This is a genomic window from Streptomyces sp. NPDC046203 (assembly GCF_040646255.1).
In the GTDB taxonomy this organism is placed as follows: domain Bacteria; phylum Actinomycetota; class Actinomycetes; order Streptomycetales; family Streptomycetaceae; genus Streptomyces.
Window position 1 is genome coordinate 1 of record NZ_JBEYZX010000018.1, and the last position, 115,343, is coordinate 115,343.

At 72.9% G+C, this 115,343-nt stretch carries 62 protein-coding genes, 1 pseudogene and 1 CRISPR repeat array (1 of these 64 running past the window's edge); of the genes and pseudogenes, 50 read left to right on the forward strand and 13 right to left on the reverse strand.

The features are described from left to right. Nucleotides 1–510: helix-turn-helix domain-containing protein (locus ABZ990_RS16090; protein ID WP_361231235.1), on the forward strand; the 510-nt coding region annotated here is incomplete at its 5' end. On the opposite strand, the gene ABZ990_RS16095 is transcribed toward ABZ990_RS16090, so the two are convergent. Next, nucleotides 495–968: a VOC family protein gene (locus ABZ990_RS16095; RefSeq protein WP_361231237.1), complete on the reverse strand. Its 474-nt coding sequence runs from the start codon at nucleotides 966–968 to the stop codon at nucleotides 495–497. The genes ABZ990_RS16090 and ABZ990_RS16095 overlap by 16 nt on opposite strands. A gap of 426 nt (nucleotides 969–1,394) precedes the next feature. Between ABZ990_RS16095 and ABZ990_RS16100 the strand changes: the two genes are divergently transcribed. The 13 genes from ABZ990_RS16100 (at nucleotide 1,395) to ABZ990_RS16160 (ending at nucleotide 32,230) form a co-directional block, all read left to right on the forward strand. After that, nucleotides 1,395–2,420 carry a 2-ketoarginine methyltransferase gene (locus ABZ990_RS16100; RefSeq protein ID WP_361231239.1) on the forward strand — a complete coding sequence of 342 codons (1,026 nt, stop codon included), beginning with the start codon at nucleotides 1,395–1,397 and terminating at the stop codon, nucleotides 2,418–2,420. Nucleotides 2,421–2,445: 25 nt separating this feature from the next. Continuing rightward, nucleotides 2,446–3,843 (forward strand): MFS transporter, encoded by a 1,398-nt coding sequence (locus tag ABZ990_RS16105; RefSeq protein ID WP_361231241.1) that lies wholly within the window; start codon nucleotides 2,446–2,448, stop codon nucleotides 3,841–3,843. Next, nucleotides 3,840–5,336, forward strand: coding sequence for a lyase family protein (locus ABZ990_RS16110; protein ID WP_361231243.1), 1,497 nt, complete (start codon nucleotides 3,840–3,842; stop codon nucleotides 5,334–5,336). The genes ABZ990_RS16105 and ABZ990_RS16110 overlap by 4 nt, the downstream gene beginning before the upstream one ends. Before the next feature lie 31 nt (nucleotides 5,337–5,367). After that, nucleotides 5,368–6,333, forward strand: coding sequence for a kinase (locus tag ABZ990_RS16115; protein ID WP_361231244.1), 966 nt, complete (start codon nucleotides 5,368–5,370; stop codon nucleotides 6,331–6,333). After that, a complete protein-coding gene (locus tag ABZ990_RS16120; protein ID WP_361231246.1) occupies nucleotides 6,323–8,587 on the forward strand; it encodes a pyridoxal-phosphate dependent enzyme in 2,265 nt (754 codons plus the stop codon). Before ABZ990_RS16115 ends, ABZ990_RS16120 begins: the two co-directional genes overlap by 11 nt. A gap of 196 nt (nucleotides 8,588–8,783) precedes the next feature. Further along, on the forward strand, nucleotides 8,784–9,980 hold the full coding sequence (locus ABZ990_RS16125; RefSeq protein ID WP_361231248.1) for a beta-methylarginine biosynthesis bifunctional aminotransferase: 1,197 nt from the start codon (nucleotides 8,784–8,786) through the stop codon (nucleotides 9,978–9,980). After that, complete coding sequence (locus ABZ990_RS16130) at nucleotides 9,964–12,333, forward strand: amino acid adenylation domain-containing protein (protein WP_361231250.1); 2,370 nt, start codon at nucleotides 9,964–9,966, stop codon at nucleotides 12,331–12,333. The genes ABZ990_RS16125 and ABZ990_RS16130 overlap by 17 nt, the downstream gene beginning before the upstream one ends. A gap of 95 nt (nucleotides 12,334–12,428) precedes the next feature. Continuing rightward, nucleotides 12,429–12,746, forward strand: a complete 318-nt coding sequence (locus ABZ990_RS16135) for a hypothetical protein (RefSeq protein WP_361231252.1) — start codon at nucleotides 12,429–12,431, stop codon at nucleotides 12,744–12,746. 124 nt (nucleotides 12,747–12,870) lie between these two features. Continuing rightward, nucleotides 12,871–16,371 carry an amino acid adenylation domain-containing protein gene (locus ABZ990_RS16140; RefSeq protein ID WP_361231254.1) on the forward strand — a complete coding sequence of 1,167 codons (3,501 nt, stop codon included), beginning with the start codon at nucleotides 12,871–12,873 and terminating at the stop codon, nucleotides 16,369–16,371. Between the two features lie 115 nt (nucleotides 16,372–16,486). Next, nucleotides 16,487–16,705, forward strand: a complete 219-nt coding sequence (locus ABZ990_RS16145) for an MbtH family protein (protein ID WP_361231255.1) — start codon at nucleotides 16,487–16,489, stop codon at nucleotides 16,703–16,705. 76 nt (nucleotides 16,706–16,781) lie between these two features. After that, nucleotides 16,782–24,263, forward strand: coding sequence for an amino acid adenylation domain-containing protein (locus ABZ990_RS16150; RefSeq protein WP_361231257.1), 7,482 nt, complete (start codon nucleotides 16,782–16,784; stop codon nucleotides 24,261–24,263). A gap of 151 nt (nucleotides 24,264–24,414) precedes the next feature. Beyond that, a complete protein-coding gene (locus ABZ990_RS16155) occupies nucleotides 24,415–25,497 on the forward strand; it encodes a GntG family PLP-dependent aldolase (protein WP_361231259.1) in 1,083 nt (360 codons plus the stop codon). A gap of 1 nt (nucleotide 25,498) precedes the next feature. After that, on the forward strand, nucleotides 25,499–32,230 hold the full coding sequence (locus tag ABZ990_RS16160) for an amino acid adenylation domain-containing protein (RefSeq protein WP_361231261.1): 6,732 nt from the start codon (nucleotides 25,499–25,501) through the stop codon (nucleotides 32,228–32,230). Nucleotides 32,231–32,314: 84 nt separating this feature from the next. Here the strand turns inward: ABZ990_RS16160 and ABZ990_RS16165 are convergent, their stop codons facing one another. Further along, entirely contained in the window at nucleotides 32,315–32,968 is a 654-nt protein-coding gene (locus ABZ990_RS16165) for a hypothetical protein (RefSeq protein WP_361231263.1), read from the reverse strand. A gap of 239 nt (nucleotides 32,969–33,207) precedes the next feature. Between ABZ990_RS16165 and ABZ990_RS16170 the strand changes: the two genes are divergently transcribed. Beyond that, nucleotides 33,208–34,833: a tryptophan halogenase family protein gene (locus ABZ990_RS16170; protein ID WP_361231264.1), complete on the forward strand. Its 1,626-nt coding sequence runs from the start codon at nucleotides 33,208–33,210 to the stop codon at nucleotides 34,831–34,833. Nucleotides 34,834–34,907: 74 nt separating this feature from the next. On the opposite strand, the gene sbnB is transcribed toward ABZ990_RS16170, so the two are convergent. Beyond that, nucleotides 34,908–35,906, reverse strand: coding sequence for a 2,3-diaminopropionate biosynthesis protein SbnB (sbnB, locus tag ABZ990_RS16175; RefSeq protein ID WP_361231266.1), 999 nt, complete (start codon nucleotides 35,904–35,906; stop codon nucleotides 34,908–34,910). Between the two features lie 135 nt (nucleotides 35,907–36,041). On the opposite strand from sbnB, the gene sbnA reads away from it, so the two are divergent. The 16 genes and pseudogenes from sbnA to ABZ990_RS16255 all read left to right on the forward strand — a co-directional run bounded on the left by sbnA (nucleotide 36,042) and on the right by ABZ990_RS16255 (nucleotide 73,414). Continuing rightward, on the forward strand, nucleotides 36,042–37,076 hold the full coding sequence (sbnA, locus tag ABZ990_RS16180; protein WP_361231268.1) for a 2,3-diaminopropionate biosynthesis protein SbnA: 1,035 nt from the start codon (nucleotides 36,042–36,044) through the stop codon (nucleotides 37,074–37,076). Nucleotides 37,077–37,116: 40 nt separating this feature from the next. Next, nucleotides 37,117–37,953, forward strand: a complete 837-nt coding sequence (locus tag ABZ990_RS16185) for a 4'-phosphopantetheinyl transferase superfamily protein (RefSeq protein ID WP_361231270.1) — start codon at nucleotides 37,117–37,119, stop codon at nucleotides 37,951–37,953. After that, nucleotides 37,917–38,849 carry an ornithine carbamoyltransferase gene (locus tag ABZ990_RS16190; protein ID WP_361231271.1) on the forward strand — a complete coding sequence of 311 codons (933 nt, stop codon included), beginning with the start codon at nucleotides 37,917–37,919 and terminating at the stop codon, nucleotides 38,847–38,849. Before ABZ990_RS16185 ends, ABZ990_RS16190 begins: the two co-directional genes overlap by 37 nt. Beyond that, on the forward strand, nucleotides 38,846–40,150 hold the full coding sequence (locus ABZ990_RS16195; RefSeq protein ID WP_361231273.1) for an MFS transporter: 1,305 nt from the start codon (nucleotides 38,846–38,848) through the stop codon (nucleotides 40,148–40,150). Before ABZ990_RS16190 ends, ABZ990_RS16195 begins: the two co-directional genes overlap by 4 nt. 47 nt (nucleotides 40,151–40,197) lie before the next feature. After that, nucleotides 40,198–41,145, forward strand: a complete 948-nt coding sequence (locus tag ABZ990_RS16200) for a TauD/TfdA family dioxygenase (protein WP_361231275.1) — start codon at nucleotides 40,198–40,200, stop codon at nucleotides 41,143–41,145. A gap of 232 nt (nucleotides 41,146–41,377) precedes the next feature. Next, entirely contained in the window at nucleotides 41,378–41,605 is a 228-nt protein-coding gene (locus tag ABZ990_RS16205) for an MbtH family NRPS accessory protein (protein ID WP_361231277.1), read from the forward strand. 202 nt (nucleotides 41,606–41,807) lie between these two features. Then, entirely contained in the window at nucleotides 41,808–46,913 is a 5,106-nt protein-coding gene (locus tag ABZ990_RS16210; RefSeq protein ID WP_361231279.1) for an amino acid adenylation domain-containing protein, read from the forward strand. Then, a complete protein-coding gene (locus ABZ990_RS16215) occupies nucleotides 46,910–57,655 on the forward strand; it encodes an amino acid adenylation domain-containing protein (protein ID WP_361231281.1) in 10,746 nt (3,581 codons plus the stop codon). The genes ABZ990_RS16210 and ABZ990_RS16215 overlap by 4 nt, the downstream gene beginning before the upstream one ends. 158 nt (nucleotides 57,656–57,813) lie before the next feature. Continuing rightward, complete coding sequence (locus tag ABZ990_RS16220; RefSeq protein WP_361231283.1) at nucleotides 57,814–58,764, forward strand: TauD/TfdA family dioxygenase; 951 nt, start codon at nucleotides 57,814–57,816, stop codon at nucleotides 58,762–58,764. Continuing rightward, complete coding sequence (locus ABZ990_RS16225; RefSeq protein ID WP_361231285.1) at nucleotides 58,761–59,507, forward strand: alpha/beta fold hydrolase; 747 nt, start codon at nucleotides 58,761–58,763, stop codon at nucleotides 59,505–59,507. The genes ABZ990_RS16220 and ABZ990_RS16225 overlap by 4 nt, the downstream gene beginning before the upstream one ends. A 29-nt stretch (nucleotides 59,508–59,536) precedes the next feature. Continuing rightward, nucleotides 59,537–59,761: an MbtH family NRPS accessory protein gene (locus ABZ990_RS16230; protein WP_361231286.1), complete on the forward strand. Its 225-nt coding sequence runs from the start codon at nucleotides 59,537–59,539 to the stop codon at nucleotides 59,759–59,761. Next, complete coding sequence (locus ABZ990_RS16235; protein ID WP_361231288.1) at nucleotides 59,754–68,966, forward strand: amino acid adenylation domain-containing protein; 9,213 nt, start codon at nucleotides 59,754–59,756, stop codon at nucleotides 68,964–68,966. Before ABZ990_RS16230 ends, ABZ990_RS16235 begins: the two co-directional genes overlap by 8 nt. Before the next feature lie 64 nt (nucleotides 68,967–69,030). Then, nucleotides 69,031–69,843 (forward strand): ABC transporter ATP-binding protein, encoded by an 813-nt coding sequence (locus tag ABZ990_RS16240; RefSeq protein WP_361231290.1) that lies wholly within the window; start codon nucleotides 69,031–69,033, stop codon nucleotides 69,841–69,843. Continuing rightward, nucleotides 69,843–71,813 carry an ABC transporter permease gene (locus ABZ990_RS16245; RefSeq protein ID WP_361231292.1) on the forward strand — a complete coding sequence of 657 codons (1,971 nt, stop codon included), beginning with the start codon at nucleotides 69,843–69,845 and terminating at the stop codon, nucleotides 71,811–71,813. Before ABZ990_RS16240 ends, ABZ990_RS16245 begins: the two co-directional genes overlap by 1 nt. 172 nt (nucleotides 71,814–71,985) lie before the next feature. Next, nucleotides 71,986–72,909, forward strand: a pseudogene (locus tag ABZ990_RS16250) (hydroxyacid dehydrogenase); the annotation flags it as partial. A gap of 196 nt (nucleotides 72,910–73,105) precedes the next feature. Then, the gene (locus ABZ990_RS16255; RefSeq protein WP_361231294.1) at nucleotides 73,106–73,414 is read left to right on the forward strand and encodes a chorismate mutase; all 309 of its coding nucleotides are present in this window, start codon (nucleotides 73,106–73,108) and stop codon (nucleotides 73,412–73,414) included. A gap of 433 nt (nucleotides 73,415–73,847) precedes the next feature. Here ABZ990_RS16255 and ABZ990_RS16260 read toward each other — a convergent pair whose 3' ends face one another. Next, the gene (locus ABZ990_RS16260) at nucleotides 73,848–76,013 is read right to left on the reverse strand and encodes a BTAD domain-containing putative transcriptional regulator (RefSeq protein ID WP_361231296.1); all 2,166 of its coding nucleotides are present in this window, start codon (nucleotides 76,011–76,013) and stop codon (nucleotides 73,848–73,850) included. 211 nt (nucleotides 76,014–76,224) lie between these two features. Between ABZ990_RS16260 and ABZ990_RS16265 the strand changes: the two genes are divergently transcribed. Continuing rightward, nucleotides 76,225–76,425, forward strand: a complete 201-nt coding sequence (locus ABZ990_RS16265) for a hypothetical protein (protein ID WP_361231298.1) — start codon at nucleotides 76,225–76,227, stop codon at nucleotides 76,423–76,425. 360 nt (nucleotides 76,426–76,785) lie between these two features. Here the strand turns inward: ABZ990_RS16265 and ABZ990_RS16270 are convergent, their stop codons facing one another. Further along, nucleotides 76,786–79,737: a BTAD domain-containing putative transcriptional regulator gene (locus ABZ990_RS16270; protein WP_361231347.1), complete on the reverse strand. Its 2,952-nt coding sequence runs from the start codon at nucleotides 79,735–79,737 to the stop codon at nucleotides 76,786–76,788. 297 nt (nucleotides 79,738–80,034) lie between these two features. Between ABZ990_RS16270 and ABZ990_RS16275 the strand changes: the two genes are divergently transcribed. The 9 genes from ABZ990_RS16275 (at nucleotide 80,035) to cas2e (ending at nucleotide 92,149) form a co-directional block, all read left to right on the forward strand. Then, nucleotides 80,035–80,511: a phospholipase gene (locus ABZ990_RS16275; protein ID WP_361231300.1), complete on the forward strand. Its 477-nt coding sequence runs from the start codon at nucleotides 80,035–80,037 to the stop codon at nucleotides 80,509–80,511. A 1,260-nt stretch (nucleotides 80,512–81,771) separates the two neighbouring features. Further along, complete coding sequence (locus tag ABZ990_RS16280; RefSeq protein WP_361231302.1) at nucleotides 81,772–81,921, forward strand: hypothetical protein; 150 nt, start codon at nucleotides 81,772–81,774, stop codon at nucleotides 81,919–81,921. A 102-nt stretch (nucleotides 81,922–82,023) separates the two neighbouring features. Further along, complete coding sequence (casA, locus tag ABZ990_RS16285) at nucleotides 82,024–86,793, forward strand: type I-E CRISPR-associated protein Cse1/CasA (RefSeq protein WP_361231304.1); 4,770 nt, start codon at nucleotides 82,024–82,026, stop codon at nucleotides 86,791–86,793. Between the two features lie 167 nt (nucleotides 86,794–86,960). Then, nucleotides 86,961–87,794 carry a type I-E CRISPR-associated protein Cse2/CasB gene (gene casB / locus ABZ990_RS16290; RefSeq protein ID WP_361231306.1) on the forward strand — a complete coding sequence of 278 codons (834 nt, stop codon included), beginning with the start codon at nucleotides 86,961–86,963 and terminating at the stop codon, nucleotides 87,792–87,794. Nucleotides 87,795–87,913: 119 nt separating this feature from the next. Next, entirely contained in the window at nucleotides 87,914–89,107 is a 1,194-nt protein-coding gene (gene cas7e / locus ABZ990_RS16295) for a type I-E CRISPR-associated protein Cas7/Cse4/CasC (RefSeq protein WP_361231308.1), read from the forward strand. Then, entirely contained in the window at nucleotides 89,104–89,913 is an 810-nt protein-coding gene (cas5e, locus tag ABZ990_RS16300; RefSeq protein ID WP_361231310.1) for a type I-E CRISPR-associated protein Cas5/CasD, read from the forward strand. Before cas7e ends, cas5e begins: the two co-directional genes overlap by 4 nt. 9 nt (nucleotides 89,914–89,922) lie before the next feature. Then, on the forward strand, nucleotides 89,923–90,807 hold the full coding sequence (locus ABZ990_RS16305) for a type I-E CRISPR-associated protein Cas6/Cse3/CasE (RefSeq protein WP_361231312.1): 885 nt from the start codon (nucleotides 89,923–89,925) through the stop codon (nucleotides 90,805–90,807). 5 nt (nucleotides 90,808–90,812) lie between these two features. After that, entirely contained in the window at nucleotides 90,813–91,781 is a 969-nt protein-coding gene (cas1e, locus tag ABZ990_RS16310; RefSeq protein WP_361231314.1) for a type I-E CRISPR-associated endonuclease Cas1e, read from the forward strand. Then, the gene (cas2e, locus tag ABZ990_RS16315; RefSeq protein ID WP_361231315.1) at nucleotides 91,778–92,149 is read left to right on the forward strand and encodes a type I-E CRISPR-associated endoribonuclease Cas2e; all 372 of its coding nucleotides are present in this window, start codon (nucleotides 91,778–91,780) and stop codon (nucleotides 92,147–92,149) included. Before cas1e ends, cas2e begins: the two co-directional genes overlap by 4 nt. A 97-nt stretch (nucleotides 92,150–92,246) precedes the next feature. Then, a CRISPR array of direct repeats spans nucleotides 92,247–92,763; the repeat unit is 29 nt; unit sequence GTGGTCCCCGCGCACGCGGGGGTGGTCCC. 52 nt (nucleotides 92,764–92,815) lie between these two features. On the opposite strand, the gene ABZ990_RS16320 is transcribed toward cas2e, so the two are convergent. The 5 genes from ABZ990_RS16320 to ABZ990_RS16340 all read right to left on the reverse strand — a co-directional run bounded on the left by ABZ990_RS16320 (nucleotide 92,816) and on the right by ABZ990_RS16340 (nucleotide 98,473). Then, the gene (locus tag ABZ990_RS16320) at nucleotides 92,816–93,523 is read right to left on the reverse strand and encodes a PLAT/LH2 domain-containing protein (protein WP_361231317.1); all 708 of its coding nucleotides are present in this window, start codon (nucleotides 93,521–93,523) and stop codon (nucleotides 92,816–92,818) included. Nucleotides 93,524–93,934: 411 nt separating this feature from the next. Continuing rightward, nucleotides 93,935–94,933: a peptidoglycan-binding protein gene (locus tag ABZ990_RS16325; protein WP_361231319.1), complete on the reverse strand. Its 999-nt coding sequence runs from the start codon at nucleotides 94,931–94,933 to the stop codon at nucleotides 93,935–93,937. Nucleotide 94,934: 1 nt separating this feature from the next. Next, the gene (locus ABZ990_RS16330) at nucleotides 94,935–95,081 is read right to left on the reverse strand and encodes a hypothetical protein (protein WP_361231321.1); all 147 of its coding nucleotides are present in this window, start codon (nucleotides 95,079–95,081) and stop codon (nucleotides 94,935–94,937) included. Then, complete coding sequence (locus ABZ990_RS16335; protein WP_361231323.1) at nucleotides 95,078–96,367, reverse strand: AraC family transcriptional regulator; 1,290 nt, start codon at nucleotides 96,365–96,367, stop codon at nucleotides 95,078–95,080. Before ABZ990_RS16335 ends, ABZ990_RS16330 begins: the two co-directional genes overlap by 4 nt. A 321-nt stretch (nucleotides 96,368–96,688) precedes the next feature. After that, the gene (locus ABZ990_RS16340; protein ID WP_361231325.1) at nucleotides 96,689–98,473 is read right to left on the reverse strand and encodes an AMP-binding protein; all 1,785 of its coding nucleotides are present in this window, start codon (nucleotides 98,471–98,473) and stop codon (nucleotides 96,689–96,691) included. 444 nt (nucleotides 98,474–98,917) lie between these two features. Here ABZ990_RS16340 and ABZ990_RS16345 point away from each other — a divergent pair, with 444 nt between their 5' ends. Then, the gene (locus tag ABZ990_RS16345; RefSeq protein WP_361231327.1) at nucleotides 98,918–99,814 is read left to right on the forward strand and encodes an arylamine N-acetyltransferase; all 897 of its coding nucleotides are present in this window, start codon (nucleotides 98,918–98,920) and stop codon (nucleotides 99,812–99,814) included. A 352-nt stretch (nucleotides 99,815–100,166) separates the two neighbouring features. Here the strand turns inward: ABZ990_RS16345 and ABZ990_RS16350 are convergent, their stop codons facing one another. Together ABZ990_RS16350 and ABZ990_RS16355 are read right to left on the reverse strand one after the other, a co-directional pair. Continuing rightward, nucleotides 100,167–100,811, reverse strand: coding sequence for a TetR/AcrR family transcriptional regulator (locus tag ABZ990_RS16350; protein WP_361231329.1), 645 nt, complete (start codon nucleotides 100,809–100,811; stop codon nucleotides 100,167–100,169). A 216-nt stretch (nucleotides 100,812–101,027) separates the two neighbouring features. Further along, on the reverse strand, nucleotides 101,028–105,068 hold the full coding sequence (locus ABZ990_RS16355) for a beta-ketoacyl synthase N-terminal-like domain-containing protein (protein WP_361231331.1): 4,041 nt from the start codon (nucleotides 105,066–105,068) through the stop codon (nucleotides 101,028–101,030). Between the two features lie 541 nt (nucleotides 105,069–105,609). On the opposite strand from ABZ990_RS16355, the gene ABZ990_RS16360 reads away from it, so the two are divergent. Together ABZ990_RS16360 and ABZ990_RS16365 are read left to right on the forward strand one after the other, a co-directional pair. Further along, a complete protein-coding gene (locus ABZ990_RS16360; protein ID WP_361231333.1) occupies nucleotides 105,610–106,800 on the forward strand; it encodes a hypothetical protein in 1,191 nt (396 codons plus the stop codon). Between the two features lie 53 nt (nucleotides 106,801–106,853). After that, nucleotides 106,854–107,681, forward strand: a complete 828-nt coding sequence (locus tag ABZ990_RS16365; RefSeq protein ID WP_361231334.1) for an alcohol dehydrogenase — start codon at nucleotides 106,854–106,856, stop codon at nucleotides 107,679–107,681. 73 nt (nucleotides 107,682–107,754) lie between these two features. On the opposite strand, the gene ABZ990_RS16370 is transcribed toward ABZ990_RS16365, so the two are convergent. Continuing rightward, the gene (locus ABZ990_RS16370) at nucleotides 107,755–109,362 is read right to left on the reverse strand and encodes an FAD-dependent monooxygenase (protein ID WP_361231336.1); all 1,608 of its coding nucleotides are present in this window, start codon (nucleotides 109,360–109,362) and stop codon (nucleotides 107,755–107,757) included. A gap of 105 nt (nucleotides 109,363–109,467) precedes the next feature. Here ABZ990_RS16370 and ABZ990_RS16375 point away from each other — a divergent pair, with 105 nt between their 5' ends. The 6 genes from ABZ990_RS16375 to ABZ990_RS16400 form a co-directional block, all read left to right on the forward strand. Beyond that, on the forward strand, nucleotides 109,468–111,018 hold the full coding sequence (locus ABZ990_RS16375) for an MFS transporter (protein ID WP_361231338.1): 1,551 nt from the start codon (nucleotides 109,468–109,470) through the stop codon (nucleotides 111,016–111,018). A 171-nt stretch (nucleotides 111,019–111,189) separates the two neighbouring features. Beyond that, complete coding sequence (locus ABZ990_RS16380; RefSeq protein ID WP_361231340.1) at nucleotides 111,190–112,257, forward strand: aldo/keto reductase; 1,068 nt, start codon at nucleotides 111,190–111,192, stop codon at nucleotides 112,255–112,257. 174 nt (nucleotides 112,258–112,431) lie between these two features. Continuing rightward, complete coding sequence (locus tag ABZ990_RS16385; protein WP_361231342.1) at nucleotides 112,432–113,505, forward strand: ScbA/BarX family gamma-butyrolactone biosynthesis protein; 1,074 nt, start codon at nucleotides 112,432–112,434, stop codon at nucleotides 113,503–113,505. A gap of 28 nt (nucleotides 113,506–113,533) precedes the next feature. Continuing rightward, nucleotides 113,534–114,220 carry an HAD-IB family hydrolase gene (locus tag ABZ990_RS16390; protein ID WP_361231344.1) on the forward strand — a complete coding sequence of 229 codons (687 nt, stop codon included), beginning with the start codon at nucleotides 113,534–113,536 and terminating at the stop codon, nucleotides 114,218–114,220. 82 nt (nucleotides 114,221–114,302) lie between these two features. Then, nucleotides 114,303–115,337: a ketoacyl-ACP synthase III gene (locus ABZ990_RS16395; protein ID WP_361231345.1), complete on the forward strand. Its 1,035-nt coding sequence runs from the start codon at nucleotides 114,303–114,305 to the stop codon at nucleotides 115,335–115,337. Between the two features lie 3 nt (nucleotides 115,338–115,340). Continuing rightward, nucleotides 115,341–115,343, forward strand: partial view of a hypothetical protein gene (locus ABZ990_RS16400; protein ID WP_361231349.1) — the 5' portion only. The gene runs 213 nt beyond the window's last position; only the first 3 of its 216 coding nucleotides appear in the window; it begins with the start codon at nucleotides 115,341–115,343; its stop codon lies beyond the right edge, outside the window.

The window sequence follows — 115,343 nt, forward strand, 5'->3', positions numbered from 1 at the left end:
GCTTCGGCATTCTCGATGCCGAGGTCGCCACCCCGCTCGCCATGGTGCTCACCGAGATCCTCCAGAACGCCCTGGAGCACGCCTTCGCGCCGGGGCGCCCGGACGGCCCGCCGGCTCGCCGGCGACATCACCGGCGCGGCCGATCGCGCCGCCGGGCTCGAACGGCTGGTCCTCGGCCGGGCCGCCGCCGCCCCGCCGCCGGACCCGCTGCTGCGGGCCGTGGTCGCCCGGCTCCGGGCCGGCGGAACGGTCGGGGCTGCCGCGGCCGAGACCGGTCTCGGCGTACGGCGGCTCCACCGGCGATCACTGGCCGCGTTCGGCTACGGCGCGAAGACTCTGGCCCGGATCCTGCGGCTGCGCCGCGCGCTCGACCTGGTGGCGGCGGGCACGCCATACGCGGTGGCGGCGCACCGTGCCGGCTGCGTGGACCAGGCCCATCTGGCCCGGGAGATGCGGGCCCTGACGGGGATGACCCTGACGGGTTACACCACCGGTCAGCGGTCCGCGTAGAGCGACACCGCCGCGCCGTCCGGGTCGTGCACCACCGCGTACCGCTGGCCCCACACCGCGTCCCAGGGCTTCAGCCGACCCTGGTGCCCGGCCGCCGTCAGCGTCCCGTAGACCGCGTCCACCTGGGCCGGGTCCGCGCAGCGGAAGGCAAGCGCGACCCGGTCGCCGCCCGAGGGCCGGGTCCACCCCGGGTCGTAGGAGCGGACCGTGTCCTCGGTATCCCACAGCACCCGCGCGCCGCCGGGCAGGGTGACTTCCACGTGCGGGTCGGCCTCGGCGCCGGGCGGGACGTCCAGGCCGAGCAGCCGGTAGAAGGCGAGAGAGGCGGCCATGTCGGCGGTGACCAGGCCGATGGCGTCGAGGCACGGAGCGGGCCGGTCCGTGCGCGCGGTGGTGCCCGGGGTGGTGCCCGGGGTGGTGCTCTGGGCGGGGTTCGTGGGGCTGTCGTTCGTGTCCATGGCCGCACGCTAGAAGCCCCAGGGCCTCGCCGTCTTGTACGGATCGGACACTCGGCCCGGTCACACTCGAACGGCCCTGCGGGTCCGGCCCCGAGGGTCCGCGCGGGGCGCGAATATGAATTCGATGAAATCGCCGGTGCGATGATTAGAAAAGCCATCTCATCACTCTTTCTCCTCTTCGTTGTCCGGTAAACGAATTTGTGTGCGCGACCCACCCGACTTCCGCTGTCACGTGGGGAGATCGCGCGCCAATACAGAAACGGGCAGATCAAGTCAAGCCTGGATTACTCGCCGAGACTCCCGTTACAGTCCAGGTACCGGGGATTCGAGCGGGGGCCCTCCGTCGTAGCCGTTCCGTCGGCGCGGATCGCACCAGCCAGGACACGGGTTGCAGCAGCCGACAGCGACGACGAGAGCGAAGAGGCCATGCAATTGGATTTCGAGCAGCGCCTGATCTCCGCGATCCAGCCCATCAGGGGTTTCTTTCTCGCCCAGTGCGTCGAGTTCGCGATGACCAGCGGACTGCTCGACCGGCTGAGCCGGTCCTCGCCGGCCGCCACCGGCGAACTGGCCGAGGAACTCGGTCTCCACCCCGAACGGCTGACCGGCCTGCTGCGCTACCTGGCGGGCGAGGGCATCGTCACCGACTCCGAGGGCACGCCCGCCATCACGGCGAAGGGCCGGGAGTTCCTCGCCTTCCGCCCCTGGTACGAACTCCTCATCGGCGGCTACGGGGCCACCCTGCGGGAACTGCCCGAGGTGATGGCCGACCGAGGGCGTTTCGCCTCGCGCGACGGCACGATGGTCGGCCTCGGCAGCTGCGGCATGAGCCGCCACGACGCCGTCCCGCTGGTCAAGCGGATGATCGCGTGCCTGCCCGAACCGCCCGGCGCCCTGGTCGACCTGGGCTGCGGCGACGGCACCTTCCTGCTGGACCTGTGCGAGGGCGGCAGCCCGGGCGTCGGTGTGGACCCCACCCCCGGCAGCATCGACAACGCCCGCCGCGCGGCGGCCGAGCGCGGCATGACGGAACAGGTCGCCTTCGTGCACGCGACCGCCGAGGACTACATGGCCGAGGCCGAACCCACGCGGGCCGGCGCCCCCTGCTTCGTCACCGCCTTCTCCCTCCAGGAGATCCTGGAGCAGCGGGGGCGCGACGCCACCGTCGAAGTCGTGCGCACCGCCCTCGCCCACGCGCCGGGCGCACACCTGGCGATCGTCGAGGTCGACCACCGCCCGCTCGATCCGGCCGTCACCCGGCACGGACTGGGCAACGCCTATTACAACCCGTACTACTTCCTGCACCAGATCACCGAACAGCGTCTGGAGACGCGGGACTTCTGGGAGCAGCTCGTCGAAGAAGCCGGCGGGGACGTCATCGCCTGTATGACGACCGCGCCCGAAGTCGACTCGACCGGCCTTGAACTGGGATTCCTGGTACGTGCCCGGTAGTTCCGGAGAGGAAAAGGCGAAACGAATGCCAGCTGGGTTGTGGCGCCACCGGGATTTCCGGAATCTCTGGCTCGGGCAGACGGCCTCCATGTTCGCTGCGCATATGGTGGCGGTCCTCTTCCCCTTGCTCGCCTCCGTTTCCCTCGATGCCTCCTTGTTCGAGATGGGCCTGCTCTCGGCGGCGGGCTACGTTCCCTACCTCGGGGTCAGTCTCTTCGCCGGCGTATGGCTCGACCGGAAACCGAAGCGCGCCATCATCGTGTTCTGCGACCTGGCCCGCGCACTGCTTCTCCTCGCCATCCCGGTGGCCTGGGGGCTCGACATCCTGAGCGTGCCGACGCTGCTGGTCGTGGCGCTGCTCGTCGGGTCCTTCAGCGTCGTCGCCGACGTGGGCAGCGCGTCGATCCTGCCCGCGCTCGTCGAGCGGGACGATCTGATCGAGGGCAACAGCAAGCTGGAGCTGAGCGCTTCCTCGGCGAGCATCGCCGGCAGCGCGCTCGGCGGCGGTATCTTCCAGCTGCTCGCCGGGCCGGTCTCGATGATGATCAATACCGTGCTCTTCGCCCTGTCGGCGTTCTTCACGGCACTGATCCGGGGTGAGCGGAAAGCCGGTGCGGACGGCGAGGGTGGCGAGACCGGTGCGGCCGGTGCGGATGGCGAGGGCGGCGAGGCGGGGGAGGCGGCCGGGGCGCCGGGGCAGACCCTTTGGCGCGACATGGCCGACGGCGTCGCGTTCGTCACCGGCCATGCCACGGTGCGGACCCTGGTCCTGACCACACTCGTCATCAACTTCTTCATGGCGATCGCCGAGCCCGTCGCGCTTGTCTTCGTCACCCGTACCCTCGACATTCCGCCGTTCAGCGTGGGCCTCATCCTGGCCGCGTCGGGGGCCGGAGCACTCGTCGGCGCGGTGCTCGCGGCACCGATGAGCCGGGTGCTGCCGCTCGGCCGGCTGCTCGTCGTCACGGCCGCCCTGACCGGCGTCGCCTCCCTGCTGACACCGCTGGCCACCCTGGTCCCCGCCGCCCCGGCGGTGGTGCTGATGGTCGCGATGTACACGCTCGACGCGGCGATGATCGTCGTCTACAACATCAACCAGCGCAGCTACCGCGCGGCCATCACACCCGACGCGATGCAGGGCCGGATGAACGCGACGAACCGCATGGTCGTCATGGGTGTCATGCCCGTCGGCGCCATCCTCGGCGGACTGCTCGGCACCGCCGTCGGCACCCTGCCCGCGCTGATCCTCGCCTCCCTGGGCACGCTGATCGCGCCCCTGATCCTCGTGTGCACCCACGTCCGCACCGTCGAGCGCGTCCCGGAGCAGATCGGGGCGGACGGCGGAACGGAGACCCGGGCAGAGGTAGAGGTAGAGGCAGAGGCGGCGGCCGGGGCGACAACCGGAACGGAGCCCACGTCATGAGCGAGCGGTTGAGCGGCCGGGTCACCGAGGATCCGAGCGCCCTGGTCAGGGAACTGGTCCTCGATCCGCAGTTCCGCTACGAGGCCGAGCATCTGCTGCCCTGGTACCTCGCGATCGAGAAGGCCCTCGTGGCCGAGTACCTGCGCATGGAGCTGATCGGGGAGCGGGAGGCGCGCACCCTCGGTCGCCTCCTGGACGGGGTGACACCCGAGGTCGTCGAGGAGAAGCGGTCGCAAAGCCTCTCCGACATAGCCCTGGCGATCGAGCGCGGCGTCACGGAACGCCTCACCGAGCCCGTCCCCGTGTGGCACGCCGACCGCAGCCGCAACGACCTTCAGGCATGCGCCCAGTTGATGTCCGCCAAACGGCGGCTCCAGGAGACGGCGGGGGAACTGCACCGTCTCGCGGACGCGGCCCGGCGGCTCGCCGGCCGGACCGCCGACGTACTGATGCCGGGCTATACGCACTTCCAGTCCGCCCAGATCATCAGTGCGGGCCACTACTTCGCCGCCCTCGGCGACCGGCTGCTGCGCCGCTCCCGGCGTCTGCTCCAGACGTACGACCTGATCGACGCCTGTCCGCTGGGCGCCGGAGCCATGTCGGGACAGGAGCTGCCCTGGGACCGCGACCGGCTGGCCGGACTCCTCGGCTTCGACCGCGCCGAGCCGCTGGCGCTCAACGCGGTCGCCTCCCGGGAGTGGGCCGCCGAGGTCACCGCCGAACTCGGGCTGCTCGGCGGCACCTTGAGTCGGTTCTGTACCGACCTGCTGATGTGGGCCGGCAGCGAGCACGGATTCCTCGATCTGCCGGACGCGCTCTCCGGGATCTCCGCGGCCATGCCGCAGAAGAAGAACTTCCCGATCCTGGAACGCATCCGAGGCAAGACCGCCCATCTGGCCGCCTTCCATGTCGATGTGACGCTCGGTCAGCGCAATACGCCGTACAGCAATCTCGTGGAGGTGTCGAAGGAGGCCGGCACCCATGTCGCCGCCGCCTTCGACACCTGCCGGGACGTACTGCGGCTGCTCACGGTGGTCCTGGAGGGCCTCGTCCTGCGCGAGGACCGGCTTCTCGAAGCCTGCGAACAGGAGTACTTCGGTGGGTTCGCCCTGGCCAACCGGCTGACCCTGCGCCACGGCGTCCCCTGGCGCACGGCACAGGTCGTCGCCGGCGGCTACGTCCTCGCGGGAGTACGTGCCGGACGGACGCCCAAGGACACGGCGCCGGACGTCCTCGTGGCCCTGGCCGCCGAGCACGGGCACACCGTCGAGGACGCCGCCGGACTGCTCGCCGACGCGTTCGACGTACGGCGCGCGCTGCCCCGGATGCGGTCCGCCGGATCCGCTGCCCCCGACGAGGTGCGCGCCGCGCTGGCCGTACAGAAGCGGGAGGGGAAGGGGCTGGCCGCTGCCTGGGAGCGGCGCGCGGCGGTCGTACGGCAGGCGCTGGACGGCACGGACCGCGCACTCGGTGCGGGAGCCGGCACGACATGAACGCACGCGGGGGAGCACAGTGGATCAGAGGATGGTACGCGTCCCTGCGCCCAGGGCCCGGCCGGCGGCGACCGCCGGCACACCGGGCCCCTGGGCGGTCGGCGGCGGCTCGGCCCCGGGGACCTTCGGTGAACTCCTGCAGGGCGTCCTCCCGGACGGGCGGCACTTCCTGGTGACGCTGCCCATCACCACGGGTTCCACCGCGACCTTCCGCTACGCGGACGACGCCGCCGGCATCACGGTGCACGCCCCGCGCAAGAGCAAGTCGGCACAGGTCGCCGCACTGGCCCTCGAAGCGCTCGGACGGCCGGGCGGCGGCGAACTGACGCTCGCCGGCGAACTGCCCGAGGGCAAGGGCCTGGCCAGTTCCTCCGCCGACCTGGTCGCCACGGTCCGAGCCGTCGCCGACGCCTTCGGAATCGTCCTGCCGGCCACCGCCGTCGAATCCCTGTTACGTGAGGTGGAGCCCTCCGACGGAGTCATGTACGACGAGATCGTCGCCTTCCTGCACCGTGAGGTACGCCTGCACAGCCGCCTCGGCCGGCTGCCCCCGCTCGTGGTCGTCGGCTACGACGAGGGCGGCCAGGTCGACACCGTCGCCTACAACCGCCGCCCCACCCCGGTCGACACCCGGGCCCGCGCCGAATACGCCTTCCTGCTCGACCGGTTGACCGCCGCAGTCGTCGCCGGAGACCTCCGAACGGCCGGCGCCGTCGCGACGCGCAGCGCCGTGCTGCACGCCCGGCAACGCCCCCGCGCCGCACTCGCGCCGCTCCTCGCGGCCCGCGCCGAGACCGACGCGCTCGGCGTCGTCGCCGCACACAGCGGAACCGTCCTCGGCGTCCTCCTCGCCGCCGACGACCCCGAACTCGACCGCAAGATTGCCTGCTTGCAAGCCCGGCACGCCACGCTCGGCGGGCCCTCGGCCCTCTACCACCACGCGCCCGGCCCGGCCGCGCCGCGCGACGCCAACGAGGGGAACGGCGATGTTCTTTGACTCCCTGCACGACTCCATCGGAGCGACACCCCTGGTCCGGCTCCGGCTCGACGCGGCCGAAGGCGTCGAGGTCTGCGCCAAGTTGGAGATGCACAACCCCTTCGCGATGAAGGACCGGGTGGCCCGGCACATGCTCCTGGAGGCCCGCCGCCTCGGCTCACTGAAGCCCGGGGCCCCGGTGATCGAGAGCTCCTCGGGCACGATGGCCCTCGGCATCGCCCTGGTCGGCCGCTCCCTCGGACACCCGGTGCACATCGTCACCGACCCGCGGATCGACCCCCTCACCCTCGCCAAACTGCGCGCCCTCGGCTGCGAGGTCCACGTCGTCGCGCGGATGTCCAGCCACGGCTGGCAGAGCGCGCGCCTCGAACGCCTGGAGCGGCTGCGCGCCGCGCTGCCCGGCGCCTACTGGCCGAGGCAGTACAGCAACCCGGACAACCCCGGGGCCTACCGGGCGCTCGCCCGAGAGCTCGTCGCCGACCTCGGCGGCGTCGACGTCCTCGTCGGCTCCGTGGGCAGCGGCGGATCGCTGTGCGGCACCACCCGGGCCCTGCGTCGCCTCAGCCCGGACCTGTACGTCGTCGGCGTGGACTGCGTCGGCAGCGCCCTGTTCGGCCAGCCCGACCGGCCGGAGCGGTTGCAGAGCGGCCTCGGCAACAGCCTCCAGCCGGACAATCTCGATCTCTCGGTCCTGGACGAAGTGCACTGGCTCAACGACCACGAGGCCTTCGCGGCCACCCGTGAACTCGCCCGCGAGCAGCAGATCTTCGCGGGCAACACCTCGGGCTCCGTGTACCAGGTGCTGCGCCACCTGGCCCGCACCGTCGAGCCCGGCCGCCGCGTCGTGGGCATCTTCCCGGACCGGGGCGACCGCTACTTCGACACCGTCCACAGCCCCGCGCACTGGGAGCGGCACCGGCTCACGGAGCTGGAGCGCGCCGAGCGGCCGCGCGAGGTCGGCTACGGCACCGAGGTGCGCTCCTGGGCCTACGCCTCCCTCCGGGAGGTCCGCCCGGTGCGCCGGAAGCTGCTCTTCGTCGAGTCCAACACGACCGGCACGGGCATGCAGGCCCTGTGCCTCGCCCGCGAACTGGGCTTCGAGCCGGTCCTCCTCACCGACGACGCCACCCGCTACCCCGGCCTCGACGACACGGGCGCCGAAGTGATCGTCTGCGACACCGCCTCGCTGCCCGCGCTGCGGGCCGCCGTGCAGGAGCGCTTCCGGGCGCCGGACCTCGCCGGTGTCACCACGACCAGCGACTTCTACGGGCCCGCGGTGGCCGAACTCTCCACCTGGCTGGGCCTGCCCGGCAACCCGGCCGAGGCCATGCGCACCTGCCGGGACAAGGCGAGGCTGCGCGAGACCCTGGCCCGGGCCGGGGTGCGCCAGCCCCGGTTCGCGGTGGTGCGCGACGCCGAGGCCGGGGTGACCGCCGCGGCCAAGATCGGTCTGCCGTGCGTCGTGAAACCCTCCGACGACTCCGGCTCCACCGACGTGCTGCGCTGCACCGGCCCGGACCAGGTCGGCGCGCACGTCGCCCGGATCCTCTCCCGTACCGTCAACGGCCGCGGACTGCCGACGGCCGGCACGGCCCTGGTCGAGGAGTTCGCCGACGGACCCGAGTACAGCGTCGAGATGTTCGGCGTGGAGGGCCACCACCACCTGGTCGGCATCACCGCCAAGACGGTCACGGGCACCCCGTACTTCGTCGAGCGCCAGCATCTCTTCCCCGCGCCGCTGCCCGGGCCCGTGGCCGAGGAGCTGACACGCATCGTGCGGGCGGCGCTGTCGGCCGCCGGTGTGCTCTCCGGCCCCACGCACACGGAGGTCAGACTGGTCGAGGACGGCCCCGTGATCATCGAGATCAACCCCCGGCTCGCCGGCGGCATGATCCCGGAGGTGATCCGTCTGGCCACCGGAACGGCGCTGCTGGAACAGCAAGTCCGGGCCGCGACCGGCGAACCACCCGTGTTGGAGCGGGAGTTCACCCGACAGGGCGGCATCCGCTTCCTGATGGCCGAACGGGCCGGCCGGCTCGCCGCCGTGGAGGGTGTCGACCGGGCGGCCGAGGTTGCCGGAGTGGACCGCGTGACGGTGACCGTACGGCCCGGTGCCGACGTACGCCCCGCCGAGGACGCCTACGGCCGGCTCGGCTACATCATCGCGACGGCCGAGCGGCCCGACGAGGTCGAACGGATCCTCGACGCCGCCGAACGGGAGATCCGCTTCGCGTACGAGGACCACGAGCGGTGACGGCGCGCATGGTGCCCCGTAGGGCGCACCGCACCGGGCCGGGATCACGGCGCTCCGGGACCGCCGGGACCGTCGGGGCCTCCGGGGCCTGGACCTTCGGGACCTGGACCTCCGGGGCCGTCGGGATCGCCGCCATCGCCGGCCGCCCGGCCGTGCCCGATCCGCGCACGCCCTTGCGGGCTGAAAGGACATCCAGGTGACGGCTCCGGAACTGTCGGCGTTGCAACGCCGCCTGAACATCGCCGAGTCCCGCCCGGGCGAGGACTGGCTGATCCTCGTCGAGAACGTCCCCGAGTGGCCCGAGGGGTCCGGAGAGCCCGGGGGGCCCGAGCGGGCCGCCCGCCCGGCCACCGGGGTGCCGCAGGCCGCCCACGCCGGCGCCCCCTTCTCCTACGCTCCCTCGCAGGGCCACCCACGACTGACGGAAGCGCTGGTCAAGCGGGAGTGCGAGGTCTCCGCGAGCCGCCTCGTCGACGCGTCGAACATCCTGGTCACCGCGGGCGGCATGCACGCGATCGGCCTGGTGCTGCGCGACCTCGCGGCCTGCGGCTACCGCAAGGCCGTACACGCCACCCCTGTCTTCTGTGGTGTCCGCGACAGCATGCGGGCCGCCGGAATCCGCTCCAAGGCCCTTCCGCTGCACGGCACTTCGGACGATCTCGCGCCACTGCTCGCCGAGTGCGACGAGCCGGTCGTCGTCTATGTCAACCTGCCGCACAACCCGACCGGCGAGGTACTGCGGCCCGATTACCTGGACGTGCTGCGCGAACTCGCCGCGCGGCCGGGTGTCCATGTCCTGTACGACGCCGTGTACGACTCCTTCGACTTCCGCCCCGACCGCTGCCCCACCCCGGTGGACCTGGCCGTCCGGGAACCCGGCTGCACGATCGTCAACTCGGTGTCGAAGAACTACGGGCGCCCCGGCGACCGGATCGGCTGGATCGTCGCGGCCACCGAGACCATCGACCGGCTCGTGCCCCGCCTGGAATGGGAGGCCGTGGCCGTCAACGGACGCGCCCAGCTCGACGCCGTGGCCGCGATCGAGCGCGGCAACACCGAACTGGTCGAAGGGGTCCGGGCGGGCCGGGCCGCGTATCTCGCCCACGCCGACAGGCTGAGGGCCCCGCAGGCCCTGCCGCCCGGCGGCACCCAGCTCTGGCTCGACCTGAAGGTCCCCGACATCGAACGCTTCGCCGACTTCGCCCTGGACCGGCACCACCTGGTCCTGACCACCTCCTCCAACTACGCCCCGGTGTCCCCCGGCCGTATCCGCTTCCCCACGGGCATACCGGCCGAGCGGATGCGGCGCGGTCTGACGGCGCTCCACGAGGCGCTGGAGGACTGGGGCACACGGGAAAGGGAAGGAGTGGGCGGCCATGACGGCAGCCGTTGACGATCGGGACGGCCCCGGCGGCGGTGCGGAGCGGTACTGGCGAGGTGTCTTCGCGGGTGTCGACACCCTGGAGCGGGTGTTCCCGACCCGGCCACCGTCCGGGTCCACCGGCGTGCCGGGCCCGCGTACCTCGTACGGGCTGACCGTCGGCGCCGACCGGACCACCCGGCTCACGGCCGCCGCGCGACGATGGGACATCGGCCTGGACACCCTGGTCGGCGGCGCCTGGAGCGCGGTGCTCGCCCTGCGGTCCGGGCGCACGGACGTGGTCTACGGCCATGCCGCCGCAGGCGCCGGAGTGGTGCCGTCGCGGGTACGGATCGACGGCGGGCGCGCGGTCTCCGGCTGGCTGCGCGACATCGCGGCCCAGCGGCGGGAAGCGTCGGCGCACCCTGGCGTCGAGCCGGATGACATCCGGCGCTGGATCGTCGGCGACAACGGAGACGAACTGTTCGACAGCACCGTCGACTTCGGTACCGATGACGATTCCGGTGCCGGGCCCGGTGGTGTGGTGCTGCGCGTCGAGGCGGCCGAGGTCGGGGCCGGCGCCGCACTGCGCCTCGCCCTGGACACGGCACCGGAGGCCCTGTCCCCGGACGAGGCCGAGACCGTACTCGCCTGCCTGGAACGGGCGTTGACCCGGCTCGCGGCCGAACAGGAGCCACTGGTCGGCGATCTGATCGCCGCCGCGAGCGGCCTAGTTCCTTTCGCGGCGACCCTCGGCACGCACCCCGGGAAGCCCTCGGACGCGCTGATGTCCTCGGGCACCCGTGACGCCCTGCTGGCCGGACTGTGCCGAGGGGGCGAGACCGAGGCCGAGGAATTCGTCTCCGTCCAGGAGATGTTCGCGTCGGTGGTCCGCCAATGGCCCGGCGCCGTCGCCGTCGAAGCCCCGGACGGCGAGCTGACCTTCGCCGCCCTGGACGCGCGGGCCCGCTCCCTCGCGGCCCGGCTGCGCGCGCACGGCGCGGGCGCCGAGACCATCGTGGCCGTCGTGTGCGGGCGGACCGGCGACCTGATGACGGCCGTCCTCGGGATCTGGGCGGCGGGCGCCGCCTTCCTCCTGATCGACCCCGACGAGCCCGTGCCACGGACGGCCGAGAAGTTCGCCCTGGCCGGGGTGCGCCTGGTCGTCGCCGACGCCCCGCACACCGGTATCGCCGAGCGCCTCGGCCCACCCGTCCTCCCGGTGACCGGGGACGCGCCGGGCGAGCCCGCACAGGCGGAGTCCGCGCCGGCGGAGCCCGTACCGTACCGGCGTCCGCTGCCCGGACAACTGGCCTACGCGGTCTTCACCTCGGGCTCCACGGGCAACCCCAAGGGCGTCCTCATCGACCACCGGGGCCTGGCCGAACACATCCGCACCCAACTGGCCCCCGTCTACCGGCGGGTGAGCCCCGACGGCACGGGGCTGCGGGTGGGCGGGGCCGCGCCGGTCACCTTCGACTCGTTCATCGACCAGTTCCTGCCCACGGTCGCCCTCGGCCACCGGCTCGTGCTCTTCGACGAGACGCAGCGCCGCGACCCGGGCAGCTTCCTGTTCCGGCCCCCCGGAACCGAACTCGACGTCGTGGACTGCGCGCCGTCCCAACTGTCCCTCCTCGTCGAATTCGGCCTGCTCCACACGCCGGTGAGGCTCGTGGTCTTCGGCGGGGAGAAACCCGGCCAGGAGCTGTGGCGGGCCCTGCGCGCCTCCGGGGTGAGCACCCTCAGCGTCTACGGCGCCACCGAGTGCTCCATCGGCTCGGTCGAGGCGGACGTCCACCGGGACGAGCGGGTGTGCCTGGGCCGTCCCGCCGGGTCCGGCACGGTGTACGTCCTCTCGCCGGACCGCCGGCTGCTGGCACCCGGTCTGACGGGGGAGATCCATCTGGGCGGGCCGGGCGTCGGACGCGGCTACGCAGGCGACCCCGCGCACACGGCCCGGGCCTTCCTGCCCGACCCGTTCGCCGGGGTGCCCGGGGCGCGGATGTACCGCACGGGCGACCTCGGCCGGATCGCGCCGGACGGCCGCCTGGTCTTCCTCGGCCGGGTGGACGACCAGCTGAAGATCAACGGCTATCGGATCGAACCCGCCGAGATCGAGGCCGCCTTGGACACGGTGTCCGGGGTACGGCGCTCCGCCGTGCTCCCGGTCCGCACGGTGGGCGCGGACCGGCTCGTCGGCTTCGTCGAGTGCGCGGCGGGCTTCGACGCGGAGCGCGCCCGGAAGGAACTCGCCACCCGGCTGCCCTCGTACATGGTGCCCAGACGGCTGGTGCCGATGGACGCCCTGCCGCTGACACGCAACGGGAAGGTCGACCGCAAACGGCTCGCCGAGTCGGGGGACGGCATACAGGCAGTCGGTGAGTGAACGCCCCGGTGCCCGACCCGTCCTCCCCGTCCTCTGATTCCTCCCCGTCCTCCCCGTCCTCCGAGTCCTGCGAGCCTTCGATGGAGTGGATCCGCATGAGTGAACTGATCAACCGGCTGGGCGAGACGGAGAGCCCGGTCGTGCTCGATGCCGGCATCGGCCCCGCCGAGCTGCACACGCGTCTGACCCGGCTGCGCTCGGTGCCGCTGACCTTCACCGGCACCCGGGGCGGCACCGTGCTCGACATCGCCGTCGACGCGGACCGCACCGCCTTGGACACCGCCGACTTCGCGGCGGGCACGGGCCGGCTGCACATCGAGGGCACCCTGACGCTCGATCGCGTCCCCGCACGCTGCGTGGCGGACGTCGACCTGGCCACGCGGACGGGGACCGGGCGCCTCCGGGCGGTGTGACACCCCCGGGCGGCGGCGTCCGCGTCCGCGTACGTCCGGCGCGGGGCACATGGGGCAGGGCACACGGCGCAGGCCACGGGCACAGCGAGCACATCGACAAGCACCGGGACCGACAGGAGATGGTGTGAGCAGCACGACCGCCGACGCCGTACGGGCGCGGATGACGACCCTCTTCCGGGAGGTCCTCGGCAGGCCGGAACTGGACGCCGACGCCGACTTCTTCGAGCACGGCGACTCCCTGTTCGCCGCGCGCCTCATCATGCGGGTACGCGTCGAGTTCGGCCGGAACGTCCCGCTGCCCTGGCTGTACGAGGGCCGGACCGCGACCGCGCTCGCCGCGCGTATCACCGAAGCCGGTGACGAGCCGTCGCGGGCGGCCGGACCCCGGCCCATCCCGCCGGCCGAGCCGGGGCGCCCCGTCCGGCTCTCCCACGCCCAGGAACGCCTCTGGTTCCTGCACCAGCTCGACCCGGACGACCCCGCGTACAACGAACCGCTCGTCTACCGCGTCCGGGGACCGCTCGACACCGAGGCGCTGCGGACGGCCGTACAGGCGGTCGCCGACCGCCACGACGCGCTGCGCACGGCATTCGTCCCGGACGGCGACGATCCCGTGCTCGTCGTCCGCGACCACCTCGAAATCCCCCTGGACGTACGGGACATCAGTGCGGCCTACGAGCGGGGCGGCCACGCGTGGCTGCGCGACTTCCTGCGCGCCGAGATCCGGGTCCCCTTCGATCTGACCGCCGACCCCCTGGTGCGCGCCCACGCCTTCCGCACCGGCGACGACTCCTGGGCCCTGCTCTTCACCCTGCACCACATCGTCACCGACGGCTGGTCCCACGGCCTCTTCCTCGGCGAGGTGAGCGACGGCTACCGGCGGGCGCTCGGTGCCACCGGTGCGCCGGACGCCGCCCCCCTGAAGGTCCGATTCGCCGACTACGCCCAGTGGGAGCGGCGCGCCGCCGCCGAGGAGTCGGCGAGCGGGCCACGGTTCTGGGAGGAGGAGCTGCGCGGCGTGCCGCTCGCGCCCGCGCTGCGCACCGACACCCCGCGCGGCAGCGGCACCCGCACGCTCGGCAACGCCCTCCTCGGCGAGATCGACGCCACCGACACCGCCCGGATCGCCGAAGTGGCGCGCGCGTGCGGGGTCTCCACGTACTCCCTCACGCTGGCCGTCTTCACCCTGCTGATGCACCGCTGGACGGGCGAGACCGACCTCGTGGTGGGCACCCCCGTGGCCAACCGCCGCCACCCCGATGTGGAACACGTGATCGGCTTCTTCGTCAACACCCTGCCGATCCGCTCCACTTACGACGGGCGGGAGACGTTCGCCTCCTACGCGGCGCGCGTCGAGGCGACCGTGCGCCGGGCCGTCGAGCACGAGCAGGTGCCCTTCGACCGCATCGTGAACGCGCTGGGCGGCGGCGGCCGGACGGGTCACCAGCCGCTGGCACAGGTGGTGTTCGCGTTCCAGAACGACTTCGACCGCAGGCTCGCCCTGGAGGGCCTGGACGTCGCCTTCTTCCCCGTGCCCAACGGGTCCGCGCGGTTCGAGGCGACCCTGTTCATGGCCCGGGCGCCCGGCGGCGTCCTCGAATGCGAACTCGAGTACAACACCGACCTGTTCACGGCGGACACGGCGCAGCGGTTCTTCACCGTCTACCGCACCCTCCTGGACGGCGTGCTCGACGACCCGGGGCGGATGCTCGCCGCGTACGGCATGGTGGGACCGGACGAGCGGCTCCGGCTGGACGGCTGGAACGCCACCGACCGGCCCTTCCCCGACGGCCGCTGCCTGCACGAGCTCATCGAGGAGAGAGCGGCCTCCTGCCCGGACGCCGTGGCCGTCGTCCACGGCCACGAGCACCTGACCTACCGCGCGCTGGACGCCTGGGCGAACCAGGTGGCCCGTCGTCTGCGGGCCGCCGGGGCGGGCGCCGACCGGGTCGTGGGCATCTGCATGGACCGCTCGGCCGAGATGGTCGCCGGACTCCTCGGCATCCTCAAGGCCGGTGCCGCCTACCTTCCCCTCGACCCCGAGGCGCCGCAGGGCCGGCTCGACACCCTCGTCGAGGACGCCCGTTCCCGCTGGTGCCTGACCCTCGAACGGCACCGCGAGTGCGCGCCCCGGGTCCCGTACACCGTCTTCCTGGACACGGACCGGGAGGCGATCGCGGCGTACGACACGACTCCTCCCGAAACCCCCGTCCACCCCGACGACCTGGTGTCCGTCTACTACACCTCCGGCTCGACCGGCCGCCCCAAGGGGGTGGCCAACACCCACCGCGGCTGGGTCAACCGGATGGCGTCCATGCAACGGCTGCACGGACTGCGCCCCGGCGAGACCGTGCTGCACAAGACCACCCTGAGCTTCGACGACGCGGCGCTCGAACTCTTCTGGCCGCTGACGACGGGCGGCCGGATCGCCCTGATCGACCCCGGGCTGCACCGCGACCCCCGGGAGATCCTCGACGCCGCCGTCCGCAGCCGCACCGTCCATCTCCAGGTCGTCCCCAGTATGCTGGCGATGATCGTCGACCATGTCGACCCCGATCTACGGGAGTTGCTGAGCGCGCTGCGGACCACCGTGTCGAGCGGCGAAGCACTCCCGGGCGAGCTGGTGCGCCGCCACCACGAGGTCCTGCCGGGCGCCCTGCACAACACCTGGGGCGCCACGGAGGTGTCCATCGACTCCACCACGCACACCTGTACGGCCGCCGACGTCGACACGGCCGGCGCGGTCAGCGTGGGCCTGCCCTTCGACAACAACCGGATCCATGTGCTCGACGCACTCCACCGGGACGTGCCCGTGGGCGTCGTCGGCGACCTCCACATCAGCGGGGTCGGGCTCGCCCGGGGCTACCTCGGCGACCCGGCGAGGACGGCGACGGCGTTCCTGCCGAGCCCCTACGTGCCCGGTGCGCGCATGTACCGTACGGGCGACCGGGGTTACCGCCGTCCGGACGGCACCCTGATGTTCGTCGGGCGCTCCGACCACCAGGTCAAGATCCGCGGCATGCGCGTCGAACTCGGCGAGATCGAGGCCGTGCTGGCCCGCCACCCCGGGGTCAAGGAAGCCCTCACCGTCGTCCAGGAGACGGCCTCGGGGCTCAAGCGGCTCGTGGCGTACGCGGTGCCCGACGGCGCCGGGGCCGGCCTGACCGCCGAAGCGGCCCGCAGGCATGTCGCCGCGTATCTGCCGGGTTACATGGTGCCGTCGTTCGTCCTGCTCCTCGACGCCTTCCCGCTCACCCCGAACGGCAAGGTGGACCGGAGGGCGCTGCCGGAGCCGGACCGCATGCGGGACTACGCCGAACTGGACTTCGTGGCGCCCGAGGGGCCCGTCCAGGAAAGTCTCGCCGGGATCTGGGCCGACCTCCTCGGCGTCGAGAAGGTCGGTGTGCTCGACAACTTCTTCGCCCTCGGCGGTCATTCGCTCGTCGCCACCCGCCTCGTCTCCCGGGTCCGGCAGGCCTTCGGGGTCGAACTGCGGCTCCAGGACGTCTTCGGCAAGCCCACGATCACCGCCCTGGGGGAGGAGGTGGAACGGCTGCTGGCCGAACGCGTCGACAGCATGACCGAGGAGGAGGTCCGGGAGCTGTTGGAGCGATTGGGCGGCTGAGGCCGCTTGTTCGCGACTCCCGAACGCCTGCCGGTGCCCGCCGCACCCGCTCTTTCCAGAACACGGCATCGGCTCCCGCGCGGGACCCGATGCGCGGCAGAGAGGAAACCCCGCCATGTCCCACCCGTTCGACGACGCCGACGGCATGTTCCACGTCCTCGTGAACTCCGAAGGGCAGCACTCCCTGTGGCCGGCCCTCGCCGCGATCCCCGACGGCTGGGAATCGGTCCACGGCGAGGCGGACCGGGAGGCGTGCCTGCGGTACGTCGAGGAGTCCTGGACCGACATGCGGCCGCGCTCGCTCGTCGAGGCGACGGACGGCGCCGCGCGGTGAACCCGGGCCCCGCCGTCGCCGAGCGCGGCCGGGTCCGCACCGGTCGTCGTGATCGAGAGAAGAAGAGGAACTCCCGTTGAACGCAAGCCAGTCGGAAGCCGAGTCCGCGATCCCACGGGGTGATCCCGTGGCGGGCGAGGAGTTCTACGTCTTTCCCGCCTCGCGGGCCCAGCAGCGCATGTACTTCCTCCAGGAGCTGGCGGGTGACGCATCCACCTATCACGTTCCCCTCTTCTACGCGCTGACCGGCACGGTCGACGAGCGGGCGCTGCGGGAGGCCGCCCAAGGGCTGGTGGACCGGCACGAGACGCTGCGTACCCGGTTCGCCGTACGCGACGGCCGGCTGCTCCAACTGATCAGCCCATCAGCCCGGTTGGAGTGGCGGGTCGACCGCCTGGCGGACTTGGCGGACTTGGCCGGCCCGACAGCCCATGCAGCCCCGGCAGGCGGCCCGGCCGGTGACGACGAGGCCGTCGAACGGTGGCTGCGCCGCGAGTGCGACCGGCCGTTCGACCTGTGCGCCGGGCCGCTGTTCCGGGTGGCGCTGCTGCGCAGATCGCCCACCTCGGCGGTGCTGATGATCAACGCGCACCACATCGTCACCGACGGTTGGTCCACCGGCATCCTCCTCGGCGAGCTGTCCCGGGGGTACGCGAGCCGCGTCGCGGGCGAGCCGGACCTCCAGGAGCCGCCGGAGGTGCAGTACGCGGACTACTCCGGCTGGCAGGACGAGTGGCTGGACAGCGCGGCGGCGCACCGCCAGGAGCGGTACTGGCGGGAGCGGCTCGCCGGCGGACCGCCGCTCCTGGAACTGCCCACCCCCCGGCCGTCGCGCCGGGACGCGCCCTCGCCGGGCACCGCGGGCAGCCATGTGTTCCGGCCGCCCCCGCGGGCCGTGGAGGCGCTGCGCGCCCTGTGCGCGGCCTCCGGCGGCACCCTCTTCATGGGGCTCCTCGCCGCCTTCAAGGTGCTCCTCAGCCGCTACACCGGGCTCGACGACCTCCTCGTCGGCACCCCGCTCGCCGGCCGCAACCGCGCCGAGTTCGAGAAGACGGCCGGCCTGTTCGTCAACACCACGGTCTTCCGCACGGACCTCTCGGGGGACCCGACCTTCCGCGCCTGTCTGGCGCAGGTCCGCGACCGGGTCCTGGAGGCCCAGGACCACCAGGATCTGCCGTTCGAACGGCTCGTGGAGCTGGCCGGTCCCGGCCCCGGTCCCGAAACCGGACGTGCCGCGCCGGCCCCGCCGCTGTTCCAGGTGATGTTCGGCATGAACCGCGCGGACGACCTGTCCTGGAGCCTGCCGGGCATCGGTGTGGAGTGGCTGCCCGTCGCCCTGTCACGGGCCAAGTTCGCCCTGCTGCTCGACGCGACGGAGACCCCGGACGGGGTGGAATGCTCCTTCGAGTACCGCGCCGACGTGTTCGGGGCGGAGACCGTACGGCTGCTGGCCGAGCACTACGGTGTCCTCCTGGAGAGCATCGCGGCCGACCCGGACCGGCCCGTCTCGGCGCTGCGGGTGCTCACCGATGCCGAACTCGCCCGGCGGGCTCCAACCGGTCCGTCGCCGGACGCCGGTCCATTCCCAGAGGCCGACGCGGCGCCGGAACCGGAGCCGGAACCAGAGCTGTGCCACCAGCGGTTCGCCCGATGGGCCGCGCGCACCCCGGACGCGATCGCGGTGACCGACGGCGATACTCGCCTCACGTACGCCGAACTCGACGTACGGGCCAACCGGTTGGCGCATCACCTCGCGGACATCGGCGTCGGCCCCGGCCACCTGGTGGGCCTGAGCACACACCGCACCGCCGACCTGATCGTGGCCGTCCTGGGCATCCTCAAGGCCGGCGGATGCTACGTCCCCTTCGACCCCGCCTACCCCGCCGACCGGCTCCGCTTCATGGCCGGGGACTCCGGGGTGACCACCCTCCTGACCGGTGCGGGCGTGCCCCGCTGGTGGGCGGAGGGCGCCGGGCTCCGGGTCGTCGACCTGGCCGACGCCGCCGACGCCGCCGCGATCGCCGCCCGGCCGGGGACCGCCCCGGCCGCCCCGGTGAGCGGCGACGACCTGGCGTACGTCATCTACACCTCGGGCTCGACGGGCCGCCCCAAGGGCACCCGTGTCCCGCACCGCAACATCGCCCGTCTCTTCACCGCCACCGACCCCTGGTTCGGCTTCGGGCCGGACGACGTGTGGACCCTGTTCCACTCCTACGCCTTCGACTTCTCCGTGTGGGAGCTCTGGGGCGCGCTGGCCCACGGCGGCCGGCTCGTCGTGGTGCCGTACGAGACGAGCCGGGACCCCGAGGCGTTCCACCGGCTGCTGCGCGCGGAGCGGGTGACCGTACTCAACCAGACGCCCTCCGCCTTCTACCCGCTCATGCGGGCCGACCGGGACGCGCCGCCCGGCTCGCTCGCCCTGCGGCTGGTCGTGTTCGGCGGCGAGCCCCTGGACCTGCCCGCGCTGCGGGACTGGTTCGACCGGCACGGCGACACCACGCCCCGGCTGGTCAACATGTACGGCATCACCGAGACGACCGTGCACGTCACCTACCGGCCGATCGCGCTGCGCGACCTGGACGAGGGGCGCGGCAGCGTCATCGGCCGGCCGCTGCCCGACCTGCGGCTGTACGTCCTGGACAGCCGGGGGCGGCCGGTGCCGACCGGTGTGCCGGGCGAGTTGTACGTCGGCGGTGCCGGGCTCGCCGACGGCTATCTGAACCGCCCGGAGCTCACGGCGGAACGCTTCGTCCGACCGCCGTTCGCGGACCCGGACCCGGATCCGGGCCTGGGCGCGAGCGGGGGAGAGGGTACGAGCGTGGGCGGGCTCCTGTACCGCACCGGCGACCTCGTCCGCGTCCTTTACGACGGCGACCTGGAGTACTGCGGACGCCTCGACCGGCAGGTCAAACTGCGCGGCTTCCGGATCGAACTCGGGGACATCGAGGCTGCGTTGAGCGACCACCCCGACGTCGTCGACTCCATCGTCCTGCCGCACACCGACGCGGCGGGCCATCCGAGTCTGGCCGCCTACGCGGCCGCGCCCGGCACGCCCCCGGACGCCCACGCGCTGCGTACCCATCTCGCCGGCCTTCTGCCCGAGCACATGGTGCCCGCCTCCTACACCGTGCTGCCCGCCTTCCCGCTGACCGCCAACGGCAAGGTCGACCACGCGCGGCTGCCCGCCCCGCACACCGCCGGGATCCCGACCGAGGCATACGCCGCGCCCCGCACCGCCGTCGAGCGCGCCCTCGCCGAGGTGTGGGCCCGGGCCCTCGGCCGCCGTGCCGGGATCGACGACGGCTACTTCGCCCTCGGCGGTGACTCGATCCGCAGCATCCGACTGCTCGCCCTGGCCCGCGAGGAGGGCCTGGACTTCCGGCTCACCGACCTGATGACCCACCGGACGATCCGCCGCCTCGCCGAGGTCGTGGCCGTCCGTACCGCCCCCGGTGCCGAACCGGTGCCCCGGCGGAAGCCGTTCGCGCAGCTCGCCCCCGCCGACCGGGCCTTGCTGCCCGACGGCCTCGACGACGCCTACCCGGTGACACGGACCCAGCTCGGCATGCTGTTCCACAGCGACCTGTCCGCCGACGGTGCGGCCGTCTACCACAACATCTCGACCTACCGACTCCGCGCCCGCTGGGACCCCGAGGCGTGGAAGACGGCGGTGGCCGAGGTCGTCGCCCGGCACGAGGTGCTGCGGACCTCGTTCGATCTGCACTCCTTCTCCATCCCCGTCCAGTTGGTGCACAGCGATGTCGAACCACCCGTCACTTTCGAGGAGTTGACGGATCTCCCGCCTGGGGAGCGGGAGGCGGCGGTCGCGGCGCGAGCCGCCCGCGAACGGGACCTGCCCTTCGACTGGCGGCACGCCCCGCTGATCCGCTTCCACGTCCAGCGCCTCACCGAGGACACGCTCCAGCTGTTCGTCACCGAACACCACGCCGTCCTCGACGGATGGAGCGAACGCTCCCTCTTCGCCGAACTGTTGCTGCGCCACTCCGCCGCGCTCACCGGCGCCCCCGCCCCCGACACCGCACCGCTCGCCGCGCGCTTCGGCGACTTCGTGGCCCTGGAGACCGCGGCGGTCGCCGACGAGGAGACCGCCGCGTTCTGGACGGCGGAGCTGGCGGACGCCTCGCTCACCCCGCTCCCACGCCCGGTCCGGCCGACCCGGCCCGCCGGCCGTACCCTCCGCACCACCCGCCCGGACATGCGCTTCCATATCGCCCCGCTCGCCCCCGAGATGACCGCCGCCCTGCCCGGCCTCGCCGCCCGGCTCCGGGTGCCGCTGCGCTGCGTCCTGCTCGCCGCCCACCTCAGGGTGATGAGCCTGCTCGGCGGGTCCGACGACATCGTGACAGGCGTCGTCTACAACGGCCGAGGCGAGGAACGCGACGCCGACCGGACGCTCGGTCTCTTCCTCAACACCCTCCCGTTCCGAGCCCGTTTGGCCGACGGCACCTGGGCGGAGCTGATCGAGCGGACGGCCGCCCAGGACATCCGCGTCCAGCCGTACCGCCGCTTCCCGCTGCCGGAGATCATGCGGCGCACCGGAGGAACGGAACTCTTCGAGACCTTCTTCAACTACACCCGCTTCCCCGTGGAGGACACCCTCGCCGGCCGGTCCGACGTCGTCGTCCTGGAGGCCGAGGGCTCCGCGCCCACCCACTTCCCCTTCGGCGCCGAGTTCGCCACCGGCGGCAGCGAGGAGGACCTCACCCTCGGACTGCGCTACGACGCCACGCGGTTCGACGAGGAGCAGATCGCCGCGTTCCACGGCCACTACGCCGCCGTGCTCGCGGCTATGGCCGCCGATCCCGGGGCGCGCCACGAGGACGCGGACCTGCTGCCGGCCGCCGAGCATGAGCGGATCGCCGCCTGGAACGCCACCGGGCGGACGTACGACCGGCCGCACCTCCTGCATGCCCTGATCGCGGAGCAGGCGCGGCGGCGGCCCGACGCCCCGGCCGTCCGGTTCGGGGACGAGGAGCTGAGCTACCGGGCCCTGGACGAGCGGGCGGACCGGCTCGCCGGCGTGCTGCGCGCCCACGGGGTGACCCGGGGGAGCTTCGTCGGCCTCCATCTGGAGCGCTCGCTCGATCTGTCCGTAGCGCTCCTCGCGGTCCTCAAGGCCGGAGCCGCCTATGTGCCGCTGGATCCGGACCACCCCGACCTGCGCGTGCGGCGGATCGTGGCGGACGCCGGGATCGGGGTGGTCCTCGCCGAGGGGGCGGGCGCGGCCCGGTTCGCCGTCCTCCCGGGGGTCACGGTGGTACGTCCGGGGGCCGGGGCCGGGGACGGGGCCGGATCCGTCGCCGGGGAGGCGGCGCCCGGCGAGCCCGCAGAGCCCGCAGGGCCCGTGCAGCCCGGCGATCCGGGAGACCCCGCCTACATGATCTTCACCTCGGGGTCGACCGGGACGCCGAAGGGCGTGGTGGTCTCGCACCGGGCGATTCGCAACAGGCTGCTGTGGATGCAGGAGGAGTACGGGCTGCGCCCCGGCGAGCGGGTCCTGCACAAGACCCCGTACACCTTCGACGTCTCGGTGTGGGAGCTGTTCTGGCCCCTGCTCGCGGGCGCGACGCTGGTGCACGCCCGGCCCAGCGGGCACCGCGACCCCGCCTACCTCGCGCGGCTGCTCGCGGCCGAGCGGATCACCACCGTCCACTTCGTCCCGTCCATGCTCCAGGCGTTCGTGGAGGAGCCGCTGGCCCGCGCGTGCACCGGTCTGACCCGGGTCGTGTGCAGCGGCGAGGCGCTGTCGTACGACCTCCAGAGCCGGTTCTTCGCGGTGCTCGGCGCCGAGCTGCACAATCTGTACGGCCCCACCGAGGCGGCCGTCGACGCGACCGCGTGGCGGTGCCGGGACGACGGGCGCGGGATCGTGCCGATCGGCCGGCCCATCGCCAACATGGAAGCGCATGTGCTGGACCGGCGCGGGCACGCCGTCCCGGTCGGCGTCACCGGGGAACTGCACCTCGGCGGCGTCGGACTCGCCGACGGCTACCACGGCCGGCCCGATCTCACGGAACGGAGCTTCCACCGGCACACCGACCGGAACGGCGTCGAACGGCGCCTCTACCGCACCGGCGACCTCGCGCGCCGACTGCCCGACGGCACCCTCGAATACCGGGGCCGCGCCGACTCCCAGGTCAAGTTGCGCGGCTTCCGGATCGAACTCCAGGAGATCGAAGCGGTGTTGACCGGGCATCCGGCCGTCGCCGAGTGCGCGGTCGTGCTGCGCGACGATCGCCTGGTCGGGCATGTCGTCCCGGCGGCCGGTCACGCCTTCGACCCGGCGGACGTCCTCGCGTATCTGCGCGAGCGGCTGCCCACCCCTATGGTCCCCACGGCCTGGACACGGCTCGACGCCATGCCGCTCACCGGCAGCGGCAAGCTCGACCGCAAGGCGCTCCCCGCGCCCCCGGCGCCCGGAGCCGCGCGCGACGGCGATGCCCCGGCCCCGCCCTCGGACGCCTGCGAGGAACGGCTCCTCGGCCTCTGGCGGCGGCTCCTCGGCGTCGAACGGATCGGTGTCCACGACGACTTCTTCGCACTCGGCGGGCACTCCCTCCTGGCCGTGCGTCTCGTCGCGCTCGTCAATGCGGCGTTCGGCTGCTCGCTCGGTGTGGCGGCGGTGCTCGAACACCCCACGATCGCGGGCCAGGCGGCGCTGCTGCGGGAGCCTGGGTCGGCGGACGGAACGGCGGGTGGTCCGGCGGGTGGTCCGCTGGACGTCGTGACGCTGCGCGCGACAGGGCGGCACACGCCGCTGTTCCTCGTCCACCCCGTCGGCGGCGGCGTGACCTGCTACCGCGAGCTGGCCGCCGCGCTCGGCGACGAACAGCCGGTGTACGCGCTGCCCGCGCCCGGCCTCACCGGCGGACGCGAGACACCCGCCTTCGTCGCGGAGCTGGCCGAACAATGTGTGCGGACTCTGCGCGCCGTACGCCCCAAGGGGCCCTACGCCGTGGGCGGTTGGTCGTTCGGCGGGCTGGTCGCCCAAGAGGTCGCCTGCCGGCTCGCCGACGAGGGCGAGAACGTCATCCTGCTCGCGATGATCGACAGCGGCTTCCCCGAGCAAGGCGCGGAACCCGCCGAGTCCGCGCTCCTGCGGGAGTTCACCGAGGACGTGCTGCGCTCCGCCGGGCGGGACACCGGCCTTGCCGCACCGGCCGGTCTGGAAACGCTCCTCGCGGCGGGGGATGCGGGCGCGGTTCTCAGCGCGCTCGCCCGGCAGTCGGACGGCGCGGGACACGCGGACGGCGCCGAGGCGCAGACGGCCGAACTGGCCAGCCACTACGCCGTGTTCCGGACCAATCTACGGATGGCGGCGGCCCACCGGCCCCGGCCCTTCACCGGGCCGGCCAGGTTCTACCAGGGAACGGACGGGGCCCGCGCCCTGGCCGCCGACCGCTGGGCGCCCTGGCTGTCCGGGCCCACCGTCCGGTACGCGCTCGACGCCGACCACTACGCCCTGACACGCGCCCCGTACGTCGAGGCATTGGCTGCCGATCTCGGCGCCGCCCTCGCGGACGGAGACGACTCGTGACCCGCCGCACTCACGCCGTCCTCTCCTGACCCCGGCGACGACCGCCGCCGATGACCACGACCCGCCTCCCGACCCCGCCTTCCCGACCCCCGCCTCCCCGACGCCCGACCGCACGACCCGAACCAGCCCGCGCCGAAAGGTATGGAGACCCGTGATCGAGCTCCGCAGCGACACCTTCACCCTGCCGTCCCCCGACATGCTCCAGGCGATGGGCCGGGCGCGGCTCGGTGATGACGTGTACGGCGAGGACCCGACCGTCAACGAACTGGAGGACCGTGCTGCCGGGCTGCTCGGCAAGGAGGCCGCCTGCCTCATGCCCAGCGGCACCATGGGCAACCTCGCCTCGATCATGACGCACGCGCCCCGGGGCTCGAAGATCCTCGTCGGTGCCGAGAGCGACATCTACGTCTACGAGGCGGGCGGCGCCGCCGTCCTCGGCGGGGTGACGTACGAGCCGGTCGTCAACCGGCCCGACGGCCGGCTCGCCCTCGACGACCTCGCGGCGGGTTTCCCCGACGACCCGGAGGACCCGCAGTTCGCGCTGCCGTCGCTGATCTGTCTGGAGAACACCCAGAACCGCTGCGGTGGCGTGGTGCTGTCGATGGAGTACCAGCGCGAGGTGCGCGCCTTCGCCGACGCGCGCGGAGTCGCCGTCCACCTGGACGGCGCGCGGGTCTTCAACGCGGCCATCGCCCTCGGACGGCCCGTCGCCGAACTGGCGCGGTACGCGGACTCCGTCCAGTTCTGTCTGTCCAAGGGCCTTGCGGCGCCCATCGGTTCGATGGTCGCGGGCAGCGCGGAGTTCATCCGCGGGGTGCGCCGGGCCCGCAAGATGCTCGGCGGCGGCATGCGGCAGGCCGGACTGATCGCGGCCGCCGGGCTCGTCGCGCTCGACGGGGCCGGCCGGCTCGCCGAGGACCACGACAACGCCCAGCGGCTGGCCAAGGGCCTGGCAGGGCTCGACGGCATCGCCGTCGACCCGGGGGCCGTACGGACCAACATCGTGATGTTCCGGGTGACGGCCCCCGGCTTCACCTGGCAGACCTTCGCCGCCGCCGCGGGCCGTCACGGACTCGCGATCGCCGAGCTGGGTCACGGTCGGCTGCGCGCCGTCACCCACGCGGGGGTGACCGCCGCCGACATCGACGCGGCCGTGGCGATCGTCGGACGGGTCCTGTCCGAAGGCCCTCAAGGCCCCGAGCGTTCCGAAGGTCTCGAAGGCGTGGAGGGCTGAGATGCCGGAGTACGAGGCGACACCCGGCACGTCCGCGCTGCGCACCGCCCTGCTGCGAAGACTCCGCGACGGCACCCGCGACACCCGCGCCCCCTTCGCCCCCGAGACCATCCCGCGCGCGCCGCGCACCGGCCCGGTCCCGGCGTCGAGCGCGCAGAAACGCCTGTGGTTCCTTGACCAGTTGCACGGCGAGAACGCCGCCTACAACGTGGTGTTCGCCCTCCAGATCGACGGGCCGTTGCGCCTCGACGTCCTGCGCGACAGCCTGAACCGGCTCGTCGCCCGCCACGAGGCCCTGCGTACCCGCTACACCCGCGAGGGCGACGACCTCTTCCAGGACATCGCGCCGGAGCTGACGCTCGACGTACCGTGCGCCGACCTGACCGGTCTGGGCGAACCGGCCGCGGAGGCGGAGGTGCGCGAGCGCCTCGCCGCCGAGAGCCGGGTGCCCTTCACACTGACGGCGGGCACCGGGGAGCCGCTGCTGCGCGCCCGGGTGTACCGCACCACCGCCACCCGCCACCACCTGTTCGTCAACTTCCACCACAGCGTCACCGACGGCTGGTCCGAGGGGATCTTCTTCCGGGAGCTGTGGACCCAGTACGAGGCGGGCGCCGCCGGACGCGAGGCGCGGCTGCCCGCCGTCCCGGTGCAGTACGCGGACTATGCGGTGTGGGAACAGAGCGCGGGTGCGATCGCCGAGGCCGAACGCCAGGTCCGCTACTGGAAGGACCAGTTGAGCGGCGCGCTGCCCGTCATGGACCTCCCCGGCGACCGCCCCCGGCCCGTGGTCCCCAGCTTCCGGGGCGCCTCCTTCGCCCTGGAGGTGCCGGCGGAACTCTCGGCGGAGCTGGACGCTCTCGGCCGGGACGAGGGCGTCTCGCCCTTCATGATCCTGCTGACCGCGCTCAACGCCCTGCTCCACCGCTACACCCGCGAACAGGACATCGTCGTCGGCACCCCGGTGGCCAACCGGACCCGTCCCGAACTTGAAGGAACCATCGGGTTCTTCGTCAACACGGTCGCCCTGCGCACGGATCTCTCGGGCACCCCGACCTTCGCCGAACTCCTGCGCCGCACCCGGGACGTGACCCTCCAGGCGCAGGCGCACCAGGAAGCGCCCTACGCCCGGGTCGTCGAGGAGGTCGCGCCCGGCCGCGACCCGGGGACCGACCCGCTCGTCCAAGTCCTCTGCACCTACCTGGACTTCCGGGAGGAGTGGCGGGCCGGGGGCGTGACCGCGCGGATCGTCGACCTCGCCGACCAGTCCACCCGCTTCGACCTCGAACTGCACACGGAGAAACGGGAGACGGGCTATCTGTGCCGCTTCGTCTTCGCCACCGACCTCTTCGACGAGGCCCGGGTGCGGCGGCTGGCCGACCACTACCTCACCCTGCTCACCGCCGCGATCCGCACCCCCGGGCAGCGGATCGGCGAGAGCGACCTGCTCCCGGCGGCCGAGCGGGCCCTGGTCCTGGACACCTGGAACGCCACCGCCCGGCCCGTCCCTGAGTCGACGGTGGTCGAGCTCTTCGAGGCCCAGGCCGCCAGGACGCCCGGGGCCACCGCGCTGATCCTCGAAGACGAGTCCCTCTCGTACGCCGAACTGGACGCGCGTGCCAACCGGTTGGCGCGGCTGCTCGTCGAACACGGCGCGGGACCCGAGCGGGTCGTGGCCCTCGCCATGCCACGCTGCCTGGACACCTTCGTCGCCATGGTCGCCGCCCTCAAGGCGGGTGCCGCCTATCTGCCCGTCGACCCCGAGTACCCCGACGAGCGCGTCGCCTACATGCTCGACCACACCCGGCCCGCGCTCGCCCTCACCCACCAGGCACGCCGGGGCGGGCTCCCGGCCGGCGTCGCGGAAGTCGTCCTGGACTCGGCGGGGACGACGGCGGACCTCGCGGCCCGCCCGGCGGGGAGGCTGAGCGACGACGAACGCGGCGGCCCCACGAGGGACGACCATCCCGCGTATCTGATCTACACCTCGGGCTCCACCGGACGGCCCAAGGGCGTCGTGATGCCGCACGCGGGCCTGCGCAACATGCTCGCCGCCCACCGGGCGGCCTTCCCGGCCGGTGGCCCCGGCACCCGGGTCGCGCAGTTCTGCTCCATCGGCTTCGACTTCTCCGTCGAGGAGGTCTGGGCGACCCTGCTGCACGGCAAGACGCTCCTCGTCCCGCCGGACGAGGTGCGCCGCAGCGCGGAGCGGCTCGCCCGCTGGATCGAACACCACCGCGTCAACGAGCTGTTCGCGCCGGCGGCGGTCATCGACGCCCTGTACGAGGCCGCACGTGAGCAGCGGATTCCGCTCGACTCGCTCACCGATGTCATCCAGGGCGGCGAGGGCCTCACCCTGGGCTCCCGGCTGCGCGGCTTCCACACTGAGGGGTCCGGGCGCCGGCTGCACAACGTGTACGGCCCCGCCGAGACCCATGGCGTGACCATGTACACGCTGCCCGGGGACAGCTCGGCCTGGCCCGCGGCGGCGCCCCTGGGCCGCCCCATCGGCAACACCCGCGCCTACGTCCTCGACGACCGACTGCGCCCCGCGCCCGTGGGGGTGACCGGCGAGCTGTACCTGGCCGGCCCCTGTCTCGCTCGGGGCTACGCCCACCAGCCCGGACTGACCGCGGAGCGCTTCACCGCCTGCCCCTTCGGCGCGCCCGGCGAGCGGATGTACCGCACCGGCGACCTCGCCCAGTGGCAGGAGGGCGGCACCCTGCGACTCTTCGGCCGCTCCGACGAACAGGTGAAGATCCGGGGCTTCCGCGTGGAGCCCGGCGAGGTCGAGGCGGTCCTCGCGGCCCACCCCGCCGTCGCGCGGGCGGCGGTGACGGTGCGCCGGGACCGGCCGGGAGACGCGTACTTGGCGGCCTATGTGACCCCGGCGGACGGCTCAGGCCCGGACGGCTCAGGCCCGGGCACCTCCGCACCGAGCGGTCCCGGCCCGAACGGCGACACCACCCCCACCACCGACGCCACCCCAGGCGCCCCCGTCCCCCTCGACCTCGGCGCCCTGCGCACCCATCTGGCCGGCCTGCTGCCCTCCTTCATGGTCCCGGCCGTCTTCGTCCGGCTCGACGCCCTGCCGCTCAGCCCGAACGGCAAGCTCGACCGCAAGGCGCTGCCCGCCCCCGACCGGGGCGCGCACGCCGGCCGAGGCCCCCGCACCGAGGCCGAGCGGCTGCTGTGCGGCCTCTTCGGCGAGGTCCTGCGCCGCCCGTGGGGGAACGTCGAGGACAGCTTCTTCGCGTTCGGCGGCCACTCCCTGCTCGCGACCCGCCTGGTCACCCGGATCCGCACCGAGTGCGGGGTCGAACTACCGCTCAGGGCGGTGTTCGAGAGCCCGACCGTCGCCGGACTCGCGCCCCGGCTCGGCGACCGGGGCGCCGCCCGCCCGCCGCTGCTGCCCGGCCCCCGCCCGGACGTACTGCCGCTGTCGTACGCCCAGCGCCGCCTGTGGTTCCTCAACCGCTTCGAGGACCAGCGCGCGGTCTACAACATGCCGTGGGCGCTGCGCCTGACCGGCCCCGTGGACACCGGCGCACTCGAAGCGGCCCTGGCCGACCTCCTGGAACGTCACGAGAGCCTGCGCACCGTCTTCTCGGAGACGGCGGGCGAGCCGTACCAGCGCATCCTTCCGCCCGGCGAGGCCCGGCCGCGCCTGCTGCGGCACGACCCGGCCGAGGTGGCCCAAGTGCCCGGCGGGCTCGCCGAATCCGTCGCCCGGGCCGCCGCCGAGGGATTCGACCTGACCCGCGAACTGCCGCTGCGCGCCCATCTGTTCACCGAGGGATCCGATTCCCGCGTCCTGCTCGTCGTGGTGCACCACATCGCCTGCGACGGATGGTCGATCGGCCCGCTGTGGCGCGACCTCGGCGCCGCCTACACCGCCCGCCGCGCGGGCCACGCCCCCCGGCAGGCCCAACTGCCCGTCCAGTACGCCGACTACACGCTGTGGCAGCGGCGGATGCTCGGCGCGGCCGACGACCCGCGCAGTGTGCTGGCCCGGCAGACCGCGCACTGGAAGGACGTCCTCGCCGGCCTGCCCGACGAGCAGAACCTGCCCGTCGACCGGCCGCGCCGCCCGGAGACCGACCACCGGGGCGGCACGGTCCCCTTCGCGGTGCCCGCCGCGCTGCACCGGCGCCTCGCCGATCTCGCCGAACGCACCGGCGCGAGCACGTACATGGTCGTCCGGACCGCGCTCGCCGCCCTGCTGACCCGGGCGGGCGGCGGCACGGACATCGTCCTGGGCACCCCGCTGGCGGGCCGTACCGACGAGGCCCTGGACGAGCTCGTCGGCTTCTTCGTCAACACGCTCGTGCTGCGCACGGACACCTCCGGCGACCCCACGTTCGCCGAACTCCTGGCCCGCGTCCGGGCGGGCAGCCTGGCCGCGTACGCCCACCAGGACCTGCCGTACGACCTGCTCGTGGAGTCGCTCAACCCGGCCCGCTCGGCGAGCCGGCACCCGCTGTTCCAGGTGATGCTGGCCTTCCAGAACAACGCGGGCGGCGATCTCGAACTGCCCGATGTCACCGTCGAGGACTACGACTTCGAGCTGCGGCACTCGATGTTCGACCTGCTCTTCAACATCACCGAGCACCGCGACGAACGGGCCGCCCCCGCCGGACTCGGCGGCTATGTCGCCTACCGGCACGACCTGTTCGACCGGAGCACGGCGGAATGGCTCACCACGGGCCTCGTCCGGATGCTCACCGCCCTCGCGGCCGACCCCGACTGGCGGCCCGCCGACGTCGAACTCCTCGCTCCCGACCAGCTCCGCACCCTCCTGGTGGACCGCAACGCCACGGACCGCCCGCTGCCCGCCGCGAGCCTCACCGGACTCCTCGCCCGCAGCGCGGCCCGCCATGCGAAGGCCCCGGCCGTCAGCCAGGGCGGGCGAACTCTGACGTACGAGGAACTCGACGCCCGCGCCAACCGCCTCGCCCGGCAGCTGACGGCCGGCGGGGTGGGCCGGGGCGACGTGGTCGGGCTGCTGCTGCCGCGCACCCCGGACCTGGTCGTCGCCCTCCTCGCCGTCCTCAAGGCGAGCGCCGCCTTTCTGCCGCTCGACCCGGGCCAGCCCGCCGAACGCCTCGCGTACATGATCGAGGACGCCGGGCCGGCGCTCACCCTCACCACCACCCGGCTCGCCGCCGGCCTCCCGGCCGGGACCCCGGCCCCGGTGCTCCGCCTCGACGACCCGGAGGCGACCGCCGCCGTCGCCGCGCGCTCCGCCGCCGCCCTGGACGACCCCGACCCGTCCCGTCCCGCCCACCCGCTGGACGCGGCCTACCTCGTCTACACCTCGGGGTCCACCGGCCGCCCCAAGGGCGTGCTGATGCCCACGAGGACCCTGGTCAACCTGCTGACCTGGGAGGGCAGGACCCACCCGGGGCCGGCCGGCGGGCGCACGGCCCAGTTCACCACGCCCAGCTTCGACGTCAGCGTCCAGGAGATCCTCGCCACCCTGCTGGACGGCGGCGAACTGGTCGTCCCCGACATGGACGTCCGCGGCGACTTCACCGCGTTCGCGCACTGGCTCGACCGGGAACGGATCGCCCGCCTCTACGCGCCGAACGTCGTCCTGGAGACGCTCGCCCGGATCGCCGAGACGGAGAAGCTTCCCCTGGCCGCGCTGCGCCGTGTCGTCCAGGCGGGAGAGGCGCTTGTGATCACCGAGCGGCTGCGGCGGTTCTTCGCCGACCGGCCGCGGTGCCGTCTGGTGAACCACTACGGCCCGGCCGAGACCCATGTGACCACCGGCTTCGCCCTGCCGGCGGACCCCGCGTCCTGGCCGTACACCGTGCCCATCGGCCTTCCCGCGGACAACACCCGGGTCTACGTCCTCGATGCCCGGCTGCGTCCGGTGCCGCCGGGTGTGCCGGGGGAGCTGTACCTCGCGGGCGCGGCGCTCGCCCGCGGCTACGCGCACCGGCCGGCTCCGACCGCCGAGCGCTTCGTCGCCTGCCCCTTCGGCCCGTCCGGCGAACGGATGTACCGCACCGGCGACATGGCGGTGTGGAGCGCGGACGGGCAGCTGGAGTTCCGGGGGCGCGCCGACGACCAGGTCAAGGTGCGCGGCTTCCGGATCGAGCTGGGGGAGGTGGAGGCGGCCCTGGCCACGCACGCGGGCGTGGACCGGGTGAAGGTGCTCGCCGAGGACCATCCGACCCGGGGCCGGCAGCTGGCCGCCTTCCTGGTGCCTGTGGTGCCGGGCGGGTCAGGTGTGCTTGTTGAGGGGACCGCGCCGCCGACCGTCCGGGAGCTGCGCGAGCACGCCGCCCGTACCCTGCCCGCCGCCATGATCCCGGCGCGCTTCCTGACCGTGGCCGGCTTCCCCACCTCGCCGAACGGCAAGATCGACACGAGGGCCCTGGCGGCGTCGGGCGAGGAACTGGCCGCAGGGGAGGCGTACACGGCCGCCGGGACCCCGGCGGAGCACGCCGTGGCCGCCGTGTGGGAGGACCTGCTCGGCGTCCAACAGGTCGGCGTACACGACGACTTCTTCGCACTGGGCGGCCACTCACTGCTGGCGACGCAGGCGGTGTCGAAGATCCGCGCGGCCCTGGGCGTCCGGCTCACCCTGCGGGAGTTCTTCGCCCATCCGACCGTCGCCGCGCTCGCACGCGCGGTCGAGGGCCGGGAGAAGGACGGGCCGGGGGAGCCGGACGAGCCCGAGGTCCGGGTGCTCCGACGGACCCGCACGCGCACGACGCTCTGACGGTACGGGCCCCACAGGGCCGTAGGGGGAGTCCGGCGGCCCGGGCTCCCCCTCGTCCACGCGAGGGGCCTGCGACTGAGGGGCCTACGACGGGGGGAGCACCTGGGCCGAGCCGCCGTCCGTACGGACCCGGATCGTGCGGCCGGCGTCCGGGGCGGTGGGCACCCGTACGCCCTGACTGCCGCCGTCCGTAGCGGAGTCGACCGCGTACGGGCCGCCCGGCACCCGGACGACGACATTGCCGCCGGCACTGCCGATGTCCACGGAGTCGGGGGCCTGGGCGAAGCCCGCCGTCACCTTGCCGCCGTCGGAGCGCGCGGTCAGCCGGCCCGCGACCGCCTGGTCCACCGTGATGTCGCCGCCGTCGCTCGCCAGCGTCGCGGAGAGCGCCTTCGGCACCTCGACGCGGTAACTGATCTCACACGTCGAGCCGCCGAGGAAGCCGCCTCCGCAGTCCTTGGGGGCGGTCAGGACCAACTGCCCGCCCTCCTGGGTGTGCGAGGTCCGCGGCTTGTCGCCGTCGTACGTGAGCTTCTCGGTGACCTTCACCGATTTGCCACCGCCGACGACGACCTCGATGGAGCCGCCGGACGAGGTCACCTTCAGCGAGGTCACGGCCGCGTCGACGGTGTAGCCGGCCGATTCGGTGGTCGCGGCGCCGCAGCCGGAGAGGAGACCCCCGGCCAGCACGGCGGTCAGCGCGTACACGACCGGTGGGGTGCGGAGCGGACGCTTCATCGGGTCTCCCTGGGGCTGTGGGGGGCGAGTCGCACCCAAGGGTGCGAAGGGCACCTCCGCCCCCTCTATGGAAAACCTATATCCCGGCGAACAGGCCGCTACAGAAAGCCTGTAGGGACGACCGCGAAGCTGCCGCTCTTCGAGACCGGTCGAGACCGACCGACCGAGACCGACCGAGACCGAGACCGTGCCCCCGCGCTCGCGCCCGCGCCGCGCCCGTCCGCAAGGAGTACCACGAGATGAACAGCCGACGCGTGGAGAGGGTGGTGATCCTCGGTGGCGGAGCCGAGGGGTGGATGACCGCCGCCCATCTCGGGCAGGCCCTGGGCGGGACGGTCGACATCACCGTCCTGGAGAGCCCAGGCGACCGACCGGCCCCCGGGGCCGAGGGGTTCGCGACCCTGCCCCACTTCCACCGCTGTTTCTTCGACCTCCTCGGCGCCCGGGAGGAGGAATGGATGCGGGCCTGCGGGGCGACCTTCCGGACCGCGACCCGCTTCGTCAACTGGCGTACGGAGGGCCCGGCTTCGCCCGAGCCGCGGGCGCTGCCGGGCGGCGGCGAGGACCACTTCTACCACTCCACCGGACTGCTCCCCGACTGCGAGGGCCTGCCGCTGTCGCGGTACTGGCTGCTGCGCACCCGGGAGGGGCGGACCACCGAGCCGTTCGACTACGCCTGTTTCCGTGAACCCCCGCTGATGGACGCCCGGTTGGCGCCCCGCTGGCTCGACGGACGGGTGGCGACCAGATACGCCTGGCACGTCGACGGCACCCTGCTCGCCCGGTATCTGCGCACGCGGACGCTGCCGGCATCGGGCGTCCGAGCCGTCCAGGGCACCTTCGCCGGCGCCGACCGGGACGGTGCCGGCCGGGACGGCGGCGGCCTGGTGACGGCCCTGCGGACCGCCGAGGGGGACGTCCTGGAAGGGGACCTCTTCCTCGACTGCTCCGGCCCGGCCGCCGCGCTCCTCGGCGGGGTGCTGGGTGAACCCTTCGAGGGCCTGTCGGACGAACTGCTCTGCGACCGGGTCGTGGTCGCCCGGCTGCCCCACGACGAGACGGCGGGCGTCGTCGACCCGTACACCTCCGTCACCGCCCTGCCCTCGGGCTGGGCCTGGAAGATCCCGCTGCACCCCGGATTCACCGCCGGGCACGCGCACCACAGCGCGCTGACGACCGAGGAGGAGGCCGCCGCCGAGCTGGCCGGCCTCTGGGGCATCGACGCCGCCCGCGCCCGCTTCGAGACGGTCGGCGTGCGGGTGGGGCGGCTGCGCCGCGCCTGGGTCGGCAACACCGTCGCCGTCGGCCGGGCGGCCGGATCCCTCGGGCCGCTCCAGCCCACCGACAGCCACTTCCTGCTGGCCGCGCTGCACCGGCTTGTCACCCACTTCCCCGGCCGGGACCCCGACCCGGTGCTCGCCGAGCACTACAACCGGGAAGCCGCCGAACTCTTCGCGCAGTCACGGGACTTCGTCCAGGCCCACCTGGCGTTCGCGCCCCGCGCGGACACCCCGTTCTGGCGGGCGGTCAAGGGGCGGGAGCTGCCCGAGGGGCTACGGCACAAGGCCGCCGCCTACCGGGCGGGACTGCCGGTCGACCCGGCGGCGGACGAGGCCGCGTACTACGGAGCCTCCGGCCGGCCGGAGGCGGAACTGCGCGGCGTCTGGACCGACGGGCAGTACTACAGCGTGCTCACCGGCCTCGGCGTCGAGCCGGAGCGCCCGCTGCCCGCGCTCGCCCACCAGGCGCGGCAGGCCGCGGCGGCGGACGAGGTGTTCACCTCGGTCAAGCGTCAGCAGCGGATCCTCCTGGGGACGCTGCCGACGGCGTACGAGTACCTGCGGCGGTTGCACGGCTCCCGATGACGGGAGAGGGGGACGGCGGCCCGGCCGCCGTCCCCCTCTCGGCCGTCCAAGGGGCAGACCCTCGGCCGGTGGTGTCAGCCGGCGAGGAAGTCGTCGACCGTGACGCCGCGGCCCGCGCGTCCGGCCTCCTCGCGGACGTACTCGGCGAGCGCGATGTCGAGGACGCCCAGGCCGAAGGGGGAGTAGACGACGGGGCGGTCCTCCGTGCGCTCGACAGAGGCGGCGCCGCGCAGCAGGGCGCCGATGGAGGCGGTGACGAAGTCGCGGTTCCCGGTGGCCAGTTCGGCCAGGTGCAGGGAGGTCCGCTCGCGGACGGCGTGGTCGGCGTCGTCGACGATGTTGACGGCGCCGAGGATCGTCCCGACGGTGAGGTCGCGCAGCGAGATGTGCAGGACGGTGGCGCCGGGGAGGCAGGCGGACAGATCCGTGTGGGGCTCGCCGGCGGTGGTGGCGAAGGAGACGAGCGGGTGCGAGCCGAGGGCCTCGGTGAGGTCGGCGACGGCGGAGACCTTGACGGCGGGGACCTCCGCCGCGCAGATGCCGGTGAACGCCTCGGCGCGGGCCGGGTCCATGTCGTAGCAGACGGCCTCGGTCAGCCCGGGCAGCGCGGCGGCCAGGAAGCGCAGGATCTCCAGGCTGATGACACCGCAGCCGACGAGGACCACACCGGTCGGCGGGTGGCCCTCGGTCAGCACCCGGGCGGCGAGCGCGGCGCTGGCGGCGGTGCGCTTGGCCGAGATGACCGAGCCCTCCAGGAAGGCCGTGGGGCGGCCGTTCTCCAGGGAGTTGAGGGTGATGCTGGCGCTGGCCCGCTCCATGCCGGCCGCGACGTTGCCGGGGAAGGACGCGATCCACTTCATGCCCGCCACGGGGGCCGACCCGCCCCGGTAGGCCGGCAGACCGATGATCCGGTCGCGCGCGTGACGCTCCTCCGGGAAGCGCAGGAAGGTCGAGTGGGGCAGCGCCGTGGCTCCCTCGTCGTGCAGCCGGTAGGCGTCGGCGACGAGCTCGATGATCTCCGTCTCGCGGCCCGCCAGGGTCTCCTGGACGTCGGAGCGCCGAAGAATCAGCATCACGGTTCCTTTCGATGGGTGAATCGTGCGGCGACCCTGACGGTGCCCTCTATACCGGATCTCTAATAGAACACGCATAGGGCGGCGGCCCACCCTGGCGTATCCCGAAAAAGCCACGACAGAGGGAAGGACAGAATGAGCCGTCCCATATTCCAGGGGATTCTGGACACCATCGGGAATACCCCGCTGGTCGAACTGGCGAATATGTTCCCGGGTTTCAACTCCCGGGTGTTCGCCAAGATGGAGAGGTTCAATCCGGGAGGGAGCGTGAAGGACCGGTCCGCGCTGGGCATGCTGCGCAGCGGGATCCGGGAGGGCCGGCTGATTCCAGGGCACTCGGTGGTGGTCGAGTCGAGTTCCGGGAACCTGGCGATCGGCATCGCGCAGATCTGCAAGTACTTCGGCATCGACTTCATCTGTGTCGTCGACGCGAAGACGACCGAGCAGAACCTCGCGCTGCTGGCCGCGTACGGCGCGCGGGTGGAGGTCGTACGGACACCCGATCCGGTGACCGGCGAGTACCTCGCAGCCCGGCTCGCCCGCGTCCGTGAGCTGGTCGCCTCGGTGCCGGGGGCGTACTGGCCGAACCAGTACGCGAACCCGCTCAATCCGCGGGCGCACCACGACACCATGCGGGAGATCGCGGAGGCGCTGGACGGACGGGTCGACTACCTGTTCTCGCCGGTGTCCACCTTCGGCACGCTGCGCGGCTGCGCGGAGTACATCGGGGACCACGCGCTGACGACCACGGTCGTCGCGGTCGACGCGGTGGGCAGCGCCATCTTCGGCCAGCCGTACAGCCCGCGGATCATCCCCGGGCACGGTGCCGCGGTGACGCCGGCGCTGTTCGATCCCGCGGCGGCCGACGAGGTGGTGCACGTCACCGATCTCGACTGCGTGGTCTCCTGCCGCCGGATGGTGCATCACGAGGGAATTCTGATCGGCGGTTCCTCCGGGGCCGCGGTGGCCGCTCTGGAGAAGTTCCGCGAGTGGATTCCCGACGGTTCGAATGTCGTCCTGGTCTTCCCGGACGGCGGCGACCGTTACCTCGGCACCATTTATTCGGACCAATGGGTCGGCGAGCGTTTCGGCGAGGTCTCCCATTTGTGGAAGGGCGACTACGCCGACCCCGGGGGCGCCCGACTGCCCGCGGCCGCGACCAGCGCCTGATCCGTGGGGGATCAGGACGATGAGAACAGGGGTGACACCCATGAGTGCCGAGGACTTCTCCGATGTCTTCGACGCCGATGTGACGCACGTGTGGTGGGGAACGGTCGAGCGGCAGCCCGGACCCGACGCCCTCGCCGAACTCTCCGCGGCCGAACGTGCCTCGGCACGGGCGATGACCGAGGAGGCGGGCCGGAACTACATCGGAGCGCACGTGGCGGTACGCCGCATCCTGGGGGCTTACCTCGGCACGCCGCCGGCCGAACTCCAGTTCGGTCGGCGGCGCTGCCCGGAGTGCGGGGACGCCGAACACGGCGCCCCGCGCGTCACGTGGCCGGTGACGGACCTGAGCCACAGTCTGTCCCGCTCGGGACCGCACTGGCTGCTCGGGGTCACCGGCGGCGACCGCCGGATCGGCGTCGACCTGGAACAGGTACTGGGCTTCGACACGGAGCCGGTGGCACCGCTGGTGCTGTCGGACCGTGAACTCGCCCAGCTGCGCCGGGAGACGCATCCCACGGCCCAGCTCGCGGTCTTCCTGCGCTACTGGACCCGGAAGGAGGCCGTCCTCAAGGCCAGCGGCATCGGCCTGATCGCCGACGCCCGCGAGGTGGACGTCCACGGGCCGGACGGCGGCGGGCCCCTGCTCGTCTCCCACACGACGGCCGCCGGAGCGGACACCTGGGTGGTCGAGGACCTCGCGGTCGGCCCCGGCAGGTACGCCGCCATCGCGCGGGAGGCGGCCGCGGCCGGTCCGCTGCGACTGATCGAAAGACCACCTCCGGCCGGCCGGCAGTCCGCCGGGCCTCCCGGAACGGAACCCGATGTGAGAAGGAGTGCGCCGTGGCCGTCCGCCACCTTGTCTCTCTCGACGATCTGACCGACGACGACCTGCGCGCGATCGTGGCGCGCGGAGCGGAGTTCTCCTCCGGGCGGTCCTCGCCCGCCGGCGTGCTCGACGGCCTGATCGCCGGGATCTACTTCCGCCGTACGTCGACCCGCACCCGCACCGCGTTCTCCGCGGGCGCGCTGCGGCTCGGCGCGCGCATCGTCTCCTTCGCCGGCGGCGATCTGCAGACCAACACCGGGGAAACCAGCGAGGACACCGGCCGGGTCTTCTCCCGGATGCTGGACGTGCTGGTCGCGCGTACCGCCGACGACCCGGCCGAACTGCGGGCCTGGGCTGCCCAGTCGCGGATGTCGGTCGTCAACGCCATGACCGCCGACGAGCACCCCACCCAGGGGCTCACCGATCTGACCACGCTGCTGCGGCAGTTCGGACGGATCCAGGGGCTGCGGGTGCTGTACGTCGGCGAGGGCAACAACACGGCGGCGGCGCTCGCGCTCGGCCTCTCGCGGTTCGAAGGCGCCGTACTGGAGCTGCGGACCCCCGAGGGGTACGGGCTCGACGCGGACGTCGCCGCCCGGGCGCGGGCGAGTGCGGCGGCACACGGCTCCACGGTCGTCGAGCGGCACGACATGGCGGACCTCCCCGAGGACGCCGACGTGATCTACACGACCCGCTGGCAGACCACCGGAACCAGCAAGCCCGACGCCGACTGGCGGGAACGGTTCGCCCCGTTCCAGGTGACCGCCGCACTGTGGAGCGGCAGCCCGAAGGCCGTGTTCATGCACGACCTGCCCGCGCACCGCGGCGAGGAGGTCACCGCCGAGGTGCTCGACGGCGACCGGAGTATCGCCTTCGACCAGGCGGAGAACAAGATGCACAGTGCCATGGCCGTCCTCGAGTGGTGCCGCGGCGGTGCCCCGCGATGACGCTCCTGGACAAGCCGCGCTCGGAGCCGGAGCCGGATCGGGCGCCCGAACCGCTGCGCCGCAACCGGGACTTCCGGCTGCTGTGGACCGGTGCCGGGCTGTCGGCCCTGGGGCTGCGGGCCAGCGTGGCCGCGTACCCGCTGCTGATGATCTTCTTCGGGAACTCTCCCGCCGGAGCCGGTGTCGTCGGCTTCGCGGCTCTTCTGCCGCAACTGGTCGTCCAGTTGCCGGCCGGAGCGCTCATCGACCGGTGGGACCGCCGGCGGCTGCTGATCCTGTGCGACGTGGCCGGGTTGCTGGCCATGGCGGCGGTCACCGCGATGCTGCTCGCGGGCCGGCTGTGGCTCCCGCTGGTGGCGGCGGCGGCCTTCGTCGACGGCGCCGCCGGGCTCTTCTACCGGCTGGCCGAGCGGGCGGCGATCAGCCATGTCGTCCATCCCGACCATCTGACGGCGGCGCTCGGCCAGAACGAGGCGCGCGGCCAGGCGGCCGGGCTCCTCGGTCAGCCCGCGGCCAGCGGACTGTTCCAGTTCGGCCGCTGGCTGCCGTTCGCCTTCACCGCGCTCACCCATCTGACGGCGCTCTTCACGCTGTTGATGATCCGGCGGCCGTTGCAAGGGGAGCGCACCCCGAGCGCCACCTCGCTGCGCTCGGATGTGGCCGAGGGGCTGCGCTGGGTCGTACGGCAGCGCTTCATGCGGACCGCCGTGGTGCTGCTGGCCGGCAGCAATCTGCTGTTCCAGATCCTCATGCTGACATTCGCGCTCGTGGTCAAACAGGACGACGGCTCACCCCTGTCCATCGGCCTGATCGGCCTGGTCACGGGGCTCGGCGGGGTCGCCGGCGCGCTCACGGGCTCCAAGGCGGCGGGCCGGGCGGCACCGCGCGCGGTGCTGGCCGGGTCGCTCACGCTCTGGGCGGTGCTGATGGCACCGGTCGCCTTCGTCTCGGACCCGGTCGCCCTCGGGGCGCTGCTCGGCGGGATGAGCTTCGCCGGGGCGCTGATGAACGTGGTCGCCGGAGTCCATCAGATCAAGATCACCCCGGAGCATCTCCAGGGGCGGGTGACCAGTGTGTTCGCGCTGGTGGGCTCCGGTACGGCCTCGGCGGGCGCGCTCGTCGGCGGCTTCCTGCTGACCCTGTTCGGCACGTACGCCACCGCGCTCGGCATCGCCGGGGGCATGGGCCTGCTCGCCCTGGTGGCGCTGGTGTCACCGGCGCTGCGGGTCGTCCCGCGAAGAGGGGAAGCGGAAGCAGATCTGCCGGAGAACACCGATACCGCCCATAGCGAAGAAATATAGGCCCGCCTCCGAAGGTGGGACCGGTTGAGCAAGGAAGGAGCGAACGCATGGACAGCAAGGCGAACACGCTGTGGGCCCCCGCCGTCGTCACGCCGGAGGAGACCGGGACCGAGGCCAGTGCCCGGGGCCTGGCCGAGTACCTCGGCTCGCTGGAAGACCTCGGCGGTCTGCTGGCCCGGGAGAAGGCCCTGGTCTTCCGCGGGTTCGGCGTCGAACCGGGCGAGCTGGACGGGGTGATGGACCTGCTGCTGCCGAACCGGCTGGCGTATGTGCACGGCAACTCGCCCCGCACCAAGGTCGGTTCGAACATCTATACCTCGACGGAGTACCCGGCCGAGTTCAGCATCTCGATGCACAACGAGATGAGCTACGCCCACCAGTGGCCCGCCCGGCTGCTGTTCTACTGCGAGATGGAGCCGGCCACCGGCGGCGCCACCCCGGTCATCGACGGGACCCGCTGGCTCGCCTGTCTCGACCCGGAGGTGCGCGAGGCCTTCGCGGGCGGGGTCCGCTACAGCCAGAACCTGCACGGCGGCATGGGCCTCGGCAAGAGCTGGCAGGCGACCTTCGAGACCGAGGACCCGGCCCGGGTCGAGGAGTTCCTCGCCGGCACGGGCGCGGACTGGAAGTGGCAGCCGGACGGCTCGCTGCGCGTCAGCCAGCTGCGACCCGCGATCATCACCCATCCCGTCACCGGGGACGAGGTCTGGTTCAACCAGGCCGACCAGTGGCACCCCGCCGCGCTCGGCGACGACACCGCCAAGGCGCTGGCCGCGATCATGCCGCCCGAGGAGCTGCCGCAGTCCGTCACCTTCGCCGACGGCTCGCCCATCCCCGACGCGTACGTGATCCAGATCCGCGACCGGGGCCTCGACAACGCGGTGGACGTCGACTGGTACCGCGGCGACCTGCTGCTGATCGACAACGTGCTGGTCGGCCACGGCCGCCGGGCGTTCACCGGGCCGCGCCGGATCCTCGTCGCGATGACCGACTGACGGCCGACTGACGGCCGACCGATGACCGACTGACGATCGTCGGACAGGCAGACAGAAGACGGACAGGCAGGGCCTGCGGGCCGCTCGATCGCCCGACCGGGGCCTCCGCCGCCCGGCCTTCCTTGCCGCCCTTCCGGCAACGCGCCACCACCCCCCCAGGCAACCCGCCACCCAGGCATCCCGCCATTCCGGCATTCCGCCGTCACGCACACACGACAACCAGGAGACGACCGTGTCCGCTGAGAACACCGCCGCGCAGACCGAAGCCGCCACCCACCGCGTGGTCCTGAACACCGAGGAGCAGTACTCGATCTGGTGGACCGACCGCCCGCTGCCCGCCGGCTGGAGCGCCGAGGGCACCGAGGGCACCCGCGAGGAGTGCCTGGCCCACATCGGCGAGGTCTGGACGGACATGCGTCCGCTGAGCCTGCGCCGCCGCATGGACGCGATGGCCGGCTGACCCCGCGCCCCCACCCGGCCCGCGCCCCCACCCGGCCCCCGCCCCCACCCGGCCCCCGCCCCCACCCGGCCCCGGCCCCGCCTTACCACCTCCCGGCACCCGGCCCCACCCGGTCCCGGTCCCGATCCCCCTCGCCCCCTCGCCCCCTCGACCATTCCGACCACGCCGATCACGCCGATCACCAACGAGGAGCTTCAGAGACATGAATCCCGAGTCGCGTACGGGCGCCTCCCTCAGCGAGCCGCTGCTGGCTCACGAACTCGTAGCCGGCCGCGCAGCGGCGACTCCGGATGCCATCGCCGTCGTCGAGGGCGCGCGGGAGATCAGCTACGCCGAACTCGACGCCCGGGCCGGGCTGCTGGCCCGCCGGCTCCGCGGCATGGGCGTGGGCCCGGGTGCCGTGGTCGGCGTCTGCCTGCCCCGTTCCATCGAACTGGTGTCCACGCTGCTTGCCGTGTGGCGGGCCGGGGCCGGCTATCTGCCGCTGGACCCCGAGCAGCCCGCCGCGCGCTCCTCGCGGATGCTGAAAGCGGTCGGGGCCGGGTTCGTCGTCACCGAGTCCGACTGGGCGCACGTCGCGGCCGGTTCGGGCGCGGAGCCGCTGCTCCTGTCCACCGCCGGCGCGCTGCCGACCGAGGAGCCCCAGGTGCTGCCGGCCGGTCCGCTCGCCGAGGCGGGCCCGCTCGACATCGCGTACGTCATCTTCACCTCCGGCTCCACCGGCACCCCCAAGGGCGTCGTGGTCAGCCACGAGGGCATCGCCAATCGCATCGCCTGGGCGACCGGCACCCACGGCCTCGCGCCGGCCGACCGCGTCCTGCACAAGACCGCCGTCACCTTCGACGCCCATGTCTGGGAGGTCTTCGCGCCCCTGGTCAGCGGCGGCACCCTGGTCCTCGCCCCGGCGGGCGCCGAGCGCGACCCCGCGACCCTGCTGGAGGTCGTCGCCGAGCACCGGGTGACGGTGCTCCAGGTGGTTCCCTCCGTCCTGCGGCTCCTCGCCGAGGAACGGGGCTGGGAGCGCTGCGGGGCGCTGCGGCTGCTGTTCTCGGCGGGTGAGCCCCTGCAGGCCGAACTCGCGCAGCGGGTGCTGCGCCGGCTCGGCGACCGGGCCGCCGACGGCAGCTTCGAGATCTGGAACACCTACGGACCCACCGAGTGCGCGATCGACGTGACCGCGCACCGCTTCGAGCCCGCCCAGCACTCCGGCCCCGTACCCATCGGCCGCCCCATCGGCGGCATGCGTGTGATGATCGCGGACGCCGACGGCCGGCCGGTCCGGGCCGGCCAGGCGGGCGAACTGTACGCGGGCGGCGTGGGCGTGGCCCGCGGCTACCTCGGCAGCCCCGCGCAGACCGCCGAGCGCTTCGTGCCGGACCCGCTCGCCGAGGACGGCTCCCGGCTCTACCGCACGGGCGACCAGGTACGCCTGCGCGAGGACGGGGCACTGGAGTACCTCGGCCGCATCGACCACCAGGTCAAGATCAACGGTGTCCGGATCGAGCCGGGCGAGGTGGAGAGCGCGCTCAGCGCCCACCCCCGGATCCAGGGCGCCGTCGTCACCGCCTTCGCCGGACCCGACGGGGGCAAGCGGCTCGCCGCGTACGTCCTCGCACCGTCGGACGAGATCCTGGCGGGCCTGCGCGGCTTCCTCCAGGAGCGGCTTCCCGACACCCACATACCGGCCGTCTTCCTGCGCCTGGACGCCTTCCCGCTGACCGTCAACGGCAAGGTCGACCGCGCCGCGCTGCCCGCCCCCGAGCAGGGCGGCGCCGAGGACCGGCCCGAGGGACGCGAGCCGCGCACCGAGGCCGAGCGGCAGGTCGCCGCCGCGTGGCGGGAGCTGCTGAAGACCGAGCGGGTCTGCCTCGACGACGACTTCTTCGCCCTCGGCGGCACCTCCCTCCAGCTGGCCCGGCTGGCCGGCCGGCTGCGCGCCCTGTCGGGCCGCAAGGTCCAGCTGCGCGGACTGTTCGCCGCGACCACCGTCGAGGCGCAGGCCCGCCTGATCGCCCCGGAGCCGGTGCCGGTGCCGGAGTCGGGACAGGTGCCGGAGCCCGCCGGGACCGCCAAGACGGCGGCGACCCCCGCGACCCCCGAAGCCGACGAGCCGGCCATCCCCGCCGTCCCGCGCGACGGCCGCCCGCTGCCGCTCTCCTTCGGCCAGCGCCGGCTGTGGTTCCTGGACCGGATGAACCCCCAGAGCCCCGAGTGGGTGGCCGGCATGCTCCTCAAGGTGCCCGACGGCACCCATGTCGCCCATGTCCAGCGGGCCCTGAACGCCCTGGTGGAGCGGCACGAGGCGCTGCGCACCCGGTACGCGGTGGTCGAGGGCGAGTCCGTGCAGTACATCGCCGCCCCGCACCGCGTCGAGCTGCGCCATCTGCACGCGGATCGCGAGGAGTTCACCGCGATCCTCAAGGAGGAGTTCGGCCGGGGCTTCGATCTGGAGAACGGCCCGCTGCTGCGCGCCGCCCTGGTCCGGCTGCGCGGCGGCGACCACGTCGTCACGGTGGCGATGCACCACATCACCACCGACGGCTGGTCCTCGAACGTCCTGGAGCGCGAGTTCCACCAGTTCATCGCCGCCTACCGGGACGCCCGCGCCGAGCCGGACCTGCCTGCCCGGTCCATCGACTACGCCGACTACGCGGCCTGGCAGCGGGCCCGGCTGACGGACGAGGTCATCGCCGGGGAACTCGCCCACTGGCGAGGTGTGCTGGCCGGCTCCACACCGGTGGAGCTGCCGGCCGACCGGCCGCGCGCCGCCGTCCGCGACGGACGCGGCTCGGTCGTGCACTTCACGGTCCCGGAGGAGGTCGTCACCCGTCTGACCGCCCTGGGCCGAGGCCACGGCGCGACGCCGTTCACCACGCTGCTGACCGCGTACGCCACGCTGCTCGCCGCCCACACCGGACAGTGGGACGTGCCGGTGGGCACCCCGGTCGCCGGGCGCGAGCGCGCCGAGACCGAGAACGTCGTCGGCTTCTTCCTCAACAGCCTGGTGCTGCGCTGCGGCCTGGACGCGAAGCTGACCTTCCGCGAGGCGCTGGAGCGCGTCAAGCGGACCACCCGGGACGCCTTCGCCCACCAGGACCTGCCGTTCGAGCGGCTGGTCGAGGAGCTGGCGCCGGAGCGGGACCTGTCCCGTACACCGCTCTACCAGGTGGCCTTCGACCTGCACGACGAGTCGTTCAACGGCGCCGTCGAGGGCGACGAGGACATCCGTACCCTCCAGGAGATGTGGGGGATCGCCCACACCGACCTGACGCTGTACATGCGCCGCCACGACGACGGCACGATGTTCGCGAGCCTGGAGTTCGCGACCGCGCTGTACGACACGGCCACCATCGAGCGGCTCGCCGGACGCTTTCAGCGGCTGCTGGCCGCCGTCGCCGCCGACCCCGAGACCGTCCTCGGCGAGTGTGACCTGCTGCCCGCCACCGAGCGGGTGCGGCTCACCTCCGCGTGGGCGACGGCCCCGGCCGAGCCCGTCACCGACGCCGTCCACGAGATCTTCGCCGCGCAGGCGGTACGGACGCCCGGCGCGGTCGCCGTCGAGGAGGCCGGCCGCCAGGTCACGTACGCGGAGCTCGACGCCCGCGCCAACCGTCTCGCCCACCACCTGGCCGGGCTCGGCATCGGCCCGGAGTCGCGGGTCGGCGTGCTGCTCGACCGGGGCGCGGAGCTGACCGCCACCCTGCTGGCCGTCTGGAAGGCCGGCGGCGCCTACATCCCGATGGATCCGGCCTGGCCGGCCGAGCGGGTCTCCACGATGGCGGCCGGCGCGAGCGCCTCCCTCGTCGTGACCACCACCGGCTACGCGGACCGGTTCGCCGGATACCAGGGCGGCCTGGTCCTCACCGACGCGGACGGCGCCGAGACGGCCCTCGCCGCGCTGCCGGCCACCGCGCCGGGGGTCCCCGCCGACCTCGACCGGCTCGCGTACCTGATCTACACCTCGGGCTCCACCGGCCGTCCCAAGGGCGTCGCCGTGCCCCATCGGGGCCTGGCGAACCATCTGCGCTGGGCCGTGGACGAGCTGGTCGCACGGGGCACCGGAGGCAGCGCCGTCTTCTCCTCCACCGCCTTCGACCTGGCCGTGCCCAACGTCTGGGCGCCGCTGCTCGCCGGGCAGCGCGTGGTGATGATCCCGCAGGACACCGACCTCACCGAGCTGGGGGAGCGGCTGCTGGCCTCGGGCCCGTACAGCTTCCTGAAGCTGACCCCCGGACACCTGGACATCCTGACCGGGCAGCTGACGCCCGGGCAGTCGGCCGCGCTGGCCGGAGTGATCGTCGTCGCCGGCGAGGCGCTGCCGGGGCCGCTGGCCCGCGAGTGGGCCGAGCGGCTCGGCGCGGAGCGGCTGATCAACGAGTACGGTCCGACCGAGGCATCCGTCGGCACCTGTGTCCACCCGGTGCCCGAGGGCGAGCTGCCGCCGGTGGTCCCGATCGGCGCCCCGCTGCCCGGGATGGCGATGTACGTCCTGGACGAGGCGATGCGGCCGGTGCCGACCGGCTCGACCGGCGAGTTGTACGTCGGCGGAACGGGCGTGGCCCGGGGCTACGCCGAGGCCCCCGCACCGACCGCCGAGAAGTTCGTGCCGGACCCCTTCGGGGCGGCCGGGGCGCGGCTCTACCGCACCGGCGACCTGGCGCGCTGGCTCCCCGGCGGACACGTCGAGTTCCTGGGCCGTACCGACCACCAGGTCAAGATCCGCGGCTACCGGGTCGAGCCGGGCGAGGCGCAGGCCGTCCTCGCCGACCACCCGGGCATCCGCGAGGCCGTGGTGATCGCCCGTACCGACGACGCCGGAACGGTCCGGCTGGCCGGCTACTTCGTCCCGGCCGGCAACCCGGCGGACGGCGGTGAACTGGCCGCGTACTGTGCCGAGTCGCTGCCGGACTACCTGGTCCCGTCCTCGTTCACGGCGCTCGCCGCCATACCGCTGAACGCCAACGGCAAGCTCGACCGGGCGGCCCTGCCCGACCCGGTCCCCTCGGCGGCCCAGGCCGCCGAGGACGAGCCGGCCGGCCCGCTGGAGGAGCGCATCGCGGAGATCTGGGCCGAGCTGCTCGGCCGCCGGATCGGCGTACGCGAGAACTTCTTCATGGCCGGCGGCAACTCGATCCTCGCGATCCGTCTGATCGCGGCCATCCAGTCCGAGTTCGAGATCGCGCTGCCGGTCCGCGAGGTCTTCGAGCACCCGACCGTCGCCGGCCTGGCGAACGCCGTCGAGTCCCGTATCCGCGCCGAGATCGAGCAGCTGTCGGACGCCGAGCTGTTGGAGGAGCAGCGAGCATGAGCATTCAGGAAACGACTCCCACGCAAACGGCCGGAGCCCCGCGCGCCGACCGGTCCCCGTCCTCCGACGAGCTGCGCGCCGAGCTGCTGCGCCGCCGCCTCGCGGGCCGCCGCGGCCCGCGAGGCGGGGCCCCGCGCCCCGAGGGTGCCGCCCCGGCCGCCGGCATCCCGCGCGCCGACCGCTCCGCGCCGCTCCCGCTGTCCGCCGGACAGCAGCAGATGTGGTTCCTCAGCCGGCTGGCGCCGGACAGCGCCGAGTACCTGGTCCCGATGGTGCTGCGGCTGCGGGGCACCCTCGACCCCGAGGCCCTGGCCGCCGCCTGGCAGGCGGTCACCGACCGGCACGAGATCCTGCGCACCCGCTACGCCCTCGCGGGCGTCGACCCGGTCCAGCTCGTCGACCCGCCGGCCCTCGTCCCACTGCCGCTCGACGATCTGACCGGCGAGCCGGCCGCCGAGCGCGAGACGCTGGCCGCCGCGCTCGTCGAGCGCGAGCTGACCACCCCCTTCGACCTGGCCGCCCAGTGGCCCGCCCGGGCCCGGCTGATCCGGATCGCCGACGACGAGCACCTGTTCGCGGTGGTCTTCCACCACATCGCCTGCGACGCCTGGTCGACCCGGGTCTTCGCCGGCGAGATCGGCACCCTCTACACGCGTCACCTCACCGGGGACGCGACCCCGCTCGCCCCGCTCGACGTGCAGTACGCCGACTACGCGGCCTGGCAGCGCGAGCAGCTGTCCGGCCCCCTCCTGGAGCGCCACCTCGCGCACTGGCGGGAGCGGCTGACCGGCGCCCTGCCGGTGGAGGTGCCCACCGACCGGCCCCGGCCCGCGGTCCGCGACACCACCGGCGCGGACGTGCCCGTCACCTTCCCCGAGGGGCTGGCCGGCAAGGTCCGCGAGCTGGCGGCGGCCCGCGGCACCACCCCCTTCGCCGTGCTGCTCACCGCCTTCCAGGTGCTGATGGCCCGCTACACCGGACAGACCGACGTCTCCGTCGGCACCGTGGTCTCCGGCCGCGTCCGGCCCGAGCTCCAGAAGCTCATCGGCTACGGCATCAACACCCTGGTCATGCACGCCAGTTGGGCCGACGATCCGGGCTTCGGCGAACTACTCGACCGGACCCGCACCGCCGTGCTCGACGCCTTCGACCACCAGGCCGTGCCCTTCGCCCGGCTCGTGGACGAACTCCAGCCGGAGCGCGACATGTCGCGCACCCCGCTGCACCAGGTCGCCTTCACGATGCACGAGCGGCGTCTCGACGCGCTCGCCCTGCCCGGCCTGACCGTCGAGCAGTACGCCCGCCAGGACCGCGTCGCCAAGTACGAGCTCACCCTCCAGATCGAGGAGGGTGCCGACGGAGCGCTGGGCGGCGCCCTCAACTACGCCACCGCCCTGTTCGACCGGGCCACCGCGGAGCGGATGGCCGGACACCTGATGAACCTGCTGGGCGCGGCCACTGCCGACCCGGTGCTGCCGGTCTCCCGGCTGCGTCTGCTCGGCGACGCCGAACTCGCCGTCGCCACCGGCTCCTTGAGCGGCCGCAAGCCCGGTGTCCCGGTCGACCGCTGTGTGCACCAGGTCTTCGAGGAGCGGGCCGCCGCCACCCCCGACGCGATCGCCGTGACGGCGGGCTCCGTCCACCTCACCTACCGCGAGCTCAACGAGCGCGCCAACCGGATCGCCCACCAGCTGCGCGCCATGGGCGCCGGGCCCGAACAGCTCGTCGGCCTCTGCCTGGAGCGCGGCCCCGAGCTGATGCCCGCCCTCCTCGGCATCCTCAAGTCCGGCGCCGGCTATCTGCCGCTCGACCCGGCCAACCCGGCCGACCGGCTCGCCTACGTCATGGCCGACGCCGGCGCCCGGATCGTCATCGGCCAGGAGAAGACCGCCCCGGCGCTCGCCGACGCCAGGGGCGTCGAGACCCTGTTCGTGGACCGCGACGCCCACCTCGTCGAGGCCCGCCCCGCCACGAACCCCGAGCCCCTGGCCGGACCCGACGCCACCATCTACGTCATCTACACCTCGGGCTCCACCGGCCGCCCCAAGGGCGTCGTCCTGGAGCACGGCAACGTCCTGCGCCTGCTCACCACCGCCCACGAGCACTACGACTTCACCGCCGACGACGTGTGGACGATGTTCCACAGCTACGCCTTCGACGTCTCCGTGTTCGAGATGTGGGGCGCCCTGCTCCACGGCGGCCGGCTCGTCGTCGTCGGCCAGGACGTCACCCGCTCGCCCTCCGACTTCCTCGACCTGCTGGTCACGGAGCGGGCGACGGTGCTCTCCCAGACGCCGACCGCGTTCCGCTCGCTGATCGCTGCGGCCGGCTCCGGCGATCCGAGGATCGACGAACTGTCGCTGCGCGCGGTGGTGTTCGCCGGCGAGAAGCTGGAAGTCCCGGAGCTGCGGCCGTGGCTGGACCGGGTCGGCCCCGAAGGGCCCGCCCTGGTCAACATGTACGGCATCACCGAGACCACCGTGCACACCACCTACTACCTGATCGGGGAGGCCGACTTTGAGCCGCTCGCGGGCAACCGGGTGGGCCATCCGCTCAGCGACCTTTCGGTGTATCTGCTGGACGCCTCGGGCAACCCGGCACCGATCGGCGTCCCCGGTGAGATCCACGTCGGCGGCCCCGGAGTCGCCCGAGGCTATCTGGGCCGACCGGAGCTGACGGCCGAGCGGTTCGTCCCCGACCCGTTCGGCCCGCCCGGCGCCCGGCTGTACCGCAGCGGCGACGCCGCGCGCCGACTCCCCGACGGGAGCCTGGAGTTCATCGGCCGCATCGACAACCAGGTCAAGATCCGCGGCTACCGCGTGGAACTCGGCGAGATCGCCCACGCCCTCCTCGAACACCCCGGCGTCGGCGAGGCCGTCGTCCAGGTCCGCACCGACTCGGGCGAGCGGCAGCTCGTCGGCTACCTCGTCGAGCAGGCCCCCGGCAGCCTCCCGGAGCCGGGCGACCTGCGCACCCTGCTGCGGCGGACGCTGCCCGAGTACATGCTGCCCGCCGCGTTCGTCGCCCTCGACCGCATCCCGCTCACCGTCAACGGCAAGCTCGACCACCGGGCGCTGCCGGCCCCCGACACCACGTCGCTGCGCGGCGCGGGCGCCTACGTCGCGCCGCGTACCCCGGTCGAGGAGCGGGTCGTCGCGGTGTGGACCGAGGTGCTCGGCGTGGACCGGGTCGGTGTCGAGGACTCCTTCTTCGACCTCGGCGGCGACTCGATCCGGGCGATCGCCCTGGTCGGCGCCCTGCGCGAGGCCGGGTACGACGTGTCGGTGCGCGACGTCTTCGACTTCCGTACGGTCGCCCAGCTGTGCGAGTCGATCACCGGGAAGCCCGCGCTCGCCGCCGGCACCGAGACCGTCGAGCCGTTCGCGCTGATCGACGACGCGGACCGGGCGGCCGTCCCGGCCGGGGTCACCGACGCCTACCCGCTGTCCCAGATGCAGCTCGGCATGGTCGTCGAGATGCTCGCCGACACCAGCCGCAACCTCTACCACAACGTCTCCACCTTCAAGATCCGTGACGAACGGCCCTTCGACCCGGCGGCCTTCGACGAGGCCGGCCGGATCGTGACCGCCCGCCACGAGGTGCTGCGCACCTCGATCGCCCTGACCGGCTACTCCCGGCCCATGCAACTCGTGCACGCCGAGGCCGAGATGCCGCTCGGCTGGCAGGATCTCGGCGGGCTGGACGCCGCCGAAGTCGACCGCGCGCTGCGCGCCTTCACCATCGAGGAGCGGGCCCGGGTCTTCGACCTCGCCGTGCCCGGCCTGATGCGCTTCCACGCCCACCTCACGGACGACGGCACCGGCTGGTGGATCTCGGTCACCGAATGCCACCCGATCCTGGAGGGCTGGGGCCACCACTCGCTGCTCATGGAGCTGATCGAGGTCTACCAGGCGGTCCGCGACGGCGTGGAGCCGGAGCCCTTCGACGCCCCCCGTGTGCGCTTCGCCGACTTCATCGCCGGTGAACTGCGCGCCGTGGACTCGGCGGAGGACCGCGCGTACTGGCAGTCGGTCGTCACCGAGCACGCCCCGCTGCGGCTGCCCGAGGGCTGGGGCGACAGCCCCGAGACGCCCCGCGAGACCGTGCAGGCGGCCATCGTCTGGACCGACCTGGAGCAGGGGCTGCGCTCGCTCGCCGCCCGCGCCGGGACCTCGCTGAAGAGCGTGATGGTCGCGGCCCACCTGGCCGTGATGAGCCGGCTCACCCGTGAGGAGGCCTTCCACACCGGCCTCGTCTGCGACGCCCGGCCCGAACTCCTGGGCGCCGACCGGGTGCTGGGCATGTACCTCAACACCCTGCCGCTCGCCCACGACGGCTCCGCCCGTACCTGGGACGAGCTGGTCCGGCAGGTCTTCGCCCGCGAGGTCGGCCTCTGGGGCCACCGCCGCTACCCGATGGCCGCCATCCAGCGGGAGTGGGGCGGCTCGCGCCGGCTGCTCGACGTGTACTTCAACTACCAGGACTTCCGGCAGGTGGACGCCGGTCTGGTGGACCACGAGGGCGGCATCGACGACAGCCCGTCCGAGTTCCCGCTGACCGTCTCCTCCCGCGTCGGCCACATCATCGTCACCTGCGAGTCGCACTCGGTGAACCAGGCGAACGCCGAACGCCTTGTGGCCATGTACCGCAAGGTCCTGGAAGCCATGGCCACCGACCCGGACGGCGACGCCACGATCGACCTGCTCTCCGAGGAGGAGCGCGGCCACCTGCTGACCGGCGTCAACGACACCACCGTGGCCCGCGGCCCGGCCACCGCCTACGACCTGTTCGCCGAGCGGGCCGAGCGAGCCCCGGACGCCGTCGCCCTGCTGTGGGGCGGCCGGGAGTATTCGTACGGCTGGCTGCTCGGCCACGCCGAGCACTACGCGCGGCGGCTGAGCGCCCTGGGCGCCGGCCCCGAGTCGGTGGTCGGGCTGCTGCTCGACCGCACCCCGGAGCTGGTCGCGGCGATGCTCGGCACCTGGCGCACCGGCGCCTCGTACGTGCCGCTCGACCCGGCCTTCCCCGCCGACCGGATCGGCTACGTGCTGTCCGACGCGGGCGCGGGGCCGGTGGTCACCGAACCGGCGCTCGCCGTGCTCCTCGACGGGGTGCACGACGGCCCGTGCCTGCTGACCGAGGCGAACGCCAACGACACCGACAGCGCGGCCGAAGCCGCGAACGCCCCCGCCACGGAGCGCGGCCGCGCCGAGTCCGGCCACCTCGCGTACACCCTCTACACCTCGGGTTCCACCGGCCGCCCCAAGGGCGTCGGCATCGCCCACGCCGCCCTCGCCAACCTGCTCCAGGCGATGGCCGAACAGCTCGGCTCCACCGGCGCCGACACCTGGCTCTCGCTGACCTCCGTCTCCTTCGACATCTCGGGTCTGGAACTCTTCCTGCCGCTGGTCACCGGCGGACGCCTGGTGCTCGCCGACAGCCTGGACACCAAGGACGGCTCCGCCCTCGCCCGCCTTGTCGAGCGGCACGGCATCACCCACGTCCAGGCCACGCCCTCGGGCTGGAACCTGCTGCTGCGCTCGGGCTTCGAGCGGTCCGCCGTCACCGCCCTCACCGGCGGCGAGGCGCTGCCCGCCGAACTCGCCGCCGAACTGCGCTCCCGGGTGGACCGGCTGGTCAACGTCTACGGACCCACCGAGACGACCATCTGGTCGACCAGCTGGGAGGTGACCGAGGACGCGAGCCGGATCTCCATCGGCCGCCCGATCGCCAACAACACCGTGTACGTCCTGGACGCGCGGCTGCGCCCGGTGCCCGCCGGCGTCCCCGGCGAGCTGTACATCGGCGGCGACGGACTGGCCCGCGGCTACCGTAACCTGCCCGCGCGGACCGCCGAGTTCTTCGGCCCCGACCCGTTCTCGGCCGTGCCCGGCGCCCGGATGTACCGCACCGGCGACATCGTCCGGATGCGCGCCGACGGCACCCTGCTGTACATCGGCCGCGCCGATAACCAGGTGAAGATCCGCGGCGTGCGCATCGAGCCCGGCGAGATCGAGGCCGCGCTGACGACCCTGCCGGGCGTCGCGCACACCGCCGTCACCGTCCGCGGGGACACCCCCGGCGACAAGCGCCTGATCGCCTACGTCGTCCCGGCGGCCGGCGAGAACGTCGAACCCGGCGGGCTGCGCCGGCGGCTGGCCGGTCTGCTGCCCGAGGCGATGCTGCCCTCCGGTTACGTCGTGCTCGACGCGCTGCCGCTGAACGCCGCCGGCAAGATCGACCGCAAGGCGCTGCCCGCGCCCGAGAGCGACGCGATGACGGCCGGCGACTACACGGCCCCCCGCACCCCGGCCGAGGAGCGGATGGCCGCGGTGTGGGCCGAGGTCCTCGGCGCCGACCGGGTCGGCGTCCAGGACGCCTTCTTCGACCTCGGCGGCGACTCGCTGCGGGCCGTCAACCTGGTCGGCGCCCTGCGCGCCGCCGGATACGACATCGCGGTCCGCGACGTCTTCGAGCGGCGCACCGTCGCGGGTCTCACCGAGGCCGCCGCGAGCCGCCCGGCGCTGACCGACGGCATCACCGCCGTGGCCCCGTTCGCCCTGCTCGGGGCGGACGACCGGGAACGGGTGCCCACCGGCGTCGCCGACGCCTACCCGGCGTCCCAGCTCCAGCTCGGCATGCTGGTGGAGATGCTCGCCGACCTCAGCGGTTCCACGTACCACCAGTGCGTCTCCATCCGCGTCACCGACGACAAGCCCTTCGACGAGGCCGCGCTGCGCGCCGCCGTCGCGGACGTCACCGCCCGCCACGACGTGCTGCGGACCTCCTTCGACCTGACCGGCTTCTCCCAGCCGATGCAGCTGGTGCACGAGACCGTCGGCATCCCCGTCGGCGTGCACGACCTGCGCGGACAGGACGAGGCCGGGCGGGAGGCGGCGCTCGCCGCCTTCCTCGCCGCCGAGCGGGCCGACGGCTTCGACCCGGCGCGGGCGCCGCTGCTGCGGGTCGCGGTGCACCTGGAGAGCGACGCCGCCTGGCGGGTCACCTTCAGCCAGCCGCACGCGATCACCCAGGGCTGGGGCCAGTTCGCCCTGGTCACCGAACTGGTCGACCGCTACCGGGAGATCCGGGACGGCCACGCGGAGGACTCGGCCTACCAGGCGCCCCCGATCCGCTACGCGGACTTCGTCGCCGGCGAGCTGGCCTCGCTCTCCGAGGGCGTGGACAGCGCGTACTGGAAGGGCGTCACGCACGGCTACGCGCCGCTGCGGATCCCGGCCGGCTGGGGCGAGTCCGGCGAGCGCCGCACCCATGTGGTGCCGGTCGACCTGACCGACCTGGAGGAGCCGCTGCGCGCCTTCGCCTCGCGCTCCCGGGTCTCCGTCAAGAGCGTGCTGCTGGCCGCCCACCTCAAGGTGATGAGCCAGCTCACCGAGGAGGAGGCCTTCCACACCGGCCTCGTCGTCGACGCGCGGCCCGAACTCCTGGGCGCCGACCGGGTGCTGGGCATGTACCTCAACACGCTGCCCTTCGCGTACGACCGCTCGGCCCGTACCTGGGACGAGCTGGTGCAGCGGGTCTTCGCCCGCGAGGTCGGCCTGTGGGGTCACCGCCGCTACCCGATGGCCGCCATCCAGCGGGAGGCCCCCGGCGCACAGCGGCAGATCGACGTCCTGTTCAACTACCACGACCTGCGGCTGTTCGACAGCGACCGGATCGACGCCGGATCGAGCGTCGGCGAGACGACCACCGAGTTCGCGCTCACCGTCGCCACCGGCGGCCGGGGCCTCAACCTCACCGCCGACTCGCGGTTCCTGAGCCGCGCGAACGGCGAGCGGCTGGCCCGGATGTACCGCGCGGTCCTCGCCGCCATGGCGGCCTCGCCGGACGGCGACCCGCGCCTGACCTACCTGGGCGAGGCGGAGGAGGAGCGGCTGCGCTCCTTCACCGAGACCGGCCGCGAGCCCGCCTGGGTGGCGGTCGAGGAGGAACTGGACCGGTACGCGGCCCAGGACCCGGGCCGCACCGCGCTCACCGCCGACGACGTGGAACTCTCGTACGCCGAGGTCACCGCCCAGGCCAACCGGCTCGCGCACCACCTGCGTTCGCTCGGGGTCGGCCCGGACACCGTCGTGGCGATCCACGCCCGGCGCTCCCCGGCCACCGTCCTCGCCGCCCTCGCGGTGCTCAAGGCGGGCGGCGCCTGGCTGCCGCTCGACCCGGCGCTGCCGGCGGAGCGGCTGGCGTACATGGCCGAGGACGCGAACGCCGCCGTGCTGCTCACCGAACTGGCCCTGGACGGCCTGGACATGACGGCCGTCCGGCTGAACCGGCCGGCGACCTGGGCGCACCACCCGGCCACCACACCGGCGCCGGTCGCGGACCCCGACCACCTCGCGTACGTCATCTACACCTCCGGCTCGACCGGCAAGCCCAAGGGCGTGCACGTCACCCGGCGTGGCATGGCCAACCATCTGCTCGCGAAGGCCGAGGACCTTCAGCTCACCGAGGCCGACTCGGTCGTGCAGAACGCTTCGATGTCCTTCGACATCTCGGTGTGGCAGATGCTCGTCGCCTTCGTCGTCGGCGGCCGGGTGCGCGTCGTCGACGAGACGGCGGCCGTGGACCCGGCGGCCCTGTTCGGCCGGACCGCCGACGAGCGGATCACCATCCTGGAGGTCGTGCCGTCGCTGCTGCGCGCCGCGCTCGACGCCTGGGACGCGGGCCTGATCGCCCTCGCCCTGCCCGATCTGCGGCGGATGGTGGTCACGGGCGAGGCGCTGCCGCCGGACCTGTGCCGGCGCTGGTTCGCCCGCTTCCCGGACATCCCGATGGTCAACGCCTACGGTCCGACCGAGTGCTCGGACGACATCACGCACGCCGTGGTGCGGGCCGGCGACCCGGTCGGCGAGGCGCGGGTCACCATAGGCCGGCCGGTGCGCAACACCCGCCTGTACATACTGGACGCGGCGATGTCCCCGGTCCCGGTGGGCGTGCCCGGCGAGCTGTACGCCGGCGGCACCGGGGTCTCGCGCGGCTACGGCGGCCGCCAGGCGCTGACCGCCGAGCGGTTCCTGCCCGACCCGTTCGGCCCGGCCGGCTCCCGGCTGTACCGCACCGGCGACGTGGCCGCGTGGAACGAGGACGGCAGCATCGAGTTCCTCGGCCGGGTCGACCACCAGGTCAAGGTGCGCGGCGTGCGGATCGAACTCGGCGAGATCGAGGCCGCGCTGACCGCCCTGGACACCGTCGCGGACGCGGCGGTCGCGGTCCTGCCGGGCCCGCTCGGCCACGACCAGCTCATCGGCTACGTGGTGACCGCCGACGGCACCGCCCCGGACCCGGCCGAGCTGCGCGAGCGCCTTGCCCAGGCGCTGCCCGAGGCGATGATCCCGGCGGGCTATGTGACGCTGCCCGCGCTGCCGCTGACCCCCAACGGCAAGGTGGACCGCAAGGCGCTCCCGGAGCCCGCCGAGTGGTCGGCCGGCGGGGACCGCCCGTACACCGAGCCCGCCACCGACACCGAGCGGCGGATCGCGGCCATCTGGTCGCAGACGCTCGGCATCGCGCGGATCGGCCGCGAGGACGGCTTCTTCCGGCTCGGCGGCGACTCGATCCTGGTGATCCGGGTGATCGCGGCCGGCCGCCGGGCGGGGCTGGAGATCTCGTTGTTCCTGCTCTACCAGCACGACACCCTGGCCGCCCTGGCGGCGGCCGTGGACGCGGCGGTGGTCACGGCCGCGGCCGAGGCCGCGCGGGCCGAGACGCTGTCCCGGCCGGCGGCCCCGGAGCGGGACAGCGGCCGGGTGTTCGACCCGGAGGCGGTACGGGAGGCCCTTGCCGCGAGCGGGGTGCCGGGCGCGAGCCTTGCCGTGATCGAGGGCGGCGAACTGGTCGCCCTGGAGAGCATCGGCACCCTCGCGGCGGACTCCGACGAGCCCGTCACGCCCGACACGCTCTTCCAGACCGGCTCCTGGGGCAAGCACGTGACGGCCTTCGCCGTCCTGCGCCTGGTCGACCAGGGCGTGCTGGACCTGGACGCGGACGCCGACACGTATCTGCGCGACTGGCGGCTGCCCGCCGGCGAGCGGCCGGTGACCGCCCGTCATCTCCTCAGTCACCTCGGCGGACTCGCCGAGACCCCCCGCCACGGGATCCGGCGGGGACAGCCGGTGCCGGACCTCGCCGACCTGCTGCGCGAGGGCGTCATGCCGGAGCGGCCCGCCGGGGAGACGTTCCACAAGTCCAACGCCCACTACTCGGTCCTGGAGCGGCTCCTGACCGATGTCACCGGCGAGTCGTTCGAGGCGCTGACCCGGCGCCTGGTCTTCGACCCCCTCGGCATGGCGGGCAGCAGCTTCGACCAGTCCTTCCCGTCGTACGCCGGACGGCCCGTGGCCCTCGGCCACGACGAGCACGGCCGCACCCTCGAGGGCGGCTGGCTGATTCAGCCAGAGCTTGCCGCGGCCGGACTGTGGAGCACCGCGGCCGACATGGCCCGGTTCGAACTGGAGCTGCGCCGCTCCTACTTGGGCCGTCCGCTGGCCCTGCTGTCGAAGGAGAGCGCGCGCCAGATGCTCACCCCGCACAGCGACAGCTTCTACGGCCTCGGCACCATCGTCGACGCCGGCGGAGCGGAGGTGGAGTACGGCCACGGCGGGTCGCCCGGCGGCTACCAGGCCATCTCCATGAACCGGCTGCACCACGGCGGCGGCGCCGTCGTGCTGACCAACGGCGAGTTCAGCGAGCTCGTCCTGAAGGCGGTGGGCATCGACCGCTGACCGGCGAACCGCGGTGAGGGCCCGGGTGAGGGCCCCGGGTGAAGGCCCGCGCAGAAGCGGTATCGAAGATGTATAGCCCCCGGCCGGAGACTGATCCGGCCGGGGGTTCTTCGTGTTCCCGCGCCGGCGCCCGACCCGGTCGAGACAGGGAGAGAAAGATGACCGCGCAGACACTTGCCTTCACGGTGGAGAGCGACAGCGGCAGCCCCGGCATCATCGAGCTGATCGGCAAGGAGTCCGCCCACCTGCGGGAGAAGCTCCACCAGCACGGCGCCCTGCTGCTGCGCGGCTTCGAGGTCGGCGGGGTGGACGGCTTCGCCGACGTCGTACGGGCCCTGTCCGGCGAACCGCTGAAGTACTCCGAGCGCTCCTCGCCCCGCTCCACCATCAAGGGCAACGTCTACACCTCGACGGACTATCCGCCGGCCGAGGAGATCTTCCTGCACACCGAGAACTCGTACCAGGCCGCCTGGCCGCGGACGCTCTACTTCCACTGCGTGCGCGAGGCCGAGACGCTCGGCGCGACCCCGCTGGCCGACACCCGCGAGGTGCTGGCCCGGATCGATCCGGCCGTCGTGGAGGAGTTCGAGGTCCGCGGCTGGATGGCCGTCCGCAACTTCCACGAGGGCTTCGGCGTCGACTGGCGGCAGGTCTTCAACACCGAGGACCGCACCGAGGTCGAGGCCAACTGCCGTACCAAGGAGCTGGAGTTCGAGTGGACCGAGGACGGCGGCCTGCGCACCCGGGGCATCCGCCGGCCCGTGCACGTCCACCCCGTCACCGGTGAGCGGGTCTGGTTCAACCACATCACCTTCTTCCACAACACCACGCTGGCCCCCGACGTCCGCGAGGGCCTGCTGGAGCTGTTCGGCGAGGACGACCTGCCGAGCGACACCTTCTACGGCGACGGCGGGGTCATCCCGGACGAGGTCACCGCCCACCTGCGGGACTGCTACCGGGCCGCCTCCACCCGCTTCGACTACCGCTTCGACGACATCCTCGTCGTCGACAACATGCTCGCCGCGCACGGCCGGGAGCCCTTCACCGGGCCGCGCCGGATCGCCGTCGCGATGGCCGAGCCGTACGCCCCGGGTCAGGTGACCGCGTGAGCGCCTGGTTCCGTACCTTCCTCCCGCGCCCCTCGGCGGAGCTGCGGCTGATCTGCTTCCCGCACGCCGGCGGCGCCGCCAGCGCCTTCCGGGGCTGGGCCGAGCTGCTGCCGTCGTCGATCGAGGTGACCGCCGTCCAGTACCCGGGCCGGCAGGACCGCATCATGGCGGACCCGTCGCCCGACATGGACACCCTGGTCCGGGACCTCGCCGCGGAGATCGGTCCCCTCCTGGACCGCCCGGTGGCCTTCTTCGGACACAGCATGGGCGGCACCGTCGCCTACGAGGTGGCCCGCGCGCTGCCGCGCGAACTGCGGCCCGCCCTCGTCCACTTGTTCGCCTCGGCCCGCAAGGCGCCCGGCGACTGCGTACCGCCGGCCCCGGAGTACCGAGGCGACGAGGGCATGCTCCGCTACGTCACCTCGCTCGGCGGCGCCGCGGGCCGGCTCGTCGCCCACGAGGAACTGCGCGACATCGCGCTGTTCACGCTGCGCGCCGACTTCCATCTCATCGACACCTACACCCACCGGCCCGGCGCCCCGCTGCTGTGCCCGATCACCGCGATCGCCGGCGCGTACGACACCGCCTGCACGGCCGCCGACTCCGCCGCCTGGGCGGGCTACACCACCGGCCGCTTCGAGCTGCGCGAACTGCCCGGCGGCCACTTCTACCTGGAGAGCGCCCCCGAACGCCTGATGGACCTGCTCACCGACACGCTCATGCCCGCCCCGGCCGCCCGCTGACCCGCACCACACCCCAAGGAGCACTCCCCATGGCGAACAATCCCTTCGACGACCAGGACGGCCTCTTCCACGTCCTGGTCAACGGCGAGGAGCAGTACTCCCTCTGGCCGGCGTTCGCCGAGGTGCCCGAGGGCTGGACGGTGGCGCTCGCCGAGGCCGGGCGGGCCGCGTGCGTCGAATTCGTCGACACGCACTGGACCGATCTGCGGCCGCTGAGCCTGCGCGCGACGGTGGCGGGGCCGAACCATGGCTGATCTCGTCACCCGGCTGCCGCTCTCGGCGGCCCAGCGCGGCATCTGGTTCGCCCATGTGATGGACCCGACCGGCCGCCGCTACAACGTCGCCGAATACAAGGAGATCCAGGGGCCGCTGGACCTGGAGGTCCTGAAGACCGCCTGGACCCGGCTGGCCACCGAGGCGGACCTGCTGCGCACCGCCCGGATCGAGCAGGATGACACCGGCCTGTACCAGGTGCTGGATGCCGTCGCCGACATCCGCCCGCTGGTCCTGGTCGACCTGACCGGGCAGGCCGACCCGATGGCCGCCGCCGTGGCGTGGATGGACGAGGACCTGCGGACCCCGGTCGACCTCCTGGCCGGCGGCAGCGTCCACACGGTGGCCGTGCTCCGGCTGGGCCCCGAGCACTTCGTGTACTACCAGCGCTACCACCACATCATTCTCGACGGTATGGCCGCGGCCCTGTTGGACCACCGGCTCACCGAGCTGTACACCCAGGCGCTGGCCGGCAGCCCGTGGGAGACCGGCCCCTTCGCGCCGCTCGCGGAGATCCTGGCGGAGGACGCCGCCTACCGTGACTCGCGGGCCGCCGCCGACGACACCGCGTACTGGGCCGAGCGGCTGGCCGGACTGCCGGACACCCCGCGGATCGGCGAGCGCGAGGACAACCCGGCCGGACAGCCGGCCGGCGAGCCGTTCATCCGGCGCAGCGTGCGCCTGACGCCGGGGCAGTCCCAGCGGGTGCGGGACGCGGCCCGATCCGCCCGTACCTCCTGGTCGATGCTGATGATCGCGCTGGTCGCCGCCTATGTGCACCGCGCGTCCGGCAGAAACGAGCTGGTCCTCGGCCTGCCGGTGACCGGCCGCACCACCGGGCCGACCCGCCGCACCCCCTGCATGGTCTCCAACATCGTCCCGCTGCGTCTGACGGTCCGCCCGGAGCACGGGATCGGCGAGCTGATGACCCGGGTCCGCGCCGAGGTCAAGGCCGCGCTGGCCCACCAGCTGCCGCGCTACGAGGACCTGTGCCGCGACCTGTCCCGCGGGGAGAGCGGGCGCCGGATCGCCGCCCCCATGGTCAACATCATGGCGTTCGCGCCGGGCATGGGCTTCCTCGGACAGCCCGGCGTACAGCACAACCTGAGCAACGGCCCCGTCGACGACCTGTCCATCGGCGTCTACGACCTGGGCGAGGAGCAGGGCATCCGGATCGACTTCGACGCCGCCCCCGACACCTGCGACATCGACGCCGTCGCCGCCCACCAGGACCGCTTCCTGCACTTCGTGCAGGCGGCCCTCGACGCGCCCGGCCTCCCCGTCGGCCGGATCGAGCTGCTGCCCGGGACGGAGACCGACCGGCTGATCACCGGCTTCAATACCCCGGACACCGAGGTGCCCGCCGAGGACCGCACGCTCGCCGCGCTCTTCGAGGAGCAGGCCGCCCGGCACCCCGGCCGGATCGCCGTCAGCCACGGCTCCGAGTCCCTGACCTACGCCGAGCTGGAGGAGCGGGCCAACCGGCTCGCCCGGCTGCTCGCCGCCCGGGGCGCGGGCCCCGAAGGGTACGTCGCGGTCGCCCTGGAACGCTCGGCCGACCTGGTGACGGCGCTCCTCGCGGTCGTCAAGGCGGGCGCCGGCTATGTGCCGATGGATCCGCACTACCCGGCCGACCGCCTCGCGTACATGCTTCAGGACGCCGCCCCGGCCCTGGTCGTCACCACCCTGGACGGTGTGGACGCGCTGCCGGACACCGAGGTGCCGCTGCTCGTCCTGGACGCGGCGGACACCCGTGCCGAACTCGCCGCCACGGACCCGGCCTCCCTCACGGACGCCGACCGGACGGCCCCGCTGACCCCCGGCAACCCGGCGTACGTCATCTACACCTCCGGCTCCACCGGCCGCCCCAAGGGCGTGGTGATCCCGCACCGCAACGTCGTGCGCTTGTTCACCGCCACCGGCCACTGGTTCGACTTCGGGTCCGAGGACGTGTGGACCCTCTTCCACTCCTACGCCTTCGACTTCTCCGTCTGGGAGCTGTGGGGCCCGCTGCTGTACGGCGGCCGGCTCGTCGTCGTCCCGCACGCCGTGAGCCGCTCGCCGCAGGAGTTCCTGGCGCTGCTCGCCGAGGAGCAGGTGACCGTCCTCAACCAGACACCGTCGGCGTTCTACCAGCTGATGCGGGCCGACGCCGAGCAGCCGGTCGGCGAACTGGCGCTGCGTCGCGTCGTGTTCGGCGGCGAGGCCCTCGACCTGGGCCGGCTCGGCCCCTGGCAGCGGGCCCACCCGGAGGCCGTCCTCGTCAACATGTACGGCATCACCGAGACGACCGTGCACGTCAGCCATCTCGCGCTCGACGAGGCCGCCACCGAGGGCCAGACCCGCAGCCTCATCGGCCACGCCATCCCCGACCTGAGGATCTACGTCCTCGACACCGCGCTGCGGCCCTCCCCGGTCGGCGAGCGCGGCGAGATGTACGTGGCGGGCGCCGGACTCGCCCGCGGCTACCTCGGCCGCCCCGACCTGTCCGCCGACCGGTTCGTCGCCGACCCCTTCGGCGCGCCCGGTTCACGCATGTACCGCACCGGCGACCTCGCCCGCCGGCACGCCGACGGCGGACTCGAATACCTGGGCCGCGCCGACCACCAGGTCAAGATCCGAGGCTTCCGTATCGAACTCGGCGAGATCGAGAGCGTCCTGCTCGCCCAGGAGAAGGTCGCGAGCGGGGCGGTCGTCGTCCGCGAGGACCGCCCCGGCGACAAGCGACTGGTCGCCTATGTGGTGCCCGCCCCGGGCGCCGCGTTCACCGACGGAGAGCTGCGCGGCGCGCTCGGCGCGGAGCTGCCCGCGCACATGGTCCCGGCGGCCTTCGTCACCCTCGAGGTGCTGCCGCTGACCGCCAACGGCAAGCTCGACACCCGCTCGCTGCCCGCCCCGGCCGCCGGCGGCTCCGGCACGGGCCGGGCCCCGGCCACCCCGCGCGAAGAGACGCTGTGCGCGCTGTTCGCCGACGTCATCGGGGTCGAACGGGTCGGCGCCGACGACTCGTTCTTCGACCTCGGCGGCGACAGCATCATGGCCATCCAGCTGGTCTCGCAGGCCCGCCGGGCCGGACTCGTGCTCAGCCCGCGCGAGGTGTTCCGGCTGCGTACCCCCGGCGCCCTCGCCGAGGCCGCCACCGAGCCGGCCACCCGGCCGGCCGAGGCCCCGGGCGCGGGCCTCGGCGAGCTGCCGCTGACCCCCGTGATGCGCTGGTCGGACGAGCGCGGCGGCCCGCAGGACGGCTACAACCAGTCGGTGGTGCTGCGGGTTCCGGGCGAACTGACCCTGCCCCGCCTGGTGGCCGCCGTCCAGGCCGTCCTCGACCGTCACGACGCGCTGCGCGCCCACCGCACCGACCACGCACTCGTCGTCGGACCGGTCGGCTCCGCCGACGCCTCGGCCGCCGTCCGCCGCGTCGAGGCGACCGGACTCGACGAGACCGCGCTGGACGCCCTCGCCGACACCGAGGGACGGGCCGCGCTCGCCACCCTCGCCCCGCGCGAGCCCGGCGGCATGCTCCGCGCCGTCTGGCTCGACCGGGGCACCGGACAGCCGGGCCTGCTGGTCCTCGTCGTCCACCACCTCGCGGTCGACGGCGTGTCTTGGCGCGTCCTCGCCTCCGACCTGGCCGAGGCCTGGGCCGCGGTGTCCCGTGGCGAGACCCCCCGGATCGACCCGGTCGGCACCTCGCTGCGCACCTGGGCCCGCCGGCTCGCCGACGCGGCCGTCTCCCCGGAGCGCGAGGCCGAACTGCCGTACTGGAGCGAGGTACTCTCCCGAGGCGGCGCCCCGCTCGCGGAGCGCGCCCTCGACCCGGACCGGGACACCCTGGCCACCGTGGGCCGGCTGACCCTGCGGCTGCCCGCCGAGGCCACGCACGCCCTGCTCACCACCGTCCCGGCCGCGTTCCACGCCGAGGTCAACGACGTCCTGCTGACCGCCTTCGCGCTCGCCTGCCGGCGCTGGCGCGACGACGGCGGGCCGGTCCTCGTCGACCTGGAGGGCCACGGCCGTGAGGAGTCGGCCGTACCCGGCGCCGATCTGTCGCGCACCGTCGGCTGGTTCACCAGCATGTACCCGGTGCTGCTCGACGCCCCGGCCGACCCGGACCACGACCCCGGCGCCGCCCTGAAGGCCGTCAAGGAACAGCTGCGCGCCGTCCCCGGCAAGGGCATCGGCTACGGCCTGCTGCGCCATCTGAACCCGCGGACCGGCGCCCGGCTGGCCCCGCTCGCCGGCCCCGAGATCGGCTTCAACTACCTGGGCCGCTTCTCCGCGCCCGCCACCGCCGCCGACTGGGCGGTCATTCCGCGCCTGGGCGACGGCATCCCCGGCGGCCTGCCCGGCATGCCGCTCGGCCACGTCCTCGAACTCGACGCTCTGACCCAGGACGGCCCCGCCGGACCGGAACTCGTCGCGCGCTGGAGCTGGGCCGGTGACCTCCTCACCGAGCCCGAGGTGGCCGAACTCGCCGCCCTGTGGTTCGAGACCCTGGACGAACTGGCCCGCCACGGCACCCGCCCGGGCGCCGGTGGACGTACTCCCTGCGACATCGCCCCGGCGGTGCTCACCCAGGCCGAGATCGAACTCCTGGAACGCCGCCGACCCGGCCTCACCGACATCCTGCCGCTCTCGCCGCTCCAGGAGGGCCTGCTCTTCCACAGCCTCCAGGCGGGCGACAGCGACATCTACACCGCCCAGATCGAACTCGTCCTGAACGGCCCGCTCGACGCGGCCCGGCTGCGCCACGCCGCCGAGACCCTGCTGGCCCGTCACCCGCACCTCGCCGCCGAGTTCCACCACGAGGGCCTGGACCGGCCCGCGCAGACCGTGCCGGGCGAGATCCGCGTCCCCTGGGCCGCCGACGACCTCACCCACCTGCCCGAGGAGGAGCGGAGCGCCGCCGCGGCCGCCCTGGCCGCCACCGAGCGCGCCATCGGCTTCACCCCCGACGAGGGTCCGCTGCTGCGCTTCACCCTGGTCAGAACGGGCCAGGAAAGCCACCGGCTGCTCCTGACCAACCACCATCTGCTGCTCGACGGCTGGTCCATGCCGGTGCTCGTCCGCGAGCTGCTGAGCCTGTACGCGGCCGGGACCGCCCCCTCGCCGCTGCCCCGGGTCCGCCCGTACCGCGACTTCCTCACCCACCTCGCCGGCACCGACCGGCAGGCGGCCCGCGCCGCCTGGAGCGAGGCGCTCGCCGGGGTCGAGGAGCCCACCCTGGTCCGGCCCTCGGACCCGGGACGCACCCCGACCGTGCCCGGACGGCTGGAGTTCACGCTGACGGCGACCGTCGCCGACGCGCTCGCCGAGCGGGCCCGGACGGCCGGGATCACCCTCAACACGGTGCTCCAGGGCGCCTGGGCACTGGTCCTGGCCCGGCTGACCGGCCGCGACGACGTCGTCTTCGGCGCCACGGTCTCCGGCCGCCCGGCCGAACTGCCCGACGTCGAGGCGATGGCCGGCCTGTTCATCAACACCGTCCCGGTACGGCTGCGCCTCGACGGCCACGAGACCCTCGGCGCCCTGCTGGAGCGGATGCAGCGGGAACAGTCGGCGCTCCTCGGCCACCAGCACCTCGGGCTCTCCGAGATCCAGCAACTCGTCGGTGTGGGAGCGCTGTTCGACACCGCGATGGTCTTCGAGAACTATCCGCTGGACGTGTCCGCGCTGGCCGCCGCCACGGCGGGCTCCGGCCTCGTGCTCGACGGCGTCGACGGCCACGACGCGGTGCACTACACCCTGGGCATGGTCGCCCGGCCGGGTGCCGACGGACTGGACTTCCGGCTCGACCACCAGAGCGACCTGCTCGACGCGGACCAGGCCCGCGGGGTCGCCGACCGGCTGCTCACCGTCCTCACCGCCATCGCCGAGCGGCCCGGCACGCCCGTCGGCCGGCTGGACGTCCTGCCGCCCGCCGAGCGTGCGCTCCTGGTCACCGGCTGGAACGCCACCGACATCCCGGAAGCGGCCCTGCCCCACACCATCCCGGGCCTCTTCGAGGCCCAGGTGGCCCGTACGCCCGACGCCGTCGCGCTGGTCCACGGGGACACCGAACTGACGTACCGCGAGCTGAACACCCGCGCCAACCGGCTCGCCCGGCTGCTCGTACGGCGCGGCGCGGGACCCGAGCGGTTCGTCGCCATCGCCCTGCACCGGTCCGTGGACCTGGTCGTGACCCAGCTGGCCGTGCTCAAGGCGGGCGCCGCGTTCGTCCCGCTGGACCCGAACTACCCGGCCGACCGGCTCGCCTACATGCTCGCCGACTCCGCGCCCTGCCTGGTCGTCACCAGCAGCGCGGTGGCCGACGGCGGACTGCCCCGCTCCGAGGCGCCCCGGCTGCTGATCGACCGCACAGCGTACGACCACCGCTCGGGCCGGGGCCTCGCCGTGCCCCGCGACGCGGGCCGCCCGGCGTACGTCATCTACACCTCGGGCTCCACCGGCCGCCCCAAGGGCGTCGTCGTCACCCACCGGGGCATCGCCTCCATGGTCGCCGCCCAGCGGGCCGGCCTCGGCGTCACCCCGGACAGCCGGGTCCTGCTCTTCGCCTCGCCCAGCTTCGACGCGGCGGTGTGGGAGCTGTGCATGGCCCTGCTCACCGGAGCCCGCGCGGTCCTCGGCGACGCGGACCAGCTGCTGCCCGGCCCGACCCTGGCCGCGCTGATCGCCCGGCACGGCGTCACCCATGTGACCCTGCCCCCCTCGGCGCTCCCCGTGATGCCCGAGGACAGCCTGCCGCCCGGCTCCACCCTGGTGGTGGCGGGCGAGGCCACCGCGCCCGACCTGGTGGACCGCTGGTCCCGGGGCCGGCGCATGGTCAACGCGTACGGCCCCACCGAGTCCACGGTCTGCGCCAGCATGAGCGCCCCGCTGGCCGGCCCGGTGCTCGCGCCGATCGGCGGCCCGATCGCCAACACCCGGACGTATGTGCTCGACGCGCACCTCCAGCCGGTCCCGGCCGGCACCCCCGGCGAGCTCTACCTGGCCGGCTCCGGTCTCGCCCGGGGCTATCTGGGCCGGCCCGACCTGACGGCGGACCGCTTCGTCGCCGACCCGTTCGGCGCCCCCGGATCGCGCATGTACCGGACCGGCGACGTGGCCCGCTGGCGCGCCGACGGCACCCTCGACTACCTCGGCCGCACCGACCACCAGGTCAAGATCCGGGGCTTTCGCGTGGAGCCCGGCGAGATCGAGTCGGCGCTCACCGCCCACCCGGGCATCGAGCGGGCCGCCGTCGTGGTCCGCGAGGACCGGCCGGGCGCGAAGCGGCTGGTGGCCTACACGGTCGGCCAGGACGTGGCCGTCCCCGCCCTGCGCGCCTTCCTCGGCGCCTCGCTGCCGGACTACATGGTCCCCTCGGCCTTCGTGACGCTCGCCGAACTCCCGCTGACCGCCAACGGAAAGGTGGACCAGAAGGCGCTGCCCGCGCCGAGGTCCGTCACGGCCGAGGGCGCCGGCCGGGCCCCGGCGACCTCCGAAGAGGCCCTGCTGTGCGGTCTGTTCGCCGAGCTGCTCGGGAACCCGGCCGCCGGACCCGACGACTCCTTCTTCGACCTGGGCGGCGACAGCATCACCGCCATCCAACTGGTGTCCCGGGCCCGGGCGACGGGGCTCGCGCTCAGCGTGCGCGACGTGTTCGTCCAGCGGACCCCCAGCGCGCTGGCCTCGATCGCCGAGGCGGCGACGGACCAGGAGCGCGAGGGGGAGCAGGCGCAAGTTCCGTACCTCGAAGGGCCGTTCCCCGGCCTGGAGGAGGAGACGGAGGTGCTGACGCGCTCCGACCCGGACCTCGTCGACGTCCTGCCGCTCACCCCGCTCCAGGAGGGCTTCCTCTTCCACTCGCTGCTGAGCGACGACGACGGCGACGGCCCCGACGTCTACACCACCCAGCTCGCCCTCGATCTTCAGGGCCCGCTGGACGCGGACGCCCTGCGGGCCGCGGCCGAGCGGCTCCTGGAGCGCCAGCCGGCGCTGCGGGCCGGGTTCCACTACGACACGGACCGCCCGGTGCAGGTGGTGCACGCCCGAGCGGTGCTGCCCTGGCTGTGGGTCGACCTCGGCGCCGACGACGAGGCCGCGGCCGCCGCCCGCGCTCTCGAAGTGGCCGACGCCGAGCGGGCGTACACCTTCGACCTGGAAGCCCCGCCGCTGCTGCGGATGGCGCTGATCGCCCTGCCCGGCGGCCGGCATCGCCTGCTGCTGACGGCCCATCACATCCTGTGGGACGGCTGGTCGGTACCGATCCTGGTCGAAGAGCTCTTCACCCTGTACGCCGAGCGTGACGGGAGCGGCACCCTGCCCCCGGCCCCGCCGGTGCGCGCCTACCTCGGCTGGCTGGCCGGCCGCGACCGCGCCACCGCCGAGTCCGCCTGGCGGACCGCCCTCGCGGGCCTCGCCGAGCCGACCATGGTCGCACCCGGGATCGCCGAGGAGGAGGCGCGGCCCCAGCGGTCGGTACGGATCGAGCTCTCCGCGGATCTGACCACCCGGCTCCACGCCGGTCTGCGCGCCGCCGGAATCACCCTGTCCACGGCCGTCCAGGCCGCCTGGGCCCTCGTCCTCGCCCGGCACACCGGCCGTGACGACGTGGTCTTCGGCTCGACGGTCTCCGGCCGTACGCCCGAGGTTCCCGGCATCGAACGGATGGTCGGCAACTTCATCAACACCCTCCCGGTACGGGTCCGTTTGGACCCCGAGGAGTCGCTGGGCGGACTGCTCGCCCGGATCCAGGAGGAACAGGCGGCCCTGCTGCCCCACCACCACCTGGGCCTCGGCGACATCCAGCGACTGGCCGGAAACGGGCCGCTGTTCGACACCACGACCGTCGTCAAGAACACCCCGCTGGACTCCGCCGCGCTGCTCGGCCGGGCCGGCGAGGGCCCCGGCGGGCTGCGGCTGACCGGCGGCGACAGCGAGGACGCCACCCACTACCCGCTGCGCATGCAGGCGGTGCCGGGACTGGATTCGACCCGGCTCGGACTGCACCTCGGCTACCTCCCGGACGTCTACCGGCACGAAGAGGCGACAGCCCTGCTGGACCGGATGGCCCGGATCCTCCAGGCGGTCGCCGACGCGAGCGGGACGCCGGTGGGCGGGCTCGAACAGCCGCCGGCCGGCACGGCGGCCGGGCAGGACAGTCCGGCGGCCGCCGGTACGTTCTCGTCGGCAGGCGGGTACTGAACCACCTTGAAGGCGAAGCCGGTTGGGCCCGTCCAGTACAAGATCACTTGATAGGTGTTGGGGTATGAACGACAACCAGACAGTCCGACTCGAACAGGTCAGCCGGCTCTACGCGGCGGGCTCGGCGGCGCAGGTACGCGCCCTCGACGATATTTCGGTGACCTTCGAACACGGCACCTTCACCGCGGTGATGGGACCCTCGGGGTCCGGCAAGAGCACCCTGCTGCAGTGCGCGGCGGGACTCGACCGCCCCGACACGGGGCGGGTCGTCGTGGACGAGGTCGAACTCGGCCCGCTCGGCGAGAAGGCCCTCACCGAACTGCGCCGGGACCGGATCGGCTTCATCTTCCAGGCGTTCAACCTGCTCGGCGCGCTCACCGCCGAGCAGAACGTGGGACTGCCGCTGCGGCTGGCCGGCCGCCGGCCGGACCCGGCCGAGGTACGGGCCGCGCTGGCCCGGGTCGGCCTCGGCGAACGCGCCGGGCACCTGCCCAACCAGATGTCCGGCGGCCAGCAGCAGCGGGTGGCCATCGCCCGCGCCCTGATCACCCGCCCGAAGGTGCTCTTCGCCGACGAGCCGACCGGCGCCCTGGACAGCAGCTCCAGCCGGACCGTCCTGAAGCTGCTGCGCGAACTCGTCGACGACCAGCGGCAGACCACCATCATGGTCACCCACGACCCGGTCGCCGCCTCCTACGCCGACCGCGTCCTCTTCCTCGTCGACGGCCGCGTCACCGGCGAGATGCACCAGCCGACCGCGCGGCGGGTGGCCGAGCACATGGCGCGCCTGGAGTCCGGCCCGGAGCCCGCCGCCGAGGGCGCCCCGGCGGAGACCGAAGCGGCCGCCGGGCCCGTCCGGATCGACGGTGGCCGCTGATGGGGATCACCCTGCTGCTGCCCGTGGCCGTGGCCACCCTGCGCAAGCGGTGGCTCGGCTTCGCCGGCTCCTTCGTCGCCCTCACCCTGGGCGTCGCCCTCATCTCCGCGACGGGACTGCTCGTCAGCACCTCGGCGGGCCTGGAGAACAATGACCCGTCCGCGCCGTCCCTGAAGAAACTGCTCACCTTCATGGCCGGCATGTCCGGCTTCGTCTCCCTCTTCGTCGTCGCCTCGACGTTCGCGTTCGCGGTCGCGGGGCGGCGCCGGGAGACGGCGCTGCTGCGGGCGGTCGGCGCGACCCCGCGCCAGGTCCGGCTGCTCGTCCTCGGCGAGGCGCTCGTCGTCTCCCTGGCCGCCTCGGTCTGCGGCGCGCTCCTCGGCACCGCCGTGGCACCGCTGTTCGCCCGCTGGCTGATCGCCCGGGAAGCCGCCCCCGAGGGCTTCACCGTGGACTTCAGCATCACCCCGCTGCTCGTCGCCGCCGCCGTCGAGGTGGCGGTGGCGGTGGCCGGCGCCTACGCGGCGGCCGGCCGGGCGGCCCGGGTCCGGCCGGTGGAGGCCCTCGGCGACGCGGCCGTCGACGGCAAGGTGATGACCCCCGGCCGCTGGGTGTGGGCCGTCGGCTACCTCGCCGTCTTCGGCACCGTCCTCGCCCTGTTCGCCACCATGCCGCCCGGCATGGACCAGGACCCGCAACTGCGCGACCCGCAGAACCTGCCCGTCTGGACGCTCCTCATCGACGTCATGGCCATCATGGCGGTCGCCCTGTTCGCCCCGCTGCTGATCCCGCCGCTGGTCCGGCTGCTGACCCTGCCCGTACCGCTGGCCTCCGGGGCGGTGGGCCTGCTGGCCCGGCAGAACGCCCTCGCGGCCGTACGGCGCACCGTCTCCACCGCCACCCCGATGTTCCTGGTGATCGGACTGACCGGCACGGTCGTCGGCTCCACCCTCACCTTCGGCGACGCCCGGACCCTCCAGACCCGCGACGCGCTGAGCGCCCGCTACGTCGTCGAACCCGCGAAGGGCCCCGTCCTCGCGCCGGGCACCGTCGAGAAACTGCGCGCCCTGCCCGGCGTGGGCACCACCACCATCCGTACGACCTGGCTGAACGGCCTGTCCGGCGGGGCCGGCTCCTCGCCCGCCGCCGCGGGCACCCTGTCCGCCACCGCCATCGACGGGAACGCCGCCGCCACCTGGCGGCTGCCCGCCGAGGCGGGTTCGCTGAGCGACCTCAAGGGATCCTCCCTCGCCGTCTCCGGCGAACTGGCCAAGGCCAACGGCTGGCAGGTCGGCGACAAGCTGGACACCACCCTCGACGACGGCACCCCCCGCACCCTCACCGTGGTCGCCCTGGTCAAGACCCCGCTGAGCCTCGCCGAAGTGCTGCTGCCGTACTCCGTCGTCGCCGGACACCTGTCCGCCGACCGGGGACCCACCGCCGCCTTCCTCACCGCACCCGACACGGCCACCGCACCGGCCCTGGATCCCGCCGAGGGCGTCAAGGTCACCGCGGCGGACGCGTGGGGAGGGGCCGACGACGCGCGGTCCCACGCCGAATGGATCGCGATGATCGCCATCCTGGGCCCGGCCCTGCTCTACGCCCTGATCGCCATCGTCAACACCATGATGATGTCCACCGGCGACCGGCTGCGGGACTTCTCCACGCTCCGGCTCACCGGCGGCAACGACCGCCAGGTGCTCGCGATGGTGGGAGTCGAGGCACTCCTGACGGCCCTCACCGCCACCGCCCTGGCGCTCCTCGTCACCACCGGCACCCAGGTCGCCACCCTGATGCTGATCGGCAACCGGATCCTGACCGCCGGTCCCGAACTCCCGCTGCGTCTGCCCTGGTCCGCCCTCGGCGGCGCCGCCGCGGCCGGTCTCGCGCTCGCGCTCGTCGCCAGCCTGCTGCCTGCCCGACTGGCGCTGCGCGCCCGGGCCCTGGACCTGGCGGCAGCCCGTCAGTGACACGCCCCGCTCCCCGTACCCCGTATGCCCGCGTGCTCCGCCCGCTCCCTCCCGCCGGAGCGGAACCGAACCGAACCGAACCGAAAGAGGACCGACGATGAGCTTCGCCACGCTCACTCCGTTCGCCGCCACCGCCGCGCCGGCCGATCCGCCCGCCGCGCGACGAGCCACCGTGCTGCTCGCCGAGGAGCTGTCGCCGGCCACCGTCGCCGCGCTCGGCCCGGACGTCGACGTGGTGCGCTGCGACGGCACCGACCGCGCCGCGCTGTTCGCCGCGCTCGCCGACGCCGACGCGGTCCTGGTCCGGTCCGCCACGACCATGGACGCCGAGGCCATCGCGGCGGCGCCGCGGCTGAAGGTGATCGCCCGGGCCGGCATCGGCCTGGACAACGTGGACGTGCCGGCGGCCACCGCCGCGGGCGTCCTGGTCGTCAACGCCCCCACGTCCAACATCGTCAGTGCCGCCGAGCACGCGATCGCCCTGCTCCTCGCCGTCGCCCGCAACGTGGCCCCCGCCGACGCCGCGCTGCGGGCGGGGAAGTGGCAGCGGTCCCGCTTCACCGGGGTCGAACTGTCGGGGAAGACCCTTGGCATCGTCGGCCTCGGCCGGATCGGCTCCCTGGTGGCCGCCCGGATGGCCGCGTTCGGCATGGAGATCGTCGCGTACGACCCGTACGCCGACGAGACCGTGGCCGAGCGCGCCGGCGCGCGGCTCGTCACCCTGGACGAGCTGCTGGCCCAGAGCGACTTCCTCACCGTCCACCTGCCGAAGACGCCCGAGACCCTCGGTCTGATCGACGCCGGGGCGCTGGCCAAGATGAAGCCGGGGGCCCGGCTCGTCAACGCCGCGCGCGGCGGCATCGTCGACGAACAGGCGCTCTACGAGGCACTGGCGGAGGGCCGGATCGCGGGAGCCGCGCTGGACGTCTTCGCCACCGAACCCTGCCTGGACTCCCCGCTGTTCGGCCTGGAGAACGTGGTGGTGACCCCGCACCTGGGCGCCGGCACGGCCGAGGCCCAGGAGAAGGCGGGCACCTCGGTGGCCGCCTCGGTCCGGCTCGCCCTGGCGGGGGAGCCGGTGCCGGACGCGGTCAACGGCTGAGGGCCATCCGCCCTGCCTCTCCCTTTGCCATCGCCCCACCGCCCCTGAACTCCCGTACGGGAGCCGCGCCGTACCGCGGTTCCCGTACGGGCCCGACTTGCACGAGCCGCATGGTGCGACCCGCCTCGCACAGACCGCCCCACGGGCAACGCCCGCCCGTGCCCGCCCACGAACCAGGAGAACGCCGGACATGAGCGCCCAGACCCTCCAGACCCCCCAGCCCGTCGCGTCCCCGCCCTCCGCCGAGATCGTCATCGCCGGTCTGCGCGACCGCATCGACCTCCTCGACGCGGAGATCCTCCGGCTGCTCGACAGCCGCCGGGCCTTCTCCGAGGCCATCCAGGATGCCCGGATCTCGTCCGGTGGCCGCCGCACCGAACTGGGGCGGGAGAACGTCGTCATCAACCGCTACGCCGACCGACTCGGCCGACCCGGCGGGAAGATGGCGATGGCGGTCCTGGAGTTCTGCCGGGGCTCGCTGACGCGCCCGGCGGCGTGACGCCCTGACCCGTGAGGACACGGCCCGGCCGGATCCTCACGACAGCGGAACGAGGGTTCCACGGAAGGGTGGCCAGTCCCACGACGACGAGACGTACACCGAGGAGAACAGCTCCTTGATCAAGGGTGTGAAGGTCCCGTCGCTCGCGCTCGGCGATGACAACGTGACGGTGACGACGCGCGCCGGCACGAGCGCTCCCCAGATCTTCACCATCGAGGGTTGATCGAGGGTGAGGGGCTGTCCGGCGGATCTTGGCGCAGTCGGCCCGTCCCCTGGCAGAAGCACATCAAGAAGATCACCACGAGATCGCCCTGACACCTGACACCTGACACCTGATCCATGCGCAGCCCCCAGGCCCCCATTCCGAAGAGGGAAGGGGGCCTGGGGGCTGCGCATGGGCGCGGGGGCGGGCGGTCGTCAGGGGCCGGGCGGGTCAGCTCGCCTGCGCGAGTGCGGCGGCGCGTACGGGACGTTCCACCGGCAGCGACAGGACGTGGAGCAGCAGGAGCGGGTGGAAGCGGAAGGCGCTGCCCGCCAGACCGCCCACCGTGCCGGGGGAGTGGACCGGCTCCAGGAGCCGGCCGTCGGCGAGCCGTTCCACCAGGTCCTCGGCGAGCCGCAGCGGCACACCGAGGATCGGCGCGGCGGAGACCGGGGTGAAGGCCCGCGAGCCGAGCGCCGACAGCCGGGTCAGCACCTCGCGGTCCTCGGTACCGGTACGGCGCAGCCAGCTCGCCAGGGCGCCGGTCACGTCCAGCTCACCGAAGGAGAGTTCGGCGAGCCGGGTCGGCTCGTCGGCCAGCCGTTGCGCGAGCCGGCCCACCGACCAGTGCGGGCGGGCGGCGAGCCGGGCTCCGGTGATCCGCAGGGCGAGCGGCAGCCCGGCGCAGTACTCCACGATCCGTTCGGCGGCGGCCGGTTCGGCGGTGGTGCGCGCCTTGCCGATGGTCCTGGTGAGCAGGGCGAGCGACTCGGTGCGGTTCATGGCGCCGAGCGCGAGGGTGGCGAGGCCGGTCTCCGCGGCGAGGTGGACATGACCGACGACGAGGACCGCCGAGTGCGGTCCGGCCGGCAGCAGTGGGGTGAGGCCGGCGCTCTCGGAGGCGTTGTCCAGCAGGACCAGGAGCCGGCGGTCCGCCGTGCGGGTCCGGTAGATGCGTACCAGTTCCTCCAGGTCGCGGACGGCGGACGCGGGCGGCTCGGTGCCGAGCGCGCGCAGGAACCGTACGAGGACGTCGCGCGGGTCCTTGGGGATGCCGTCCGCACCGGTCAGGTCGGCGTACAGCTGACCGTCGGGGAACTCGTCCCGCGCCGCGTGCGTCGCGTGCACGGCGAGGGCCGTCTTGCCGATGCCGGCCATCCCGGTGATCAGGCAGCGGCGCGGCTCGCCGACGGCTCCGGCGGGGCGGGGGGCGAGCAGCCGGTGCAGCTCGGCCAGTTCGCGGGAGCGCCCGCTGAAGCCCGCGATGCCGGGCGGCAGCATGAACGGCGAGGCGGTGTGCGGGTCACCCTCGGCCGGGCCGTCTTCGGCGGCGGGGTTGCCGGAACCGCCGGGGCCGCCGGGCGCGGGCTGCCCGACCTGTTCGACCTGTTCGACCCGCTCGGCAGGTCCGGCAGGTCCGGCCTGCCCGGCCTGCTCGAAGACCGCGCGCAGGGGTGGGGCGTCGGCGGGCGACGGCTGCGCGGGGAGCGGGTGGGGGAGGGGGAGGGGGGAGCCGCTGCGGGGATTGGGGATACGGGCGAGCGTGGGGCCGGGAGCCGCCGCGGCCGGGGCCGGGGCAGGGGTGGGAGCGGCGGTGGCGGGGACTGGGGCGGGGGCGGCGGGCGGCAGGGTCACCGACGTACGCTCCTCGGCCTGCGGTTCGAGGTCCAGGGTGGCGCACAGCAGAGCCTGGTGCGCGGCCCTCAGACCACTGCCGGGGTCGACCCCGAGCTCGTCGGCGAGCACCGCGCGGCCCTCGTCGAAGACATGCAGCGCGTCGGCCTGCCGGCCGCACCGGTACAGGGCGGTCATCAGCTGCGCCCGCATCCGCTCGCGCAGCGGGAAATCGGCCACCAGCCGGGTCAGTTCGGCCACGATCTGCTGGTGCCTGCCGAGGGCGAGGTCGGCCTCCATCCGGTTCTCCAGGGTGGCGGCGCGTCCCTCCTCCCACTGCGGGACCTCCTCCTCCGCGAGGAACTCGGTGACGTTGACCAGCATGGGACCCTGCCACAGCTCCAGCGCGTCCCGGAGGAGGACCGAGGCCTCCGCGTATCGGCGTTCCTGGAGCGCCTGCCGACCGCACCGGTCGAGACGCTCGTACTCCAGGATGTCGACGCGGCACTCCCCGGTCCTGATCGCGTACCCGGGCGAGCGGCGCTCCAGGGCGACTTCGGGGTCGAGGAGTTTGCGCAGACGTGACACGTACGTATAGATCTGCGCGCTCATCGTGGCCGGCGGCTCGGCTCCCCACAGGAGCCGACTGAGCCGGGTGTCCGGCACCACTCGCCCCCGGGCCAGCAGGAGGGCGGCGAGAAGGGTGTGCATCTTCGTTCCCGAGAGGGCGATGCGCGAGCCATCTCGGGTGGCCTCGACCGGGCCAAGCAGTTGGAGGTCCATGAGTTCCTGTCGATGACGGGCCGTGGTGGGGGCGGCGGCCCCACGATGGCCCGTGGCTCTGTTCCCCCGATGTCGGATCGATTTCGAGCCATTCGGACAGTGATCGGGGAGACGAAATCGGAGCGAAATCGGCCCGACAGTGGTGATCCCTAGTGTCCTTCTCATCGCCCCGGCCACGGTGGCGGCCCTGCACCTGATGAGGAGAGTCCCCATGCGCAGCACCCGCACCGTCGTCGCCCGCTTCCTTTGCTCGGTGGCCGCCGCCGTCGCCCTCGGCGCGGGTGGTGCGAGTGGCGCGGGTCTGACGCTGGCGAGCGAGGTGCCGTGGACCAATCCGACGCCCGTCCTCGGGCCGTCGCACAGCGTGCTCGCCTCCGAGGTGCCGTGGACGGGTCCGACGCCCGCCCCGTAGTCGCCGTGGACCGTGCTCGCCTCCGAGGTGCCGTGGACCGCTCCGGTGGAGCCGGGCACGGATGGCGGGACCGCCGACGGCGACGCGACCAGTGAGGTGCCCTGGACCTGATCGTCCCCCGTGACCACGAACGGGAGGCCCGAAACCGCTGTCCTGCGGCTTCGGGCCTCCCGTTCGTGGTCACGGCTCCGGGACGCGATGCCGCCTCCGCCCTCCGGGACACCGGTCCGGCCTGGTCAGGCCCAGTCAGGCCCAGTCAGGCCAGGTTCGTGCCGGTCCGGCCCGCGAGGGCTTTCGCATCGGCCCTCAGGGAATCCGGTGCGGCCCACCGGCTGATGTCCGGCTCTTCAGGACATCGGCTCAGCCTTCCAGTACGTCGATGAGGACCTCCGGTGCGACGGGGCCGACGGCGGAGATCACCGTCGGCAGCGCCCGTGCCATCCGCTCCTGCCAGACCGGGGTGCACAGCTCCTCGAACACGGCGCGGGCGGACTCCAGCCGGCCCGCGGCCTCGGGTTCCCCGTGCACGGCGAGCGCGAAACCGAGATCGGCCTCGATACGGGCCCGCAGGAACCGGTCGGACACCTGCTCGGCCCCCTCCAGCGCCTGGAGCAGCGCGTGTTGCGCGCCCTCCCAGTCGCCCTGACGCCAGCGGGCCTCGCCGATGCCGCGCAGCGCGTGCGCCTCGCCGAGCCGGTCGCCGTCCCCGCGGGTCAGTTCGAGGACCGTCCGGCAGGCCCGCTCCGCGCCGACCGGGTCGCCGAGCCGCAGCAGGGCCTCGGCCAGCCGGTAGGTGTTCTGGGTCTCGCCCCGGACACTGCCCGCCTCCCGGCTCTTGGCGATGGCCCGCGCGCACAGCTCCTGTCCCTCGGCCAGGTTGCCGCGTTCGAGCTCCAGTTGGGCCATCAGGCCCAGCACATGGGACTCGCCCGCCGTGTCGCCGGCTGACCGGAATCCTTCCAGGGCCTTGGCCGCGTCGCGTGTCGCGCCGTCGAGATCCCCGGAGAAGCGGGCGCACAGGGCCAGATTGCGCAGGGTGACGGCGCGGCCGTGCACCTCGCCGACCTCGTCGAAGAGGATGAGGGAGCGGGCGAGTAACGGCTGCGCCTGCGGGTACTGGCGCTGATAGATCGCCAAGGTCGCCAGTGAGCGCAGCATGGTCGCCTCGCCGAGGGCGTCCCCGGTGCGGGTGGCGGCGCCGAGGGCACGCTCCGCGCAGGTGCGCCAGTCCTCCAGATAGTTGTGCGCCTCGAAGAGCGGGGTGACGTTGAGGGTGAGCGCCCAGGAGTAGGCGGCGAACTGGTCGCCGGCGGCGGACTGGCTGATCACGTCGCCGAGGGCGACACGCTCGGACTCCAGCCACTTCATGGGGTCTTCGAGAAGCTCGTCGACCAGGTGGTCGGGCAACGGCAATGATGTCACCCGGCCGTACGTGACCTCGTGCGTGCCGCCGTACGTCCGCACCCGGGCCGCGTCGGCCAGGTGGAGCCAGCCGGAGTAGGCCCGCTCCAGGGCGGCCGTCCGCTCCTCCGGGCTCTCCTCCGCGTGGGCGCATTCCCAGGCGAAGAGCCGCAGCAGGTCCTGGAATCGGTACCGGGTGGCGGGCCCGGAGGAACCGACGACCTCCAGGAGCTGTGCGTCGACGAGCTGTTCGATGAGGTCCTCGGCGTCCGCGAGGCCGTCGGGACCGGCGTCGATGAGGGCGGCGCCGACCCAGGAGGCGAAGTCGGGGACGCTGAGGAGGCCGAGTCTTCGGTAGAGCATGCGGGCCGGAGGGGGCAGATCGCGGTAGCTGAGCCGGAATCCGGCGCGTACCCCGCCCTGGCCCGGGCTCAGTTCGTCCAGTCGGCGCCGCTGGTCCTCAAGGCGGGTGACCAGGCTCCGTACCGACCAGTGCGGCTTCGCGACCAGGCGCGCGCCCGCGATCCGCAGGGCGAGCGGCAGCCGGTCGCACAGCTCTCCCAGGCGCTCGGTGGCGCCGGGATTGGCGGCGATCCGCTCCGATCCGGCCACGCCGCCGAGCAGTGCGGTGGCCTCCTGGGCGGACATCGCGTTCAGGCTGATGCGCAGGACGGCGTAGTCGCCGATCAGGTCGTCCATGAGGTCGCGGCCGGTGATGATCACGCAGCAGCGGCCGTTGCCGGGCAGCAGGGGCTGCACCTGGCGGAAGGAACGGGCGTTGTCGAGCACGATCAGGACGCGCTTGCCGCCGAGCACACTGCGGTAGAGAGCGGCGCGGTCGCCGGGGTCGGCCGGGATCTGGGGGGCGGGGACGCCGAGGTCGCGCAGGAAGCGGTCGAGCGTGACGGCGGGCGAGACCGGCTTGTACGCCTCGTCGTAGCCGCGCAGATCGGTGAAGAGCTGGCCGTCGGGGAACCGGGCGGCGATCTGGTTGGCCCACTGGTTGGCCAGCGCGGTCTTGCCGACTCCGCCGATTCCGCTGATGGCGGCCATGGCGAGCGGAGACTGGCCGAGGCCCTCGTCGAGCATCCGGTCGAGAGCGCTGAGTTCCCGGGTGCGTCCGGTGAAGGAGGCGGAGACTGTGGGGAGTTGGGCGGCGATGCGGGGCGCCGGGGGAGGAGCCAGGTCGGCCGGCGGCTGGGTGAGCTCGGGGGAGTCGCTCAGGACGAGGTCGTGCAGGCCCTGGAGGACGGGCCCGGGCTCGATGCCCAGTTCGTCGACGAGGAGCCGGCGGCCCTCGCGGAAGATGGCCAGTGCCTCGGCGCGGCGTCCCGAGCGGTACTGGGCGAGCATCAGATGGGCTCGGGCCTGCTCGCGCAGCGGGTTGGCCTGCACCAGCGAGTGGAGCTCGGGGACGAGCGCGTGGTGGCGGCCGAGTTGGAGCCGCAGACCGGCGTACTCCTCGTGGACGTCGAGGCGCTGTTCCTCCAGCCGGGCCGCCTCCTGCTCGATGTGCGGCCCGGCCACGCCGTCGAGGGCGCGCCCGCGCCAGAAGGAGAGCGCCTCGGCATAGCGGTCGCAGGCCTCGGAGTTCTTGCCGCTGCGGGCCAGTTCACGGGCCTGGCGGACGGCGTCCTCGAATGCGATCGCGTCGATGCGGTGGCCCGCCGGATTGAGGACGTACCCAGGATGGGACGTCACGATCAGCGAGGCCATTTCCTTGAATACTTTACGAAGTCCCGCGATGCAGATGGCGATCTGGTTGCGGGCGGTCGTGGGCGCACCGGCCGGCCAGACGGCCTCCGTGAGGGCGTCCACGGAGACGACCCGGCCGGGCGACAGCAGCAGCATGGTCAGCACCGTCCGCTGTCGCGCTCCGCCCAGATGGACGGACGCACCGTCGATCTGCACGTCCAATGGCCCTAGAAGACCGAAATCGACCTCTCGCATTGCAGTGCCCCCTGTGCGCGCGTGGTGCGGGTTCCATGGATGTACTCGCCATGCGATCAGTTACCGGCGAGTAGATCCATCTGGATACTCACGGAACACGTCCAGGAAGTTGCCCCAGGCGCTCGTTGGCTCATGGACGGAAAAGACTTGCGTAAAGATTCCGTGTAGTTGTGCAGGAGTTTCGTGACATTCCAGCCCTCCACTCTCATGCGCACCGGCACCGGGACAGCCCGGAGCCCTGCCCGGGGAGGACCCCTGATGCGCCGTCAACTCACCGCCGTCGCCGCGACCGTTATCGCTGGAATGATCGCCCTTGCCACCCCGGCCGCCGCGGCCCCGGCCGACAAGTCGCAGGTGCTCTCCGGATGGACGCAGACCAGCGCGGCCAGCTACAACTCCTGGGTGTCCGCCCGGGCCGGCCAGAGCAGCTGGTCGGCGTACGGATTCGACTGGTCGACCGACTACTGCTCGTCCTCCCCCGACAACCCGTTCGGGTTCCCATTCCAGACCGCCTGCGCCCGCCACGACTTCGGCTACCGCAACTACAAGCAGGCCGGCACCTTCAGCGCGAACAAGTCGCGCCTCGACGACGCCTTCTACGCCGACCTCAAGCGCGTGTGCTCGGCGTACTCGGGCGCGAAGGCCACCTCGTGCGACGCCACGGCCTGGACCTACTACCAGGCGGTGAAGGTCTTCGGCTTCACCGCGGCGGTGGACAACAGGGCGGGGGCCTGATCCTGGGATCGACGCGGGGCCTGACCTGGGGTCTGCCTCCGGTCGGGCCGGAGACGGCCGCTCGCGGGAAGATCGCACCGCGAGCGGCCGTTTCGGTGTGCGTTCAGCCTCGACTCGCTCGGCTCGGCCGACGTGGACCTCATGCGGCGCCGAAGACGGTCCACAGGTCGAGGAGTGCGCGGTGGCGGGCGGTGCGGAAGACGGCCCACTCGCTCCGAGCGCCTGACGGGTAGTCAAGGAATGCGGGGCGTGCCGCCCCTTCATCTGACACGCCCGCCATATGCACCCTGGGTCAAACGAGCGGCGCGCGCCCGCTGCCCGAGCTCGAGTTCATCCACGAGGGCGATCTGAATCTGTACGTCCGGGGCCAGTGCGACAACGCCCAGTGCATGGCCGAACCGGGCTACGGCACCCGACTCGACGAGCACTTCACCGACGCCGAACTCCACGGCGCGATCGACCGCTTGGCCGGGGCTGCGGTGCTGCGGGGCGCGCTCGCGGGGGTAGGGGAGGATCTGTGCGTGGGACGGGGTGCGGAGGGCGGGGTACTTGATCGAGCGGACGGCGAGGAAGGGGCCGGGCCTGAGGGGGCGAACGGCGAGGCTCCACTTCAGGCCAATCTCGTCCTCGTCGCCGTGTCACCCCCGCGGGGGTGACACGGCGACGGTTACCCGCCCGGTCTGGGCGAGCTGGGAGCACCCCCGCATGCGCGGGGAGCACAATCGGAACTCAACCTCAGCGCCCAGACTCTCGGGGAGCACCCCCGCATGCGCGGGGAACGCAAAGGTTGCCAGGTCCTCCAGTCATACTGCCAGGAACCATCCCCGCGTGCGCGGGGACCCATGGTCAGCCCAGTGTCAGGGCTGTCGCCAGAGAGGTCGCCCCCTTGCGTGGGGGTACGCAGGGTCCCGGCCGCTGTGCGGATCGCGTTCGGTGGCGCCTTGCGTGCGGTGCGTGGCTTTGTTTCATGTACTGAAGCCAGGGCTCGCTCTGCCTCAACCGAGAGTCTGTGCCCTGCGGTTCACCTGTTGTCCGAGTTAATGAGGGTGCAAGAAGTTCAATCGTGAATCTGGGTTCTGCGATTGAAGCAAAGGGTCAAGAACAGACTTCGGCCAAAGTTCCGGCAAGGCAGCCCTGGGGTGTCCCCGGGCCGCTAGGCTCGAAGAGCGGAGGCCGAACGACCCTGGCTCGTCGCTGCAATGACCGCCAGGAGTTCGGCCTCCCGTCTCCGCAGGAACTCAGAGACTCAAGGACTATAACGTGAGCCCGTTAACGACCCCTGACCAGCCCAGCGAGAGCCACACCTGGACTCTCATCGGCGCGATGATCGCCGCCTCTCCCCAACAGCCCTGGATCTGGGCCCTCCTGGTGTCCACCGGCATGGTGCTCTCGCTCTGGCGCAGGCGCTGACGCCCTCCCTGGGGTGGGGCCCGTCCAGCGGGCCCCACCCCAGGCTTCTCGTTCGTCCACCCCGTGCTCATGCCGCAGGTCGCACTATCTGGGGGAATCAGCATGATCCAGAGCTCGAAGACGCCGGGCCCCGCCCGTCCCGCACCCACCTCCGCGGCCCTGTCGGCACCGGCCAGATCCGCATGGGCCAAGCATGATCGCGACAGTGACGGCTGGTTGCCGCTCTGGCGTCACATGGCGGACAGTGGTGCGGTAGCCGGCAAGTTGTGGGACGAGTGGCTGCCCCAGTCCGTGAAGCGACTCGTGGCAGAGTCGGTGCCGGGAGGGGAGGAAGAGGCCGGGCGGCTTGTCCGATTTTTGGCAGTATCTCATGATATCGGAAAATTTTCCCCCGCTTTCGCCTGTCAGGTGGAGCAGCTCTCCGGGCGGATGCGTGACCGTGGTCTGGAGATGCTCACCGCCAGGGAGTACGGGCAGGATCGTCGGTTGGCGCCGCATGGGCTGGCCGGGCAGCTCATCCTCCAGGAGTGGATGGGTGAGCGGTTCACCATGGGGGCTCGCACCGCAGGGCAGTTGGCAGTGGTTGCGGGCGGCCATCACGGAGTCCCGCCAGAGAGCGGGCAGATACACGACCTCCAACTCCGACCCCATCTCCTGCGGCACGTCGGCGCGAGCGAAGAGGTGTGGCGGGCCGCGCAGTTCGAGTTGCTCGACTGGTGCGCCGAACTCACCGAAGCAGCGCCTCTGTTGTCCTCGTGGGGGAAGACCCGGCTGTCGCAGCCGGTGCAGGTGCTGCTGACGGCGGTGGTGATCCTCGCGGACTGGATCGCCAGCGCTCCCGAACTGTTCCCGTACACGCCCGAGTCGTGGCAACCGGAAGGTCCTCACGGTGAAGCGCGCAGACTCAGGGCTGCCTGGGAAGGGCTCGACCTCGCCGAGCCATGGCGCCCCGAGGCGCCGAGCGGATCCGCGCGGGAGTTGTTCGCGGAGCGGTTCCCGCACTTGGCGGGGGTCGAGCCGCGCCCCGTCCAGGTGGAAGCGGTGCGGATGGCGCAAGAGATGGACCCCGGCGGGCTGCTGATCATCGAGGCACCGATGGGAGAGGGAAAGACGGAAGCCGCGCTGGCGGCGGCGGAGGTGCTGGCCGCGCGCTCCGGTGCCGGCGGGCTGCTGCTGGCCCTTCCGACCCGGGCGACCGGCGACGCGATGTTCGGCCGGCTGCTGTCCTGGATGGAGGCACTGCCCCAGGACGGAACACGCTCGTGGTCGGTGGTGCTGGCGCATGCCAAAGCGGCTCTGCAGAGCGAGTGGGCCGGACTGCTGCGGACCGGGAACCGAGCGATCACGGCGGTGGACCCGGACGGCGACGAGAACGGCCGTATGAAACGAGGACGGCGCCCTTCCGGAGTTCACGCGCACCAATGGCTGCGCGGCAGGAAGAAGCAGCTCTTGGCCTCCTTCGCCGTCGGCACCGTGGACCAGGTGCTGTTCGCGGCGCTGAAGAGCCGCCACCTGGCGCTGCGGCATCTCGCGGTCGCGGGCAAGGTCGTGGTGATCGACGAAGTGCACGCGTACGACGCGTACATGAACCGGTATCTCGACCGGACGCTGGAGTGGCTGGCCGCCTACCGGGTGCCGGTGGTACTTCTCTCCGCCACCCTGCCCGCCGAACGCAGGCGCGCGCTCGCCGCCGCCTACGCGGGGGCGGAAGGCGCCGCCGGCGTCGAGGCGGCGGCCGACGCGTATCCGCTTCTCACGGCCGTCTCACCGGGCCATGAAGCGCGGATCGCGCGACCGGCCGCGGCCTCGGGGCGAGGAGTGAACGTTGCCCTGGAACGACTGGACGATGATCCCGCCGTACTGGCGGACCGCCTGGCCGTCGAACTGGCGGACGGCGGATGCGCGCTGGTCGTACGGAACACGGTGGCGCGGGTCATGGAGATGGCCGAAGTCCTGCGCGAGCGGTTCGGGGACGACGCGGTCACCGTGGCGCACTCGCGCTTCCTGGCGGCCGATCGGGCGAGCAACGACGCCCGACTGGTAAGCCGTTACGGTCCGGGCGGCCGACGGCCGGACCGGCATGTGGTGGTGGCCAGCCAGGTCGTGGAACAGTCGTTGGACGTGTCCTTCGACCTGATGGCGACCGACCTGGCCCCGGTCGACCTCGTGTTGCAGCGGATGGGGCGGCTGCACCGGCACACCGCGTCCAGACCGTCACGTCTGGCCACGCCCAGGTGTCTGATCACCGGAGTCGCCGACTGGAGCGCCTCGCCTCCGGAGCCGGTGAAGGGATCGAGGGCGGTGTACCGGGGCGACTGGACGCTACTGCGCGCACTGGCGGTGCTCGGACCGCATCTCGACGGGGAGCCGCTGCGGCTGCCGGCGGACATCAGCCCGCTCGTACAGAGGGCTTACGGTAACGACCCGCTCGGCCCGCCGGAGTGGGCGGGGGAACTGGCTCTAGCGCAAGAGCGGCACCGTGGGTTGTTGAAGACCAAGCAGCACCGGGCCGACGGTTTTCTGCTGGGGCCGGTGAGGCCGGCCGGCAGACCGCTCTACGGATGGCTGGAAGCGCATGCCGGAGACGCGGACGACACCGGGGAAGGGCGCGCGCAGGTCCGGGACGCCGAGGAAACGCTGGAGGTACTCGTCATCCAGCGGTCGCGGGACGGGAGGCTGTCCACCGTGCCCTGGCTGGAGGACGGCAGGGGTGGGTTGAACCTGCCGAGGGACTTTCCACCGAGCAGGGCGGCGGCGGAGGCGGTGGCGGCCAGCGCGCTCACGCTCCCGGGCCGCTTCAGTCACCAGGGCGTGATCGGTCGCACCATCGCCGAGCTGGAGAAAATCCTGATCCCGGCCTGGCAGGTGAAGGAATGCCCGTGGCTGGCCGGGGAGCTGCTGCTGGTTCTCGACAGCGATTGTCAGACCCACCTGGCAGGCTACGAGTTGAGGTACAGCCGAGCCGAAGGACTGAGCTTCGCCGAGGCCGGCGTGCCCGTGACCGTCGCAAGCGGCCCGGACGGCATAGGGACGGACGGAGCGGGAGGCGGGCCGGGAGAGCGGCAGGCGGCCTCGTCGAGGAGCGGCACCGGCGAGCGGCATGGTGCGATCGCCGATGGAACGAGCGTGGAGGCAGGAGAGGTGAGCACGCGGAGGGAAGCGGAGAACGTGGGGGAGGCGAGCGCGGAGATCGCCGGCCCCCCGACATTCAACCTGGCCGACGACCCGTGGATTCCAGTGCAGCGGACCGACGGCGGTGAGGTCGTGGAGCTGTCCCTGAGGGACGTCTTCGCGCGCGCCGGCGAGCTGCGGGGAATCGTCGGGGACGTACCCACACAGGATCTCGCCCTGCTGCGGCTGGCGTTGGCCGTCCTGTACGACGCGCTCGACGGGCCCGTCGATCTCGACGCATGGGTGGACCTCTGGGAGGAGACCGACCCCTTCGCCGAGGCGGTGGAATACCTGGACCGGCATTCCGCGAGCTTTGGGCTCCTGGACGACGAGCGGCCGTTCTTCCAGGTCCCTGGCCTTCGGACGGAGAAGGGTGACGTGGCCCCGCTGAGCCGGATCGTCGCCGACGTGCCGACCGGCTCGGCCCTGTTCTCCATGCGACGGCCGGGCGTGGAACGGCTTTCCTTCGCGGAGGCGGCTCGCTGGCTGGTCCACGCGCACGCGTTCGATGTGTCGGGGATCAAGTCCGCGATGCGTGACGACGCCCGGGGGAAGGCGGGCAAGGTGTACCCGCTCGGGGTCGGCTCGCTCGGCTCGCTCGGGGGAGTCTTCGCGGAAGGCGGCACCTTGCGGGACACTCTCCTGCTCAACCTGATCCCGTTCGAGAACGCCTACGGGGGCAGTGGCTTCGCGGACGGAATCGCGGACGATCTTCCCGTCTGGCGCAGAGAGAAGCCGTGGGGGCCGGGCCCCCGAGGCGACCAGGGCGGCGGACCCGAGCCGGCAGGACTGCGGGATCTCTACACCTGGCAGTCGCGCCGGATCCGGCTGGAGGCGGACGGGACCGGGGTGACCGGAGTCGTCCTGGGCTACGGCGATCCGCTGCTCCAGGAGTCCCCCTGGCTGCTGGAGCCGATGAGCGCGTGGCGCCGCAGTCCGACGCAGGAGAAGAAGCGGCAACGCTCCGTCTTCTACGTGCCACGGCGGCACGATCCGCGCCGGTCGGCGTGGCGGGGACTCGAAGCGCTGCTGCCCGCCAGGCGCTCCGGAGAGGCGGCGGGATCGGACGGCGCCCCCGCGGCACTTCCGCCCCGTGTCGTCCGGTGGATCACCGAAGCGATCACCGAAGCCGGAGTCACACCGGACACCCTCGTCCGCCTGCGGACCGTCGGATTGGAATACGGCACCCAGCAGTCGGTCGTCGACGAGATCGCGGCGGACGCCGTGGTGCTCCCGGTGGTCGCTCTGCACGCCGACAACCCGGTCTTCGGGGCAGCCGCAGTCGACGCCGTCCACGACGCCGAGCAGGCGGTGAAGGCACTCGGGAGTCTTGCCGCGAACCTCGTCCTCGCCTCTGGAGGAGAGCGTGCGGACCAGGCCGCCGAGACCGTGCGCGATCTCGGGTACGGCGCGCTGGACGGCCCGTACCGCGCCTGGCTGCGGCAACTGGCCCACCAGACGGACCTCCTGACGGCCCGGAAGCAGTGGCGGGAGACGGCGTCCCGGAACATCCGGCGACTCGCCCGGCAGGAGATCCGGTCCGCCGGTCCGGCGGCCATGGAGGGCCGGATGGTCGACCTGCCGGGCCGTGACAAGACGTATCTCGACGCGGGGCGGGCCGAACTCTGGTTCCTCGCCCGCCTGGAGAGAACGCTGGGTGCACCGGTTCGGCCGGCCCGAGGGCCGGGTGACCCCTCCTGAGCGGGCCCTCCACGCGAGCCACCGTCCCCAAGTCCGGCCCCTCCCGGAGCGGGTGCCGGCAGCCGAACCCTTCCTTGCCCCCAGGAGAAGAGAACATGGCATCGCATCACCCCTCAGGACCGGTCGGACGGTCCTGGGAACTTCCCGCCCGCACGGTTTCCCAGGTCGTGAACAAACTGGGGAACGGATACCGGCAGGACGCCCCCTGGGCCGTCGCGGCGATCGCACGACTCCGCCGTGAGGCCGGCAAGGAGGTGCACGTCTCTCCCACGGCCTGGGGTCTCGAGCACCTGGAGAAACTGGCGGAACTCCGGGAGGAACAGCGGGAGGAGGAAGCGGCGGCGAGCGGCACCGGCCGTGCGAGCCGCGCGTACCTCTCCTCCTGGGAGTACGCCGCCCGGGACGTCAGGGAACAGCAGGAGGACACCGCCGTCCATCTGGCGGTGACGCTGTGGGCGTTGCACCAGCAGTCGGTCCGGGACGACGACATGCACCAGCGGGGGTGGACGCTGGGCCGGGCGGTGCGACGCCTCGCCGAAGGCCGTACCGGCGCACGGGACGCGCCGGCACGCGGAGGAGCTGCGGCCGACGGTGAGAGTGACAGTAAGGCCGATGGTGCGGGCAGCGGACCACAGGCAGCCGGACCGGCGGCGGAGACGACGGCGGCGGACGCGGATATCAACGAGGCCGTGCGCCGCCGGTTCGTCCGCGTCGGCAGCGCGTCGGACGCCGAAGTCCTGGCGACCCGGCTGCGCGAACTGGTGCTGCTCCTTCGCGCGGCTCGCATCCCTCTGGACTACGCGCTGCTCGCGGACCACCTGCTGCTGTGGCAGGGCGAGGAACGGCGGGACACGGTGCGCCGATCCTGGGGACGCGACTTCCACCGCCGCTACCGATCGGCGGACAAGGCCTCCGGTGACGGCGCGGACGACTCACCTGGCTCCCCGAACGACCTGGACGACGAGCCCCTGGACCCCGAGGAGTCCGACGGCGACGCGTGACCGCCCCCGACAGGCCACGCGCCGAGCACGCCCCGAGCCCACCTGCGACCGCATGCGGCGGCCCTTGACCCCGGCTGTCCGCCGGTCCCCCGCCCGTTGACGAGAGAACGGAACATTTCGTGACCCGCACGATCCTGGACATTCACATCCTGCAGAATGTCCCGCCGAGCAATATCAATCGCGACGACACCGGAACCCCGAAGTCCGCCTATTACGGAGGGGTTCGCCGCGCCCGGGTGTCCAGCCAGGCGTGGAAGCGCGCCACCCGGCAGCGGTTCGGGGAACTGCTGCCGCCGGAGGACCTGGGCGTGCGGACGAAGAAGGTGGTGGAGGCGCTGGCGCAGCGCATCGGCGCGTACGACTCCGACCTCGCCGGCAACGCCGAGAAGCTGGCGGAGGAGGTGCTGAAGGCCGCCACCGGCTCGTCGTTCGAGGTGCCGAAGCGCAAGGCGAAGAGCGACGCCGAGGGGACGGCGGTCGCCGAGGCGAAGTACCTCATGTTCCTCAGCCGTCGTCAGCTCGACGCCCTGGCCGAGCTCGCCGCCACGGCGAGCGGGGGCGGAGACGTCGAGACGCTGAAGAAGTCCTTGAAGGACAAGGAGCAGAAGGCACGCGCCCGCCGCGCGGTCGACACCCGGCACTCGGTCGACATCGCGCTCTTCGGCCGGATGGTCGCCGACTCCGCCGATCTCAATGTCGACGCGGCCACCCAGGTCGCACACGCCCTGAGCGTGCACCGCTCCGACATCGAGTCGGACTACTACACGGCCGTCGACGACCTCAACGAGGAGTCCGAGAGCGGCGCCGGCATGATCGGCACGATCGACTTCAACTCCGCGACGCTGTACCGGTACGCGGCTGTCGACGTGGACGAACTCCAGTGCAATCTCGGCGCCGGTCTCCAGGACGACGAGCCGTCGAGCACCCCTTCCGTCAAGGCGGTCACCGCCTTCCTGGAGGCGTTCATCACCTCGATGCCCACGGGCAAGATCAACACGTTCGGCAACCACACCCTGCCCTCCGCCGTCGTCGTCACGATCCGTGACCGGTGGCCCCTGAGCTTCGTGGGCGCGTTCGAGAGGCCGGTTCCGAAGACCGAGCAGGGCGGCTTTCTCCTGGAGAGCTGCCGCCGACTCGCGGAGTACGTACCGGACGTGCAGCGGCAGTACGGGCTGGAGTCCGACCCGACCTGGGTCTTCCGGGTGGGAGAGGAGACCCGTGACCTGGCGCCCCTCGGTGGCGGGGTGACGCTGAAGGAACTGCTGGACCAGGTCGGAAGCGTGGTCGGGGAGAGGCTGGAGTCCGGCGCGTGACGACACTGCTGCTGCGGCTCGCCGGGCCGCTCCAGGCCTGGGGCGCTTCCTCCCGGTTCGTCCAGCGGACCACGGAGAACGCCCCCACCAAGAGCGGAGTACTGGGCCTGCTGGCCGCCGCCGAAGGCCGGCCGCGCGACGCCGACCTGTCGGATCTGGCCGCCCTGCGCTTCGGCGTCCGCGTCGACCAGCCCGGCACCCGGCTGAAGGACTTCCACAAGGCGGAGAACACCGACACGGGTCGCGTCATGCCGCTGTCGGATCGCTACTACCTCACCGACGCCGTCTTCGTGGCGGGCGTGGAGGGCGAAGACGAGTTCATCCGGAGGCTGCACGACGCCGTCGCCGCGCCCCGCTTCCTCCCGTACCTGGGACGCCGCTCCTGCCCCCCGTCGCTTCCGCTTCTCCTCAAGGAGGGCTCGCTCACCGACCGGCCGCTGGCCGATGCCCTGCGAGAGGTGCCGTGGCAGGCGTCCGACTGGTACAGGCGGCGGACCGAGCACGTGTCCCAGGCGTACGGCGGGAAGGGCAAGAGCCCCAGCCCGGCGGAACTGGACCTCCTGTTCGACTGCGACCCCGGCGAGCTTCCCGACTTCACGCTTCGGGACACGCCGCTCACATTCGACCCGCGCCACCGGCAGTACGGGGTGCGCGGCGTACGGAGCAGTCACGTGGAAGCGCCTCCGCCGCACGACCCCACCGCCCACCTGCGCCCGGCGCCGCCGGTCGCGCCGCCACCGCCGTCCGGAACGGCTTCCGCCATACATGGCACCAAATCCGACCGCCCCGCCACGGATGTCTCCTAGGGACCGACGATGTACCTGACCCGCTTCCGCATCAATACCGCCCGGTCCGAGGCGCGACGGCTCCTCGGTTCCCCGCACCGCCTGCACGGAGCGGTGGACATGGCGTTTCCCGAGCCTCCGGCACGGGACGGCACGGGGCCCCGCGTCCTGTGGCGGCTGGACCACGCCCCAGGGGACCGGGTCGACCTGCTCGTCTCCAGCCCCAGCCGCCCGGACTTCACCCACCTCGCCGAGCAGGCCGGCTGGCCGAGCCTCGGCCAGGAGGGCTGGGCCACCTTCGCCTACGGGGAGTTCCTGGACGCCCTCGCCGAAGGCGATATCTGGGCCTTCCGTCTCACGGCGAACCCCGTCCACCACATCCGCCGTGCGCACGACCCGGTCGGCGCACCGACCAAGCGGGCAGCGCACGTCACCGTGCGCCACCAGATCGGCTGGCTGCTGAAGCAACAGGAGCGGGCCGGGTTCGAGGTGCTCCGCCGATCGTTCTCCCAGGTGCCGGAGACCGGGGCCGAGGTTGGGGCTGCCGCCGCCGGCGTGGTGCGGGGAGCCGAGCGGGCGGTGAACGATGACGGGCCGGGGGCTGTCGAGGACCGTCGTACGACGACGGGGCCGGAGTCGGCGTCGGAGTCGGCGCCGACCGTGCCGGAGAAGGACGATGAGGGGAACTATCAAGTCGTCGTCCACGACCGTGTGCCGGTTCAGTTCGGCAAGCGGCCGGGGAGCTCGGCACGTTCGGCTCCCGGGCCCGGGGCGGATGTCCGCTTTGCGCGGGCCACGTTCGACGGACGCCTCCGGATCACCGATGGGGCGGCGTTCCGCCGCGTCCTCACCCACGGACTGGGCAAGTCCAAGGCGTACGGCTGCGGACTCATGACCCTCGCACCGGCACGGTGAGCCGCATGAACACCGTGGGCAAGCGCAGCCTCTCCTCGCCACGCGAACTCACGCGGGTCGGTGAGCGCGTCTCCTTTCTCTACCTGGAACGCTGCACCATCCACCGCGACGACAACGCCATCACCGCGACGGATGCCGACGGCGTCACCCACATCCCCTCCGCCGCCCTCGGAACGCTGCTCCTGGGACCCGGCACCCGCGTCACCCACCAGGCCATGGCCCTTCTCGGGGAGAGTGGCGCCGCAGTGATCTGGGTGGGTGAACACGGAGTGCGCTTCTACTCCGGTGGCCGCGCTCTCACTCGTTCCTCGGGGCTGGTGGAAGCACAGGCGACGGCATGGGCGAACCGCCGTACGCGTGTCGAAGTGGCCCGCGCCATGTACCGTCTGCGGTTCCCGGACGAGGATCCCGCAGGCCGCACGCGTGACGAACTGCTGCGGATGGAGGGACGAAGGGTCAAGGAGTGCTATCGCCGGGAGTCCGTCAGGACGGGAGTCCCCTGGGTCCGTCGTGACTACCACCGCGACGACTTCTCCGCGGGCGACGCGCCCAACCAGGGCATCACTGCGGCGGCGCAGTGCATGTACGGCGTCGCCCACGCGGTCGTGGCCGCGCTCGGGTGCTCCCCGGGGCTCGGCTTCGTGCACTCCGGGCATGAACGCTCGTTCGTCCTGGACATCGCCGATCTCTACAAGACGGAGATCGCTATCCCTGCGGCCTTCGACGCGGCCGCAGAGGGCGAGGACGATGTCGCCACCCGGACGCGTCGTGCGCTTCGCGACCGCATCAACAAGAGTGGGCTTCTGAGTCGTTGCGCCGACGACATCAAGAAACTCCTTCGCTGCGACGAAGTCGAAGCGAAGCACGCGGCTTCAGGCGGAGGCGAGGAGGACGCGGATCGCGTGGGCCTGCTGACCGACAGCGGTCACCTGCGCGCATCCGGACGCAACTATGGAGACGAGCCGATCTGGTGACCGTCATCATCCTCACCAACTGCCCGGCAGGGCTGCGGGGTTTCCTCACCCGCTGGCTCCTGGAGATCTCGCCGGGTGTCTTCCTCGGCTCCCCGTCCGCCCGGGTGCGGGACATCCTCTGGGACGAGGTCCGCACGTACTCCGGTCAAGGCCGCGCCCTGCTCGCCCACAGCACCGACAACGAGCAGGGCTTCGCCTTCCGCACACACGAACACTCCTGGCACCCGACCGACCATGAGGGCCTCACTCTTCTCCACCGGCCGGCGGTTCCTGCCCAAGGCAGCTCTTCGGACGGTCCGTCGCCGTCGGATTCGGTCGCTCGGTCGGGGTGGAGCAAGGCGGGGAAGAGGCGGAAGTTCGGTAGATGACGCTTTGTCGTTTAGATCCCTTGTGTGAGCTAAGTCGCGCCTTGGTAAAGTGGGTAAAATCCGGGGTCTGGTGAGGCAAAGCTGCAGGTCGGCTCCTGTGGTCCCCGCGCACGCGGGGGTGGTCCCCCATACGGGTGACCTCACGGGGCCGGTCTCCGGTGGTCCCCGCGCACGCGGGGGTGGTCCCGTCGACAACCTCCTCTGGCACTGCCTCGGCTGGTGGTCCCCGCGCACGCGGGGGTGGTCCCCACCCGGATCGCCCCGCGCGGTCGTCGGACTGGTGGTCCCCGCGCACGCGGGGGTGGTCCCGCACGGAGGCTTCGGGGGAGACGGGCAGGATCGTGGTCCCCGCGCACGCGGGGGTGGTCCCAGCCGCACTGCCTCCCGCGCCTCGGTCATGGTGTGGTCCCCGCGCACGCGGGGGTGGTCCCGACCCCATCCCCCGAGGCGACGACGGCGCGCCGTGGTCCCCGTGCACGCGGGGGTGGTCCCCTGCGTGTCCCCGGGCTGGAGTTGCCCGACGAGTGGTCCCCGCGCATGCGGGGGTGGTCCCCAGCAGGCGCTCTCCCGGCCCGTCGATCCGCAGTGGTCCCCGCGCACGCGGGGATAGTCAAGCGCTCTCGTCCCGGACGGCGAAGTCCGGGCTCCCGCCGCCCAGTAGCAGGATCAGCCCGAGCTGCTGACCGGGATGGTGGCGGTGAGGTGGTCGTCCTCCAGCCAGTTGTTGTAGCCGAAGCTCCACCAGTGTTTGGTCGAGTTGTCGGTGATCTTGACGTTGCCGAGGTACCAGCCGGAGGCGCTGCCGGAGCCGTCGGACTCGATGAAGATCTTGCTGAGGGTGCCCAGTTCGGCCAGGTTCAGGGTGAAGTTGCTGGTGGTGTCCCGCTCGAAGTCGTTGTCGGAGCTGTCGAGGAGGTGCCGGCCGCTGTCGCCGAGGGAGCCGTAGATCGTCAGGTAGACGTTCGAGTTGGTGCCGGCGTCCTTGACGTCGCCGGTGTAGATGGCCACCGCGTAGGAGGCGGCGCGGCCCTCGGCGGGCATCTCGGCGGTGACGTCGTCGTTGATCCAGCCGTTGTAGTCGAACTCGTACTCCTTGTCGGCGGTCACGTCGGTGACGTGGACCGTGGTGACGTACATCTCCGAGGCCGACAGCCCGCCCTGGTGCCACATCTGGAGGTAGTTCAGGTCCCCGACCGAGGCCACTCCCGGCAGGTCGAACGAGTAGGTCCCGCCCTCCTCGAAGTCGTTGCCCAGGTTGTCGAGCTTCTGCTGGTCCGTGCTCTGGCCGTTCACCCCGGCCAGTTTGATGTACACATCCGCGTCGGTACCCGCCCCGTTCACGGTCCCGATCGCGACCGTCACCTTGTATGCCACTCCGGTATCCCCTCACCTCTCGGCTTGCACGGCTTTGCGGTCACCGGTGATCTCAGCACGCGGTCGAATCTGCGGCAATCACACACCAGTACGGATATGGGTGCGGAGGGGATGAAGGGGAAATCACGTACCAGTGGGACAGTGCGGGTGTCCGGATCCCGGCTTGCCAGACCCCGCGCGCCTTCCCTCTCCTGTGACGACGGCACGGCAGCGGTGCGGCCGGAAACCCCGACCCGGATACGGCGATGCCCCGCGTCCCAAGGGGACGCGGGGCAAGGCGTAACCGGCAGGCGTACGCCGCCGAACCGACCGAACCGACCGAACCGCCGAACCGCCGCTCCCCGCCCGGCCCAGCGGTGGCGACCGCCGGAGCCGAGCCGGAAGGAGGGGTCGGCAGCGCCGGAAGAAGCGTCAGAAAGTGCCCGCGTTGAGCGCCTGCTGGAGGTGGCGGGTGGTGTCCGGGCCCCAGCCGCCGTCGACGCCCGCGCCGACCCGCTTCTGCAGCGCCTTGATCGTCTGCGGACCGATGGCCCCGTCCGCGGGGACCCCCAGGTAGCTCTGCAGAGCCTTCTTGGTGAGCGGCCCGAAACCGCCGTCCACGCCCAGCTTGGCGCCGTGCGAGTTGAGCGCGCGCTGGAGCGCGGCGCACGTCGAGGGGCCGAAGTCGCCGTCCACGGCCAGCTGTCCGGACGCCGGAGGACGCGGAGCGGGCGCCTGCGGCGCCGAACCGCCGCCCAGGGCAGCCTTCATGGCGGCGGAGGAGGCCGGACCGAACTCGCCGTCGACGGTCAGCTTGTACTTCGCCTGGAAGGCACGGACCGCGGCGTCGGTGGCCGGACCGAAGTCCCCGTCGACGGTCAGCCCCGACCCCATGACCGAATTGAGGTTCTGCTGAAGGGTCTTGACCGCGTCGCCCTTCGAGCCGCGGCGCAGCATGCCGTCCGTCGACGGCATGGGGCTGGCGTTGCCGTAGGCCGGACGGCCGTAACCGACGATCGTGGCCGAGTTGCGCTGCCGGCGCATACAGCGGTCGCTGGTGTTGCCCTCGATCGTGGTGACCGTGCCGTCGGAGTGGACCGCCTCGACGACACCGACGTGGTCGATGGCCGATATCGAGCGGCTGCCGCTCCAGTCGAAGAAGACGACGTCGCCCGGACGCACCCCACCCAGGCCGTAGTGCCAGGCACCGTGGCTCTGGAACGCCTGCGCGTGCGCGACCGTGTACGCGAACTTGCCGTAGATCGCACCGAGGTTGTCCGAGTGCGCCGCCGCGTACGAGACGGTCATGTCGCACCACGGACCCACGAGTCCGTACCAGCTCGTGACCTGGTTGCGGTCCGACCCCGGCGGGTTCTCGCCGGTGCCGATGAGCGCGCGCATCTGGGCCAGCATGCCCTCGACGGAACCCATGTCAGCCCTCCTTGCCCACGGGAAGGACGTCGATGTCGCCGGTGACGACGACGTTCGGGTCCTGGCTGACTCCGGCCTGGTCGGGGTCCGTGTCAAAGACGCCCGCCCCTCCCCGAGGCTCCGGCGGCAACTTGTCGTTCTCGTTCATCGAACCCCCTGGTGCGAATGCTGCGATGCTGCGAGTGGATCGAGGAGCGCGGAGACCGTGATCGGTCCCGTGCCCGTCGTGGCCGAGTCTGCTGCGTGGGGCGGGTACGCGTCATTGACGCCGTACGCACACTCCGTTGATCCTGCGCGTACACGAAACGCGCCGGGGGTCGTGCCGTACGCGGCCCGGAACGCCCTGGTGAACGAGGCGGGTTCGTCGAACCCCCACCGGGCGGCGACCCTGCGCACCGGCAGATCGCCCAGTAGCGGATCGGCGAGGTCGAGCCGGCACCGGTCCAGGCGCTGCCTGCGCACCCAGGCGGCGACGGTCAGCCCCTGCTGCTGGAAGATCCGGTGCAGATAGCGGGTGGAGATGTGATGCGCCGCCGCGATCGTGTCCGGGGTGAGGCCCGGAGCGGCCAAGTGCTCCTGGACGTACGCCTGTACGCGGCTCACCAACACGCTCTGCCGAGTCGCGCGGCGCCCGCCCACCCCCAGGGGGACCTCACCGGCTTTCCTGATCTCCCCCGCAGCCCCGACTTCCCCGACCTCCCCGATCCCCCTGGGCGCCTCCGGACACGGCTCGAATCGGGTACGGACCGGACCGCGCCCCTGACCGTCCACCGGCACCGGCACCGGCACCGGCACCGGCACCGGCACCGGCACTGGCACTGGCACCGGCACCGGCGTCGGCCCCTGGCCCGCCCCCGCGTCCGTCCCGTCGCCGGGCCCATGACGCAACCAGTGGTCGAACAGCAGCCCCGCCAGCTCGGCCACCACCCCGGCCACCCGCGCTCCGTCGCATCCCCCGTACTCGTCCGGGTCGGCCGCCACCCGGGACAGCAGTGGCGCCAGCAGCGCCCCCGGACCCCGCGCCCCGGACAGCGGGACCACGAACAGCCGCTCGGCGTCGGGGGCTGACAGCGGTACCGACCCCTGCGGCATCTCGACGACCACGGCCCGGCACGGCTCCGCCGCCGGACGGACGCTCAGCGGACGCGACGGATCGAGCAGAACGAGGTCGTCCGCGCACACGATGGCGGTCCGGTCCGCCTGGGTCAGCGCCGCCTTCCCCTCCAGCATCAGCATCAGCATCAGCACCAGGGCGTGCTGCCCGGACGGCGGCCGGCTGTCCGCCGGTCCGGGACGGTACTCGTACGTTCCGCCGGCGGCCCGGATCACCCGCAGCCGCAGCGCGCCCAGCCCCACCGGGCGCGCGGTGAGCAGGACGGGGTCCGGCGTACCGGCCGGAACCATCCGTGCTCTCGTTGAAATCTCGTCAAGCATGGGGCCAGTCAAGGCAATGGCCATAAACGTTCGATCTACGTTCGACGGCAGCCGACCAACACGGCATCAACGCGCCCACCCGGCGACACGCCCCACGTGGCCGTCGTCCCAGGTGAGAGGCAGGTGCAAGCGGGCAGACGCGGACACGGGGCGGATGCCCGCCGCCTGTGGGGCGGGCCGCCCCGACGCCTTCGAGTCGCCACCAGGAGGCCGATTCCGATCGGCAGTCCAGGGGTCGAAAGGGCCGGTTTCAGTCAGGCTCCCGAGGCCGAACGGACCAGTTTCGGTCAGATACTCCCGGGCCGAAGAGGCCGGCTCCGGTCAGGCGTCCTCGGGCGGGCGGGCCGACGCGGCCGACGGGGCCGACGCGGTCGGCGTGGTCGACCCGGCCCGCGCGGTCGACGTCGTCGGTACGGCCGGTGCCGCCGGCGCGGCCGCCGTGGTCGGATCGTCGTCGTCGGCCGACAGCGGCCCGGCGCCGGACAGCCAGGCCCGCAGGACGTTCTTGCGCACCTTGCCGAGCTCGTTGCGGGGAAAACGCGGCACGGTCTCGACCCGGGTGGGCCAGTACCAGTCGGTCATGCCGCGCCCGGCCAGCCAGGTGCGCAACTCGGCCAGGCCGGGGGAGCACCCGGCGGCGGGGACGACGACCGCGCACGGCAGGTCGCCGTGTTCGGTGGGGTAGCCGACCAGGACGACGTCGTCGATCGCGGGGTGCTCGCGCAGTTCCGTCTCGACGTCCACGACGGGGATCATCAGCTGGGTGGTGCCCGAAATCCGGTCGGAGGCCCGGCCCGCGTAGCGCAGCCCGCCCTCCCCGTCCGGACGCATCAGGTCGCCGGTCGGGAACCAGCCGTCGTGGTCGGCGGCGCGCCACAGCAGCCGGCCGGTGTCGCGGTCGAAGGTGCCCAGACAGGTGGACGGGCCGCGCAGGTCGACCGGCGAGGCATGGTCCGCTCCGGTGGCGGGCGCCATCCGCAGTTCGATCCCCGGCATCGGGCGGCCGACGCTGCGGGCGGCCCGTTCGGGCGGGTCGGTCAGCGCGGTGGAGAGGATCCCGCCGGATTCCGTCGAACCCAGGGCGTTGACGACCCGATCGCTCAGGGTGCGCCGCAGGAGGTCGACCAGCTCGCGCGAGGGGCTCGCGGCCATCGCGGCCACGGCCTCCCAGGCGGGCAGGTCCCGGGGCCGGCGGGCCTGCTCGGTGGCGAGCGACTCCAGCATGGCGGGCGGGGCGATCAGGGCGCCGGCGCGGTAGGAACCGAGCAGGTCGAGCCAGCGGCCGGCGTCCCACTCGTCGCTGTACAGGGCGGTGGTGCGGTGGACGAGCGGCCGCAGCAGGCCGTTGCGCAGACCGGCGCCGTGGCTGAGCGGGGTGAGCAGCGGGAAGGGCTGCCCCGGCAGCAGCGGCGGGATCGGCAACGGCCGGCGGACCCCCGCGTACAGGGTGTTCAGACTGTGGACGACGGCGGTGGCGCTGCCGCTCGTACCCGAGGTGAACAGCACCGTCGCGGCCTCGTCCGGGGTAAGACCGGTACCTCGCGGCGCCGTCCGGGAGGCGGTGTCCAGGCAGCTGCCGAAGTCGAGCGCGCCGGCGGCGGAAGCGTCGCCGATGACCGCGCGGTGGCGCAGGGCCGGCAGGTCGTCGGCGAGCCGGGCGAGGGCCTCGATGTGCTCCGGGCCGGGGTGGCGGTCGGTGGTGACCAGGAGGACGGCTCCGGTCGCGGCCAGCATCCGGCCCACCTCGCGGCGGCCGAACCGCAAGGAGAGCGGCATGGTCACCGCTCCGACCCGCCAGCAGGCCAGGGTGAGGGCGGCCGCCTCCCACCAGTCGGGCAGCTGGAAGGCCACCACCTCGCCTGGCCGTACCCCCAGCCCGTCCAGCCCGGCGGCGTACCGCTCCACCCGGTCGGCGAGCTCGGCGAAGGTCAGGGTGACGGCCCGGCCCTCCGCCGTACGCCAGTTGATGAGCGCCGGCCGGTCGGGCACCTGCTCGGCGGCGTCCCGCAGATCGTCCAGGAAGGTCCGGTCGCGCCACCACTCCCGCTCGCGATAGCGGGCGGCGGTGGCGGGCAGGGGCCGCATGGCGTCGAACAGCTCCGGCATGGGGTCTTGCTCCCTCGGTGAGGCAAGGACGGTCTCCGGCGGGAGGACCGGCCGACGACCGCGAGCCGACCGCGAGCCGACGGTGAGGCTGTCGGTACGTGTGGGCGCGTGGGTGTGTGGGTACGTCGGCCCGCCGGGCCCTGCCGGCACTCTGGCACAGCCGGGCCGAGGCGGATCGGCGAGTACGCCCGCGCGGAGTCGCGACGCACTCGAACGGGTGGCCGTGGGCAGAGGGGCGCCCGCGTACGAGCAGACGCCCGGGTACGAGCGGGTGCCCGCGTAGGAGCGTGTGCCCGCGTACGAACGGACAGCCGCGTCCCAACGGATGCCCCCGCACGGCCGGGTGGCCGCGAGCGCAGGGGTGATCCGGCCCCTCGCCCGGTTCCGGGCGCCCTGGACCGAGGTAACCACGTGGGGTGGGGCGGCTCGTCGGAGGAGGACCACGTGAACAGCCCGATCAGCCCGATCAACCGGATCAGCCCGATCGGCTCCGTCTGGGGCGGGGAGCGGTTGGATCTCGACGCCTATCTGGCCCGGATCGGGTACGAGGGGGAGCGCGATCCGACGCTGAAGGTGCTGCGCGCCCTGCACGCCGCCCACATCGCCGCGCTCGCCTTCGAAAACCTGGAGGTCACCCTGGGCCGGGCCGTCCTGCTCGACCTGGAGTCCGTACAGGCGAAGATGGTCCGGCGGCGGCGCGGAGGCACCTGCTGCGAGCAGACCCTGCTCTACGCGGCGGCCCTGGAAGCGCTCGGCTTCACCTTCACCGCCGTGGCCTCACGTGTCCGCCTCGGCGAGACCCGGATCCGCCCGGCCACGCACTACGCGCTGCGGGTGGAGATCGACGACGAGACCTGGTTCACCGATGTCGGCTTCGGCGCCGAGGGCCTTCTGGAGCCGATCCGGTTGCGCGACGGCGAGACCGCGCGGCAGGCCGGCTGGACGTACACGCTGGTCCGGGAGGAGGGCCCCACCCGGGGGACGACCGGTCCGCTGGTGCTCCGGCTCTGCCGGCCCGGCGGCTGGTTCGCCCTCTACGCGATCGGGACCGAGCCGCGCTTCCCGGTCGACTTCGCCATGACCAGCTACTTCACCGCCACCCATCCCCGCTCGCCCTTCCACGGCCGGCTGCTGGTCCAGAAGCCGGCGGCCGACCGCCGGCTCCTCCTGCGCGACACGGAACTCGTCGGGTACCTCCCGGACGGCACGGAGGAGAGACGCCGAGTGACGGGCGCAGAGCTGCCCGCGCTGCTGTACGAGGAGTTCGGACTCGTACCGGACGCCGAGGACATCGCCGCGCTGATCACCCGTTACGAGGCCGCACCGACGCCGCGCGGGTGAGCGGGAGGACTTCCCACCCCCGGGGCGGTCTTCGGGGCGGGAACCATCGGCGGCGCGCCCCTGCCCGACCCGGAGTTCAGCCACGAAGGTGACCCGAAGGGGCCGCCGCGGGCTGTGATCGGTGCGGCCCCCGCCTGTCGATCGCGAGCGGTGTCGGCAGTGTCGGCGGCGGCAGCGTCGGCAGCGTCGGCAGCGTCGGCTCGACGGGGTCCGGTCCGCTCATGGCGAAGACCGCCGGCGTGGGGGCCGGGTCCAGGAGCGCATCGCACAAAGGCCCTCGTGTCCCACCGCGGCTGCGCGGGCGATGGTGCCGGTCACCGCTCGGCGCTCGCCGCTCGCCGCTGTGCCGGGGTTACTTCGGACTCGGGCAGCGAGGGAGGAGGCCGTCGAGCAGGGTGGTGCAGGCGGACTGGAGGTCGGCCTCCAGGTCGGCCTCGCCTTCGGGGGCCTGGATCCAGCGGTAGAGCGTGCCGAGGTAGATGTCACGGAGCAGATTGCCCGCGAGGCCGGAGTCCACGGCCGGCGAGATGTCGCCGAGCCGCTGGCCCGCTTCGACGAACTCGCCGAACATCCCGGCCACGTAGGGCTGTTCGTGGAGAGGGGAGCCCGTGCGTACCCACGCGGTCAGGACGGCCTTGGTCAGGGCGGGGTCCTGCAGGCTGGTGGCGGCCAGGATGCTCATGCAGCGGGAGATGGCGACGCGGATGTCCTCGACACGGGCGGGCGAGATGTCTTCGGCCACCAGTCCGCGGCGCAGCTGGAGGCGCCGCCGCTCGCCCCATTCGGCGATGAGGTCTTCCTTGCGCTGGAAGTGGTTGAAGAAGGTGCCGCGCGCGACGTCGGCTTCCTTGGTGATCTCGTCGACCGAGGTCTGGTCGTAGCCCTGCTGCTTGAACAGGTCCATGGCGGCCTCGTAGATGCGGGTCTTCACACGCAGTTTGTTGCGTTCCCTGCGGCCCTGCGGTTGTGCCACGGTGGTGGCAGGCGTGTCTTCCATGCGTGCGTACTCCTGTCGCGCGGGGTGGGTGAGGCCCGTTCCGGATCCGCTGCCCGTGTCGTGGACGGTCGTCCGGCCCGCCGGCAGCCGCTTCATACGTTGTATCACGATGCATGAATGTTCAGTAGTTCATGTTTGATTCGTGAGGAGACCTCGTGAGGAGACCTCGTGAGGGGGAGCGGTCACGGACCGCTCCCCCTCAGGTCTTCGCGGCGGTCAGCCGTGCAGGAGGCGGGTGTCCGTCACCGCGGCCGCCAGTGTCCTGAGGCTGTCCCCGCCGAGCAGCCGGTTCAAGGCGACGTCCCGGCCGGTCCGGTGCCGTGTCCGGGTCCGGAGCTGGGCCGCGCTGAGGGAGTCCATGCCGTAGTCGTGCAGCGTACGGCGCAGGTCGAGACTCTCCCTGGCCATGCCCAGCACATGGGCCGCCTCCTCCAGGAACTGCTCGAACGCCGGATCCGCCACCAGGTCCGCCGCCCCGGCGCCCGGAACCAGTGCCGGGCCGCGAACCGGGCCGCGAACCGGGCCAGGAACCGGTGCCGGGGCGGGCTCGGTTCGGACCGTGGACGTCCGGTTGCCGGACGCCGGAGCCGGAGTCGCGGCCACGGACGCCGTCGGGGCCGTGGCCGGAGCCGGCCGGGGTGGGGCCGGGAGGCGGTCCACCGCCTGGGAGAGTGCCAGGAGCGGCAGGCGGGCCATGGCGGCCAGCCGCCGCGTCGACCACTGGACGAGATCCAGTGGCGCCCGGCCGGGGGCGGTCGCCGTCTCGCCGCCGGCGAGGCGAAGAAGGTGGATGCCGTGGAACTCGGCGAGGACCTCTCCGCGGGGGTCGGTCACCACGACCTCGCCGAGGGCCGTGCCGTCCGAGCGATGGGCGGACAGGGTCGCGTGCACCCATGCCTCCTCGCTGAGCGGGCCGAGGAAACGCACCCGGTCGAAGGAGGAGACGGCGTAGGCGGCGCCGGCCGGGAGCGAAGCGGGAAGGGCGGCGAGGAGGAGCTTCAGACAGCCTTCCCAGGCCGCGTGGCGTGCGGCGATGGGCCGGTCGAGCTGGGCGACGACCTCGCCGTCGGTGCGCCACACATGACGGATGGTCCGCAGGTTCGGGCCGGGCGTGTAGCCGCGCCGGGCGAGCGCCTCCAGGAACCGGTCCTGGGTCAGGTGCGTGGTGCACCGGCCGAGGGCGGCGTCGACGCGATCGCGCGCGTGGCCGGCGGCGGGCGGGTGCGGGTCGACCCGGACCCGCGCGGTCAGGCCGGTGAGGCCGCCGAGGCCGGGCCCGCGCGGGGCACGGACCTCGGCCCGCAGGCTCCCGCCGGCCTCCTCGGTCGACACCTCCAGGATGAGGTCTCCGTCGTCCGGCGCCTCGATCATCTCCACGACCCGTACGTCCTCCAGTACGACGGTGCCCGGCGCGGCGGTGGCGGCGGCATGCGCGGTGGGCGTGGTGACGGCCTCGTCGAGGGCGGACAGATGGACGACGGGAGGGACGGGGGTGAGGCCGCGCAGGCTCACGATCGCGTCGGTGAGGTCGGTACGGACCCGGGTGACGGTCGCCGGCCGGACCGAGGGCACGGCGCGCGGCAGCGTACGGCGCAGCACTGTGGCGTCCCACGGGTAGGCGGGCAGCGGCACCCGGCGGGCCGGTCCCCCGAACCAGCGCTCCCAGTCGACCCGGCCGCCCCGGGCGAAGAAGGCGCCCAGCGACCGGGCGAGCGTCAGGGCCTCGTCGGGGGAGCGCCGTGAGGTGGAGGCGACGGCCGCGGAGGAGCCACCGGACTCCAGGGCGGTCTCCTCGATCGCCGACTGCAGCAGTGGGTGCGGGCTGATCTCGACGAAGACGCTGTCGGCCTCCTCGACGAGGGTGCGGACCGCGTCGAGGAAGCGGACGGGGCGCCGCAGGTTGTCCATCCAGTACGCGGCGTCGAGCTGGGCCCCGGAGAGTGCGCGGCCGAGGACGGTGGAATGCATCGGGAGGTCGCCGTCGCGGGGCGCGAGGCCGGCGAGGGCGGCGAGCAGCTCGTCCCGCAGCTGGTCCATGGCGGGGGAGTGGGAGGCGACGTTCACCCGTACCAGGCGGTGGAAGACGCCCTCGCGCTCCAGTCGTTCGCCGATGCGCCGCAGAGCGGCGGTGTCCCCGGCGAGGACCGTGGAGGTGGGGGCGTTCTCCGCGGCCACGCAGACACCGCCCTCCAGGGCGACGAGCTCCGCGGCCCGCTCGGGCGAGAGGTCGACCGACATCATCGCGCCCTGCCCGGCGGTGCGTTGCATCAGTGCGCTGCGCCGGCAGATGACGGCCGCGGCGTCGGCGAGGGAGAGGGCGCCGGTGACGGCCGCCGCGGCGGTCTCGCCCATGCTGTGCCCCACGCACACCTCGGGGTCGACGCCCATGTCGCGCCATGCGGCGGCCAGGGCCACCTGGGTGGCCCACAGCGCGGGCTGGACGGTGGCCACCTCGTCGGGGAACGCGTCGCCGACGGCGTCGAGGGTCTCGCGCACCGAGTGGCCGGTCTCGTCACGTACGGCCGCGTCGCACGCGTCGAGCGTGCTCGCGAAGGCGGGCAGGGAGGCGGTGAGCGAGCGGCCCATGCCCGGCCACTGCGAACCCTGGCCGGGGAAGACGAAGACGGTGCGCTTGTCCGCGCCGAAGCCGGCCTCGCCGGTGCCGGCCCGGTCGGTGGCCCGGCCGTCGGCGACGTCCCGCAGCGCGGCGGCGAGTTCGGCGTGGTCGGCTCCGGTCGCCCAGAGCCGGAAGGGGTGGGCGTCACGGTGGAGGGCGGCGGTGGCACACAGGTCCCGCAGCGGTGTCCGGCTGCCCTCGCCCCGGGGCGAGAGGTGGTCGGACCAGGCGGCGGCGAGCCGCCGCAGCGCCGGCTCGGAGCGGGCGCTGAGCACGAGGAGGTGGGTCGGCCGGCCCGCGGGGAGTCCGGTGGGGTCGCCTCGCTCGGGTAAGGCCGGGCGGCGGTCGGCTTCGGTGACGACGACATGGGCGTTGGTGCCCGAGAGCCCGAAGGAGCTGACGCCGATCACGGCGGCGCGCTCGGTGTCCAGGCGCTCGTTGCGGGTGACCAGACGCAGTCGGTTCGTCTCGTCGGCGAGCAGGGGCTGCGGGTCGTTCAGGTGGAGGGAGCCGGGGATGAGGCCGTGCCGGGCGACCAGGACGCTCTTGATGAGCCCGGCGATGCCGGCGGCGGCTTCGGCGTGGCCGATGTTCGACTTCACGGAGCCGCACCGCAGCGGGCCGCGTTCGGGTGTCCGCTCCCGGGCGGCGGTGGCCAGGACCTGGAGTTCCACGCCGTCCCCGACCGGGGTGCCGGTGCCGTGCGCCTCGATGTAGTCGAGGTCCGCCGGCACGATGCCCGCCTCCTGCCAGGCGTGGCGGACCATGGCGTCCTGGCCCGCCACGGCGGGCTTGATCAGCGAGCCGCTGCTGCGGCCGTCGTTGGTGACGGCGCTGCCCGGCAGCAGGGCGAGCACCGGGTACCCGGCCCGCTCGGCGTCCTCCAGCCGGGCGAGGACGACCACGCCGACGCCTTCGCTGCGCACGAAGCCGTTCGCGCTGGTGTCCCCGAACTTGCAGCGGCCGTCGGGCGAGAGCATGGCGGCCTGGGAGAAGGCGATGGCGTCCATCGGCGACAGGATGAGGTTGACGCCGCCGGCGATGACCAGGTCCGTCTCGCCGGCGAGCAGGCTCTGGCGCGCCATGTGGACGGCGACCAGGGACGAGGAGCAGGCGGTGTCGACCATCATGCTGGGCCCGCGCAGGTCGAGGTCGTACGACACCCGACCGGAGGCCATGGCGCGGAAGTAGCTGCCCGCCGCCTCGCGCAGGCTGTTGCTGTCGGTGGTGCCGTCGCGGCCGTAGTCGGCGGTGGCCTGCCCGATGTAGACGCCGGTGCGGGTGCCCGCGAGCGAGGAGGGACGTATCCCGGCGTCGTCGAGCGCCTCGCGCACCACCGGCAGCAATAACCGGTGCTGCGGGTCGATGCTCGCGGCCTCCGCCGGGGAGATCCCGAAGAAGCCGGCGTCGAAGTGGAAGGGATCGTCCAGGAAGCCGCCGTGGCGACTGGCCGTGCGACCGGGAACGCCCGACTCCTCGGCCCAGAAGGGCGTGATGTCGAAACGCTCCGGCGGTATGGGCGTGACGCTGTCCCTGTTCGCGACGAGGTTGCTCCAGAACTCGTCCACGTTGCGGGCCTGGGGGAATCTGCACCCCATGCCGACGACCGCGATGGACGTCTCTTCCTTGGCTGAACCCATGTCGAAGTCCCCCTTGTATCAGCCCTGGTGTGACCAGTGCATGTCAGAGCGCTGCCCCCGGCAGCGCCGAGGCGAGATCGTAGTTCAAGTCTGTACGTGAGAACCAATGTTGGGCTGGAAGAACATCTTTGGCTGGAAGACGCCCTCCCGCCGTCGGCCTTCCTGGCTCGTCGGCGCGGCCTAGGGCTGCGAACGCGGGTGCTCTGAGCGGGGGTTGACGCAGGGGAGGTGCGGTTCGGTGGGCGGTCCGGCTTCGGCCCGGCTTCGGTCCGACTTCGGTTCCGGATGTTCCGGTGGCCGAAGGAGTCCGGGGAGGGGTGTGCGGGAAGCGGTGTACGGCGCCAGAAAGATGGTCTACGGTTAAAACTCGTACCCCAGGTCAATAACAGACTATGGTCTTGCCATGGTTCGCGGTCGGCGGGTCCACCGGCTCGTGCCGTACGGCACCGCGCACCGAGCAGCCGCACAGAAGCGATAGGGGGAAGCCCGGATGGTTTCACACACGTGCCGGCCGGCACCTTTGCCAAGGACGGGGCCCCTGGTGAAGGGAGCGGCCGGGGTACGGCGACAGCCGGAGCCGGAGCCCGCGCCCGCCCTGGAGAGCGTGGTGCGCCAGGCGATGCGCCTGCCGTCGCTCGCCTCGAAGTACGAACGATCGTGGGGGCGGGGGCGTCTGACGCTCGGCGACCTTCCGGTGCTCACCCGGCGCGAGCTGGAGACGGCGACCACCGAGGCGCTGGCCCTGGGCCTGGGCGGTGGGATGCTCTGGGCACACAGCGGGACTCTGGAGGCCCCCGGCCTGAGTCTGCTGCCCCAGGAGATGTTCGTCTCCCGGATCCGCGACGACTGGAACCCGCTGGGTCCCGCCGACATCGTCGCCAACCTGCATCCGGCCGGCCGGATGCAGCCCGACCACTACTTCTTCAACCGCTTCGCCGCCGCCTCCGGTGCCACGGTCCTGCCGGTCGGCCGGCTGCCCGAGAACCCCGACGACGACTGGCTCGCCTTCTTCGCCCGACAGGGCGTGACCGCTCTCGCGGCGCCCCCGCAGGCCGTGGTCCGGCTGCTGGGGGCGAGCACCGCGGGCCGGCCGCTGCCCTGGCTGCGCACCCTTCTGCTGGGCGGCGCGTTCCACGACGCCACCGAGGACGGTCTGCTCGCTTCCCGCTTCCCCTATACCGACGTGTGGCGCCTGTACGGCACGCCGACGGCGTGGGTGATCGGCCGGCGCGGTCCGCAGTGCCTGGCGGACCTCTATCATCCGCTGCCCCACCAGCTGGTGGAGGTGGTCGACGGCCGGTTGCTGGTGACGACGCTGACGACGTCCCGCACTCCCCCGATCATCCGCTACGACACCGAGGAACGCGGCGAGTTCGCGCACTGCGCCTGCGGCCGCCCCGGGCCGGCCGTCCGGGTGCTGGGTGCCCGCCCGCCCTCCTTCCGCTTCCATGGCCACACCGTGTCCGCCCGTGAACTCGTCGACCTGGCGACCGCCCACGAGGAGGTCACCGATGCCCAGGTCGCGGTCGGTCCGGACCAGCGGATCCAGTTGCGGGTCCGTCTCGCCCCCGGTGTCGCCGACGACCATCACAGCCACGCCTGGATCAGATTCCGGGTGCTGGAGAGCCATCTCGCCCTCGCAGTGTGCGTGCGCGAGCAGCCGGACGCCTTCGAGGTGATCTCCGTGGACGAGCTGTCCGGCCCGTCCGCCCTGGTGTCCGAGGAGTTCTGAACATGCCGGACGCATCGCACAAGGAAACCGTCATCAGGACGAGAGGAATTGTCATGTCGGATCAGCTCACTTCCGCGCAGCACGCGACCACTGCCCAGGCGGAGGACGAGATCCTCGTCGCGGTACGCGCGGTGGCTCCCGAACTCGACGAGATGATCAAGGCGGAGCCACTGCCCGAAGGCTGGCTGGCGGGGTGGGACGTGGCGGGCGTGGTGATGCGCGCGGCGCCGGAGGGCTTCAGCCCCAAGCCCGGTGACCGGGTCGTGGGCGTGGCGACGGGTACCGACTGGTCCGCGTGCATGGCGCTGCCGACCGAGTACGCGACCGTCCTGCCGGACCATGTCAGCTTCGAGCAGGCCGCGACGCTGCGCGTGGCGGTCCTCACCGCCCTGCGCCTGGTGCGCGGCGCGGGTCCCGTCCGGGGACGGCGCGTCCTGGTCACCGGTGCGGGCGCGGGCATCGGGCTGCTGCTGGTCGAACTGCTGGCGGCGTTGAACGCAGAGGTCACCGCGGTGGTGGCCGAGGCCGGTCAGGCCACCGTGGCGGCGCGGCGGGGCGCGGCCCGGGTCATGACGGACCTGGTGGATGTCGACGGTTTCTACGAGATCGTCTACGAGGCGGCCGAGGCGACCTCGAACGCCGCCGGGCGGGGGCTCACGGCCGACGGCGGCACCGTCTACCTCTACGAGAGCTTCGCCGACCGCCGTGTGGACATCGGTTTCTTCCAGTTCTTCGGCGGCCCCGAGCAGGCCGGTCTGCGGCACTTCGTCTTCCGCACCGCGACGCCGGAGGACCGGGAACTCGCCCAGCTGTTGGACCTGATGACCACCGGCGAGCTGTCCCTGGGGGTGCTCGCCCCCGCGCGGTCCGTCGCGGTCTGACCATGGTGACGTCGATGGGGGGTGCGGCCACTGGCCGCACCCCCCATCGACGTGGTCCGCGTCCGTCACCCGGTCAGGGCGCCGGGGTACGCACCGGGCCCAGCCAGTGGGCCAGCTCCGTGCGGAGCCGGTCCAGGTCGCCGCCGTGTCCGTGGGCGGCGATGTGCCCGTCGGGCCGCACGAGGTAGTAGCCCTGGTGCCGGCAGCCCGTGGTGCGGCGCACGGAGCCGGCCGCCAGGTCGACCGTACGTATCGAGGGCCAGGCGGCGGCGATCGCGCGGGTCTCGGCGCGCCAGGCCGCGCCGTCGCCGGCGCAGGTCACGACGAGAGTCCAGCCGGCCGGCCGCTCGCCCGGGCCCGTGATCCCGTGCGGAAGCGCCAGCTCGCGCGGGAAGACCGCGCCGACGGTGAGGCCGCCGGGCAGCTTCGAGCGCACCCGGCACGACGGACGCCCGGACGGCAGTTGCGTGTCGCGCAGGGCGGGGTAGGAGAGGCGCCGGCCCGCCATCACCGGCGCGTAGAGCCGGAAGAGCCCGCTGCGTTCGGCCACCCGGAAGGCGGCGTCGCGGGCGGTGATCGCCGCGGGCCGGCGCACCATCCATCCGCGGGTCTGGATGTCGGTGTCGCGTACCACCCGGCGGGCCACGGCGGCCCGCTCGGGCCCGTAGGTGCGCAACAGGTCGGAGGGGGCCTCGCCGTGGAGCACCGCCGCGAGTTTCCAGGCGAGGTTGTGGGCGTCCTGGATGCCGGTGTTGAGACCCTGCCCGCCGGCGGGGCTGTGGATGTGGGCGGCGTCGCCGGCGATGAAGACCCGTCCGAGCTGGAACTCGCTGGCGTGGCGGGCGTGGATGCGGAAGTCGGAGACCCAGACGGGGTCGGTCAACCGGATGCCGCCGGGGCCGCGCTCGTCCACGATCGCCTGCATCCGCTCGACCGTGACCTTCTCGCCCGCGGGGTGGCTGGAGAAGAACCGGAAGACGCCGTCCGGGAGGGCGACGACGACCAGCGCGCCGGCGGCCGACTGGTAGTAGAGGGCCTGGTCGGGCGGGAGGAACCCCTTGATCCGGGCGTCGACGAGAGCGAAGGCGCTTTCGTAGGTGCTGCCGGTGAACCCCCCGCCGAGCAGGCCGCGCACCACGCTGCCCGCCCCGTCGGTGCCGACGACGAAGGGGGCCCTGCTGCGCTCGACGCGGCCGTCGGCGTGTTCCAGCACGGCCGTGACGTCGGTGGCACCGTCGATGCGCCCGGAGAAGTCGACGCCCTCCAGGGTCAGCAGCCGTACTCCCCGTTCCACCTTGCCGCCCAGGCGGGCGAGGCGGTCGCGCAGGATCCGCTCGGTCTCGTTCTGCGGCAGGCAGATGGGGCTGAGGTGCTGGGGGAAGGCGAAGCTGGCCAGGTGCCGGCGCTCGGAGAAGTAGCTGAAGGCATTGATCTGGATCCCGGCCTCACGCAGCTCGCCGAGCACGCCCAGGTCCTCGAAGAGGTCGATGCTGCGCGGCCACATCAGCAGGGCTTTGGGGAAGGGGGAGGGCTCGGGGGCCCGGTCGACGATGCGTACGCGCACGCCGCGGCGCAGCAGCTCGCACGCCGCGACCATGCCGGTCGGCCCCGCCCCCACGACAAGGACGTCGTAGGGCTCGGGCGACGGGGTCTTTCGCGCCGCCTCGGACGTGTTCGTCATGGCTCTGTCCTATCTCTCGTTGACGATAGTCATCAGATCTCTTACAGTTCTCTGCAATCTTACATGTGGCCGTCAAGTCGCGGCGACCAGAAGGAAAGAGGAGTCATGACCATCCAGACCGACACCCGGCTCGCGCCGGTGCCGGAGAGGCGGGAGGAGGAGGGCTCGGGCCTCGTGATGATCGCCGTCGCGCTGGCCAGTGTCCTTCTCCCGCTGGCCATCACCGCCCCCGCGGTGGCGATGCCCGACCTCACCGTCGACCTCGCCTCCGACGTCGCCGGCGGACAGTGGGTGCAGAACGCCTACGGCGTCACCTTCGCGGCCTGCATGCTGGCCGCCGGCACCCTCGCCGACCAGTTCGGCCGCCGCCGGGTCCTCGCTGTCGGCACCGTCGTGTTCATGGCGATGTCGCTGGTCGCCGCGCTGTCCACGGACATCCTGGTCCTGGACATCGCCCGCGGGCTCCAGGGCGTTGGCGCAGCCGGTGTACTCACCAGTGGCGCCGCCATCCTTGCCGCCTCCTTCACCGGCCGCCGCCGCATCCAGGCGTTCGGCGTCCTCGGTACCGCTTTCGGTGCCGGCCTCGCCCTCGGCCCCGTCCTCGGCGGCGCGCTCGTCGGCCTCGCCGGCTGGCGCGGTGTGTTCTGGGTGAACCTCGTGGTCGGCGCCGCGGCGCTGGTCCTCATGCCCCGCATCCGCGAGTCGAAGGACCCGGGCGCCACCAAGGTCGACTGGCCGGGCCTGGCGGCCTTCAGCGGCAGCCTCTTCCTGCTCGCTCTCGGCTTCGTCGAGGCCGGTGAACGCGGCTGGGGTCACCCCGCCACGGTCGGATCGCTCATCGGGTTCGCCCTCTTCATGGCCGCCTTCGTGGTGATCGAACAGCGCGTGGCGCGCCCCATGTTCGACCTCTCCCTCTTCCGTAACCCCACCTTCGTCGTCGTGGTCTGCCAGCCGTTCACCATCACCTTCGGATTCGTGGTGCTGCTGAACTTCCTGCCCCCGTACTTCACGGGCGTCGGCGGCTACACCACCACCCAGTCCGGAGTGCTCCTTCTCCCGCTGATGCTGCCGATCTTCGTTCTGCCCCTGCTGATCGGACGCCTCGTCGGGGATCGCATCTCCCCCCGTATGCTGCTGACCCTCAGCTCGCTGCTCATCGCCATCGGCTCGGTGTGGCTGGTCGTCCTGGAGCCGGGCCAGCCCTGGAGTCAACTCGTCGGCCCGCTGCTGGTCTTCGGACTCGGCGTCGGCTCCGCCTTCGGCGCGATGGACAACGCCGCCGTCAGCGTCGTCCCCGTGGAGCGCGCCGGCATGGCCTCCGGCATCTTCAACACCATGCGCATCGCGGGTGAGACCGTCGCCGTCGCCGCCGCCGGCGGCTTCCTCGCCTCCTATGCCCGCTCCGAACTCGTGGGCCGGGCACCCGAGTTCGCGCAGCAGGCGCCCCGGCTGGCCGGAGAGGCGACCCAGGGGCGTCTCGACGCCGCGCTCGGCGCCGTCGCCCCCGTTCGCCGCGCCGAGGCGCTGGACGCGGTGGCCGCCAGCCTCACCTCCGGCATGCATGTCGCCTTCCTCGCCCTCGCGGTCCTCGCCGGCGCCGGGGCGCTCGTCACCTTCCTCGTGGTCAAGGACAAGGAGCTCAAGGACGCCGGCTGAGGCGTCTTCCGCAGGCAGGGAGCGCCTGGGGACCCCCTCGTCCCGGGCGCTCCTCATCCCCCATCCCCACCCTCCCTTCATCCCCACCCCCCCACATTCCCGCCGGAGCCTCCCCCGTCACCGGCTCCGGTGGGCAGCCGGAACGACCCATCCAACCGAAAGCAGGAGAACATGCGATACCGCTACCTCGGCGACACCGGCCTGTCCGTCTCCGAACTGTGCTTCGGCGCCATGACCTTCGGCGGCGGAGCCAGCTTCCTGGGCGCCGCCGACCGCAACTGGTCGGAGTTCGGCACCGTCGAGGACGACAACGTCATGCGGATGATGGACCAGGCGCTCGACGCCGGCATCAACTTCTTCGACACCGCCGACGTCTACAAGAACGGCATGGGCGAGGAGTTCTTCGGCCGCACCCTCGGCAAGGTACGCGACCGCGTCATCATCGGCACCAAGGGCCGCTGGCGCATCACGGACGACCCCAACGACATCGGTGCCACCCGTCATCACCTCTACGCCGCCGTCGAGAACAGCCTGCGCCGCCTGGGCACCGACTACATCGACCTCTACCACATCCACGGATTCGACCCGCGCACCTCGCTCGACGAGACCCTGCGCGTCCTCGACGACCTGGTCCGCTCGGGCAAGATCCGCTACATCGGCGTCTCCAACTTCGCCGGCTGGCAGCTGATGAAGGCACTGTCGGTCTCCGACCGCCGCAACCTCAGCCGCTTCGTCTGCTACCAGGGCTACTACAACATCGCCGCCCGTGACCTGGAGCGCGAGATCGTGCCGCTCGCCATCGACCAGAAGGTCGGCATCACCGCCTGGTCGCCGCTGGCCGGCGGGTTCCTCACCGGAAAGTACCGGCGCGGCGAGGGCCGCCCCGAGGGCAGCCGCCTCTCCCAGCGCACCCCGGCCGAATCCGCGCCGCTGACCGACCAGGAGCAGGCGTACGACATCGTCGACGCCATGGCGCGGATCGCCGACGAGCGAGGCGCCACCGTCGCCCAGGTCGCCCTCAACTGGGTGCTCGCCAAGCCCGGCATCACCTCGGCCGTCGTGGGCGCCACCAAGCCGCACCAGCTCGCCGACAACCTCCAGGCGATGGAGTGGACGCTGAGCGAGGACGAACTCGCCCGCCTCGACAAGGTCAGCGAGACCGAGGCTCCGTACCCCTACTGGCACATCGGCACCGTGGGCGCCGACCGCAAGGAGCCGGGCGACGTCTACCCGGCCTGATCGCCCTCACCCGGCCTGATCGCCCCGTCCGGCCCGCCGCGCGGGCGATGGCGGCACAGCCACGGAGGGACGACCGCACGGGTCGTCCCTCCACCCGTCGTGCCGCACCCGCGGCGGACCGCGCCACCACAGCGAACAGGAACCCTCACCGCGAAAAGAAAGCCAGGCCCACCCATGACCACAGCCCCAGAAGCAGCCGTCCAGTCGCTTCCGGCACTGGACTACACCCGCACCGTCGACCGGCTCCTCGTACACCGCGACGCCCTCGGCGAGGTCTTCCTGACCGACCTCCAGCCCATCGACGACGAGAACTACGCCGCGGCGGGACAACTGCCCCGCTCGCACGCCTACTACGGCGACCACCTGCTCCGCCCGGCCCACCACGATCCCCTGCTCATCCTGGAGACGTGCCGCCAGGCCGCGCTCGCCGGCGCCCACCGGTTCTTCGGCGTCCCGGCCGACAACAAGTTCATCCTCACCCATCTGACCCTGCGCATCGACGAGCCGCAGGCGGTGTTCGTGGGATCCTCGCCCCTCCGGCTCGCCATGCGGGTGCGCATCAGCAGCCGCAGAGAGCGCGCGGGCCGGGTCACCGGGCTCGACTACGAGATCGCCCTGTCCGGCGGCGGCGCCGTGTTCGGCACCGCCTCCGTCGGCCTGCGGTTCAAGGACCCCGGCGGCTATCTGACGCTGCGGCTCAACAACCGCGACGGAATGGCGCTGCCCTCCTCGGCGGCCTATCCGGCCGGCACCCCCGGGGCACCCGTCGCCCCGCATCTGGTGGGGCGGGCCAACCCCGACAACGTCGTGCTGCTCGACGGCGTCGTCGTCGGCGACAGCGCGCAGGCGCTGCTGCGGATTCCCGCGCGGCACGCCAGTCTCTTCGACCACCCGCAGGACCATCTGCCCGGCATGGTCATCGCCGAGGGCGCGCGCCAGCTCGCCCTCTTCGCCGCGCTCGACATTCGCGGTCTGTCCAGCTCCAAGTCGCTCCTGACCTCGCTCGACGTGCGCTTCACCCGCTTCGGCGAACTGGAGGACGACACTGTCCTGAGTGCCGTCGTGGGCGAGTTCGGCGGCCCGCCCCGCACCGCCGAGGCCCCCGTCGACTACACCCTCGGCGGAATCCTCGCCGGCGCCGACGAGGACGAGCAGCGGCCCGAGGAACTGAAGGTCGCGGTCGAGGCGACCCAGAAGGGCGAGGCCCTGTGCTCCTTCGCCTTCACGCTCACCCGCATACCGGCATGACACGCACGAGGCGACCTCAGGAGCGACGATGACCAGCACGGCACGCGGCGCGGCGTTCTCCGACGTGGACGAGACGCTCATCCGCGTCAAGAGCATGTTCCGTTTCCTCGAGTTCCATCTGCGCCTGCGTGGCGAACCCCCGGCCACCTACGAACGGCTGACGGGCGAACTGCGACAAGCGGCGCTGCGGGGCGTACCCCGCGACGAGATCAACCGGCACTACTACCGGCTGCTGCGCGGCGAGAGCGCGAGCCGCCTGGCAGCCGCCGGCCGGCGGTGGTTCGCCGCCGAGTGGGAGGAGCAGAAGGACGGGCTGTACCTCCCGGACGTGGAGGAAGCCCTCCTCGCCCACCGGAAGGGAGGCCGGGCGCTGATCCTGGTCTCGGGTTCCTTCTTCGCGCCGCTCGACCCGATCGCCGCCGACATCGGCGCCGAAGCGGTGCTCGCCACCCGCCCGGTGATCCGCCGCGGGGAACTCACCGGCGAGGTGCTCGCCCCGATGATCGGCGAGACCAAGGGGCGCGCCGTCCGGCTGGCCGCGCCGATCGCGGGACTGGACCTCGCGGCCAGCTGGGCGTACGGCGATCACAGCAGCGACCTGTCGATGCTGCGGGCCGTCGGCCACCCGGTCGTCGTCGGCGACGACCCGGAACTGGCGTTCCACGCGACCACGGCCGGATGGGCCCGGCTGACCGCCGGGCCGGTACGGCGATGACAACCGCCGGGTCCCCAGTCGGGACGCCGGCGCCATCGGCGGGCCGCATCCCGCGGTCCGCCCAGGAACAGGGGAGGGCTTCTTGACTCGCATCGGCATCGTGGCCACCGGCTCGTATCTGCCGGAGACCGTCGTCAGCAACGAGGAGATCGCACGCGGGGCGGGGGTGAGCGACGAATGGATCGTCAGGAAGACCGGCATACGCGAGCGGCGCAGGGCCGACGATCGTGACGCCACGTCGGACCTCGCCGCCCGCGCCGCCCGCGCCGCGCTGGAGCAGGCGAAGGTGCGTCCCGAGGACGTGGCCTACATCGTCCTGGCCACCTCCACGCCCGACCACCCGCAGCCCGCCACCGCGAGCATCGTCCAGCATCTCACCGGCGCCGTGAACGCGGCGGCCTTTGACATCAACGCGGTGTGCAGCGGCTTCGTCTACGCCACGACCGTGGCCGAGCGCCTCCTGAGGGCCGCGGAGGAGGGGCGCTACGCCCTGGTCATCGGAGCGGACATCTACTCGCGCATCCTGGACTACTCCGACCGCAAGACCGCCATCCTCTTCGGCGACGGCGCCGGTGCCGTCCTGCTCGGCGCGGTGTCCGAGGCCTGCGGCATCCGGGAGACCAGTCTGCTCACCCGGGGCGACCAGTACCGCCTGATCAGTGTCCCGGCGGGCGGCAGCCGACTGCCGGCGAACGACAGCACGCTCCGGGAAGGCGCCCACTTCTTCCGCATGGACGGCCGCGGCGTGCGCTCCTTCGTGCATGACAACCTGCCGGCCGCCCTGCACGAACTGCTGGACCGGGCCGGGGTGGACCGCGAGCAGGTGCGCCACTTCGTCCCGCACCAGGCCAACGGGGTGATGCTGGGGGAGGTGTGGTCACAGATCGGGCTGCCCCGGGCGACCATGCACCTCGCGCTGGAAAGCTATGGCAACACCGGCTCGGCGTCGGTGCCCGTCACGCTGGACCTGGCGCACCGGCAGGGCGAGTTCGCCGACGGGGAGACCGTGCTCATGGCCGGCTTCGGCGGGGGGATGACCGTCGGCGCGGTGCTGACCCAGTGGGCGCCCACCGCCTTCGCCCGGCCCCGGGAGCAGGAACTCTCGGTGGTGGGCTGAGTCATG

Bases quoted from the DNA above. Each gene is read 5' to 3' on its own strand.
- ABZ990_RS16325 (WP_361231319.1), bottom strand. From the start codon at position 94,933: ATGGGTTCCGTCGAGGGCATGCTGGCCCAGATGCGCGCGCTCATCGGC.
- ABZ990_RS16235 (WP_361231288.1), top strand. From the start codon at position 59,754: ATGGCTGATCTCGTCACCCGGCTGCCGCTCTCGGCGGCCCAGCGCGGC.
- ABZ990_RS16135 (WP_361231252.1), top strand. From the start codon at position 12,429: ATGAGTGAACTGATCAACCGGCTGGGCGAGACGGAGAGCCCGGTCGTG.
- ABZ990_RS16390 (WP_361231344.1), top strand. From the start codon at position 113,534: ATGACCAGCACGGCACGCGGCGCGGCGTTCTCCGACGTGGACGAGACG.
- ABZ990_RS16115 (WP_361231244.1), top strand. From the start codon at position 5,368: ATGGTACGCGTCCCTGCGCCCAGGGCCCGGCCGGCGGCGACCGCCGGC.
- ABZ990_RS16100 (WP_361231239.1), top strand. From the start codon at position 1,395: ATGCAATTGGATTTCGAGCAGCGCCTGATCTCCGCGATCCAGCCCATC.
- ABZ990_RS16260 (WP_361231296.1), bottom strand. From the start codon at position 76,013: ATGGACCTCCAACTGCTTGGCCCGGTCGAGGCCACCCGAGATGGCTCG.
- ABZ990_RS16340 (WP_361231325.1), bottom strand. From the start codon at position 98,473: ATGCCGGAGCTGTTCGACGCCATGCGGCCCCTGCCCGCCACCGCCGCC.
- ABZ990_RS16350 (WP_361231329.1), bottom strand. From the start codon at position 100,811: ATGGAAGACACGCCTGCCACCACCGTGGCACAACCGCAGGGCCGCAGG.
- ABZ990_RS16130 (WP_361231250.1), top strand. From the start codon at position 9,964: ATGACGGCAGCCGTTGACGATCGGGACGGCCCCGGCGGCGGTGCGGAG.
- ABZ990_RS16240 (WP_361231290.1), top strand. From the start codon at position 69,031: ATGAACGACAACCAGACAGTCCGACTCGAACAGGTCAGCCGGCTCTAC.
- sbnB (WP_361231266.1), bottom strand. From the start codon at position 35,906: ATGCTGATTCTTCGGCGCTCCGACGTCCAGGAGACCCTGGCGGGCCGC.
- ABZ990_RS16275 (WP_361231300.1), top strand. From the start codon at position 80,035: ATGCGCCGTCAACTCACCGCCGTCGCCGCGACCGTTATCGCTGGAATG.
- ABZ990_RS16305 (WP_361231312.1), top strand. From the start codon at position 89,923: ATGTACCTGACCCGCTTCCGCATCAATACCGCCCGGTCCGAGGCGCGA.
- ABZ990_RS16120 (WP_361231246.1), top strand. From the start codon at position 6,323: ATGTTCTTTGACTCCCTGCACGACTCCATCGGAGCGACACCCCTGGTC.
- ABZ990_RS16110 (WP_361231243.1), top strand. From the start codon at position 3,840: ATGAGCGAGCGGTTGAGCGGCCGGGTCACCGAGGATCCGAGCGCCCTG.
- ABZ990_RS16245 (WP_361231292.1), top strand. From the start codon at position 69,843: ATGGGGATCACCCTGCTGCTGCCCGTGGCCGTGGCCACCCTGCGCAAG.
- casA (WP_361231304.1), top strand. From the start codon at position 82,024: ATGATCCAGAGCTCGAAGACGCCGGGCCCCGCCCGTCCCGCACCCACC.
- ABZ990_RS16095 (WP_361231237.1), bottom strand. From the start codon at position 968: ATGGACACGAACGACAGCCCCACGAACCCCGCCCAGAGCACCACCCCG.
- ABZ990_RS16185 (WP_361231270.1), top strand. From the start codon at position 37,117: ATGAGTGCCGAGGACTTCTCCGATGTCTTCGACGCCGATGTGACGCAC.
- ABZ990_RS16355 (WP_361231331.1), bottom strand. From the start codon at position 105,068: ATGGGTTCAGCCAAGGAAGAGACGTCCATCGCGGTCGTCGGCATGGGG.
- ABZ990_RS16370 (WP_361231336.1), bottom strand. From the start codon at position 109,362: ATGACGAACACGTCCGAGGCGGCGCGAAAGACCCCGTCGCCCGAGCCC.
- cas1e (WP_361231314.1), top strand. From the start codon at position 90,813: ATGAACACCGTGGGCAAGCGCAGCCTCTCCTCGCCACGCGAACTCACG.
- ABZ990_RS16200 (WP_361231275.1), top strand. From the start codon at position 40,198: ATGGACAGCAAGGCGAACACGCTGTGGGCCCCCGCCGTCGTCACGCCG.
- ABZ990_RS16385 (WP_361231342.1), top strand. From the start codon at position 112,432: ATGACCACAGCCCCAGAAGCAGCCGTCCAGTCGCTTCCGGCACTGGAC.
- ABZ990_RS16220 (WP_361231283.1), top strand. From the start codon at position 57,814: ATGACCGCGCAGACACTTGCCTTCACGGTGGAGAGCGACAGCGGCAGC.
- ABZ990_RS16160 (WP_361231261.1), top strand. From the start codon at position 25,499: ATGCCGGAGTACGAGGCGACACCCGGCACGTCCGCGCTGCGCACCGCC.
- ABZ990_RS16195 (WP_361231273.1), top strand. From the start codon at position 38,846: ATGACGCTCCTGGACAAGCCGCGCTCGGAGCCGGAGCCGGATCGGGCG.
- ABZ990_RS16105 (WP_361231241.1), top strand. From the start codon at position 2,446: ATGCCAGCTGGGTTGTGGCGCCACCGGGATTTCCGGAATCTCTGGCTC.
- ABZ990_RS16255 (WP_361231294.1), top strand. From the start codon at position 73,106: ATGAGCGCCCAGACCCTCCAGACCCCCCAGCCCGTCGCGTCCCCGCCC.
- ABZ990_RS16265 (WP_361231298.1), top strand. From the start codon at position 76,225: ATGCGCAGCACCCGCACCGTCGTCGCCCGCTTCCTTTGCTCGGTGGCC.
- ABZ990_RS16375 (WP_361231338.1), top strand. From the start codon at position 109,468: ATGACCATCCAGACCGACACCCGGCTCGCGCCGGTGCCGGAGAGGCGG.
- ABZ990_RS16365 (WP_361231334.1), top strand. From the start codon at position 106,854: ATGTCGGATCAGCTCACTTCCGCGCAGCACGCGACCACTGCCCAGGCG.
- ABZ990_RS16380 (WP_361231340.1), top strand. From the start codon at position 111,190: ATGCGATACCGCTACCTCGGCGACACCGGCCTGTCCGTCTCCGAACTG.
- ABZ990_RS16330 (WP_361231321.1), bottom strand. From the start codon at position 95,081: ATGAACGAGAACGACAAGTTGCCGCCGGAGCCTCGGGGAGGGGCGGGC.
- sbnA (WP_361231268.1), top strand. From the start codon at position 36,042: ATGAGCCGTCCCATATTCCAGGGGATTCTGGACACCATCGGGAATACC.
- ABZ990_RS16335 (WP_361231323.1), bottom strand. From the start codon at position 96,367: ATGCTTGACGAGATTTCAACGAGAGCACGGATGGTTCCGGCCGGTACG.
- ABZ990_RS16170 (WP_361231264.1), top strand. From the start codon at position 33,208: ATGAACAGCCGACGCGTGGAGAGGGTGGTGATCCTCGGTGGCGGAGCC.
- ABZ990_RS16145 (WP_361231255.1), top strand. From the start codon at position 16,487: ATGTCCCACCCGTTCGACGACGCCGACGGCATGTTCCACGTCCTCGTG.
- ABZ990_RS16165 (WP_361231263.1), bottom strand. From the start codon at position 32,968: ATGAAGCGTCCGCTCCGCACCCCACCGGTCGTGTACGCGCTGACCGCC.
- ABZ990_RS16215 (WP_361231281.1), top strand. From the start codon at position 46,910: ATGAGCATTCAGGAAACGACTCCCACGCAAACGGCCGGAGCCCCGCGC.
- ABZ990_RS16210 (WP_361231279.1), top strand. From the start codon at position 41,808: ATGAATCCCGAGTCGCGTACGGGCGCCTCCCTCAGCGAGCCGCTGCTG.
- ABZ990_RS16230 (WP_361231286.1), top strand. From the start codon at position 59,537: ATGGCGAACAATCCCTTCGACGACCAGGACGGCCTCTTCCACGTCCTG.